The 113,347-nt window shown below is 66.5% G+C and carries 111 protein-coding genes, 1 tRNA gene and 1 pseudogene (2 of these 113 running past the window's edge); 80 read left to right on the forward strand and 33 right to left on the reverse strand.

The genetic code is table 11. The annotated features are described in order from the left end of the window. The 7 genes from carB to metK form a co-directional block, all read left to right on the forward strand. On the forward strand, window positions 1-306 hold the final stretch of the coding sequence (carB, locus tag MHX64_RS02830; protein WP_239355816.1) for a carbamoyl-phosphate synthase large subunit. The gene continues 3,051 nt to the left of window position 1, outside the view; the window shows 306 of its 3,357 coding nt (coding positions 3,052-3,357); its start codon lies off the left edge, out of view; the stop codon is at window positions 304-306. After that, the gene (gene pyrF, locus MHX64_RS02835; protein WP_239355815.1) at window positions 306-1,133 is read left to right on the forward strand and encodes an orotidine-5'-phosphate decarboxylase; all 828 of its coding nucleotides are present in this window, start codon (window positions 306-308) and stop codon (window positions 1,131-1,133) included. The genes carB and pyrF overlap by 1 nt, the downstream gene beginning before the upstream one ends. A 223-nt stretch (window positions 1,134-1,356) precedes the next feature. After that, window positions 1,357-1,680 (forward strand): integration host factor, actinobacterial type, encoded by a 324-nt coding sequence (mihF, locus tag MHX64_RS02840; RefSeq protein ID WP_181888497.1) that lies wholly within the window; start codon window positions 1,357-1,359, stop codon window positions 1,678-1,680. Window positions 1,681-1,682: 2 nt separating this feature from the next. Further along, window positions 1,683-2,270, forward strand: a complete 588-nt coding sequence (gmk, locus tag MHX64_RS02845; protein ID WP_239355814.1) for a guanylate kinase — start codon at window positions 1,683-1,685, stop codon at window positions 2,268-2,270. Between the two features lie 35 nt (window positions 2,271-2,305). Next, window positions 2,306-2,602 (forward strand): DNA-directed RNA polymerase subunit omega, encoded by a 297-nt coding sequence (gene rpoZ, locus MHX64_RS02850; protein WP_239306450.1) that lies wholly within the window; start codon window positions 2,306-2,308, stop codon window positions 2,600-2,602. A gap of 100 nt (window positions 2,603-2,702) precedes the next feature. Further along, the gene (coaBC, locus tag MHX64_RS02855) at window positions 2,703-3,935 is read left to right on the forward strand and encodes a bifunctional phosphopantothenoylcysteine decarboxylase/phosphopantothenate--cysteine ligase CoaBC (protein ID WP_239355813.1); all 1,233 of its coding nucleotides are present in this window, start codon (window positions 2,703-2,705) and stop codon (window positions 3,933-3,935) included. Window positions 3,936-4,060: 125 nt separating this feature from the next. Continuing rightward, window positions 4,061-5,278, forward strand: a complete 1,218-nt coding sequence (gene metK, locus MHX64_RS02860) for a methionine adenosyltransferase (protein WP_181888493.1) — start codon at window positions 4,061-4,063, stop codon at window positions 5,276-5,278. On the opposite strand, the gene MHX64_RS02865 is transcribed toward metK, so the two are convergent. From MHX64_RS02865 to MHX64_RS02875, 3 genes are read right to left on the reverse strand one after another with little or no spacing between them, the layout of a single operon-like run. Next, on the reverse strand, window positions 5,275-6,126 hold the full coding sequence (locus MHX64_RS02865) for a hypothetical protein (protein ID WP_239355812.1): 852 nt from the start codon (window positions 6,124-6,126) through the stop codon (window positions 5,275-5,277). The genes metK and MHX64_RS02865 overlap by 4 nt on opposite strands. Window positions 6,127-6,129: 3 nt before the next feature. After that, complete coding sequence (locus MHX64_RS02870) at window positions 6,130-6,489, reverse strand: hypothetical protein (RefSeq protein ID WP_239355811.1); 360 nt, start codon at window positions 6,487-6,489, stop codon at window positions 6,130-6,132. A gap of 17 nt (window positions 6,490-6,506) precedes the next feature. Then, a complete protein-coding gene (locus MHX64_RS02875; protein ID WP_239355810.1) occupies window positions 6,507-7,490 on the reverse strand; it encodes a polysaccharide deacetylase family protein in 984 nt (327 codons plus the stop codon). Between the two features lie 134 nt (window positions 7,491-7,624). On the opposite strand from MHX64_RS02875, the gene MHX64_RS02880 reads away from it, so the two are divergent. The 18 genes from MHX64_RS02880 to secG all read left to right on the forward strand — a co-directional run bounded on the left by MHX64_RS02880 (window position 7,625) and on the right by secG (window position 25,915). Further along, window positions 7,625-9,634 (forward strand): primosomal protein N', encoded by a 2,010-nt coding sequence (locus tag MHX64_RS02880; protein ID WP_239355809.1) that lies wholly within the window; start codon window positions 7,625-7,627, stop codon window positions 9,632-9,634. A gap of 28 nt (window positions 9,635-9,662) precedes the next feature. Then, window positions 9,663-10,154: a peptide deformylase gene (gene def, locus MHX64_RS02885; protein ID WP_239355808.1), complete on the forward strand. Its 492-nt coding sequence runs from the start codon at window positions 9,663-9,665 to the stop codon at window positions 10,152-10,154. A 13-nt stretch (window positions 10,155-10,167) separates the two neighbouring features. After that, entirely contained in the window at window positions 10,168-11,097 is a 930-nt protein-coding gene (gene fmt, locus MHX64_RS02890) for a methionyl-tRNA formyltransferase (protein ID WP_239355807.1), read from the forward strand. Next, window positions 11,094-12,572 carry a transcription antitermination factor NusB gene (locus MHX64_RS02895; RefSeq protein ID WP_239355806.1) on the forward strand — a complete coding sequence of 493 codons (1,479 nt, stop codon included), beginning with the start codon at window positions 11,094-11,096 and terminating at the stop codon, window positions 12,570-12,572. The genes fmt and MHX64_RS02895 overlap by 4 nt, the downstream gene beginning before the upstream one ends. 5 nt (window positions 12,573-12,577) lie before the next feature. Further along, on the forward strand, window positions 12,578-13,240 hold the full coding sequence (rpe, locus tag MHX64_RS02900) for a ribulose-phosphate 3-epimerase (protein WP_239355805.1): 663 nt from the start codon (window positions 12,578-12,580) through the stop codon (window positions 13,238-13,240). After that, the gene (gene ribD / locus MHX64_RS02905; protein ID WP_239355804.1) at window positions 13,237-14,235 is read left to right on the forward strand and encodes a bifunctional diaminohydroxyphosphoribosylaminopyrimidine deaminase/5-amino-6-(5-phosphoribosylamino)uracil reductase RibD; all 999 of its coding nucleotides are present in this window, start codon (window positions 13,237-13,239) and stop codon (window positions 14,233-14,235) included. Before rpe ends, ribD begins: the two co-directional genes overlap by 4 nt. Next, complete coding sequence (locus MHX64_RS02910; RefSeq protein WP_239306431.1) at window positions 14,216-14,803, forward strand: riboflavin synthase; 588 nt, start codon at window positions 14,216-14,218, stop codon at window positions 14,801-14,803. The genes ribD and MHX64_RS02910 overlap by 20 nt, the downstream gene beginning before the upstream one ends. A gap of 11 nt (window positions 14,804-14,814) precedes the next feature. Next, a complete protein-coding gene (locus MHX64_RS02915) occupies window positions 14,815-16,080 on the forward strand; it encodes a bifunctional 3,4-dihydroxy-2-butanone-4-phosphate synthase/GTP cyclohydrolase II (protein ID WP_239355803.1) in 1,266 nt (421 codons plus the stop codon). Between the two features lie 22 nt (window positions 16,081-16,102). After that, window positions 16,103-16,588 carry a 6,7-dimethyl-8-ribityllumazine synthase gene (gene ribH / locus MHX64_RS02920; protein WP_370642060.1) on the forward strand — a complete coding sequence of 162 codons (486 nt, stop codon included), beginning with the start codon at window positions 16,103-16,105 and terminating at the stop codon, window positions 16,586-16,588. Between the two features lie 77 nt (window positions 16,589-16,665). Beyond that, window positions 16,666-17,208, forward strand: coding sequence for a PH domain-containing protein (locus MHX64_RS02925; RefSeq protein ID WP_181888481.1), 543 nt, complete (start codon window positions 16,666-16,668; stop codon window positions 17,206-17,208). A 3-nt stretch (window positions 17,209-17,211) separates the two neighbouring features. Then, complete coding sequence (gene uvrC, locus MHX64_RS02930) at window positions 17,212-19,272, forward strand: excinuclease ABC subunit UvrC (protein WP_239355802.1); 2,061 nt, start codon at window positions 17,212-17,214, stop codon at window positions 19,270-19,272. Between the two features lie 54 nt (window positions 19,273-19,326). Continuing rightward, a complete protein-coding gene (rapZ, locus tag MHX64_RS02935) occupies window positions 19,327-20,238 on the forward strand; it encodes an RNase adapter RapZ (RefSeq protein WP_239355801.1) in 912 nt (303 codons plus the stop codon). Between the two features lie 34 nt (window positions 20,239-20,272). Continuing rightward, window positions 20,273-21,238, forward strand: a complete 966-nt coding sequence (gene yvcK, locus MHX64_RS02940) for a uridine diphosphate-N-acetylglucosamine-binding protein YvcK (protein WP_239355800.1) — start codon at window positions 20,273-20,275, stop codon at window positions 21,236-21,238. 50 nt (window positions 21,239-21,288) lie between these two features. After that, window positions 21,289-22,257 carry a DNA-binding protein WhiA gene (gene whiA / locus MHX64_RS02945; protein ID WP_239306434.1) on the forward strand — a complete coding sequence of 323 codons (969 nt, stop codon included), beginning with the start codon at window positions 21,289-21,291 and terminating at the stop codon, window positions 22,255-22,257. 239 nt (window positions 22,258-22,496) lie between these two features. Continuing rightward, the gene (gap, locus tag MHX64_RS02950) at window positions 22,497-23,507 is read left to right on the forward strand and encodes a type I glyceraldehyde-3-phosphate dehydrogenase (RefSeq protein ID WP_239355799.1); all 1,011 of its coding nucleotides are present in this window, start codon (window positions 22,497-22,499) and stop codon (window positions 23,505-23,507) included. Window positions 23,508-23,597: 90 nt separating this feature from the next. After that, the gene (gene pgk / locus MHX64_RS02955; protein ID WP_239355798.1) at window positions 23,598-24,809 is read left to right on the forward strand and encodes a phosphoglycerate kinase; all 1,212 of its coding nucleotides are present in this window, start codon (window positions 23,598-23,600) and stop codon (window positions 24,807-24,809) included. Window positions 24,810-24,823: 14 nt separating this feature from the next. Next, on the forward strand, window positions 24,824-25,597 hold the full coding sequence (gene tpiA / locus MHX64_RS02960; RefSeq protein WP_239355797.1) for a triose-phosphate isomerase: 774 nt from the start codon (window positions 24,824-24,826) through the stop codon (window positions 25,595-25,597). An 81-nt stretch (window positions 25,598-25,678) separates the two neighbouring features. Beyond that, on the forward strand, window positions 25,679-25,915 hold the full coding sequence (gene secG / locus MHX64_RS02965) for a preprotein translocase subunit SecG (protein WP_070473991.1): 237 nt from the start codon (window positions 25,679-25,681) through the stop codon (window positions 25,913-25,915). 23 nt (window positions 25,916-25,938) lie between these two features. On the opposite strand, the gene pgl is transcribed toward secG, so the two are convergent. Genes pgl through tkt form a run of 5 tightly spaced genes read right to left on the reverse strand, consistent with a single transcriptional unit; the run spans window position 25,939 to window position 32,371 of the window. Then, window positions 25,939-26,622 (reverse strand): 6-phosphogluconolactonase, encoded by a 684-nt coding sequence (gene pgl / locus MHX64_RS02970; RefSeq protein ID WP_255710958.1) that lies wholly within the window; start codon window positions 26,620-26,622, stop codon window positions 25,939-25,941. Then, the gene (locus MHX64_RS02975) at window positions 26,612-27,541 is read right to left on the reverse strand and encodes a glucose-6-phosphate dehydrogenase assembly protein OpcA (protein ID WP_239355796.1); all 930 of its coding nucleotides are present in this window, start codon (window positions 27,539-27,541) and stop codon (window positions 26,612-26,614) included. Before MHX64_RS02975 ends, pgl begins: the two co-directional genes overlap by 11 nt. Before the next feature lie 17 nt (window positions 27,542-27,558). After that, on the reverse strand, window positions 27,559-29,097 hold the full coding sequence (gene zwf, locus MHX64_RS02980; RefSeq protein WP_239355795.1) for a glucose-6-phosphate dehydrogenase: 1,539 nt from the start codon (window positions 29,095-29,097) through the stop codon (window positions 27,559-27,561). A gap of 1 nt (window position 29,098) precedes the next feature. Next, window positions 29,099-30,190, reverse strand: a complete 1,092-nt coding sequence (tal, locus tag MHX64_RS02985; RefSeq protein ID WP_239355794.1) for a transaldolase — start codon at window positions 30,188-30,190, stop codon at window positions 29,099-29,101. A 9-nt stretch (window positions 30,191-30,199) separates the two neighbouring features. Then, complete coding sequence (gene tkt / locus MHX64_RS02990) at window positions 30,200-32,371, reverse strand: transketolase (protein ID WP_239355858.1); 2,172 nt, start codon at window positions 32,369-32,371, stop codon at window positions 30,200-30,202. A gap of 156 nt (window positions 32,372-32,527) precedes the next feature. On the opposite strand from tkt, the gene MHX64_RS02995 reads away from it, so the two are divergent. Beyond that, window positions 32,528-33,445, forward strand: coding sequence for a heme o synthase (locus tag MHX64_RS02995; protein WP_255710957.1), 918 nt, complete (start codon window positions 32,528-32,530; stop codon window positions 33,443-33,445). Here MHX64_RS02995 and MHX64_RS03000 read toward each other — a convergent pair. From MHX64_RS03000 to mptB, 5 genes are all read right to left on the reverse strand, one after another. Continuing rightward, complete coding sequence (locus MHX64_RS03000; RefSeq protein WP_181888466.1) at window positions 33,442-34,401, reverse strand: quinone oxidoreductase; 960 nt, start codon at window positions 34,399-34,401, stop codon at window positions 33,442-33,444. The genes MHX64_RS02995 and MHX64_RS03000 overlap by 4 nt on opposite strands. A 1-nt stretch (window position 34,402) precedes the next feature. Then, a complete protein-coding gene (locus MHX64_RS03005; RefSeq protein ID WP_181889588.1) occupies window positions 34,403-35,266 on the reverse strand; it encodes a heme A synthase in 864 nt (287 codons plus the stop codon). A gap of 135 nt (window positions 35,267-35,401) precedes the next feature. Continuing rightward, window positions 35,402-36,166: an ABC transporter permease gene (locus MHX64_RS03010; protein WP_181888465.1), complete on the reverse strand. Its 765-nt coding sequence runs from the start codon at window positions 36,164-36,166 to the stop codon at window positions 35,402-35,404. Beyond that, window positions 36,166-37,092: an ABC transporter ATP-binding protein gene (locus MHX64_RS03015; protein ID WP_239355793.1), complete on the reverse strand. Its 927-nt coding sequence runs from the start codon at window positions 37,090-37,092 to the stop codon at window positions 36,166-36,168. The genes MHX64_RS03010 and MHX64_RS03015 overlap by 1 nt, the downstream gene beginning before the upstream one ends. Then, window positions 37,085-38,797: a polyprenol phosphomannose-dependent alpha 1,6 mannosyltransferase MptB gene (mptB, locus tag MHX64_RS03020; protein WP_370642059.1), complete on the reverse strand. Its 1,713-nt coding sequence runs from the start codon at window positions 38,795-38,797 to the stop codon at window positions 37,085-37,087. Before mptB ends, MHX64_RS03015 begins: the two co-directional genes overlap by 8 nt. Before the next feature lie 122 nt (window positions 38,798-38,919). On the opposite strand from mptB, the gene MHX64_RS03025 reads away from it, so the two are divergent. From MHX64_RS03025 to MHX64_RS03060, 8 genes are all read left to right on the forward strand, one after another. Continuing rightward, window positions 38,920-39,669: a helix-turn-helix transcriptional regulator gene (locus MHX64_RS03025; protein WP_370642058.1), complete on the forward strand. Its 750-nt coding sequence runs from the start codon at window positions 38,920-38,922 to the stop codon at window positions 39,667-39,669. Next, window positions 39,662-41,107, forward strand: coding sequence for a Fe-S cluster assembly protein SufB (sufB, locus tag MHX64_RS03030; RefSeq protein ID WP_304504338.1), 1,446 nt, complete (start codon window positions 39,662-39,664; stop codon window positions 41,105-41,107). The genes MHX64_RS03025 and sufB overlap by 8 nt, the downstream gene beginning before the upstream one ends. After that, on the forward strand, window positions 41,108-42,271 hold the full coding sequence (gene sufD / locus MHX64_RS03035) for a Fe-S cluster assembly protein SufD (RefSeq protein WP_239355792.1): 1,164 nt from the start codon (window positions 41,108-41,110) through the stop codon (window positions 42,269-42,271). 12 nt (window positions 42,272-42,283) lie between these two features. Beyond that, complete coding sequence (gene sufC, locus MHX64_RS03040; protein WP_239355791.1) at window positions 42,284-43,039, forward strand: Fe-S cluster assembly ATPase SufC; 756 nt, start codon at window positions 42,284-42,286, stop codon at window positions 43,037-43,039. After that, the gene (locus tag MHX64_RS03045) at window positions 43,039-44,271 is read left to right on the forward strand and encodes a cysteine desulfurase (protein ID WP_239355790.1); all 1,233 of its coding nucleotides are present in this window, start codon (window positions 43,039-43,041) and stop codon (window positions 44,269-44,271) included. Before sufC ends, MHX64_RS03045 begins: the two co-directional genes overlap by 1 nt. Further along, a complete protein-coding gene (gene sufU / locus MHX64_RS03050) occupies window positions 44,268-44,735 on the forward strand; it encodes a Fe-S cluster assembly sulfur transfer protein SufU (RefSeq protein WP_239355789.1) in 468 nt (155 codons plus the stop codon). The genes MHX64_RS03045 and sufU overlap by 4 nt, the downstream gene beginning before the upstream one ends. Window positions 44,736-44,737: 2 nt before the next feature. After that, on the forward strand, window positions 44,738-45,112 hold the full coding sequence (locus tag MHX64_RS03055; protein ID WP_239355788.1) for a metal-sulfur cluster assembly factor: 375 nt from the start codon (window positions 44,738-44,740) through the stop codon (window positions 45,110-45,112). 227 nt (window positions 45,113-45,339) lie between these two features. Then, a complete protein-coding gene (locus tag MHX64_RS03060; RefSeq protein WP_239355787.1) occupies window positions 45,340-46,968 on the forward strand; it encodes an ABC-F family ATP-binding cassette domain-containing protein in 1,629 nt (542 codons plus the stop codon). 27 nt (window positions 46,969-46,995) lie between these two features. Here the strand turns inward: MHX64_RS03060 and MHX64_RS03065 are convergent, their stop codons facing one another. Continuing rightward, window positions 46,996-48,597, reverse strand: coding sequence for an HNH endonuclease signature motif containing protein (locus MHX64_RS03065; protein ID WP_239355786.1), 1,602 nt, complete (start codon window positions 48,595-48,597; stop codon window positions 46,996-46,998). A 128-nt stretch (window positions 48,598-48,725) separates the two neighbouring features. Further along, on the reverse strand, window positions 48,726-49,418 hold the full coding sequence (locus tag MHX64_RS03070; RefSeq protein ID WP_181888456.1) for a hypothetical protein: 693 nt from the start codon (window positions 49,416-49,418) through the stop codon (window positions 48,726-48,728). Between the two features lie 228 nt (window positions 49,419-49,646). Between MHX64_RS03070 and MHX64_RS03075 the strand changes: the two genes are divergently transcribed. From MHX64_RS03075 to MHX64_RS03085, 3 genes are all read left to right on the forward strand, one after another. Next, on the forward strand, window positions 49,647-50,060 hold the full coding sequence (locus MHX64_RS03075) for a hypothetical protein (RefSeq protein WP_181888455.1): 414 nt from the start codon (window positions 49,647-49,649) through the stop codon (window positions 50,058-50,060). 73 nt (window positions 50,061-50,133) lie between these two features. Continuing rightward, window positions 50,134-50,430 carry a hypothetical protein gene (locus MHX64_RS03080; RefSeq protein ID WP_148363845.1) on the forward strand — a complete coding sequence of 99 codons (297 nt, stop codon included), beginning with the start codon at window positions 50,134-50,136 and terminating at the stop codon, window positions 50,428-50,430. A gap of 255 nt (window positions 50,431-50,685) precedes the next feature. Beyond that, window positions 50,686-50,931 carry a PLDc N-terminal domain-containing protein gene (locus MHX64_RS03085; RefSeq protein WP_070845331.1) on the forward strand — a complete coding sequence of 82 codons (246 nt, stop codon included), beginning with the start codon at window positions 50,686-50,688 and terminating at the stop codon, window positions 50,929-50,931. Here MHX64_RS03085 and MHX64_RS03090 read toward each other — a convergent pair. Both MHX64_RS03090 and MHX64_RS03095 read right to left on the reverse strand, forming a co-directional pair. Next, complete coding sequence (locus tag MHX64_RS03090) at window positions 50,928-52,292, reverse strand: PFL family protein (RefSeq protein ID WP_239355785.1); 1,365 nt, start codon at window positions 52,290-52,292, stop codon at window positions 50,928-50,930. The two genes, MHX64_RS03085 and MHX64_RS03090, sit on opposite strands and share 4 nt — an antisense overlap. A gap of 9 nt (window positions 52,293-52,301) precedes the next feature. Then, window positions 52,302-52,571, reverse strand: a complete 270-nt coding sequence (locus tag MHX64_RS03095; RefSeq protein ID WP_181888452.1) for an ACT domain-containing protein — start codon at window positions 52,569-52,571, stop codon at window positions 52,302-52,304. A gap of 41 nt (window positions 52,572-52,612) precedes the next feature. Here MHX64_RS03095 and MHX64_RS03100 point away from each other — a divergent pair, with 41 nt between their 5' ends. Continuing rightward, the gene (locus MHX64_RS03100) at window positions 52,613-53,281 is read left to right on the forward strand and encodes an NAD(P)H-binding protein (protein WP_239355784.1); all 669 of its coding nucleotides are present in this window, start codon (window positions 52,613-52,615) and stop codon (window positions 53,279-53,281) included. Here the strand turns inward: MHX64_RS03100 and MHX64_RS03105 are convergent. The 3 genes from MHX64_RS03105 to acnA all read right to left on the reverse strand — a co-directional run bounded on the left by MHX64_RS03105 (window position 53,278) and on the right by acnA (window position 57,460). Continuing rightward, window positions 53,278-54,000: a gamma-glutamyl-gamma-aminobutyrate hydrolase family protein gene (locus MHX64_RS03105; RefSeq protein WP_239355783.1), complete on the reverse strand. Its 723-nt coding sequence runs from the start codon at window positions 53,998-54,000 to the stop codon at window positions 53,278-53,280. The two genes, MHX64_RS03100 and MHX64_RS03105, sit on opposite strands and share 4 nt — an antisense overlap. 37 nt (window positions 54,001-54,037) lie before the next feature. Then, complete coding sequence (locus tag MHX64_RS03110; RefSeq protein ID WP_239355782.1) at window positions 54,038-54,589, reverse strand: TetR/AcrR family transcriptional regulator; 552 nt, start codon at window positions 54,587-54,589, stop codon at window positions 54,038-54,040. A 93-nt stretch (window positions 54,590-54,682) separates the two neighbouring features. Beyond that, window positions 54,683-57,460, reverse strand: a complete 2,778-nt coding sequence (gene acnA, locus MHX64_RS03115) for an aconitate hydratase AcnA (RefSeq protein ID WP_239355781.1) — start codon at window positions 57,458-57,460, stop codon at window positions 54,683-54,685. Between the two features lie 209 nt (window positions 57,461-57,669). On the opposite strand from acnA, the gene MHX64_RS03120 reads away from it, so the two are divergent. From MHX64_RS03120 to MHX64_RS03130, 3 genes are all read left to right on the forward strand, one after another. After that, window positions 57,670-58,134, forward strand: coding sequence for a DUF6676 family protein (locus MHX64_RS03120; protein ID WP_239355780.1), 465 nt, complete (start codon window positions 57,670-57,672; stop codon window positions 58,132-58,134). A 547-nt stretch (window positions 58,135-58,681) separates the two neighbouring features. Beyond that, window positions 58,682-60,418 carry a DIP1281 family NlpC/P60 protein gene (locus MHX64_RS03125; protein ID WP_239355779.1) on the forward strand — a complete coding sequence of 579 codons (1,737 nt, stop codon included), beginning with the start codon at window positions 58,682-58,684 and terminating at the stop codon, window positions 60,416-60,418. A gap of 18 nt (window positions 60,419-60,436) precedes the next feature. Beyond that, entirely contained in the window at window positions 60,437-61,474 is a 1,038-nt protein-coding gene (locus MHX64_RS03130) for a ferrochelatase (RefSeq protein WP_181195011.1), read from the forward strand. Here the strand turns inward: MHX64_RS03130 and MHX64_RS03135 are convergent. Then, window positions 61,471-62,223: a hypothetical protein gene (locus tag MHX64_RS03135; protein WP_181195010.1), complete on the reverse strand. Its 753-nt coding sequence runs from the start codon at window positions 62,221-62,223 to the stop codon at window positions 61,471-61,473. The genes MHX64_RS03130 and MHX64_RS03135 overlap by 4 nt on opposite strands. A 40-nt stretch (window positions 62,224-62,263) precedes the next feature. On the opposite strand from MHX64_RS03135, the gene MHX64_RS03140 reads away from it, so the two are divergent. The 3 genes from MHX64_RS03140 to MHX64_RS03150 are packed head-to-tail and all read left to right on the forward strand — an operon-like array spanning window position 62,264 to window position 64,818. Then, window positions 62,264-63,106, forward strand: a complete 843-nt coding sequence (locus MHX64_RS03140; RefSeq protein ID WP_181195009.1) for a DUF3097 domain-containing protein — start codon at window positions 62,264-62,266, stop codon at window positions 63,104-63,106. 20 nt (window positions 63,107-63,126) lie between these two features. Further along, window positions 63,127-63,555: an NfeD family protein gene (locus MHX64_RS03145; protein ID WP_239355778.1), complete on the forward strand. Its 429-nt coding sequence runs from the start codon at window positions 63,127-63,129 to the stop codon at window positions 63,553-63,555. Then, window positions 63,556-64,818, forward strand: coding sequence for an SPFH domain-containing protein (locus MHX64_RS03150; RefSeq protein WP_239355777.1), 1,263 nt, complete (start codon window positions 63,556-63,558; stop codon window positions 64,816-64,818). Here the strand turns inward: MHX64_RS03150 and MHX64_RS03155 are convergent. Together MHX64_RS03155 and MHX64_RS03160 are read right to left on the reverse strand one after the other, a co-directional pair. Next, window positions 64,790-65,353 (reverse strand): MarR family transcriptional regulator, encoded by a 564-nt coding sequence (locus tag MHX64_RS03155; RefSeq protein ID WP_181195006.1) that lies wholly within the window; start codon window positions 65,351-65,353, stop codon window positions 64,790-64,792. The two genes, MHX64_RS03150 and MHX64_RS03155, sit on opposite strands and share 29 nt — an antisense overlap. Before the next feature lie 20 nt (window positions 65,354-65,373). Then, a complete protein-coding gene (locus MHX64_RS03160) occupies window positions 65,374-66,066 on the reverse strand; it encodes a TVP38/TMEM64 family protein (RefSeq protein WP_370642057.1) in 693 nt (230 codons plus the stop codon). 38 nt (window positions 66,067-66,104) lie between these two features. Between MHX64_RS03160 and MHX64_RS03165 the strand changes: the two genes are divergently transcribed. Both MHX64_RS03165 and MHX64_RS03170 read left to right on the forward strand, forming a co-directional pair. Next, the gene (locus tag MHX64_RS03165) at window positions 66,105-66,650 is read left to right on the forward strand and encodes a hypothetical protein (protein ID WP_239355776.1); all 546 of its coding nucleotides are present in this window, start codon (window positions 66,105-66,107) and stop codon (window positions 66,648-66,650) included. A gap of 320 nt (window positions 66,651-66,970) precedes the next feature. After that, window positions 66,971-67,150: pseudogene (locus MHX64_RS03170) on the forward strand (helix-turn-helix domain-containing protein); the annotation flags it as partial. 148 nt (window positions 67,151-67,298) lie between these two features. Here MHX64_RS03170 and MHX64_RS03175 read toward each other — a convergent pair. After that, window positions 67,299-67,387 (reverse strand) — tRNA-Leu (locus tag MHX64_RS03175). A 108-nt stretch (window positions 67,388-67,495) separates the two neighbouring features. On the opposite strand from MHX64_RS03175, the gene tetA reads away from it, so the two are divergent. The 4 genes from tetA to MHX64_RS03195 are packed head-to-tail and all read left to right on the forward strand — an operon-like array spanning window position 67,496 to window position 71,786. Next, on the forward strand, window positions 67,496-69,058 hold the full coding sequence (tetA, locus tag MHX64_RS03180) for a tetracycline efflux ABC transporter TetAB subunit A (RefSeq protein ID WP_370642056.1): 1,563 nt from the start codon (window positions 67,496-67,498) through the stop codon (window positions 69,056-69,058). Then, on the forward strand, window positions 69,059-70,864 hold the full coding sequence (locus MHX64_RS03185) for an ABC transporter ATP-binding protein (RefSeq protein ID WP_239355775.1): 1,806 nt from the start codon (window positions 69,059-69,061) through the stop codon (window positions 70,862-70,864). A gap of 21 nt (window positions 70,865-70,885) precedes the next feature. Beyond that, window positions 70,886-71,419, forward strand: a complete 534-nt coding sequence (locus tag MHX64_RS03190) for a YbhB/YbcL family Raf kinase inhibitor-like protein (RefSeq protein ID WP_131771930.1) — start codon at window positions 70,886-70,888, stop codon at window positions 71,417-71,419. 10 nt (window positions 71,420-71,429) lie between these two features. Beyond that, window positions 71,430-71,786: a hypothetical protein gene (locus MHX64_RS03195; protein WP_005390939.1), complete on the forward strand. Its 357-nt coding sequence runs from the start codon at window positions 71,430-71,432 to the stop codon at window positions 71,784-71,786. Here the strand turns inward: MHX64_RS03195 and MHX64_RS03200 are convergent. Together MHX64_RS03200 and MHX64_RS03205 are read right to left on the reverse strand one after the other, a co-directional pair. Then, window positions 71,783-72,862, reverse strand: a complete 1,080-nt coding sequence (locus MHX64_RS03200) for a quinone-dependent dihydroorotate dehydrogenase (protein WP_239355774.1) — start codon at window positions 72,860-72,862, stop codon at window positions 71,783-71,785. The genes MHX64_RS03195 and MHX64_RS03200 overlap by 4 nt on opposite strands. Before the next feature lie 11 nt (window positions 72,863-72,873). Next, complete coding sequence (locus MHX64_RS03205; protein WP_239355773.1) at window positions 72,874-73,926, reverse strand: hypothetical protein; 1,053 nt, start codon at window positions 73,924-73,926, stop codon at window positions 72,874-72,876. 70 nt (window positions 73,927-73,996) lie between these two features. On the opposite strand from MHX64_RS03205, the gene MHX64_RS03210 reads away from it, so the two are divergent. From MHX64_RS03210 to MHX64_RS03240, 7 genes are all read left to right on the forward strand, one after another. Then, complete coding sequence (locus MHX64_RS03210) at window positions 73,997-74,842, forward strand: undecaprenyl-diphosphate phosphatase (protein WP_239355772.1); 846 nt, start codon at window positions 73,997-73,999, stop codon at window positions 74,840-74,842. 16 nt (window positions 74,843-74,858) lie between these two features. Beyond that, entirely contained in the window at window positions 74,859-76,073 is a 1,215-nt protein-coding gene (mshC, locus tag MHX64_RS03215) for a cysteine--1-D-myo-inosityl 2-amino-2-deoxy-alpha-D-glucopyranoside ligase (RefSeq protein ID WP_239355771.1), read from the forward strand. A gap of 23 nt (window positions 76,074-76,096) precedes the next feature. After that, window positions 76,097-76,495: a hypothetical protein gene (locus tag MHX64_RS03220; RefSeq protein WP_239355770.1), complete on the forward strand. Its 399-nt coding sequence runs from the start codon at window positions 76,097-76,099 to the stop codon at window positions 76,493-76,495. Next, entirely contained in the window at window positions 76,488-77,156 is a 669-nt protein-coding gene (locus MHX64_RS03225; RefSeq protein ID WP_255710954.1) for an HAD family phosphatase, read from the forward strand. The genes MHX64_RS03220 and MHX64_RS03225 overlap by 8 nt, the downstream gene beginning before the upstream one ends. Before the next feature lie 54 nt (window positions 77,157-77,210). Further along, window positions 77,211-78,650, forward strand: a complete 1,440-nt coding sequence (gene aspA, locus MHX64_RS03230; protein WP_239355769.1) for an aspartate ammonia-lyase — start codon at window positions 77,211-77,213, stop codon at window positions 78,648-78,650. A 111-nt stretch (window positions 78,651-78,761) separates the two neighbouring features. Further along, the gene (locus MHX64_RS03235) at window positions 78,762-80,072 is read left to right on the forward strand and encodes an anaerobic C4-dicarboxylate transporter (protein WP_370642055.1); all 1,311 of its coding nucleotides are present in this window, start codon (window positions 78,762-78,764) and stop codon (window positions 80,070-80,072) included. 5 nt (window positions 80,073-80,077) lie between these two features. Beyond that, window positions 80,078-81,745, forward strand: coding sequence for a formate--tetrahydrofolate ligase (locus MHX64_RS03240; protein WP_239355768.1), 1,668 nt, complete (start codon window positions 80,078-80,080; stop codon window positions 81,743-81,745). On the opposite strand, the gene MHX64_RS03245 is transcribed toward MHX64_RS03240, so the two are convergent. Further along, a complete protein-coding gene (locus MHX64_RS03245) occupies window positions 81,742-82,602 on the reverse strand; it encodes a RecB family exonuclease (RefSeq protein WP_239355767.1) in 861 nt (286 codons plus the stop codon). The two genes, MHX64_RS03240 and MHX64_RS03245, sit on opposite strands and share 4 nt — an antisense overlap. Before the next feature lie 26 nt (window positions 82,603-82,628). Between MHX64_RS03245 and MHX64_RS03250 the strand changes: the two genes are divergently transcribed. Genes MHX64_RS03250 through arc form a run of 3 tightly spaced genes read left to right on the forward strand, consistent with a single transcriptional unit; the run spans window position 82,629 to window position 86,239 of the window. Beyond that, complete coding sequence (locus tag MHX64_RS03250) at window positions 82,629-83,840, forward strand: M18 family aminopeptidase (protein ID WP_239355766.1); 1,212 nt, start codon at window positions 82,629-82,631, stop codon at window positions 83,838-83,840. Between the two features lie 15 nt (window positions 83,841-83,855). Further along, complete coding sequence (locus MHX64_RS03255) at window positions 83,856-84,689, forward strand: tRNA (adenine-N1)-methyltransferase (RefSeq protein ID WP_063936707.1); 834 nt, start codon at window positions 83,856-83,858, stop codon at window positions 84,687-84,689. Window positions 84,690-84,718: 29 nt separating this feature from the next. Beyond that, window positions 84,719-86,239 carry a proteasome ATPase gene (arc, locus tag MHX64_RS03260; protein ID WP_239355765.1) on the forward strand — a complete coding sequence of 507 codons (1,521 nt, stop codon included), beginning with the start codon at window positions 84,719-84,721 and terminating at the stop codon, window positions 86,237-86,239. A gap of 19 nt (window positions 86,240-86,258) precedes the next feature. On the opposite strand, the gene MHX64_RS03265 is transcribed toward arc, so the two are convergent. Next, window positions 86,259-87,179, reverse strand: coding sequence for an NAD(P)/FAD-dependent oxidoreductase (locus tag MHX64_RS03265; RefSeq protein WP_239355764.1), 921 nt, complete (start codon window positions 87,177-87,179; stop codon window positions 86,259-86,261). Window positions 87,180-87,198: 19 nt separating this feature from the next. Beyond that, window positions 87,199-88,569: a PLP-dependent aminotransferase family protein gene (locus tag MHX64_RS03270; protein ID WP_239355763.1), complete on the reverse strand. Its 1,371-nt coding sequence runs from the start codon at window positions 88,567-88,569 to the stop codon at window positions 87,199-87,201. 70 nt (window positions 88,570-88,639) lie between these two features. Here MHX64_RS03270 and pdxS point away from each other — a divergent pair, with 70 nt between their 5' ends. Next, window positions 88,640-89,515: a pyridoxal 5'-phosphate synthase lyase subunit PdxS gene (pdxS, locus tag MHX64_RS03275; RefSeq protein WP_239355762.1), complete on the forward strand. Its 876-nt coding sequence runs from the start codon at window positions 88,640-88,642 to the stop codon at window positions 89,513-89,515. A 91-nt stretch (window positions 89,516-89,606) separates the two neighbouring features. Here the strand turns inward: pdxS and MHX64_RS03280 are convergent, their stop codons facing one another. Next, a complete protein-coding gene (locus MHX64_RS03280; protein ID WP_239355761.1) occupies window positions 89,607-91,091 on the reverse strand; it encodes a peptide MFS transporter in 1,485 nt (494 codons plus the stop codon). Window positions 91,092-91,157: 66 nt separating this feature from the next. On the opposite strand from MHX64_RS03280, the gene dop reads away from it, so the two are divergent. From dop to MHX64_RS03320, 8 genes are read left to right on the forward strand one after another with little or no spacing between them, the layout of a single operon-like run. Further along, window positions 91,158-92,657 (forward strand): depupylase/deamidase Dop, encoded by a 1,500-nt coding sequence (dop, locus tag MHX64_RS03285; RefSeq protein ID WP_239355760.1) that lies wholly within the window; start codon window positions 91,158-91,160, stop codon window positions 92,655-92,657. A gap of 10 nt (window positions 92,658-92,667) precedes the next feature. Then, the gene (locus tag MHX64_RS03290; RefSeq protein ID WP_070845309.1) at window positions 92,668-92,859 is read left to right on the forward strand and encodes a ubiquitin-like protein Pup; all 192 of its coding nucleotides are present in this window, start codon (window positions 92,668-92,670) and stop codon (window positions 92,857-92,859) included. A 28-nt stretch (window positions 92,860-92,887) separates the two neighbouring features. Further along, the gene (gene pafA / locus MHX64_RS03295) at window positions 92,888-94,255 is read left to right on the forward strand and encodes a Pup--protein ligase (protein ID WP_239355759.1); all 1,368 of its coding nucleotides are present in this window, start codon (window positions 92,888-92,890) and stop codon (window positions 94,253-94,255) included. A gap of 6 nt (window positions 94,256-94,261) precedes the next feature. Next, window positions 94,262-95,197, forward strand: coding sequence for a WYL domain-containing protein (locus tag MHX64_RS03300; protein ID WP_239355758.1), 936 nt, complete (start codon window positions 94,262-94,264; stop codon window positions 95,195-95,197). Continuing rightward, the gene (locus MHX64_RS03305) at window positions 95,197-96,159 is read left to right on the forward strand and encodes a YafY family protein (protein WP_239355757.1); all 963 of its coding nucleotides are present in this window, start codon (window positions 95,197-95,199) and stop codon (window positions 96,157-96,159) included. The genes MHX64_RS03300 and MHX64_RS03305 overlap by 1 nt, the downstream gene beginning before the upstream one ends. Before the next feature lie 35 nt (window positions 96,160-96,194). Beyond that, complete coding sequence (gene tatA / locus MHX64_RS03310; protein WP_239355756.1) at window positions 96,195-96,458, forward strand: Sec-independent protein translocase subunit TatA; 264 nt, start codon at window positions 96,195-96,197, stop codon at window positions 96,456-96,458. Between the two features lie 9 nt (window positions 96,459-96,467). Next, window positions 96,468-97,478, forward strand: coding sequence for a twin-arginine translocase subunit TatC (gene tatC, locus MHX64_RS03315; RefSeq protein ID WP_239355755.1), 1,011 nt, complete (start codon window positions 96,468-96,470; stop codon window positions 97,476-97,478). A 5-nt stretch (window positions 97,479-97,483) separates the two neighbouring features. Next, complete coding sequence (locus MHX64_RS03320) at window positions 97,484-100,246, forward strand: RNA helicase (RefSeq protein WP_239355754.1); 2,763 nt, start codon at window positions 97,484-97,486, stop codon at window positions 100,244-100,246. Here MHX64_RS03320 and MHX64_RS03325 read toward each other — a convergent pair. Next, window positions 100,243-100,812, reverse strand: a complete 570-nt coding sequence (locus MHX64_RS03325; RefSeq protein WP_239355753.1) for a serine protease — start codon at window positions 100,810-100,812, stop codon at window positions 100,243-100,245. The genes MHX64_RS03320 and MHX64_RS03325 overlap by 4 nt on opposite strands. Window positions 100,813-100,844: 32 nt before the next feature. On the opposite strand from MHX64_RS03325, the gene MHX64_RS03330 reads away from it, so the two are divergent. The 5 genes from MHX64_RS03330 to MHX64_RS03350 are packed head-to-tail and all read left to right on the forward strand — an operon-like array spanning window position 100,845 to window position 105,843. Further along, window positions 100,845-101,951 carry a Xaa-Pro peptidase family protein gene (locus tag MHX64_RS03330; protein ID WP_239355752.1) on the forward strand — a complete coding sequence of 369 codons (1,107 nt, stop codon included), beginning with the start codon at window positions 100,845-100,847 and terminating at the stop codon, window positions 101,949-101,951. Beyond that, entirely contained in the window at window positions 101,944-102,708 is a 765-nt protein-coding gene (locus MHX64_RS03335) for an SDR family oxidoreductase (RefSeq protein WP_239355751.1), read from the forward strand. The genes MHX64_RS03330 and MHX64_RS03335 overlap by 8 nt, the downstream gene beginning before the upstream one ends. Before the next feature lie 26 nt (window positions 102,709-102,734). After that, on the forward strand, window positions 102,735-103,265 hold the full coding sequence (locus MHX64_RS03340) for an FxsA family protein (RefSeq protein ID WP_239355750.1): 531 nt from the start codon (window positions 102,735-102,737) through the stop codon (window positions 103,263-103,265). Then, window positions 103,266-104,843, forward strand: a complete 1,578-nt coding sequence (gene lnt / locus MHX64_RS03345) for an apolipoprotein N-acyltransferase (RefSeq protein WP_239355749.1) — start codon at window positions 103,266-103,268, stop codon at window positions 104,841-104,843. It abuts the gene before it with no gap. Further along, a complete protein-coding gene (locus MHX64_RS03350) occupies window positions 104,800-105,843 on the forward strand; it encodes a polyprenol monophosphomannose synthase (RefSeq protein WP_255710947.1) in 1,044 nt (347 codons plus the stop codon). The genes lnt and MHX64_RS03350 overlap by 44 nt, the downstream gene beginning before the upstream one ends. A gap of 80 nt (window positions 105,844-105,923) precedes the next feature. Here MHX64_RS03350 and MHX64_RS03355 read toward each other — a convergent pair whose 3' ends face one another. Next, window positions 105,924-106,301: an RNA polymerase-binding protein RbpA gene (locus MHX64_RS03355; RefSeq protein WP_070473852.1), complete on the reverse strand. Its 378-nt coding sequence runs from the start codon at window positions 106,299-106,301 to the stop codon at window positions 105,924-105,926. A 118-nt stretch (window positions 106,302-106,419) separates the two neighbouring features. Here MHX64_RS03355 and MHX64_RS03360 point away from each other — a divergent pair, with 118 nt between their 5' ends. Both MHX64_RS03360 and MHX64_RS03365 read left to right on the forward strand, forming a co-directional pair. Further along, window positions 106,420-106,767, forward strand: coding sequence for a hypothetical protein (locus MHX64_RS03360; RefSeq protein WP_070473850.1), 348 nt, complete (start codon window positions 106,420-106,422; stop codon window positions 106,765-106,767). Window positions 106,768-106,774: 7 nt separating this feature from the next. Continuing rightward, on the forward strand, window positions 106,775-107,485 hold the full coding sequence (locus MHX64_RS03365) for a YceI family protein (RefSeq protein ID WP_239355748.1): 711 nt from the start codon (window positions 106,775-106,777) through the stop codon (window positions 107,483-107,485). A 150-nt stretch (window positions 107,486-107,635) separates the two neighbouring features. Here the strand turns inward: MHX64_RS03365 and MHX64_RS03370 are convergent, their stop codons facing one another. Then, window positions 107,636-108,877: a class I SAM-dependent methyltransferase gene (locus MHX64_RS03370; protein WP_239355747.1), complete on the reverse strand. Its 1,242-nt coding sequence runs from the start codon at window positions 108,875-108,877 to the stop codon at window positions 107,636-107,638. A gap of 212 nt (window positions 108,878-109,089) precedes the next feature. Between MHX64_RS03370 and MHX64_RS03375 the strand changes: the two genes are divergently transcribed. The 4 genes from MHX64_RS03375 to pflA form a co-directional block, all read left to right on the forward strand. Next, the gene (locus tag MHX64_RS03375) at window positions 109,090-110,427 is read left to right on the forward strand and encodes an NAD(P)/FAD-dependent oxidoreductase (protein WP_181888409.1); all 1,338 of its coding nucleotides are present in this window, start codon (window positions 109,090-109,092) and stop codon (window positions 110,425-110,427) included. A 331-nt stretch (window positions 110,428-110,758) separates the two neighbouring features. Next, the gene (locus tag MHX64_RS03380; RefSeq protein ID WP_255710979.1) at window positions 110,759-112,810 is read left to right on the forward strand and encodes a pyruvate formate lyase family protein; all 2,052 of its coding nucleotides are present in this window, start codon (window positions 110,759-110,761) and stop codon (window positions 112,808-112,810) included. 45 nt (window positions 112,811-112,855) lie between these two features. Beyond that, window positions 112,856-113,107 (forward strand): autonomous glycyl radical cofactor GrcA2, encoded by a 252-nt coding sequence (grcA2, locus tag MHX64_RS03385; RefSeq protein ID WP_181888407.1) that lies wholly within the window; start codon window positions 112,856-112,858, stop codon window positions 113,105-113,107. Window positions 113,108-113,110: 3 nt separating this feature from the next. Beyond that, window positions 113,111-113,347, forward strand: partial view of a pyruvate formate-lyase-activating protein gene (gene pflA / locus MHX64_RS03390; protein WP_181888406.1) — the beginning only. 639 nt of this gene lie beyond the right edge of the window; the window shows 237 of its 876 coding nt (coding positions 1-237); its start codon is at window positions 113,111-113,113; its stop codon lies beyond the right edge, outside the window.

Consider the following 113,347-nt stretch of genomic DNA (forward strand, 5'->3'; position numbering starts at 1 on the left):
AACGGCATCGAGTGCGAGGTTGTGCTCAAGGGGTCCCAGGTCCGTGAGGGTGCCGAGGGCAAATCCATCGTGGACCGCATCCTCGACGGCGAGATCGACCTGGTGCTCAACACCCCGGCAGGTTCCGCTGGCGCGCGCCACGACGGCTACGACATCCGCGCGGCTGCCGTCGTCGCCGACGTGGCCATCATGACCACCGTGCAGGGCGTCACCGCGGCGGTGCAGGGCATCGAGGCTATCCGCGCCAACGAAATCTCGGTGACTAGCCTGCAGGAGCTCGAGCACGGCAAAGCAGAGGCGAAGTAGTGGCTGCGCAGACCTTCAGCCAGCGCCTTGTGGCGGCCGGGCAGGAGCACGGCCGTCTATGCGTGGGCATTGACCCGCACGCCGTGCTGCTCGAGCAGTGGGGGCTGGACAACACTGTCGAGGGCCTGCGCGCGTTCTCGGAGACGTGTGTGGAGGCCTTCGCGGGCCACGCCGCGGTAGTCAAGCCGCAGGTGGCGTTTTTCGAGCGCTTCGGCGCAGCCGGATTCGCGGTGCTCGAGAACACGCTCGCCCGGCTGCGCGAGAGCGGCACCTTGGTGATCGCCGACGCGAAGCGCGGCGATATCGGCTCCACGATGGCGGGATACGCGTCAGCCTGGCTTGCGCCCGGTGCTCCGCTGGAGACGGACGCGCTGACTGTGACCCCGTACCTCGGCGTCGGATCGCTCGACCCGGCAATCGAATTGGCTGCGCAGCACGGCAAGGGCGTGTTTGTCATGGCCGCCAACTCCAATCCGGAGGCGGTGGCGCTGCAAACCGGCACGATCGACGGCAAGATGCTCTCGCAGCGGATGGTCGACGAGTGCGCGCAGTACAACCGTGCCGACGATCCTGAATACATCGGGCACGTCGGCGTGGTCGTCGGCGCGACCGTGCAAACCCCGCCGGTGCTCGACGGCCTGAACGCCCCGGTGCTGATGCCCGGAGTGGGCGCGCAGGGAGCGACGATGGCCGATGCGGAAGCCATCGCGGGTGAAATTGGACACCTGGTTTTCCCGAGTGTTTCGCGTTCGGTGCTCACTGCTGGTCCGGATGTGGCTGAGCTGCGCAAACGCGTAGCTGACCTGGGGAAACAGGCGAAAGGCTAGGGTCTATTAACTGCCCAGCAAAATCCCTGGTAGTTTAGTCCCGTCGCACGGTGACGTGGAGAAATGCGGTGTACAACGCGCTCCGCGGAACCGTTGCAGAATAAAGCAGTGTTAGACTGTGCCGAACGTGGCGAATTGCACCGATGACATTCGGAGGAGTGCGCCCCGGATCCGGCACATGTCGGACTGGACAATTGTTCGTAACTATTACATGGAGGAACCCGTGGCACTTCCACAGTTGACCGATGAGCAGCGCAAGGCAGCACTTGAGAAGGCAGCAGAGGCCCGTAAGGCGCGTGCTGAGCTGAAGGCATCCCTCAAGCGCGGCGAGACCACGCTCAAGGACGTCCTGAACAAGGCTGACACCGACGAGATCATCGGCAAGACCAAGGTCTCCGCACTCCTCGAGGCAATGCCGAAGGTGGGCAAGGTCAAGGCCCGCGAGATCATGGAGGAGCTGGAGATCGCTCAGACCCGTCGTCTGCGCGGCCTCGGTGACCGTCAGCGTCGCGCGCTGCTCGAGCGCTTCGGCTACGAAGAGAACTAGTCGTGTCTGAGGTGGCTCCCCGCGGACAGCTGGTCGTGTTGGCCGGCCCGTCCGCGGTGGGTAAGTCGACGGTGGTGAGCGGCCTTCGCAGTGCCGTACCGGATTTGTACTTCTCGGTGTCCATGACCACCCGCGCTCCGCGCCCGGGTGAGGTGGACGGGAAAGACTACTTCTTTGTCACCCCGGAGCACTTCCAGGGCCGCATCGACCGCGGAGAGATGCTGGAGTGGGCCGACATCCACGGAGGGCTGCAGCGCTCCGGCACACCCGCCGGGCCGGTGCAGGAAGCCATGGATGCGGGCCGTCCCGTCCTCGTCGAAGTTGACCTCGCAGGTGCACGGAACATCAAGCGCCTGCTGCCAGAAGCGCAGACCGTGTTTTTGACGCCGCCGTCGTGGGACATTCTTGTCCAGCGGCTCACCGGGCGCGGCACCGAGACCCCGGAGGTGATCGAGCGCAGGCTCGCCACCGCCCGCGAGGAGCTCGACGCCCAGGGCGAGTTCGATGTCGTGGTGGTCAACGACAACGTGGACACGGCAGTGGCCACCATCGCCGGCATTCTTCAAGGCACATCTTCCAACAACAGTTAGCGAGTGGGTTACACGTGAGCAACACAACCAAGGATTTGTCCGAGACGTCCGCTGCTGAGGAAACCACCCAGCAGGAGAACGTTTACGACACTCCGGAGGGCATTACGGCGCCCCCGATCGACGAGCTTTTGACCAAGGTGTCGTCGAAGTACGCGCTCGTCATCTTCGCAGCGAAGCGTGCCCGCCAGATCAACAGCTTCTACCAGAACTCCGAGGACGGCGTCTTCGAGTTCGTGGGCCCGCTGGTCTCTCCAGAGCCGGGCGAGAAGCCGTTGTCGATCGCGCTGCGCGAGATCGAGGCAGGACTGCTCGAGCACGAGGAAGGCCAGTAAGCCTCGCCCCATTGCCAGTGCGCTGTGCTAGCGCTCTGCAGGTGTCCGCCGCCGCCCAGGAATCATGCTGGGCGGCGGCGGTTTTGTATGCTTGGGGCTCATGAGCGAAGCCCCACACTCGTCCCATCCGCTGCGTGTTGTCGTAGGAGTCTCCGGCGGTATCGCCGCGTACAAGGCCTGCCATCTTGTCCGAAACTTCAAAGAGGCGGGTGATGAGGTCCGGGTGATTCCCACGCAGAACGCGCTCAATTTCGTGGGTGCGGCGACGTTCGAGGCGTTGAGCGGCAACCCGGTGGACACCGGAGTGTTCACCCGCGTCGACGAGGTGCAGCACGTGCGGGTGGGGCAGGAGGCCGGCCTGATCGTCGTGGCGCCAGCGACCGCGGACTTCATGGCTCGGGCCGCCGCGGGGCGTGCGGACGACCTGCTCACCTCGACCATCCTCGTCGCCACGTGCCCGGTGGTGCTTGCCCCCGCGATGCACACCGAGATGTGGCTCAACCCGGCCACGCAGGCGAACGTCGCCACGCTGCGCGAGCGGGGTATCACGGTGCTTGAACCCGCGCACGGGCGTCTCACTGGCAAAGACACCGGGCCCGGGCGTTTGCTGGAACCGGACGTGATCGCCGAACTCGCTCGCACGGTGCTGCGCACTAGCACATTCGCCCCGACCCTTGCGGGCAAGCGCGTGCTGATCAGCGCGGGCGGCACCCAGGAGAACATTGACCCGGTGCGCTACATCGGCAACCGGTCCTCCGGCAAGCAGGGCTACGCGCTCGGCGACGTCGCCGCGCAACGAGGCGCGAAGGTGACCATCGTGGCGGGGGCGACCGATGCGCTGGATCCGCCGTCGGGCGCGGAGGTGATCAAGGTCGGCTCCACCCGCGAAATGCAACAGGCGATGGCGGAACGAGCGCCGGAGGCCGACGTGGTGATTATGGCTGCTGCCGTGGCGGATTTCCGTCCAGAAGCAGAAGCGAGCACGAAGCTGAAGAAGGGCAAAGCCGATGACGCGCTGTCCACGATCCGCCTCACCGAAAACCCGGACATCCTCAAGGGCTTGGTCCAGATGCGGGAGGCGGGGGAGACCGCCGCGACCATCATCGGCTTCGCCGCGGAGACGGACAACGAGCTCGAAAATGGCCGCGCCAAGCTCAAGCGCAAGGGCGCGGACATGCTCATGCTCAACTCCGTGGCCGGCGGCGGCGTGTTCGGCCAGGCCCGCAACCGGGGCTGGCTGCTTAGCGCAGACGGCCGCGAAGAGGAGATTCCCGACGGCACCAAGCACGAGGTCGCGGCCCGGATCTGGGACGCCGTCGAGCGCCTTTCGTAGTGACATTGCACATTTAGACAGCTTGGTCTATCGTGGGCATCACTTCACGACGTGCCGTTCCCGTTTAAGCCGTTGGACGCCGCCGGAACGCTACCCGTTCGCATAGACGCTAAGGAAAGACTGCTTTGTCCACTGATACGTACTTCCGCTTGTTCACAAGCGAATCGGTCACCGAGGGCCACCCCGACAAGATCTGCGACGCGATCTCGGACTCGATCCTGGACGACATGCTCGCTCAGGACCCGGACGCGAAGGTGGCCGTGGAGACCCTCGCCACGACCGGCCAGGTGCATGTGGCGGGGGAGGTGCGCACTTCCGCCTACTCCAACATCGCGCGGATCGTGCGCGAGAAGCTGGTGGAGATCGGGTTCGACTCTTCTGAGGTCGGTTTCGACGGCCGCAGCTGCGGCGTGAACATCGCCATCGGCGACCAGTCTTCGGAGATCCACGATTCCGTGGTGACGTCCCAGGAGGTCCGCGAGAACACTTCCACCGGCGAGGACGACCAGACCGGCGCGGGCGACCAGGGCCTGATGTTCGGCTACGCCACCAACGAGACGCCCGAGTACATGCCGCTGCCGATCTCCACGGCGCACCGCCTGGCCCGCCGCCTGTCCCAGGTGCGCCACGAGGGCATCGTCGAGGGGCTGCGCCCGGACGGCAAGACCCAGGTGACCTTCGCCTACGACGGCCAGACCCCGGCGTTCATCGACACGATCGTCATCTCCACCCAGCACGACCCGGACTTCACCGGCGAGGCGCTGGAGGCGGCGCTTCGCGAGCACGTGATCAACTGGGTGCTCAAGGACGCAAACCTGGAGCAGTACTACCGCGAGGACACCAAGGTGCTGGTCAACCCGTCCGGCTCCTTCATCCAGGGTGGCCCCATGAGCGACGCCGGCCTGACCGGCCGCAAGATCATCGTGGACACCTACGGCGGCATGGCTCGCCACGGCGGCGGCGCGTTTTCCGGCAAGGACCCCTCAAAGGTGGACCGTTCCGGCGCGTACGCGATGCGCTGGGTGGCCAAGAATATTGTCGCCGCGGGCCTGGCGGAGCGCGTCGAGGTGCAGGTGGCCTACGCCATCGGACGCGCGAACCCGGTGGGGCTGTACGTGGAGACGTTCGGCACCGCCGCGGAGGGCCAGACGGACGAGAGCATCCAGCAGGCGGTGGAGAAGGTCTTCGACCTGCGCCCCGAGGCGATCATCCGCGAGCTGGACCTCAAGCGCCCGATCTACGCGCAAACCGCCGCGTACGGCCACTTCGGCCGCACGGACATCGACGTGCCGTGGGAGCGCACCGACAAGGTCGACGACTTGAAGGGCGCCGCCGGCGTCTAGTCCGTCTCCGGTGTCTTGTCCGCCTGGTGTTCCTGCCAGGCGGCTTTTTCTTGCTCGGAACGCCGGTGGTTGCGCAGCGCGACCACGCCGACGACGATGCCGATGACCACCGGCACCCAGATCTTCGAGTATTCGAGCAGCCACAGCGCCCACTCGGGAACCTCGGGGAACTCCGGCAGGTCGATGTCCGGCATCGGCAGGTTGAAATGTGGCAGCGACGGCACCGGCAGGTCCATGTGCGGCAGCTGCCAATCGGGCAGGTCCCAGTCGGGCAAAAACCCAACTAGCCAGCCGATGAACCTCGAGATGATCGGGCCGAGCACGAGCACCGCGAGCGCCCAGCCGCCCTTGCCCAGCCCTTCCGCCATGGGGATGAGGGTGCGCTTGAGCTCGCTGGACTGCATGGTTTCGCGCCTGTGCGCGCCGCGGGAGCCGGCGGGCGGGTCGAACTCCACCACCGTGTCGCCTTCGCGAAACTCCACGCTGAGCAGCTCGTCGAAACTACTGACCCGAAGCTTCAGGTGCGGTTTTGTGCGGTCGGTGCCGAGCCCCGTCGGCGTTTCCAGCTCGCCTTTCGGGCCGTCGCCGAACAGCGGCAGCCGGGCGCTTGCGACGTCGTTGTAGCGGTGCTGCACCTCGCCGTTGACGCGCACCTCCATGCGCTCGGTGGGGTTTTTCGTCCACAGCTTGATCCGCTCTTTGAGGGAGCTCTCCGCCGTCGCCAGGGCGCCGGGTTTGTCCGCCTCGTCGCCGGGCCAGCTGGGGTCCTCGGCGGCGAAGTCGCGGTCGAAACCGACGCGGACCTCGATCAGGCCGTATTCGGGGTGGTTGAGGCTCCAGGTTTCCATCGGCTACGCCTCCGCCTTGCTTCTCGACGAGCTGCCGCCCACCAACGACCCCACCCACATCGCCGCCGCGCAGACGAGCGTCACCGCGATGGAGTAGATGAACGTGCCGTCGTTGAAGTACAGGGCCTTGGAGATCCAGAAGCCCACCCCGGTCAAAAGGGGCAGGGACAAAGTGGGGCGGAAGGCGATGCCGTCGATAAGCCCGGCGATGATCGCCACTGCGAAGATGAACCCGACCATCACCCACGGGTTACCCACCAACGGGATGAGCAGCAGGGGCCCGAGCGCGTAGGCGGCGAGCATGGCGTAGGGGATGGCTTTGACCCATCCGTGGCGGCCGCCGTTGTCCTGCTGTTCAGTCACAGGCAGGAGTATAGGAACTAATCCGCGCGCGTGTAGACGTGGCCCGCCTCGGGTCGTTTGATCATCTCGTCTAGGCCAACGGGATTGAGCCCCTTGGCGCGCAGGCCGTCGATGACGCACTCCGCCGCGTCGACGGTTGGCTGGTGGATGTCGTGCATGAGGATGATGGAGCCCTCGCGTGCGCCGTCCACCGCCCGCTTGCAGGTGGTGGCGGGGTTGCGGTGCTGCCAGTCGGCGGTGTCCACGTCCCACACGGCCAGCGCCATGCCGCGGGCACCCGCGGCGGAGGCCACGCGCGGGTTGTGGGAGCCGTAGGGCGGGCGCAACCAGTGCGGGTCGAGGCCGGCCTGCTTCTGCAGCGCGGCGTCCGTGTCGTCCAACTGGGCGGCAATGGCGCCATCGGACTGCCTGGCCAGGTCCGGGTGGGAAAAGGAGTGGTTTCCGATGGTGTGGCCCTCGTCGCGGATCCGCCGCAGGATCTGCGGGTTCGCGTTGGCGTTTCGGCCCACCACGAAGAAGGTCGCGTGCACGCCCTTGCGCTTGAGGATGTCCAGCAGGCGCTCGGTGCTGCCGGGGACCGGGCCGTCGTCGTAGGTGATGGCGACGCAGTTGTAGCAATTGGGCGGCACCGGCGACGGCGCTGGCTCCTGCGCGGGCGCGACGGTGACGTCGGCCGGTTTCGCTGGCTCGGGCGGGCGCAGGTGCGGCGGCACGGCCTGCTTCAGCTGCCCGGGAAGACCGTTGTAGGCGCGGCGCCAGCCGTCCTCGACGGTGCTGCGGGCGCGGTCGGAGGAGCCGGCGATGAAGGCGGAGCTGCCGTCGATAGGCAACCCAGCTCCCTGCACGAGGATGGGGCCGAAGCTGTCGCCGGAGATGATCTTTGCGTCCTGCGGCAGGGCGAGCTGCGTGACCTTGGACACATCCGCGGAGGCGGGGGACGGGGCCAGTGTTGCAGCGGCGAGGAGTGTGGCAGAGGTGACTGCTGTGAGCAGGCGTTTCATAGGGCGGCGGGGTCTTTCAAACGCGCGTAAGGGGAAAACTTTCAGTCTTATTAGTACTCCATAAAAGACCGGGCCGGGGGATTGGAACGCTCGCGGGCAAGGCGGTGTCGGACGGTGGTTTAGAATCCGGGGTCATGTCTGACACGCCCGCCGCAGAAGCCCCAATCGCGCGCGTGTTGCCCATGCTCGGGCTGGCGCATCTGGACAGGCCGTTCGACTACCTCGTGCCCTCGCAGGAGGCGGACGCGGTGCAGCCCGGGGTGCGGGTGCGGGTGCGGTTTGCGGGCCGGCTCGTGGATGCCGTGGTGCTCGAGCGCGCATCTTCTTCGCGGCACGAGGGGTCGCTGCGCTTCATCGAGCGCGTCATCTCGCCGGAGGTTGTGGCCCCGGCGAGGACGCGGGAGCTTATCGACGTGCTGGCGGACCGTTACGCAGGCGTGCGGTCCGACATCTACCGTTCTGCTATCCCGGCGCGCCACGCGAAGGCGGAGGAGACGGACACTTCCACGCCCTGGGGGGAGCTGGGGGAGGCCGGGGAGCCGGACTTGTCGGCGTGGACCGCCTACACCTTTGGCGAGTCGTTCGTGGACGCGGTGGTCGCTGGCAAGATCGCGCGGGCGGCCTGGCAGGTCGCACCGGGGGACAGCTGGGCCGCGGCACTTGCGTCGTTGGCGGCGAAGGTGGCCCTGGACGGTGCGGGTGCGCTGATCGTGGTGCCGGACCAGAAGGACGTGGACGCGTGCGAGGCGGCGCTGAAGGAGATCGTGGGGGCGCGCCAGGTGACCACGCTGACGGCCTCGCAGGGCCCGCAGGCGCGGTACTCGCGCTACCTATCGGTGCTGCACGGGCAGGGCCGGATCGTGGTGGGCACGCGCTCGGCGGCGTTCGCCCCGGTGAAAAACCTGCGCTTTGCGGCGCTGATGTTCGACGGCGACGACAACCTGGTGGATCCGCGCGCGCCGTACGTGCACGCCCGCGAGGTGCTGACTACCCGCGCGGCGAAGGAGGGGTGCTCGCTGGTCATCGGCGGGCACGCGCGCACCGCGGAGGCGCAGCTGCTGGTGGAATCCGGGTGGATGCACGAGCTGGTCGCCCCGCGACAGAGCCTGCGCACCCGCTCGCCGTACATCCACGCGGCGGGGGATTCGGACTTTGCAATGGAGCGCGACCCGCGCGCGAAGCAGGCGCGCCTGCCGTCTTCGGCGTTCCAGGCGGCGGCGCAGGCGCTCGAGCGCGGCACCCCCGTGCTGTTCCAGGTGCCGCGCACCGGCTACATCCAGTCGCTGGCGTGCGGGCAGTGCCGCACACCGGCGCGGTGCAGGTGGTGCAACGGGCCGCTCGGGCTGCCCCCGGGCGGCGAGGCCGTGGCGCCGACCTGCCGGTGGTGCGGCCGGATGGACCCGGCGCACGTGTGCCCGACGTGCGGCTCGCGCAGGCTGCGCGCGGTGGTGCTGGGCACGGAGCGCACGGCCGAGGAGCTCGGCCGCGCCTTTGCCAAGTACAAGGTGATCACCTCGGGCGGCGACAACGTGCGCGCGCAGGTGCCGGCGGGCCCGGCGCTGGTGGTGGCCACGCCGGGTGCGGAGCCGCACGTTGACGGCGGCTACGGCGCGGCGGTGCTTCTGGACGCCTGGGCGCTGATGCAGCGGCCCGACCTGCGCGCGGTGGAAGACACCTTTGCCAAGTGGATGGGGGCGGCCACGCTGGTGCAGCCGCACAGCGCAGGCGGGGAAGTCGTCGTGGTGGCCGAGCCCTCCCTGCCCGTGGTGCAGCACCTGATCCGGTGGGACGCGCCCGGGTTTGCAGCTTTGGAGCTTTCCTTGCGGCGCGAGGCCCGCTTCCCGCCGGCGGTGCACGTGGCGGTTGTGGACGCCCCACGCGACGGGTTGGAGGAATTCTTCGCCCGCACCGAGCTGCCCGAGCACGCCGAGCTGCTCGGCCCGGTGGACCTGCCGCCCGGGGTGCGGCTGCCGGGCGAGTGGAACCGGGAGGCGCTCGGGCCCGCGCAGCGGATCTTGGTGCGCACCCCGCTTGCCGGGCGCACCGCGCTGGGCAAGGCCCTGCGTGCCGGCGCGGTGGCGTGGACGACGGCGAAGCAGGACCTGCCGCTGCGCATCCAGGTCAACCCGGTGGACATCGGCTAGCGGGGTCGCGCTACTACACTTTGGCCCCATGGCTATCCGCGACATCCGCCTGTTCGGCGACCCAGTGCTCAACACCGCTGCGGCAGAGGTCACTGTTTTCGACGCCGCCTTGGAGCGGCTGGTCGCCGACATGCTGGAAACCATGGACCACGCCGGCGGAGCCGGCCTGGCCGCGAACCAGATCGGGCTTACGCGCCGGATTTTCGTCTTCGACTGCCAGGGCATGCGCGGGCACATCGTCAACCCCGTGTGGGAACCCTTGGGCGATGAGATGCAGACCGGCGTCGAAGGCTGCCTCTCGGTGCCGGACGTGCGAGGCGAGGTCACCCGCCACAAGACGGTCATTGTCCGCGGCCAGGACTGCTTCGGCCGCCCGATCGCGCTGCGCGGCACCGGGCTTTTGGCGCGCTGCATCCAGCACGAGGCGGACCACCTGGACGGCGTGATGTTCATGCGCAGGATGGCACCGGAGCAGCGCAAGGAAGCGATGGCGGCGATCCGGGCCGCCGACTGGAGCTAAGGAGAACGTTTGTATGCGACTCGTATTCGCCGGCACACCCGAACCCGCCGCTGCGGCGCTCGAGCGGCTCATCGCGTCCGACCACGAGGTCGTCGCGGTGCTCACCCGCCCCGACGCGCGCCGCGGCCGTGGGCGCACGCTGCACCCGTCGCCAGTCAAGGCGCTCGCTCTCGAGCACGGCATCGAGGTGCTCACCCCGGAGAGTCTCACGCGCGACGACGCCATCCGGGACCAACTGAAGGAGCTGGCCCCCGACGCGATCCCGGTGGTGGCCTACGGCAACCTCATCCCGGCGGACATGCTGGACATCCCCGCACACGGCTGGGTGAACCTGCACTTCTCGCTGCTGCCTAAGTGGCGCGGGGCGGCGCCGGTGCAGGCGGCGATCGCGGCCGGTGACGCGGTCACCGGAGCCACCACCTTCCGCATCGACGAGGGCCTGGACACCGGTGACATCTTGGACACGCTGGAAACCGTCATCGGCGAGGCAGAAACCAGCGGCGAGCTGCTGGAGCGCCTCGCCTACGCGGGTGCGGACCTGCTGGTTGAGACCATGGGTGCGCTCGAGGCCGGTACCGCTGCACCGACGCCGCAGCCGGAAGAGGGCACCTACGCCCACAAGATCGCCCCGGCGGACGCCCGGGTGGACTGGACGCAGCCGGCCGCCGTGATCGACCGCGGCATCCGCGCCCACACCCCGGCGCCGGGCGCGTGGACGATGCGCGGGGAGGACCGCTTCAAGCTCGGCCCAGTCACCCCGACCGGGGAGGGCGCGCTCGCCCCGGGCGATGCCGCGTTTGGCAAAAACGAGGTGCTCGTGGGCACCGCCGGCGGCGACGTTCGCCTGGGCACGATCCAGCCGCCGGGCAAGAAGATGATGAATGCGGCGGACTGGGCCCGCGGACTCAACCCGGAGGCGAAAGAAGGAGTGGTGTTCGAGTGAGCGGAGGTTTCAGGTCGCGGTCCGCGGGGCGTCGAGAGGACAAACCTGCACGCAACCGGCAGCAAGGCAGCAGGGCAAAGCAGCAGCCGCGCAAGCAGGGCGGCGGGCGCCAGCGCTACACGGTGAAGGGCCGCCCGGCCAGCATCGGCGACCCGGCGCGCGAGGCGGCCTTCGAGGTGGTGCTGCGCGTCGCCCGCGACGGCGCGTTTGCCAACCTCACCCTGCCCGGCATCCTGCGCGAGCGGAAGATCACCGGACGCGACGCCGCCTTTGCCACCGAGGTGGCCTACGGCACGCTGCGCAGCCTCGGGGTACTCGACGCGGTGATCGCGAAAAACTCATCGCGCGAGCTCGAGCGCATCGCGCCCGAGGTGCTCGCCGCGCTGCGCCTGGGCGCCTACCAGCTGCTCTACACCCGGGTGGGCGACCACGCCGCGGTGGACACCTCGGTGCGGCTCGTCGAGGCTGCGGGCCATGAGAAGGCGAAAGGTTTCGCGAACGGCGTGCTGCGCTCCATCGGCCGCACGCCCGCCGACGAGTGGCTGCGCACCCTCGCCCCGGACAACGAGCTGGGCGCGCTGGCCTTCACCCACGCCCACCCGGAGTGGATCGCGCGCTCCTTCGCGGAGGCGCTCGGTGACAAGCGCGACGAGCTGGAAGCCGCGCTCGAGGCGGACTCGGCCCGCCCGGTCGTGCACCTGGTGGCGCGCCCCGGCGAGATCTCCGCGGAAGAACTTGCACTGTCCACGGGCGGCGAGCAGGGCAAGTACTCGCCGTACGCGGTGTACCTGCCGGAGGGGGATCCGGGCCAGCTCGAGCCGGTGCGCGAGGGGCTTGCCGCGGTGCAGGACGAGGGCTCGCAGATCATCGCGCGTGCCGTCACCGAGGTCCCCGTCGAGCAGGATCAAGGCCGTTGGCTTGACCTTTGCGCGGGTCCCGGCGGCAAGGCCGCGCTCATCGGGGCCATCGCGGCTATCGACGCCGCCACGGTCGACGCCGTCGAAGTCAGCCCCCACCGCGCGGAGCTCATCTCGAAGACGGTGCGCGGCCTGCCGGTGACGGTCCACACCGCGGACGGGCGCGACTCCAAACTCGAACCCGGCTACGACCGCATCCTTGTCGACGCGCCCTGCTCTGGCCTCGGCGCGCTGCGGCGGCGCCCGGAGGCGCGCTGGACGAAGTCCGAAGGCGACATCGCGGAGCTGAACCAGCTGCAGGAAGAGCTGCTCCAATCCGCCGTGAACCTGGCCAAGCCGGGCGGGGTGGTGGTCTACTCCACGTGCTCGCCGGATGTGCGGGAGACCCGGAGGATCGTCGAGAAGCAATTGGCGAAAGGCGATGTGGATGAGCTCGACGCCCGCGAGTGGGCCGCCGGCATGGAGGACGTGGGCGAGGGGCCGAGCGTGCAGATGTGGCCGCACCGCCACGGCACCGACGCAATGTTCTTCGCGGTGCTGCGCAAAAAGCTAGGGTAGGACCCATGATTCAGATCGCCCCATCAATTCTGGCCGCGAACTACGCCGCCCTCGGCGAGGACGTGCGCAAGGTTCCCAACGCGGACCTGATTCACGTGGACATCATGGACGGCCACTTCGTGCCCAACCTCTCCTTCGGGCCGGACGTGACCAAGGCGGTAAACGGGGTGACCGACCAGTTCCTGGACATGCACCTGATGATCGAGGAGCCGGAGCGCTGGTTCGAAACCTACGTCCAAGCTGGCGGCGACCGGCTGGTGTTCCACGTTGAGGCCACCGTCGACCACGTCGCGGCCGCGAGGCAGTGCCGCGAGCTGGGCGTGCAGTCCGGTTTTGCCATCAAGCCCGGCACCGCGATTGAGCCGTACCTGGACGATCTGGAGCACTTCGACCAGGTCATGGTCATGAGCGTGGAGCCTGGCTTCGGCGGGCAGAAGTTCATGCCGGAAGTCTTAAGCAAGGTCATGGTGCTGCGCGACCGCATCGCGGAGGCCGGCCTGGACACCATCATCGGCATCGACGGCGGCATCGCAAACGCCACCATCGCGCAGGCCGCGGAGGCCGGCGTGGACGCGTTCGTGGCCGGCTCCGCGGTCTTCGGCGCCGACAACCCGGGTGAGGCGGTGGAGCGCCTGCGCGAGCTCGCCCGCGAGGCAGCGCGAGGGTGACGGACGCACTCGGCGGCGTATCCGCGGCGATTGAGGCGGGCGAGTCCGTCCGCGGCACCACCTCGCCGAACCCGCCGGTGGGCTGCGCGCTTCTCGACGCCTCCGGTGCGCTCATCGCCACCGGCGCGACCTCGCCCGCAGGCGGGCCACACGCGGAAATCAACGCTCTGCGAGACGCGGGCGAGCGCGCCCGGGGCGCGACCGCCGTGGTGACCCTGGAGCCTTGCAACCACACCGGCCGCACCGGCCCCTGCTCGCAGGCATTGGTGGAGGCGGGGATCGCACGCGTGGTGTACTTCACCGCCGACCCGAACGACGCGGCCGCCGGCGGGGCCGAGTACCTGCGCTCCCACGGCGTCGAGGTGGACTTCCAGCCGGTGCGGATCGCGGCGTTGCAGCCGTGGCTGCGCTCGGTGCGCCACAACCGTCCGAGCGTGACGCTGAAGTTCGCCTCCACGCTCGACGGCTTCACCGCCGCGAAAGATGGCACGAGCAAGTGGATCACCGGCGATAAGGCCCGCGAGCTGGCGCACGAGGACCGCGCGAAGCTCGACGCGATCATCGTCGGCACCGGCACCGCGATCGCGGACGACCCGTCGCTGACCGCGCGCTTCCCCGACGGCTCGCTGCGCGGACGCCAGCCGCGCCGCGTGGTCGTCGGCAGGCGCGAGGTGCCCGAGGGCAACCTCACCCGCTTGGGCTTCGAGCAGTACGCCACGCCCGAGGAGGCGATGGAGGTGCTGTGGGCAACCGGTGCGCGCGACGTGCTGGTCGAAGGCGGCGCGACGCTCGCCGCGAGCTTTCTCGAGCTGGATCTGGTGGACGCGGTGCAGGCCTACATCGCGCCCGCGCTTCTCGGCGCCGGCCGCGGGGTGCTGGACCGCGCGATTGCCGGCACCATCGCCGACGCCCGCCGCTTCCGCACCACCCTCGTGCGGCCGGTGGGAGGCGATGTGTTCATAGAAATGGAGAGAGATGTTTACGGGACTCGTTGAGGAAATCGGTGTGGTGGAGGAGCTGAAGCTGCTTGACGACGCCGTCCGGATCGCCGTGCGCGCCCCCAAGGTCACCGAGGACGCCGCCCCCGGCGACTCGATTGCCGTGGACGGGGTGTGCCTGACGGTGGTGGACAACGCGAACGGCACCTTCACCGCGGACGTGATGCGCGAGACCATGGACCGTTCCCGGCTCAGCACCTACGAGGCCGGCTCCGAGGTGAACCTGGAACGGGCGCTTGCCGCGGGCCAGCGGATGGGCGGCCACATCGTCCAGGGCCACGTCGACGGTGTGGCCGAGGTGGTCTCGCGCACCCCGTCGGAGCACTGGGAGGTGGTGCGCTTCACGCTGCCAAAGCAGCTTGAGCGCTACGTGGTGGAGAAGGGCTCCATCGCGGTCAACGGCACCTCGCTGACCGTCTCAGCGGTCGGCAAGGGCTACTTCGAGGTCTCGCTGATCCCTACCACGCTGCGCGAGACCACTGCCGGCGCGCTCGCCCCCGGCGACCCGGTGAACCTCGAGGTGGACATCGTGGCCAAATACGTTGAGAAGATGGTGCGGGGATAGGCTTGGACGGTATGACTTCCCCTAACTCCTTGAATACGGTCGAGGAGGCTATCGCCGCCATTCGCGCTGGCAAGGCCGTTGTTGTGGTGGACAGTGAGGACCGCGAGAACGAGGGCGACCTCATCTTCGCCGCCGAGGACGCCACCCCGGAGCTCGTCGCGTTCATGGTGTGCCACACCTCCGGCTACATCTGTGTTTCGATGCCGGATGAGCGCGCCACCGCACTCGAGCTGCCGCCGATGGTGGCCAACAACCAGGACCTGCACGGCACCGCCTACGCCGTCACCGTGGACGCGGCCACCGGTACCACCGGCATCTCCGCGCGCTCGCGCGCGACGACGATCGCCTTGCTTGCAGACGGCTCCGCCAACGCCTCGTCGTTTACCCGCCCCGGCCACGTGGTGCCCCTGCGCGCCAAGGCCGGCGGCGTGCTGGAACGCCCCGGCCACACGGAGGCGGCCGTGGACCTGGCGCGGCTGGCGGGCAAGACCCCGGTGGGCGCGCTGTGCGAGATCGTCTCCGAGGACGACCCCACCGACATGGCGCGTTTCGACGAGCTGCTCCGCTTCGCCAACACGCACGGGCTGCCCATGATCTCCATCGAGCAGCTGGCCGAATACCGCCGCCATCACGAACGCACCGTCGAGCGCGTCACCGCGGCGAAGCTTCCCACCGAGTACGGCGAGTTCACCGCCGTGGGCTACCGCGACACTGTTTCCGGGGTGGAGCATGTGGCGTTGGTTGCCGGAGGCGTCGAGAAGCTGCGGGAAGCAACAGATGTGCTGGTGCGGGTGCACTCCGAATGCCTCACCGGCGACGTGTTCGGCTCCACGCGCTGCGATTGCGGCCCTCAGCTGCGCGAGTCCATGCGGCGCATCCAAGCTGCCGGGCGCGGCGTGGTGGTGTACCTGCGCGGGCATGAGGGCCGCGGCATTGGACTCATGGCGAAACTGCAGGCCTACCGGCTGCAGGACGCGGGCCTGGACACCGTGGACGCGAACCTGGAGCAGGGTCTGCCGGCGGACGCGCGGGAGTACTCCGCGGCCGGGCAGATCCTGGCGGATCTGGGGGTGGGCACCTTCGAGCTGCTCACCAACAACCCGGACAAGTCCGACGCGCTGGCGGGTTACGGCCCTGCGGTGGCGCGCCGCAGTAGGATCGAGATCGTTCCCACACACGACAACATCAAGTACCTGCGCACCAAGCGCGACCGGATGGGCCACGACCTACCTGGTGTGGCCGAATGGCTCCACGCCCATCCGGGGTACGCAACCTAAACGGACCCAAAAGGAGCTGCAAGTGGCATCGAGTGGAGCACCCGAGGACTATTCCATACAGGCGGAGGGCATGACCACCGCCGTGGTTTACACCCGGTGGAACGACAAGATCGTCGACCTGCTGCGCGCCGGCGCGCGGGATGAGGCCCGGGAGCTCGGCGTGAAGGTGGAGGAGTACGCCGTCGCCGGCGCCCTCGAGCTGCCGGTGGTGGTCCAGGCGTGCGCTAAGCGTTACGACGCCGTGGTGGCCCTCGGCTGCGTCATCCGCGGCGAAACCGCCCACTTCCAGTACGTGTGCGACTCCGTGACCGCAGGGCTGACCCGCGTGGCGTTGGATGAGCAGACTCCGGTGGGCAACGGCGTGCTCACCGTCGACGACGAGGACCAGGCCTACGAGCGCGCCGGTGGCGAGGACGCCAAGGAAGACAAGGGTGCCGAGGCCATGCGCGCCGCCGCCGGTACAGCCGCGGAGCTGCGCAAAGTTCGCGCTCTGCCGTTGAAGGGCTAAGGTAGCCCGGAGGGCGTGGGGCGGCCTTTGGGACGCTGCCACGCAACATGCTCGAGCGCTTGTAAGGAGTAACGGCAGTGGCTGATCAGGCTGAACAGCACAACCCCACGGGACTTTCGGGCCGGGACGAGATTGCCTACCTCAACGCGCTCGACCCGCACGCCACCACCACCACGAAACCGTGGGAGCTGGAGCTGTCCTCGAAGTTTCTGCGCAAGGTCGCCGTCGGCTGGATCGTTGTGGTCATGGCGGTGCACGTGTTCATGTCCTGGGCCGTGGACGCCGAATTCACCGGCGTGTCCATCACCGACCTGGACAAGTTCGCCTTCATCGGCGTCGGCCTGATCATCTCCGTGCTGTCCTGGATCGCGCTGACCCGACCGCGGGTGCGCGCGAACGAGGACGGCGTGCAGGTGCGCAACATCATCGGCACCCGCTATTACCCGTGGGCCGTGATCTACGGGCTGAGCTTCCCCAAAGGCTCGCGCATGGCGCGCCTTGAGCTGCCGGAATTCGAGTACGTGCCGCTATGGGCGATCCAGTCCGGTGACAAGGAAGACGCCTTGAAGGCCGTGGATGACTTCCGCGCGCTCGAAGCCAAGTACATGCCGCAGGACTAAGCGTTGGCGGACCCGCAAAGCTACCGCCCGGCGCCGGGCACGATTCCGACCGACCCCGGGGTGTACAAGTTCCGCGACCGCGACGGCCACGTCATCTACGTGGGCAAGGCGAAAAGCCTGCGCGCGCGCCTGAACAACTACTTCCAGCCGCCGCACACGCTGCACCCGCGCACCCGCCAGATGGTCTACACCGGCGCGTCCGTGGAGTGGACTGTGGTGGCCTCCGAGGTGGAGGCGCTGCAGCTGGAGTACACCTGGATCAAGCGCTTCGACCCGTGGTTCAACGTCATGTACCGCGACGACAAGACCTACCCCATGCTCGCGGTGAGCGTGAAGGAGCGCTACCCGCGCGCGTTCTTCTACCGCGGCCCGAAGCGCAAGGGGGTGCGCTACTTCGGGCCCTACTCTCACGCGTGGGCGGTGCGCGAAACACTGGACCTGCTCACGCGCGTGTTTCCGATCCGGACCTGCTCGAACGGTGTGTTCAACCGCCACGAGTCGCTGGGGCGGCCGTGCCTGCTCGGCTACATCGACAAGTGCGCCGCCCCGTGCGTGGGGCGCGTGGACGAGGCCGAGTACGACGAGATCGTGCAGGGCTTCTTGGGCTTCATGTCGGGGCGTACCGACCAGCTCGTGCGCGGCATCACCGCACAGATGCAGGAAGCTAGTGAGAACCTGGAGTTTGAGAAGGCGGCCAGGCTTCGCGACGACTTGGGCGCCGTGAACAAGGTCATGGAACGCCAGACGGTCGTCTTAGGGCAAAACACTGACGCCGACGTCATCGCTTTCGACACCGACGAGCTCGAAGCGGCGGTGCAGATCTTCAACGTGCGCGACGGGCGCATCCGGGCCCAGCGCGGCTGGGTGGTGGAAAAGACCGGCGATGAGCCCGGCGCCGCCGAGCGGCTGGAAGAGGGGCAGAAAGACCCGACCTTGCCGACGCTGATGCAGAACTTCCTTGTGCAGTACTACTCCGACGCGGTGGAGCGGGTCCGCCAGGAGCAGGAGGAAGACCGCACGATCGAGGCGCAGAAGGTGCGCCGCCGCGGCGTGGACCAGGAGTCCCGCGCCAAGGCGGAGGCGCCGATGCCGGTGCCGCGCGAAATCCTTGTGGAGACGCTGCCGGCGGAACTGCCAGAGGTCACCGAGCTGCTCGCGGAGCTGCGCGGCGGCCCGGTGGAGATCCGCGTGCCGCAGCGCGGCGACAAGCGCGCGCTGATGGAGACGGTGCACAAGAACGCCTCGGAGGCGCTGCACCAGCACAAGCTCAAGCGCGTCGGCGACCTGACCGCCCGCTCCCAGGCGCTGCAGGACATCCAGGACGCCCTCGGGATGGACGAGGCGCCGCTGCGCATCGAGTGCACCGATATTTCCCACATCCAGGGCACCGACGTGGTGGCGTCGCTTGTGGTGTTCGAGGACGGTTTGCCCAAGAAGAACGACTACCGCCGCTACCGCATCAAGGAGGCCGCCGGCGACGGCCGCTCCGACGACGTCGGCTCCATCGCCGAGGTGACCCGGCGCCGCTTCAAGCGCTACAACGAGGACAAGCTGGCTAACCCGGACGAGGTCGCGGAGGAGCAGACCTTCGAGGACGAAGCGGACGAGTCCACCGGGGCGAAGCGGTTCGCCTACCCGCCGCAGCTGTTCATCGTCGACGGCGGCAAGCCCCAGGTCACCGCAGCGCAGGCGGTGTTCGACGAGCTGGGCATCGTGGACGTGCAGCTCATCGGGCTGGCCAAGCGCCTTGAGGAGGTGTGGGTGCCGGACGACGACGAGCCGATCATCCTGCCCCGCAACTCCGAGGGCATGTACCTGCTGCAGCAGATCCGCGACGAGGCGCACCGGTTCGCCATCACGTACCACCGCCAGCAGCGCTCCAAGCGGATGCGCGCCTCGGCGCTGGACGCGGTGCCGGGGCTGGGGCCGGCCCGGCGCACGGACCTGGTTAAGCACTTCGGCTCCGTGAAGAAGATCAAGGAAGCGACGGTGGAGGAGATCCAGCAGGTCAAGGGTGTGGGCCCGAAGCTCGCGGAGACCATCTACCAGCATCTGCACCAGTAGAAGCGGGTTGCTAATCGACGGCACGTCGCCCCCTCCTTGTCTAGGATGTTCCTTATGTCCACGACATCCTCCGCACACGCATTGCCCCAGGAAGATTCCGCGACCCCGATGCGCCCTGTGATCATCACGGGCCTGTCGGGCGGCGGCCTGTCCACGGCAGCGAAGGTCTTTGAGGACAAGGGCTTTTTCGTCTCCCAGAACCTGCCGCCGCAGCTGATTCTGGAGCTGGTGGACCTGGCCGCCGCGGACGATTCCCCGGTGGAGCGCCTCGCGGTGGTCACCGACATCCGCGCGGCGAAATTCAACGGGTCCCTCATGGAGACCATCGCGGCGATCCGGGACCGCGACCACCAGCCGTTCGTCCTGTTCCTGGAGGCGCGCGACGACGTGCTGATCCGCCGCTTCGACTCGGTGCGCCGCACCCACCCGCTGCAGGGCGACGGGACGCTGCAGTCCGGCATCGAGCGCGAGCGCGAAGAGATGGAGGAGCTGCGCGCGTCCGCGGACGTCATCATCGACACCTCGAACCTGTCGGTGCACGACCTGCGCCGCGCGGTGGAGGCTTCCGTCGGCGAGCTGCCGGTGGGCCGGCAACACGTCACCATCGAATCCTTCGGGTTCAAGCACGGCTCGCCGCGCGACGCTGATATTGTGCTGGACGTTCGTTTCCTGCCAAACCCGTACTGGGTGGAGGGGCTCCGGGAGTTCCGCGGCGTGGACAAGGCGGTTTCTGACTACGTGTTGAGCCAGGACGGCGCCCGCGAGTACGTGGACAACTTCGTCGACCTGCTCTCTAGCACCCTGGGCGGCTACCGCCACGAGGGCAAGGACTTCATCACCGTCGGCATCGGCTGCACGGGCGGGCACCACCGCTCAGTGGCGGTGGCGGAGGCCGTCGGAAAGCGTCTGCGCCAGCAGGGGCAGGTGGATGTCAATGTGATCCACCGCGATCTTGAGCGCCACTAAGCGAGCCGGTTAGGCCATCAGAAAGAAGGGTCAATTGAGCCATACGTCGTTCACGTGCCTCGGGGGAGGGCACGGCTTGTACCAGACGCTTACCGCCGCGCGCGAAGCCGGCGCGTCCACGATCAACGCGGTGGTCACCGTGGCGGACGACGGTGGATCGTCCGGGCGCTTGCGCCGCGAGATGGAGATCGTCCCGCCCGGGGATCTGCGCATGGCGCTGGCGGCCCTGACAGCCGAAGGCGAGGACGGCGCGCAGTGGCGCGAGACCCTGCAGCACCGCTTCGGCGGGCACGGCGCCATGGCCGGCCACGCGCTGGGCAACCTGTTGATCACCGGGCTGGCCGAGCGCCTCGGCGACACCCAGGCCGCCCTGGATCAGGTGGCCGCCTGGACCGGATCCGCCGGCCGCGTCATCCCGGTGTGCCCGCAGCCGCTGGACATCGAAGCGGACGTGGCGGGCCTGGACGACGACCCGCGCGTGCTGCGCTCCGTGCGCGGCCAGGTGGCGGTGGCCACCACCCCCGGGGCGGTGCGGCGTGTGCGCCTCACCCCGGCGCAGCCAGCCGCGAGTGAGGCGGCGGTGCAGGCGATCATGGACGCGGACATGGTGACCATCGGGCCCGGCTCCTGGTTCTCCTCGGTGATCCCGCACATCCTCGTGCCCGACATCGCCCAGGCGCTCAATGAGACCTCGGCGACCGTCGCGGTGATCCTGAACCTCTCGCCGGAGGCGGGGGAGACCCACGGGTTCACCACAGAACGTCACATCCACGTGTTCTCCCAGCACGCCCCGCAGCTGCACGTGGACTACTTCCTCGCCGATGAGCGCACCGCCACCTCCGACGGCGAGCGCGACAACATCGCCCGCGCCGCCGCTCGTTTGGACGCAGAGGTCGCCTTCGCCCCGCTGCGCGAGGTGGACGCCGTGGGCGCACCGCTGAACCGCCACGACCCGAAGCAATTGGCATCTGCCCTCAAGGCGCTGCGCCCGGCACGATAGAATGCTGGGCGGTTCCAAGCTGCAACACACGTAAACGAGGGGAGGCGCCGGTGGCGCTCACGGCCAAGGTCAAGGACGAACTCCTGCGCGCCACCGGCGGCGGGCTGGAGGCGCGCGCCGCGGAAGCGGCCGCGCTGATCCGGTTCGGCGGGGAGATCCAGCCGGCGGAGGGCGGGGTGGCCATCGTCGCGGATTTTGAGGAAGAAGCGGTCGCGCGGCGCTTAGCCAGCACGGTGGCCGATTTGTGCGCGGTGGAGGCGAGTGTGGAGCTACTTGCGCCGTCTTCAGGCAACCGCGAGTCGCGGTACGAGGTGCGCGTCGATGACGGCGCGGCGGACGTCATCCGCCGCTTGAAGCTCGTCACCGCGTCCGGCCACCCGGTCGTGGGGATGCCGCGGCAGGTCATTTCCGGCGACATGGCCGGGGTCGAGGCCGCGTGGCGCGGGGCCTTTCTCGCGCGCGGGCGACTGGCTGAACCGGGCCGGACCGCCACCCTTGAGGTCGCCTGCCCGGGCCAGGAAGCCGCGCTGGCACTGGTCGGGCTCGCCCGGCGCTTAGGCCTGACGGCGAAGACCCGCGAGACCCGCGGCGTCGAGCGGGTGACCTTGCGCGACGGCGAGGCGATCGGCATCCTGCTCAGCCGCATGGGCGCGCCGGCAACCCGCATCGAATGGGACACGAAGCGCGAATCCCGCGCAGTCAAGGCGAAGGCGAACAGCAGGCTCGCCACGTTCGACGACGCGAACACCCGCCGCTCGGCGCAGGCGGCGGCCGCGGCGGCGGCCCGCGTGGAGCGCGCCATGGAGATCCTCGGCGACGACGTCCCCGAGCACCTCGCCGAAGCCGGCTACCTGCGCGTGGAGCACCGCCACGCTTCCCTGGAGGAGCTGGGCCGTTTAGCGGACCCGCAGATGACCAAGGACGCGGTGGCTGGACGCATCCGGCGCCTGCTCTCGCTCGCAGACAAGCGCGCCTCGGAACTGGGCGTGGAGGACACTCACGGGAGCCCGACCACCTAAAACCTGCACGGGTGACATACTTCACAGTGGGTGCTGCGCGGCCGGAGTCGGGGGTGGAAGCGGCGGAAATGGCTCCCCCTGAGACGTGGAAACGGGCATAAACCAACATCAGGGGCGGGTGCTGATTGCGGTTACCACCCCTGGTTTCGTCGTTAAGCAAAACGTTATCTGCAGGTGAGAGCCCTGCTCATTACACTCGGGGGTGGACCGACAGACCACGAGCACGAGGAGTGTTGACTGTGACTACCCGCATTGGCATCAACGGTTTCGGCCGCATCGGCCGCGCAGCGCTGCGCATCATCGAGGACGAGTACAAAGGCGAGCTCGAAGTGGTGAAGATCAACGATCTCACCGACAACGAGACCCTGGCGCACCTGATGAAGTACGACACCGCGTACGGCCAGTTCAACCACGACATTGAGCACGACGACGACTCCATTACCATCGACGGCCGCCGCATCGAGGTCTCCGCGGAGAAGGACCCGGCCAACCTCGCCTGGGGCGACTCCGACGTGGACATCGTGCTCGAATGCACCGGCGTCTTCCGCAAGGGCCCGGACGCCAAGGCGCACATCGACGCTGGCGCGAGGAAGGTCATCATCTCCGCACCGGGCAAGGAAGTCGACGGCACCTACGTCTGGGGCGTCAACCACGCCAACTACACCGGCTCCGAGGACGTCATCTCCGCCGCATCCTGCACCACCAACTCTCTCGCGCCGGTGGCGAAGGTGCTCGACGAGGCGTTCGGCATCGAGCGCGGCCTGATGACCACCGTGCACGCCTACACCGGCGACCAGCGCCTCCAGGACGCGCCGCACAAGGACCTGCGCCGCGCCCGCGCCGCCGCCCAGAACATCGTGCCCACCACCACCGGCGCCGCAAAGGCCGTTGCGCTGGTGCTGCCGAACCTGGAGGGCAAGCTCGACGGCTTCGCCATGCGCGTGCCCACCATCACCGGCTCCGCCACCGACCTCACCGTCACCCTGGGCAAGGAGGCCACGGTCGAGGAGGTCAACGCAGCGGTGAAGAAGGCCGCCGAGGACGCCGAGTTCGGCCGTGCGCTGCTCTACACCGAGGACCCGATCGTCTCCTCCGACATCATCGGCAACTCCCACGGCGCGATCTTCGACGCCGGCATGACCCGCGTGATTGACGGCAACATGGTCAAGATCATTTCGTGGTACGACAACGAGTGGTCCTACACCTCCCAGTACATCCGCCTGACCAAGTTCGTGGCGGACAAGCTCTAAGGAGCTTGATTTGCGGGTCTGCGGTGCTTCCGGCACGGCGGACCCGTTTTTCATACGATGGTGAATGTTCACAGAACAAAGGAGATACCTATGACCAAGAACTTGCAGCAGCTTCTCGACGAAGGCGTGGACGGCCGCCACGTCCTGGTCCGGTCCGACTTCAACGTCCCCCTGGACGACAACGGCAACATCACCGACGCCGGCCGCATCGACGCCTCCCTGCCCACCCTGAAGGCGCTGCTGGACGGCGGCGCGAAGGTGATCGTCATGGCGCACCTGGGCCGCCCGAAGGGCGAGGTCAACCCGAAGTTCTCCCTCGCGCCGGTGGCGGAGGCGCTGTCTGAGCGCCTGGGCCAGTTCGTCCCGCTCGCCGGCGACGTCTCCGGCGAGGACGCCCACGAGCGCGCCAACGGCCTGACCGAGGGCGAGATCCTCCTGCTTGAAAACGTCCGCTTCGACGCGCGCGAGACCTCCAAGGACGAGGCGGAGCGCACCGCTTTCGCCGAGGAGCTCGCCGCGCTTGCGGCCGACAACGGCGCGTTCGTCTCCGACGGCTTCGGCGTTGTGCACCGTGCGCAGGCCTCCGTCTTCGACGTGGCGAAGAAGCTCCCGGCCTACGCCGGCTACCTCGTGGACAAGGAGGTGGAGACCCTGTCTTCCGTCAAGGACAACCCGCAGCACCCGTACGTGGTGGTGCTGGGCGGCTCCAAGGTCTCCGACAAGCTCGGCGTGATCGAGGCGCTGGCGGAGAAGGCCGACAAGATCATCATCGGCGGCGGCATGTGCTACACCTTCCTCGCCGCCCAGGGCCACAACGTGCAGAAGTCGCTGCTGCAGGAGGACATGGTGGACACCTGCAAGGAGCTCATCGAGCGCTTCGGCGACAAGCTGCTGCTGCCGGTGGACGTCGCCGCCGGCGCGGAGTTTGACAAGGACACCGAGAAGAAGGTCGTCGGCCTGGACGAAATCCCGGAGGGCTGGATGGGCCTGGACATCGGACCCGAAACCGCCAAGAACTACGCCGAGGCCATCAAGGACTCCAAGACCGTGTTCTGGAACGGTCCGATGGGCGTGTTCGAGTTCCCGAACTTCGCAGACGGCACCAAGGGCGTCGCCGAGGCCATGATCGCGGCGACGAAGGAGAACGGCTCCTTCACCGTGGTCGGCGGCGGCGACTCCGCGGCGTCGGTGCGCACTCTCGGCCTTGACGAGGACGGCTTTTCCCACATCTCCACCGGCGGCGGCGCCTCCCTCGAGCTGATCGAGGGCAAGGAACTGCCGGGCGTATCTGTTCTGAACTAGGAGGTTTGCAACCCATGGCACGCACGCCACTTATCGCGGGCAACTGGAAGATGAACCACGACCACCTCGAGGCCATCCAGAGTGCCCAAAAGCTCGCCTTCGCGTTTCCGAAGGACGGCTACGAGTACGTCGACATCGCGCTGACGGTCCCGTTCACGGACCTGCGCTCCATCCAGACCCTGGTGGAGGGCGACAAGCTCAAGATCGCCTACGGCGCCCAGGACGTCTCCGAGCACGACAACGGCGCCTACACCGGCGACATTTCCGCGTCCATGCTGGAGAAGCTGGGGTGCTCCTGGGTGGTCGTCGGCCACTCGGAGCGCCGCGAGTACCACGGCGAGACCAACGAGCAGGTCGCCGCGAAGGCTGCCAAGGCCATTGAGCACGGCATCGCACCGATCGTCTGCGTGGGCGAGCCGCTCGAGGTGCGCGAGGCGGGCGAGCACGTGGAATTCGTCGTGAAGCAGGCGCGCGAGTCGCTCGCCGGAGTGGACCTGTCCAAGGCCGTCATCGCCTACGAGCCGGTCTGGGCGATCGGCACCGGCAAGGTCGCCTCGGCCGAGGATGCCCAGGAGGTCTGCCACGGCATCCGCGAGCTCGTGCGCGAGCTTAGCGACGACTCCGTCGCCGACGCGATCCGCATCCTCTACGGCGGCTCCGTCAAGGCCGACACGGTCGCCGAGATCATCTCGCAGCCGGACGTGGACGGCGGCCTGGTCGGCGGCGCCTCCCTGGACGGGCAGGACTTTGCCAAGCTCGCCGCGGCGGCCGCCAACGCGGTGATGTAAGTCGCTGCCGGGATTGTTCGAGCGGTGGTGTAAGCTCATCGGGAGTTTGCACCATCGCCCATTTTGAAAGGTGTCGCACACATGGCTTTAGCCCTTGAGATTGTGCTGGTGATCGCCGCGATCCTCATGACCGTCTTCGTCCTGCTCCACAAGGGCAAGGGTGGCGGCCTGTCCAGCCTGTTCGGCGGCGGCGTCCAGGCCAACCTGTCCGGTTCGACCACGGTGGAGAAGAATCTCGACCGCGTCACCGTGCTGCTGGCCCTGATCTGGATCCTCTGCATCATCGGCCTGAACCTGATTCAGACCTACGCGGTCTAAGCACCCGCTGAAAGACCGCTGAATTAGAACGGTCCTGTTGCGTCCTTCGTGGCGAACAGGACCGTTTCTTTGCGCCCGATAGCGCCGGCGACCGGCCAGTCGTCGGCGGCTTCGGCGCCGTCGGAGGCGTGGCTGGTCGCCTCTGCCTTCTCCGCGCCGGAGACCAACAGCCACACCCGGTCGGCGGACTGCACCGCCGGCAGGGTCAGGGTGGCGCGCTCTGCGGGCGGCTTTGGCGAATCGGTCACCGCCACCACCATCGCGTCGCGCTCGCGCACAGCGTCGGTGTGGGGGAACAGGGAGTTGATGTGGCCCTCGCCTCCCATGCCCAACAGGTGCAGGTCGAACCCGCCGTCGCCGACGAGTTTGCGGTAGCGTTCCACCGCAGCGTCCATCGGGCCGCCGTCGAGGCCGTAGCCGTGGATGTTCTCCTCCGGGATGTCCACCTTGGACAGCAGCGCCGCGCGGGCCTGCCCCTCGTTGGAGTCGGGGTGGTCCGCGGGCACGTTGCGTTCGTCGCCAAAGAAGACCTCCACGCGCGACCAGTCGATGTCCTCGCCGGCGAGGCGCTCCAGCAGGGCGATGCCGGCGGTGCCGCCGGTGAACACCACGCGTGCGGTGCGGCCCTCGGCGTGGATGTCGGACATGAGGGCGGTGAACCGGGAGGTCGCGGCGTCGAGAAGCGATGCAAGATCGTTAAAGCTCATTGTGTACTCCTTGGAGTCCGCGAAGCGCGCGCTCGTAGGTGGTGTCGGGGCCGAGGTGGCGCAGGTCCTCGGCGAGGCTTTCGGCCTCGGTGCGCTCGCCCATAGCCACGAAGGAATCGGCGTGGCCGGGCGCGGAGATGCGTACGGTGTGGCTGTCCTGGACCGCGACCTCCACGTCGCCGCCGTCGCAGTGCAGCACCAAGCGGGCGATAGGGAAGTCGCCGGCCGCATCGCCCTCGCAGCGGGTCACGTCCACGCCCAGGCTGGAGGCGAGCCAGCCCGCGGCAAGGTCCACGCTCGGGTCCCCGGCGGCGCCCGCGATCTCGGCGCTGTGGACGCGGGCGCCGGGGTGGCGGTCCAGGGCGGAGGCGACGATGCCGCGCCACGGGGTGATCCGCGACCACATCATGTCCGAATCGCCGTGCTCGTAGCCGTCCGTGAGCTGCTTCAGCGTCACGCCGTTCGTGCCGCGGCGCAGGTTCGTGATGCGTCGCTGGGCGATGCGGCCCAGCTGCGTGCCGGACGGGTGCTTCGGCGCCTTCTGCGGCCAGCACGCCACCACGGGGGTATCGGGTAACAGCAGCGGGGTGACTACGGCGCCCATATGCCCCGTCAGCTCGCCGTACAGGCGCATGACCACCACCTCGGAGGCGCCGGCGTCGGTGGCCACTAGCACCTGCGCGTCGAGGCGGGTTTCGGCGTCCGGGTCGCCGGAGATGAGCACCAGCACCCGGGCGGGGTGCTCGAAGGAGGCGTCGCGCAGGGTGGCGAGTGTCTCGTCGATGCTGTCGTCGCGCGCGTCGTCGATGGCCACCAGCAGGGTGAGCACGCGCCCGGTGGCCAGTGAGTGGCGCTCCCGTGCGTGGGAGAGCTCGGCGGCGATGGCTTTGGTGGTGGTGTCCGGCAGTTCGGTGATCATGCTCGAGCCTTTCTTGCTTATGGACGCCGCCAGGCGCGCCCGTCCTTCGACAGCATGCGCTCGGCAGAGGCCGGCCCCCAGGTGCCGGCGGCGTAATCGTCGGGGCTGCCTTGCTCGGCCCAGTAATCCAGTACCGGATCCAGGATCTCCCAGCTGCGCTCCACCTCGGAGTTGGTGGGAAACAGGCTGGACTCGTCGAGCAGCGCGTCCAGGATGAGGCGCTCGTAGGCCTCGGGGGACTGTTCCGTAAACGCTTCGGAGTAGGCGAAGTCCATGTTCACGTCGCGCAGCTCCATGCCGGGTCCGGGGACCTTGGAGCCGAAGCGCATGAGCACGCCCTCGTCCGGCTGGACGCGGATGACCACGGCGTTGTTGGTCAGCAGATCCGTCTGCCCCTGGGAGAACGGCTGGTAGGGAGGGTGCTTGAACACCAGCGCGATCTCGGTGACGCGGCGGCCCAGCCGCTTGCCGGTGCGCAGGTAGAACGGCACGCCGGCCCAGCGGCGCGAATCGATCTGCAGGGTGCAGGCGGCGAACGTCTCGGTGGTGGAGTTCGGGTCGAACCCTTCCTCCTCGCGCAGGCCCACGACCTTCTTGGAGCCCTGCCACCCGGCGGTGTACTGCCCGCGGGCGGTGGTTTTGCCGAAGGGGCCCACCGCGGAGGTGGCGCGCAGCACCTTGAGCTTCTCGGCACGCAGCTGGCCGGGGGAGAACGAGGTCGGCTCCTCCATGGCCACCAGGGCGAGCAGCTGGATCAGGTGGTTCTGGATCACGTCGCGGGCGGCGCCGATGCCGTCGTAGTAGCTGGCGCGCCCGCCCAGGCCGATGTCCTCGGCCATGGTGATCTGCACGTGGTCGATGTAGTGGGAGTTCCACACCGGCTCAAACATCTGGTTGGAAAAGCGCAGCGCCAGGATGTTCTGCACCGTCTCCTTGCCCAGGTAGTGGTCGATGCGGAAGACGGAGCGCTCGTCGAACACCGCGCCGACGACCTCGTTGAGCTCCTTGGCGGACTCGAGGTCGTGGCCGAACGGCTTTTCAATGATCACGCGGCGCCACTGGTTTTCGCCCTCGTGCGCCATGCCGGAGCGATCCAACTGGTGGACAACCTCGGCGAAGAACTCCGGCGGCACGGACAGGTAGTAGGCCCAGTTGCCGGCGGTGCCGCGCTCGTCGTCGCTGCGTTTGCAGGTGGCGGCGAGCCGGTCGAAGGCGGCGTCGTCGTCGAAGTTGCCCTGGACGAACTCTAGGCCCTCGGCGAGGCGCTGCCAGACGTTCTCGTGAAACTCGGTGCGTGCGCCTTCGTCGATAGCTTTGCGCACGTACGCCTCGAAGTCGGCCTTGGACCAGTCGCGCCGCCCGTAGCCGACCAGGGTGAACCCGCCGGGCAAAAGGCCGCGGTTGGCCAGGTCATAGACGGCCGGCAGCAGCTTCTTGCGGGCGAGGTCGCCGGTGACGCCGAAGATCACCATGCCGGAGGGCCCGGCGATCTGGGGGAGACGTTTGTCGGCGGGGGAGCGCAGCGGGTTAGTCCACTGCTGGTGCGGAGAAGTCACGTTAGGCGAGCCTAGCAGTCATGGAATCGAGCAGCTCCTGCCACGCGTCCACGAACTTCTCCACGCCTTCGCGCTCCAACACGGCCACTACGTCGTCGAGGTCGATGCCCACGCCGCGCAGCGCCGCGAAGGTCTCGCGGGAGACGGCTTCGGTGCCGGTGAGGGTGTCGCCGTGCACGCCGCCGTCGCGAAGCACGGCGTCGAGCGTCTTCTCCGGCATCGTATTCACGGTCTGCGGGCCGGCGAGCTCGGTGACGTACATCGTCGCCGGGTAGTCCGGGTTCTTCACACCGGTCGACGCCCACAGGGGGCGCTGGGCGTTCGCATTTGCAGGAAGCTTAGCGACGTCAACGTCGCCGAACTCACGCTCAAACAGCGCATACGCCAACCGCGCGTTGGCGATGCCCGCCTTGCCGCGCAGCGCCAGCGCTTCGTCGGTGCCGATGGCCCCCAGGCGCTTGTCCACCTCGGTGTCCATGCGGGAGACGAAGAACGACGCCACCGAGTGGATGCGGCTGACATCGTGGCCGTTGGCGGCGGCCTTGCGGATGCCGTCCTTGTAGGCGTCGATGACTTGCTGGTAGCGCTCCACGGAGAAGATCAGGGTGACGTTGACGGAGATGCCCTCGGCCAGTGCGGCGGTGACGGCGGGCAGCGACTCGTCGGTCGCCGGGATCTTGATCATGAGGTTGTCGCGGTCCACCAGCTGCCACAGCTCGCGGGCCTGCGCGATGGTCTTTTGCTCGTCGGCGGCGAAGCGCGGGTCCACCTCGATGGAGACGCGGCCGTCCTTGCCGCCGGTGGCCTCGTAGGTGTCGCGGAAGAGGTCGCAGGCGTCCTGGACGTCCTTGACGCTCATGGCGTAGACGGCGGCGTCGGCGGTGGTGCCGGCTTGCTTCAGCTCGGCGAGCTGCTCGTCGTAGTGGGTCCCGGAACCCATGGCGGCGGCGAAGATCGCCGGGTTGGTGGTCACGCCCACGATGGACTTCGCGTCCTTCACCTCGGCAAGGTTGCCGGTGGCGATGCGCTCGCGTGACAGGTCGTCGAGCCAGGTGGAGGTGCCAGCCTGGTACAGATCGTCGATAGCAGTCATGCCGCAACCCTACTTTCCGTCGCCGCGGGTCGGCTCGGATTCGGTGTCGCCGACGCGCACGCTGGTTGCCACGCTGCGCTCTTCGCGCACGCACTCGAGGGTCTCGCGGGCGGTGCGCACGACGTTGTCGGTGGTGAAGCCGAAGCGCTCGAAAAGCTCGGCGCCGGGTGCGGAGGCGCCGAAGTGCTCCAGGGATACGGCGCGGCCGTACTCGCCGAGGAAGCGGAACCACGGCATCGAGGTCGCGGCTTCGACGGAGACGCGGGCCTTGACGCCGCGCGGCAGCACGGAATCGATGTAGGCGTCGTCCTGTTCCATGAACCAGTCCATGGACGGCACGGACACCACGCGGGTCGCGGTGCCCTCGGCCTCGAGCGCCTTGGCGGCACCGACGGCGTACTGCACCTCGGAGCCGGAGGCCATGAGGATCACCTCCGGGGTGTCGGCGGATTCCTCGACCAGCACGTAGGCACCGCGGGCCACGCCCTCGAAGGCTTTCTCCTTGGTGCCCTCGAGCACCGGCAGGTTCTGGCGGGACAGCGCCAGCGCTTTCGGCTGCTCCTTCGCCTCGAGCGCGGCGATCCAGGCGGCGGAGGTCTCGTTCGCGTCGGCCGGGCGGATCACGGCGACGTCCGGGATGGCGCGCAGGGCGGCGAGGGTCTCCACAGGCTGGTGGGTCGGGCCGTCCTCGCCTAGACCGATGGAGTCGTGGGTGAACACGTAGTAGCCGTCGATGCCGGACAGGGCGGCCACGCGGATGGCGGGGTAGAGGTACTCGGAGAAGATGAGGAAGGTGCCGCCGTAGACGCGGGTGCCGCCGTGCAGGGCGATGCCGTTCATCACCGCGCCCATGGCGTGCTCGCGGATGCCGAAGTGCAGGTTGCGTCCGTACGGGTCGGCGGAGAACATCTCGGTGGAAATGGAGCGCGGTCCGAAGGACGGCGCGCCCTCGATCAGGGTGTTGTTGGAGCCCGCCAGGTCGGCGGAGCCGCCCCACAGTTCGGGCAGCGCGGCCGCCGCGGCCTGGATCGCGGCCGCGGAGGCCTTGCGCGTGGCCACACCCTTCGCGTCCGGCTCCCAGGTGGGGAAGTCCTTCTTCCAGTCCGCCGGCAGCTCGCGGGCGGTGAGGCGGTCCAGCAGCGCCTTGCGTTCCGGGTTCGCCTCGGCCCAGGCGTTGAACTTCTCGTCCCAGGCGGCGCGCTTCTCTGCGGCGCGCTCGCGCAGCTTGCGGGTGTGAGCGATCACCTCGTCCTCTTCGGGGAAGTTCACGGCCGGGTCGAAACCGAGCGCCTCCTTGACCGCGGCGACCTCGTCGGCGCCGAGCGCCGCGCCGTGGATGGCGCCGGTGTTCATCAGGTTCGGGGCCGGGTAGCCGATCACGGTTTTCACGCGGATGATCGTCGGCTTGGTCGGCTCCGCCTTCGCCTCGGCAACGGCGGCCTCGATGGCGGCGACGTCCTCGCCGGATTCGACGGTCAGCGTCTGCCAGCCGTAGGCGTCGTAACGCTTGAGCACGTCCTCGGTGAACGCGATCTGGGTGTCGTCCTCGATGGAGATGCGGTTGTCGTCCCAAAAGAGGATGAGGTTGCCCAGCTGCTGGGTGCCTGCGAGCGAGGACGCTTCGGCGGTCACGCCCTCCTGCAGGCAGCCGTCGCCGGCGACGACGTAGATGTAGTGGTCGAAGGGCGACTCGCCCGCCGGGGCGTCGGGGTCGAACAGGCCACGCTCACGTCGAGAAGCCATCGCCATGCCCACGGCGGAGGCGAGGCCCTGGCCGAGCGGGCCAGTGGTGATTTCGATGTGGTCGGTGTGGTTGTACTCCGGGTGGCCCGGGGTCTTCGAACCCCAGGTGCGCAAGTCCTTCAGGTCTTGCAGCTCCAGCCCGAAGCCGCCGAGGTAGAGCTGCACGTACTGCGTGAGCGAGGAGTGGCCGTTGGACAGCACGAAGCGGTCGCGGCCCACCCAGTCCTTGTCGGCCGGGTCCACGTCCATCACGCGCTGGAACAGGGTGTAGGCCAGCGGCGCGAGGCTCATGGCGGTGCCGGGGTGTCCGGAACCGCAGTTTTCCACCGCGTCGGCGGCGAGCACCCTGGCCGTGTCAACGGCGTGGGTGTCGGTCTCGGTCCAATCCTGCGGGTAGTTGCGCTCGGTCATTGCCTGCAGTTTCGGGGGCAGCGTCATGGGGTCCTCGCTTTCTTTAAGGTCGGACAAAAGCATATCGCTTATCGACGCCTCCGGTCCCACCCGTTCCTCGATTCGTTGACTCGCGTTGGTTGGGGCTACCATCGTCCGAAGGTATGATTGCCCGCGCCCGACGGCGGTACAAAAAGGAGAGAGTTGTTGGAGACCATCAAGGCATATTTCGCGTTGACGAAGCCGAGGGTCATTGAACTTCTCTTGGTCGCCGCGATCCCCGCGATGCTGCAGGCGCACCGCGGCGAGGTGCACCTCTGGCTCGTGCTGGGCACGCTGCTCGGCGGCTGGATGGGGGCGGCCGCCGCGAACACCTTCAACATGGTCGCGGACTACGACATCGACCAGAAGATGGGCCGCACCCGCGCCCGTCCGCTGGTGCGGCACTCGGTGACCAAACAGAAGGCGGCCGTGTTCGCCTGGGTGATGCTCGTGCTGTCCGTGCTCTGGCTCGGGGTGCTGTGCAACTCCTGGCTGGCGGCGTTTTTCATCCTGCTGACCAACTTCTTCTACATCTTCATCTACACGAAGTGGCTGAAGCGCCGCACCTGGCAAAACGTGATCTGGGGCGGTGCGGCCGGCTGCATGCCCGTGATGGTGGGCTGGGCCGTGATCCGCGACAACGTCCACGACGGTTCCGCCGACAACTGGTGGCAGGCCATCGTGCTGTTTTTGATCATCTTCTTCTGGACCCCGCCGCACACCTGGGCGCTGGCCATGAAGTACAAGGACGACTACGCCCGCGCCAACGTGCCCATGCTGCCGGTGGTGGCGACTGCGGAAGAAACCTCCCGCCAGATCGTGATCTACTCCTGGCTCACCGTGGCCGTCTCGCTGCTGCTGGTGCCGGCCGCGTCCTGGATCTACCTGGTAATCGCGATCGCCTCGGGTGCGGCGTTCTTGGTCATGGCGACCAAGCTGCACCAGGGCATCGTGCGCGACGAGAACGTCAAGCCGCTGAAGCTGTTCATCCTCTCCAACAACTACCTCGCCGCGCTGTTTCTGGGCCTGTCCTTCGACGCAGTGCTCGGCTGGGAGACCGTCGGCCAGCTGCTGTTCTAAACCTTCAGCACAACCGAGCCGGTGGTCTTTCGCGCCTGCAGGTCCTCGTGGGCCTGGCGGGCGTTTTTCAGCTCGTAGGGCGGGTGGATGCGGATTTTCACCGTGCCCTCTTCTACCGCCCGGGCCACGGCCTGGGCGCGCATGAGGAACTCGTCGTCCGTGGCCACGTAGTGCTTCAGCGACGGGCGGGTGAGAAACAGCGCGCCGTGGGCGTTGAGCTCCTGGATCTTGAACGGCTCGACGTCGCCGGAGGCGGAGCCGAACGAGCAGACCAGCCCGCGCGGGCGGGTGACGTTGAGGCACATCTCGAAGGTGTCTTGGCCGACGCCGTCGTAGACCACGTCCACGCCGCCGCCGCCGTTCTCGGCCTTGATCTGCTCGGCTAGGTCCTCGCCGTAGCGGAACACCTTGGTCGCGCCCGCCTCGTAGGCGAGCTTTTCTTTCTCGTCGCTGGAGACCACCGAGTACACGGTCGCCTCCTCGGCGGCCGCCATCTGGGTCAGGATCAGCCCCACGCCGCCGGCGCCGGCGGTGACCACCATGGTGTCGCCCGGCTTCGTCTCGCGCACGCCGTGGAGGAGGTAGTGCGAGGTCATGCCCTGCAGCAGCATCGAGGCCGCCACCGCAGGATCGACGCCCTCCGGCACGGCGACCAGCCGGTTGCGGTCCACCGCCACCTGCTCGGCGTAGGAGCCGGGGGCGGCGTGCCAGGCTACGAGGGTGCCGGGCGCGATCTCGCCCTTGGGATCTTCCACCACGCGGCCGCAGCCCTCCGTGCCGGGGATGTACGGCGGGTTCGAGGGGTAGGTTCCGGAGCGGTAGTAGGTGTCGATGTAGTTGATGCCGGCGTACGTGACGTCGACAAGCAACTGCCCCTCAGACGGCTGTGGCGGCTCGGCGTCCTTGTACTCGAGGACTTCCGGGCCGCCGTGGGATGTGACAACGATTGCTTTCATGTCACACGAGCGTAGGCAACCTGCGCTTCCCGTGTGCAAAAAGGAACCCGCTGAATGCAACCACCGTCGACGACATGGCGATATGCGCCGGGATTGTCCAGCGCGGAACCCCCATGCGGAACTGGATCACGCCGATGGCCCATTGCACCAGAATCATGGCGATGAGCACGTATGCGGTGCGCTTTGCGTCCTCCGGCGCGCCGGAGTTGCGCAGCAGCACCGTGGTGATGATCGTGGCGATGAGGTAGAGGTACATGCACGCCGCGTGCACGTATGCGAGCACGCGCGTGTCCATCTCGAGGCGGCCATCCATGCCCGCGCCCGCGTCGCCCGAGTGCGGGCCGGAGCCGGTGACCATGGTGCCGGTGATGAGCACGAGGCACAGCGCCGCGGCGGCGATGAGCGTCCACGTCTGCGCCGAGCCGGGGTAGCGGCGGGTGGGGGCGGAGTTGTCGGGCTCGGCGATGCGCATGTAGAGCATCGCAGCGACGAATACGAGCACCATCGACGGCAGGAAGTGCACCGCCACGGACCACCAGCGCAGGTCCAGTCGCACGGAGATGCCGCCGATGACGGCCTGCACGACCACGCCGAGCAGGGAGATCCAGGCCAGGGTCTTGATGTCTTTGCGGCGCCCGGCGCGGATCACGGCGTACAGCACGAGGCCGGCGGCCGCGGCGACCACGAAGGTCAGGGTGCGGTTGCCGAACTCGATGGCTTGGTGGATCCAGGGCGCCGCGCCGGCGACCGGCACGAGCGAGCCCTCGTGGCACAGCGGCCAGGTGTCGCAGCCGAGGCCGGAGCCGGTCACGCGCACGAGCGAGCCGGTGACGGTGATGCCGCCCTGGCACAGCAGCAGCACCATCGCGAGGGTGCGCTGCAGCTTCAGTGACGGGTCGCGCCAGGCCTCCCTCCAGGAGTTCGGGCGGGTCTCGGCTGTGGTTGCGGTCACTGTTTCTCCAACTTTCGGACGATGTTGATCGTGGTGAGTGTATCGCGCCTAGCCGTCAAAGCGGAACAAGCGCACGGCCGCGGTCACCGCGGCGACCCCCCAGGCGGCGAGTGAGGCCCACGCCACCCAGTTGACCTGCAAAGACAGCGCTTGCACCAGCGCGCCTGCCAGCGCCACGGTGGGCACCGCGTTCCACCACCCGGCGTGCGCGATGTCGCCGGAGTAGCCCACCCAGCCGAGGATGCCCATGAGCACCAGCCAGATCAGGTTCGCAAGCGCCAGCACCAGCTCGGCGCGCAGGGTGCCGCCCATCAGCAGCCCCAGCGCGGTGAACGCGGCCACGCCACACAGGAGGGTGGCCAGCCCGAACGCGGCGCCGGCGGGGGTCACGCGCCACCCCAACGCCAGGGCGATTGCGCCGAGCACCACCAGCTGCACCACCACCGTAGCCAGCACGCCGAGGATCTTGCCCACGATGATGGTCCAGGGCGGCACCCCGGACGCGCCGGTGCGCTTCAAGGCCCCGTAGCGGCGGTCGAAGGCGACGGCGATGGCCTGGCCGGTAAAGCCCGCACCGGTGGCGGCCACGGCGAAAACCATGGGCACCAGCACACCCGAGTCGGTGTTGTCGCCCAAAATCGGGGCGAAGTGGGCCGCCAGCAGGATCGCCGCCGGGATCAGCACGTTGACCAGGAGCTGCTCGCCGTGGCGCAGCATCAGCTTCGCCTCGATGCGCCCCTGGGCCGCGGCCATCCGGCCGAAGGACGCCCGCTGCGGCGCCGGGGCGAAAATGCCGGGGGTGAGCTTTTTCATTAGCTCCTCAGCTCCCTTCCTGTGATGTCCAAAAACACGTCCTCCAAGTTGCGGTGGGACACGCTCAGCTCGCGGATCAGCACACCTTGGCGTGCGGCCTCGCGCGCCAGCTTCTCGACGACCTCCGGCGAGCCCGTGCCCTTGATCCGGTAACTGCGGGGCCGGATCTCCTCGACGGTGAGGCCGGCGGGCGTGAGCTCGTCGTTAAGCTTGTGCACCTCGAAGGCCTCTGCAGTGTCGAAAGAAAGCACCGGAAACTCCTCGTGGCTGGTGAGCTCCTCCGGGGAGCCCTGGGCGACGACGGTGCCGTGGTCGATGATGACCACGTCGTCCGCGAGGCTTTCGGCCTCGTCCATGAGGTGGGTGGTGAGCAGGACGCTCACCCCGTCGCGCTTCAGCGCCGAGATGATGTCCCACACCGCCATGCGTGACTGGGCGTCCAGGCCCGCGGTGGGCTCGTCCAAGAAGATCAGCTCGGGGCGGCCGATCAGGGCCAGCGCCAGCGACAGGCGCTGCTGCTGGCCGCCCGAGAGGCGCCGGTAGGTAGTCTTCGCCGCTCCCTGGAGGCCGACTAGCTCCATGAGCCAGCGCGGGTCGTGGGGGTGCTTGTTGTAGCTGGCGGCGAGGTTGAGCATCTCCTCGACGGAGACGCCGGCGTAGGAGCCGCCGCCCTGGAGCATGATGCCGATGCGGTCGCGCACCTTCTGCGGATGCGCGACCGGGTCCATGCCGAGCACCCGGATCGACCCGGAGGTGGGTTTGGTGAAGCCCTCGCACATCTCGATGGTGGTGGTTTTGCCGGCTCCGTTGGGGCCCAGAAGCGCGAGCAGCTCGCCGCGCCGCGCTGTGAAAGAGAGCCCGTCAACCGCCGTTTTCTCGCCGAATCGCTTGATAACGCTTTCGACGACCAGCGCGTGATCACTCATGGGTGATGAGTGTAGACCTCCTGCGCCGCCACACCCGAAGCGCGAGCGCTACGCACGCCGCCAGGAGGATGAAGCCGACGACGGCGGAGCCGTAAATCGTGGCGACGGCGCCCGCCTGGAGACGGAGCCCGCGAGGGAGGACGAGGAAGCTCACCAGCGCCGAGTACCCGGCCACAGAGGCGCGGAAGGTAAAGCGGTTCGCCCACGCCGCGAGCGGAAGCACGGCCCACAGCGGGTACCAGGGGTGCACGACGGGAAACAGCACCACCAGCACGAAGGTGGACACGCCGAGCCCGCCTACCGGGTGGATGGTGCCGCGGTAGGTGGCCCACAGCATGCGCAGCGCAAACGCCGCCGCGACCGTTAGCCCCGCCCAGCGGGTCACGCTGAGCATCGCGTCCGTGTGGTCGCCGAGCCCCAGGTTCATGCCGAGGAAGCCTCCGGCGACGCCGATGTCGGTGGTCAGAGACAGCCAGCTGCGGATCTGGGCGGCGCCGCCTTGGCCGGTGACCCAGCCCAGGCCGATGCCGGAGGCCAGCGAGACCGCGATGGCGGTGGCCGCCAGCATGGTCGCGTGCAGGGCGGCGGAGGTCGCGATGGCGCGGGGGCCGCTGCGCTGGCGCTGCGGGCGGGTGCGCAGGTGGCGGGCCAGCGCCATGCCGGTGAACCCGAGGGCCAAAAAGCCGATCACCTTCACCATGCCGGCGCAGCTGATCAGGGCGGCAGAGGCAGCGAGCAGCGCCCAGCCGGAGCGGCGGTTGCTCTCGAGCCGGTCGATGCCGCGCAGCCCCACCTCCAGGCCGACGAGCAGCAGGCCCATCATGATGGCCTCGTTGTGGATGCCGCCGACCATGTGCAGCACCGTCAACGGGTTGAGGATGCCCAGCCACAAAGCGGCCGGGCCGGTCACGCCGCAGCGCTTCGCCAGCGCGAGCACGGCCCAGGCCGCGGCGAGGATGCCAGCGACAGACACGGCGCGGTGGGCGAGCACGCCCCAGAAGATCGAGTCGCCAGTGATGTGCGAGATCACCGCCGCGGTCCCCAGCGCCACCGGTCCGTACGGGCTAGGCGAGTGCGCCCAAATGAACGGCACGGAGCGGGCGAGGTGGTGCTCCACCCCCAGCAGCTCGACGGGGCCGGAGGAGTACGGGTCGAGCCCCTGGCGCACGATGCTGCCGTTGGCCAGGTAGGAGTAGATGTCCTGGGTGAAAAGCGGCGCGGTGGCGATAAGTGGGACCACCCAGGCGATGAAAGTGCGCAGCATCTCCGGGTTGCTCACCCGCGCCCCGCGCGCCGCGCCTGGCGACGCCCCGACGAACGGGGCCATGGCCAGCCACGCCGCCACCAGCACGCCGACGCCGATGAGCACAAGCGCGTTGGAGGCGAGCATCATGCGCCCCATCTCCGCGCCGAAGGGGAAATTCTGCCACGGGTTTTCCACCACCGGCAGGGCGCCGCCGCCGATACCCGCGAAACCGATCAGGAACGCGCCGGCGGCCCCCGCCCAGCGCAGCGCGGCGAAACGGCCGCGCTCGCGGGCCCGCACAGCCGCGCTTGTGGGTGCGCTGTGCGCAGGCGAGGCCGGGTCGTGCAGCAGCGTCGAGCGGGACCCGGGTCGCCCGAAGCGCGGCAGCTCGCTGGCCACGTTCACGCGCGGGGCGCGGCGGGCGCGTCGGGAGCCGTGCGGGCGGTCGGGTGCAGTCACGGTTGAACAGTCTAAGGCGCGCCCCGACACGGGCCCACCCGGTGCGGCAGGAATATTTACAACACACTAGTGTTGTGAAAAGGCAGCGACCCAGACCACATCGAGCGAAAGGTGGTGCCATCGTGGAAACAGCGGATACAGCGAATTCAGCAGTAAGCCGCAACCCCGCTCCTGCGGACGCGTCCCGCGCTGGCGGCGACACGCGCTCGCAGGTGATGTCGGTCCTGCTCAAGCGGGGGCCGGTAGCGGCCAGCGACATCGCGGAAGAGCTCGACCTCTCGGCGGCCGGCGTGCGCAGGCACGTGGACAAGCTCGTCGAGGAGCAGCTGGCCGAGCCTTGCGCACCGCGCGCCGTCGCGGGCGAGGAGCAGGGGCGCGGCCGTCCGGCCAAGCACTTCCAGCTCACCGCCGCGGGCCGGGAGCGCTTCGGTTCGCATTACGACGGTCTCGCGCTCGACGCCGTGGAACTGATCCAGCAGATCGGGGGCGAGGACGCGGTGCGCGACTTCGCCCGCGCTCGCGTGGAGAAGATCCTCGGCGACGTGGAACCGGCGGACGACCCAGAGGTGACGGCGCGGCGCGTCGCCGCCGCGCTGGAAAGGCACGGCTACGCCCCGAGTGTCCACCGCACCGATGCCGGAATCCAGATCTGCCAGCACCACTGCCCGGTGTCCGCCGTCGCCGCGGCGCACCCGGAATTCTGCGAGGCGGAAAGGGAGGCGGTGGCCCGGATCGTCGATACGCATGTGCAGCCGCTCGCCCTCATCTCCGACGGCGACGGAATCTGCACAACTAACATCCCCCTTGCTGCGGCGCGCACCCGGACGCGCCCGGCGGGAACAGCAACGAAAGGAGCGGCTGACAATGACTGAAGTGAAGCCCACACCAGGCCTTGAGAAGCCGATGAACGACGACGAGATCATCGAGTCGATCGGCGCCTACAACTACGGCTGGCACGACTCTGACGTCGCCGGCGCCTCCGCGCGCCGCGGCCTGAACGAAGAGGTCGTGCGCGACATCTCCGGCATCAAAAGCGAGCCGGAATGGATGCTCAACCAGCGTGTGAAGGCGCTGGAGATCTTTGACAAGAAGCCGATGCCCACCTGGGGCGCGGACCTGTCCGACATCGACTTCGACAACATCAAGTACTACGTCCGCTCCACCGAGCAGCAGGCCGCCAGCTGGGACGACCTGCCGGAGGACATCAAGAACACCTACGACAAGCTGGGCATCCCGGAGGCAGAGAAGCAGCGGCTCGTCGCAGGTGTGGCCGCGCAGTACGAGTCCGAGGTGGTCTACCACCAGATCCGCGAGGACCTGGAGGAAAAGGGCGTCATCTTCGTCGACACCGACACCGCCCTGCGCGAGCACGAGGACCTGTTCAAGGAGTACTTCGGCTCCGTCATCCCGGCCGGCGACAACAAGTTCTCCGCGCTGAACACCGCTGTGTGGTCCGGCGGCTCCTTCATCTACGTCCCGCCGGGGGTCCACGTGGACATCCCGCTGCAGGCCTACTTCCGCATCAACACGGAGAACATGGGCCAGTTCGAGCGCACCCTCATCATCGTCGACGAGGACGCCTACGTGCACTACGTCGAGGGCTGCACCGCCCCGATCTACAAGTCGGACTCGCTGCACTCCGCGGTGGTGGAGATCATCGTGAAGAAGGGCGGCCGCTGCCGCTACACCACCATCCAGAACTGGTCCAGCAACGTCTACAACCTGGTCACCAAGCGTGCGAAGGCTGAAGAGGGCGCGACCATGGAGTGGGTCGACGGCAACATCGGCTCCAAGGTGACCATGAAGTACCCGGCCGTGTGGATGACCGGCGAGCACGCCCGCGGCGAGGTGCTCTCCGTCGCGTTCGCTGGCGAGGGCCAGTTCCAGGACACCGGCGCGAAGATGACGCACATGGCACCGCACACCTCCTCGTCCATCGTGTCCAAGTCCGTCGCCCGCGGCGGCGGCCGCGCGGCCTACCGCGGCTTGGTGCAGATCAACGCCAACGCGCACGACTCCGCGTCCAACGTGGAGTGCGACGCGCTGCTGGTGGACGACATTTCGCGCTCGGACACCTACCCGTACAACGACATCCGCAACGACCGCGTGACCCTGGGCCACGAGGCGAAGGTGTCCAAGGTTTCCGAGGACCAGCTGTTCTACCTCATGTCGCGCGGCATCGCCGAGGAAGAGGCCATGGCCATGATCGTGCGCGGCTTCGTCGAGCCGATCGCCAAGGAGCTGCCCATGGAGTACGCCCTCGAGCTGAACCGCCTCATCGAGCTGCAAATGGAAGGATCGGTGGGCTAAATGGCCGAAACCGTCAAAAACGCCACCACGCACAACAACAAGGGCGACCTGTTTTCCTCCTTCAACGTGGAGGACTTCGAGGTCCCGGGCGGCCGCGACGAGGTCTGGCGCTTCATCTCCCTGCGCCGCCTGCGCGGCCTGCACAACGGCCAGTTCGCCCCGCAGACCGAGGCGCAGATTGCGGTGGATGCCCCCAGCGAGGTCGCAGTCGAGCAAGTTTCGCTTGACGACGAGCGCGTGACCGCCGCCGGCGCCCCCGTCGACCGTGTCGCCGCCCAGGCGTGGAGCTCCTCCGAGAACGCCACCCTGATTACGGTGCCGGCGAACGCAGAGCTGGCCGAGCCGGTCACCGTCACGGTCACCGGCGCGGGCGCCGACAAGACCACCTTCGGCACGATTGTGGTCGAGACCGGCGCGAACTCTTCCGCCACCGTTGTGGTGCGCTACGCCGGCTCCGGCACCCACGCCGACAACGTCAACTGGGTCATCGGCGAGGGCTCCCGCGTCAACGCCGTGGTGGACGCCGACTGGGAACTGGATGCGGTGCATGTGGGCCAGCAGTCGATCGTCGTGAAGCGCGATGCAACCTTGCGCCACCACGTGGCCACCTTCGGCGGCGAGGTCGTCCGCATCACCCCGCGCCTTGCCTTTGAGGCGCCGGGCGGCGACGCCGAGCTGACCGGCGTGTACTTCGCCGACGCGGGCCAGTACATCGAGAACCGCCTGCTGGTGGACCACGCGGTGCCGAACTGCCGCTCCAACGTGCTGTACAAGGGTGCGCTGCAGGGCGACAAGGCCTCCAAGCTGCCCGAGGCCCGCACCTGCTGGGTGGGCGACGTGCTCATCCGCGCCGAGGCGAAGGGCACCGACACCTACGAGACCAACCGCAACCTGGTGCTCACCGACGGCGCACGCGCCGACGCCATCCCGAACCTGGAGATCGAAACCGGCGAGATCGCCGGCGCGGGCCACGCCGCAACCGTCGGCCGCTTCGACGACGACCAGCTGTTCTACCTGCGCTCCCGCGGCATCCGCGAGGAAGACGCCACCCGCCTGATCATCCGCGGCTTCTTCAACGAGGTTCTCAACCAGATCCCCGTCGAGTCCATCCGCGAAGAACTCATCGCCCGCGTCGCCGGCGAGCTCGAGCGCAACGAAAACTAAAAGGAGCAATACATGTCCACCCTGGAAATCAAGAACCTGCACGCCAACGTCCTGCCCACCGAGGAAGGCCAAGAGCCGAAGCCGATCCTCAAGGGCGTCAACCTGACCATCAAGGGCGGCGAGACCCACGCGATCATGGGCCCGAACGGCTCCGGCAAGTCCACCCTGGCCTACACGCTGGCGGGCCACCCGAAGTACGAGGTCACCGAGGGCGAGGTGCTTCTCGACGGCGAGAACGTCCTCGACATGGAAATCGACGAGCGCGCCCGCGCCGGCCTCTTCCTGGCCATGCAGTACCCGGTTGAGGTGCCGGGCGTGTCCTCCTCGAACTTCATGCGTTCCGCAGTCACCGCGGTGCGCGGCGAGGCCCCGAAGCTGCGCGAGTGGGTCGGCGAGCTCAATGCCGCCCGCGAGGCGCTGCAGATGGACGCCTCCTTCTCCGAGCGCTCCGTCAACGAGGGCTTCTCCGGCGGCGAGAAGAAGCGCCACGAGGTCATGCAGCTTGCCCTGATGAAGCCGAAATTCGCGGTCATGGACGAGACGGACTCCGGCCTGGACGTCGACGCGCTGCGCATCGTTTCCGAGGGCATCAACCGCTACCAGGAGGAGACCGGCGGCGGCGTGCTCATGATCACGCACTACAAGCGCATCTTGAACTACGTCAAGCCCGACTTCATCCACGTCTTCGCCGACGGCAAGATCGTGCAGACCGGCGACGCCTCGCTCGCCGACCAGCTCGAGGCCGAGGGCTACGAGAAGTTCATCTAATGGCGCTCGACGTAACAGCCATCCGCAAGGAGTTCCCGATCCTGTCTCGCACCGTGCGCGGCGGCAAGCCGCTGGTGTACCTGGATTCGGGGGCGACGTCGCAGCGCCCGCAGCGGGTCTGGGACGCTGAGCGCGACTTCGTGCTCGGCTGCAATGCGCCCGTGCACCGCGGCTCCTACGAGCTGGCGGAGGAGGCCACCGACGCGTACGAGTCCGCCCGCGAGGCCATCGCGGCCTTCGTCGGCGCCGACAACGACGAGATCGCGTTCACCAAAAACGCCACTGAGGCGCTGAACCTGGTCGCGTACGTGCTGGGTGATTCCCGCGCCGGCTCGTTCGCCGTGGGCGAGGGCGACACCATCGTGATCACGGAGCTGGAGCACCACGCCAACCTCGTGCCGTGGCAGGAGCTGGCGCGCCGCACCGGTGCTGAGCTGAAATGGTATGCGATGACCGAGGACGGCCGCATCGACCTCGACTCGCTCGAGCTCGACGACACGGTCAAGGTTGTTGCCTTTACCCACCAGTCCAACGTCACCGGCGCGCACGCCGACGTCGCCGAGATGGTGCGCCGCGCAAAGGCCGTCGGCGCGCTCACCGTGCTCGACGCCTGCCAGTCGGTGCCGCACATGCCGGTGGACTTCCACGCACTCGACGTCGACTTCGCGGCGTTCTCCGGGCACAAGATGTGCGGCCCAAACGGCGTGGGCGCGCTGTACTCGAAGCACCTTAACGAGCTGCCGCCGTTCCTCACGGGCGGCTCGATGATCGAGGTCGTGCGCATGGAGGGCTCCACCTACGCGCCGGCGCCGCAGCGCTTCGAGGCGGGCACCCAGATGACCTCCCAGGTCGTGGGGCTCGGCGAGGCGGTGCGCTTCCTCACCGAGATCGGCATGGAGGACATCGCCGCCCACGAGCGCGAGCTCACCGCCTACGCCCTGGAGCAGATGCAGCGTATCGACGGCCTCCGGATCGCCGGACCGCTCACCGCCGACAACCGCGGCGGCGCGATCGCCTTTACGGTCGAGGGCGTGCACCCGCACGACCTGGGCCAGGTGCTCGATTCCGAGGGTGTTGCCATCCGCACGGGCCACCACTGCGCGTGGCCGCTGCACCGGGGGCTGGACATGCAGTCCACGTCCCGGGCGAGCTTCTACCTGTACAACACGCTGGACGAGGTTGATACCTTGGTGTCGTCGATTAGCAAAGCGAAGGAGTTTTTCGCGCGATGAACCTCGAATCCATGTACCAGGAAGTCATCCTGGACCACTACAAGAACCCGCAGCATGCGGGGCTGCGCGAGCCGTACGAGGCGGAGGTGCACCACGTCAACCCGTCGTGCGGCGACGAGCTGACGTTGCGAGTGCACCTTTCCGACGACGGCTGCACCGTCGAGGACGTCTCCTACGACGCGGAGGGGTGCTCCATCTCGCAGGCCTCCACGTCGGTGATGGCTGAAGAAATCATCGGCCTGCCGGTCGACGAGGCGATGAAGAAGCTCGCGTCGTTCGAGGAGATGGTGACCTCCCGCGGCACCGTCGAGGGGGATGCAGAGAAGATCGGCGACGGCGTGGCCTTCGCCGGCGTGGCCAAGTTCCCGGCGCGCGTGAAGTGCGCGCTGCTGGGGTGGAAGGCGTTCCAGGCGGCGACGTCGGACGCACTGGGAGAATCGGACGCCCCGGAAGATAAGGAGTAGCCATGACTGAACCGGATAAGCAGGCGGAGCGCCCGCAGCAGACCGAGGAGCAGCTCAAGCTCATCGGCGAGGTGGAGGAGTACCTCCACGACGTGATCGATCCGGAGCTGGGCATCAACGTCGTTGACCTCGGCTTGGTCTACGACCTGTGGATTGAGGAGCGCGAGGGCAAGACCGTTGCGGTGGTCAACATGACGCTTACGTCGCCGGCGTGCCCGCTCACCGACGTGATCGAGGACCAGGCCACCCTGTCGGTCGTGAACAACACGGCGGTCGACGAGCTGGACCTGAACTGGGTCTGGATGCCGCCGTGGGGCCCGCAGTTCATCACCGAGGAGGGCCGCGAGCAGCTCCGCGCCCTCGGTTTCGCGGTGTAAAAGCGCCCCTTGAAGTCCCCCCCCAGGTTGTTAACCTGTGGGGGACTTGCGCGTTGTGAAGGAGGATTGTTGTGAACGTTGGGTTTGCTGAAATTCTGGCCATGCTCGGTACCGTCGGCCTGGTTGCGCTGAAGGTCGCGCTGATCATCGCGCTAATCGTTTGGATCGTGCGCGCGGTGTCGAAGAAGTAGCTGGCGATTTGGGGGTGGTTGATACAGTGAACCCCCGTGATTGTCACCAATGATCTCGAGGTCCGGGTCGGCGCGCGCACGCTTCTCGACGCCCCCGGCCAGCACCTCCGCGTCCAACCCGGCGACCGCATCGGCCTGGTCGGCCGCAACGGCGCCGGCAAGACCACCACGATGCGCATCCTGGCGGGGGAGACCGAACCCTACGGCGGCTCGGTGACCCGCTCGGGTGAGATCGGCTACCTCCCGCAGGACTCGAAGGAGGGCGACATCGAGCAGACCGCCCGCGACCGCGTCCTGTCGGCCCGCGGCCTGGACCAGATCCAGCGCTCGATGGCGAAGCAGCAGAAGCTGATGGAGGAGACGGACGGGGAGAAGCGCGACAAGGCGATTGCGAAGTTCTCCCGGCTGGAGGAGCGCTACCAGGCCCTCGGCGGCTACGAGGCGAATGCGGAGGCGGCCCAGATTTGCGACAACCTGGGGCTGCCGGAGCGCATCCTGGACCAGCAGCTGAAGACCCTGTCGGGCGGCCAGCGCCGCCGCGTGGAGCTCGCCCAGATCCTGTTCGCCTCGCGCCAAGGTTCGGGCAAGTCCCAGACCACCCTGCTTCTCGACGAGCCGACCAACCACCTCGACGCCGACTCCATCTCCTGGCTGCGCAACTTCCTGTCCAAGCACGAGGGCGGGCTGATCATGATCTCCCACGACGTCGAGCTGCTCGACGCGGTGTGCAACAAGGTTTGGTTCTTGGACGCGGTGCGCGCCGAGGCCGACGTCTACAACATGGGTTTTTCCAAGTACAAGGACGCCCGCGCCCTCGACGAGGCCCGGCGCCGCCGCGAGCGCGCCAACGCCGAGAAGAAAGCCTCAGCCCTGCAGAAGCAGGCCGCGAAGTTGGGTGCGAAGGCCACGAAGGCCTCGGCCGCGAAGCAGATGATGGCGCGCGCTGAGCGCATGATGGGGGAGCTCGACGAGGTCCGGGTGGCCGACAAGGTCGCCTCCATCTCCTTCCCGGAGCCGGCGCCGTGCGGCAAGACCCCGCTGTTTGGCAAGGGCCTGACAAAGATGTACGGCTCCCTCGAGGTCTTCGCGGGCGTGGACTTGGCGGTGGACAAGGGCTCGCGCGTGGTCGTGCTGGGCACCAACGGCGCCGGCAAGACCACCCTGCTCAAGCTGCTCGCCGGGGTGGAGCGCACCGACGGCGAGGGCGGCGTGGTCTCGGGCCACGGGCTGAAGATCGGCTACTTCGCCCAGGAGCACGACACCATCGACGGCGACAAGAGTGTCTGGGAGAACACCATCGAGGCTTGCCCCGACGCCGGCCAGCAGGACCTGCGAGGCCTGCTCGGTGCCTTCATGTTCTCGGGCGACAAGCTGGAGCAGCCCGCCGGCACGCTTTCGGGCGGCGAGAAGACCCGCCTCGCGCTGGCGACCCTCGTCTCCTCGCGCGCAAACGTCCTGCTGCTCGACGAGCCCACAAACAACCTCGACCCGCAATCCCGCGAGCAGGTCCTCGACGCGCTCAAGACCTACACCGGCGCCGTGGTCCTGGTCACCCACGACCCGGGCGCGGTGCGCGCGCTCGAGCCCGAGCGGGTCATCATCATGCCCGAGGGTGACGAGGACATGTGGAGCGACGAGTACATGGAGATCGTCGAGCTCGCCTAAACTTCCCGACCTGCTCGAGAGGCAAATCTAGAACGGCGGGTACGGGTCTTGCCCCTTCGCCCAGGGCGGGGGCTCCACCGGCTCCCGTGGGGGAGGTGGATCCGGCGGTTCTGGTGGTACTCGAGGTTCCGGTGGGGCCGAAGCGCCACCCGGATCGGGCACGGTTGCCCGATCGCGCTGCCGGTGTCTCTTCCGTAACCTGTTCACCGCTGAATGCTCGGCCGAGTCCGCGTGGTTGAACTGCAGCGTTGCACACTCGGGTTCCTTCACCCCGGCCCGACCCGTCGCTGGGTCCACATCCATGTGACTGGTGTTGTTTCTGTGGTCTTTGAAGTCGTTGTTGCAGCGGTGGTGGGTCCGACACAGCGCTGTGAGGTTGTCGATGTTGGTGTCACCGCCTTGCAGCCACGATGTGATGTGGTGGATCTCCGTCTCCGTGAGCGGGGCAGTGCAGCCGGTCCAGGCGCACACGCCCTGCACCGCCAGCAACGTGATCCGCTGCGCCAGTGACGCCAATCGCCGCGTCCGGTAGAGGTTCAACGGCAACGACGTTGCGTCGTCGACAGTCAGCACGAAGTCGGACGTTCCATCCATGCCCAAACGCACGAGGTCGAAGGCGTCGAGCTCGATTCCGGTGTTGGTGGCGAACTTGGTGGTCGGCCCGGCCTCCGCCAGTTCGTCCAGCGTCACCGACACAACCACGGATGCGCACCCGCCGCCGGTTGGTTTCGCGCAGGCGTCGTAATGCTTGAGTACCTCGGAGAACTGGTCGTACCTGCGTTGCGACGGCGTGCGGTAATCCTCGACACCCTCGGGGAGGTTCGAGTTGGGCACCAACCCCTTATCGCTCAGCGCTTTGAACAGCGCTGAATCAGAGGCCACGGCATCGATAGTTATCCGGCATGTCCCGTCTGCGCGCTGGGCGCCGATGTGCAGCCCGCGGTTTTCCATGCCCGCGTTCGGGTTCGTAGGCTCGACGTGCTTGCGGTTCTCGCGCTCGACCCAGCGGCGCACGGTGGCGCGCAAATCTTTCACGGAACGTCGAGGAGCCTCCGCGAGCGCGTCCGCCTGGAGACGGGCACGCGCTCCCTTCGCATCCCCGACAAGCTTGTCTAGCTCTTGGCGGATCACGCGCTGTTTCTCGGCGTTCACTCGCTCGGCGGCACGGCGGGCTTCTTCTTGCTTGCGCCGCGCCTCTTCGCGGGCAGCCGCTCGAGCAGCCTCGCGGGTCGCTTCCTCCCGCTCTGCCTCCGCCGCCGGATCCGCGGGGGTTTCCTCACAATCGGTATCGAACAGGTCGGTGACCTGCTCCTCTTCAACCTCGGGCTCACCGTAGTAGTCCCGGCCTCGGGCGAGACGGTCGTAAGCGTCCTTGGGCTCCAACCCGAGCTTCTTTTGAAGGTACTGATTGGCGTGCTTTGAGCCGACGACGCGCCCGGCGTCGTCACGCTCGCACACGTACGCGAAAAGCGCGTCGAGCGTAGCCTTCACGTTGAATATTGCTTCGAGGCGCTCGAAATCCTCCCGAACCTCCTCGAACTCGACCGCATCGGGGTCTGCACACAGGTCCTTCATGGCCAGGAGGGCATGAATGATTGTGTCGACGTGCTTTCGCAGTTCAACGGTCATTTCGCCCTCCTTTCAAGTTGCCTAATCGAATGGGTTTACGATTAACCTACAAGCCGCCCCGACATAAACAGGATCTATGTCCACCATCGAACACATAAGGAGAAAAACTGTTACTAGGATCACATTTTTCAGAATGGCACAGCGCCAGCCCAGGGCTCATAGTCGGGATGAGAACCGACGGGCATCCGAGGCTGCGCCCAGGGGTCCACTAGCCGCCTAAATTCGGCCAACATCCGCTCAACGGCCTCATCGGTGAGGTCCACAATCATCAGCAACTCGCCGTCGGCCTTACTTAGCCGGAGCGACTCGTTGGGGACATCAACGGTGACCATCGGGCAGTCAACCTCGCGCGGTGGCGGTGTCGTAGTCGCGTACTCGTTTCCGATTTTCAGGCATTGAAACGGTTTCACCAAGTCGTTCAGCTCTCCGAAGTGCCAGAGGTCGGAGAAGAGTGAATCGACTGTCTGGCCCCAACGAACTCGGGGTAGGAACTTCTCTATGGCATCTTCACCGCCCACTGGGTAGAAGACGTCAATGCCGGAGGCGAGCTCTCCACTGCGTTCGCAAATGAGCCGCACCGCCGAGAGCTTCGGAAACTTCGGCGTCTCTCCGTATGGGTCTGGCTCATTTTTGGCCCAGACCAGCTCGAATAAGGGATACACGTCGTCTGGGGTTAGCGCGCTGCGCATCTTCGGCATCCCACTGACCTGCGGGGTCACCTCACCTCGAGCGTAATCCAACGTCAAATATTCTTCGCTGTGGACATCAAGAAGCTTGCCAATGACGTTCGCGCCGAATGGCGTTGAGTTCCAGTGGAACACCCAAGTAAGTGCCTGCTCCAGCCCCCGAAAAGGATCTGAGGTGTCGATTCTGAATAAATTAATTTATATATTCACAAAAGGTCTTGCGGGAAACGGAGAGCTAAACCATCATAATTAATGAGACAGGGTTTCCTTTTTGATTCATGTCTCACTTGACCCCAACATCAGCGCCAAAGGTTTATTCTCTCCCGTCGCATATCTTCCAGATATTTTTGAAGGGTGTTGCCCGTGAAAGTAAAGAAATTTTTATCCGCCACTTTGGTGGCATTTATCGGGTTACTTGTTTCCCCCACTGCAGTGGCCGCTCAGCCAATTGACTGGACTATTAGCCAAACAATCATTGGCCCGAAAGGCGAGGATCTTCCACTCCGCGTAGGGCAGGGAGATGAGCCCGGCAGTGTTGGTTTTGGGCTTTCTCAGATCAAGGACAGTCACGGCGGTTTCGTTCCAGCCACTACAGAGATTGACACAGTTTTACATAACGCCCCCGACTGCAAAGGCGGCTTAAATGCAGGAAATGGCAAGAAAGAATGCTCTTACCCAATCAATGGAAGAGTTATGACGGTTGTTGCCACAGAGCGAGTAGATCCCGTGAGCGGAGACGGCCGACCTGTCGGAATAATCACTGCTTTCTACCGCTAGGAGAATAGTCATCAATCAATTTATTTCTATCACGACTGATGAAATCAAGTTTTTGAAAAATATATCCACCCAAATGTTTCAAGACACCATACTTCCAGAGGAAACAATTTTAGCAGGAGTCGGCATCCAAGCGGGAAGAAACAGCGGCTCCCCCGAAAATCAGCTCTGGTACCACTTCGATCTCTTTAACCCTGGACTTCACGAAGGAAAAGTTGTTCGTCTTTGGGGAAGATTCCCTGATTTAAGTAAAAATGAAGAATCTATCGAGTGGGACGAAATGCTCCAGGGCTCTGGTTTTGTAGAGATGTTCCTTACCTCAACCCCTGAAAAAAATAGATTCAATTCTATGGAATATATCCAGAAAGGATGATGTCACCGAGAATCCACTCGAACTGCATAATGTTTGAATCGACTGTGATCCCGCGGGGTTCGCAGTTAACGCGTTCGGTAATGATGTGCAGAATTTTACGACGTTGCATTTGCGGCCTCCTTCGGTTCGGAAGTTTCGTTTCCACGAACGTATAAACCGAAACATAACCGCACAAGAGTTTGTCCACTATAGTGAGCATCTTGCTTATCGACGGACGAAGCGTGGACCCCGAAAGCAGCCCGCTACACTCGCAATATGGCAAGAAACAACGACATCATCGACACCATCAAGGACGCCTGGAACGGCCTTTCTTCCGACCAGAAGACCATTGCCGGCGTGCTCGCCACCATCGACACCGCTGGTAAGGCTTTCGCGCTGCGCGACCTGGCGCGCACCAACTCAAAGCGAGTGCGCGGCCCGAAGTGGCTGTGGACCCCGGTGATTGGCGCTGTCAATACCCTGGGCTGGGTCGCCTGGTTCGCGGTAGGGAAGAAGCGCTAGTTCCTGAACCCGTGCACCGGCGCGGGGATGAATCCGCCGCGGTGGATGAACTCGTCGTTGCCCACCGTGTTCACCGGAATGACCGGCGCGTAGCCGAGCAACCCGCCGAAGTTCACCTCGTCGCCGGGCTTGGTCCCGGGCACCGGGATCAGGCGCGAAGCGGTGGTCTTGTGGTTCATCACGCCGATCGCGGCTTCGTCGGCAATCATGCCCGCGATGAGCTCCGCTGAAGTGTCGCCGGGGATGGCGATCATGTCGAAGCCCACGGAGCAGATCGAGGTCATCGCCTCGAGTTTGTCCATGGAGATGGCACCGCTGTGAACCGCGTCGATCATGCCCTTGTCCTCGGAAACCGGGATGAAGGAGCCGGACAGGCCGCCCACGCGGGAGCAGGCCATCATGCCCCCCTTCTTCACGGCGTCGTTGAGCAGCGCCAACGCAGCGGTCGTCCCGTGCGTGCCCACCTGGTCCAGGCCCATGCGCTCGAGCACGTGCGCCACTGAATCGCCCATCTCCGCCGTCGGCGCGAGCGAGAGGTCCACGATGCCAAACGGCACGCCGAGGCGCTCCGCTGCCAGCGTGCCCACGAGCTGGCCCGCGCGGGTGATCTTGAACGCGGCCTTCTTAATCTCCTCGGCGACCTCGTTCAGGCGCGCACCCTTCAGCGGCGCGATCGCGTTGTCCACCACACCCGGACCAGACACACCCACCGAGATCACCGTGTCCGGCTCCTCGATGCCGTGGTACGCGCCGGCCATGAACGGGTTGTCGCCCACGGCGTTGGCGAAGACGACCAGCTTGGCGCAGGCAATGGAGGAGCGCTCCGCCGTCGCCTCCGCGGCCTCCTTCACAATCTCACCCATCTTGGCCACGGCGTTCATGTTGATGCCGGCGCGTGACGACGCCACGTTGACCGACCCACAGACGTTGTCCGTTTCGCTCAGCGCTTCCGGGATGGAGTAAATCAGCTTCTTGTCCGCGGTCGTGCCGCCTTTCTCCACCAGCGCGGAGTAGCCGCCGACGAAGTTGACGCCGAGCTCGCCGGCCGCGCGGTCCAGGGCGCGGGCAATCTCCACCGGGTTGCCGTCTGCGCCCGCCGCCACCAGCGCGACGGGGGTGACGGAGATGCGCTTGTTCACGATCGGGATGCCCAGCTCGCGCTCGATGCCCTCGCACACCGGCACCAGGTCACGCGCGCGTTCCATCACGCGGTCGTACACCGCCTGCGCGGTGGCTTCCATCGTGGGGCGGGTGCAGCCGATGAGCGAAATGCCCATCGTCACGGTGCGGATGTCCAGGCGGTAGTCCTCGATCATGCGGATGACGTCGAGGAACCGCGCGTCTGAAAACTCGAAATTCATAGCCGCCCCTTAGATGTCGTTGATGGCGCTGAACAGGGCCTCGGACTGGATGCGCACGACCATGCCGAGCGGCTTACCGGCGGCGTCGAACGCCTCCTGCAGCGCGCCCATGTCCACCTCGCCATCGGGCAGCGCGACTCGCATGATCATGGTGAAGTAGTCGTCCATGATGGTCTGGGAGACATCGAGGATGTTCAGCCCCTCGTCCGCGGCGGTCTTAGCAACTGCGGCGATGACGCCGGGGCGGTCTTTACCAGTGGTCGTAATAATTGCGTGCATGCGCAAAGTATAGGCGCAGAAATAGCGTTACGGTGGGCGTTATGGAAACACCTAAGCAATCCCAACACGTTCTCGTTCTCGGCGCGGGCGGCAACGTCTCGCGCCACTCCGTCCCTAAGCTCGTAAAGGCTGGCCACAGCGTCAGCGCGCTCGTGCGCAACCCCGATCATGTGCAACAGCTTGTCGACGACGGCGCGACCGCCATCGTCCGCGACCTGACCACCCTCGACGAGGAGGACTGGGCCCGCCTGCTCACCCCGTTCGACGTGGTCGTGTGGTCCGCGGGTGCCGGCGGCGGTTCCGCCGAGCGCACCTACGCAGTGGACCGCGACGCGGCGATGGCCATGATCGACGCACTCGAGGAGCTCGGCGAGTTCGCCCCGTTTACCGTCATGGTCTCTTACGCCGGCGCCGCCGAGGCCACCACGGAGGACGACGGCGGTTCGTGGTACGCCTACGTCGAGGCCAAGAAGGCCGTCGATAAGCGGCTGCTCGCCTCCGACCTGCCGTACCAAATCCTCGGGCCCACCCGCCTCACCGATGATCCGGCTAAGGGCATCGCGCTTCTCGACGACCAAAGGGACCCCTCGTCAGAAACCCCGCGCGAGCTCGTGGCGGATGTGATCGTGGAAGCGGTCGGCCGCGGCAAGCAGTTCGACCGCAACCCGCTCGACTTCGAGGGCGGCGAGGCGAAGGTCTCCGAGATTTAGTCGAACCGGCCCTCGGTGCAGAGCCGGGTGAAAGTGCGCAGCAGCCCGTTCGCCCGGCTTACGTCGTGGTTGGGCAGGTCGGCGACGATGCGGGCGTACTCCTCGGCGGGGAAGTAGCCGTAGTCGTGGAAGAAGTCCATGCGGGTGCGCATGGCGTCGGCGTCCATCTCGGCGTGGAACTGGGTGGCCCAGACCCGGTCGGTGTAGCGCACTATCTGCACCATCCCGTCGGGCCCGGTGGCCACGACGGTGAGGGAATCGGGCACGCGCACCGGGTTCTCGGTGTGCCCCGTCAGCGCGGTAAACGTGCCGTTGGGCCCGGCGAGCTCGTCTTCCGCCACCACGTTCACGGTGGTCGGGCCGGACGGCTCAGGGTGGGTGCGTCCGACCTCGCCGCCGAGGTGGTCCACCAGCCAGGAGATGCCGAAGCAGACGAAGAAGACAGGCTTGTCGGAGTCGACGGCGGCGGACAGGATGGCGTCGATACGCTTGTGCCACGCGTCGCGCTCGGGGTTGGTCACGTTCAGCGAGCAGCCGCCGACGATGATGCCGCTGACGGGGTCGAGGGGGCCGAGCTCGGAGTCGGGGGAGTCGATGACGCGCAGTTCCATGTCCACTTCGCTCAAGCCCGTGGCGCGCAGGGCGTCGTGGTACTCGGCGTGGGCGACGTCCGGCCCAATTTCGCCGTTGCGAAGTGAGAGGAAAAGCAGCTTTGACATAGCGGCAATTCTATACCGCTTAGTCTATTTTTCGGAATTACCCGCGGACTGACTGCTCTACCACGTCGAGCATTTCCTCGAGCCGCTCCACGGGCTCGCCGGAGGCGAGTTTGGTGATGAAGCCCTCGAGCACTGTTTCCAGGTAGGTCTGCACGACGGCCACGGGGACGTCGTCACGCATTTGCTTGTTGGACTCCAAGCGCTCGCGGACCGCACGGTCAAGCACCTCCTGGTGCTCGCGCCAACGCGCCTCGAACTCGGGGTCGGTGCGCAGCTTGCGCAGGATCTCGGCGCGGGTGGTGAACCAGTCGTTGGAGCTGCGGTCCACGAGCATGCCGCGCATGACCTCCACCAAACCGCGCTCACTGACCACTTGGGCCTGCCTTTCTGCGTCCGCCTCGGCGATGGCGAGAAACAGTGTCTCCTTGTCGCCGAAGTGGTGGAAGATCGCGCCCCGGGTCTTACCGGTGGCTTCTTCAAGACGGGCCACGGTTGCCCCCTCGTAGCCGTAGTGTGCGAAGCAGACGCGGGCGGCGTCGATGATCTCGCCGCGGCGGCGCTGCAGCTCTTCGTCGCTGACAATCGGCATGAGGGGGCTCCTTCGGGCTCCAGGTAGGGGTCAGAAAAATGGGGAAGGGGCCCCGCGGCGTGCGGGGCCCCTGAAACGACGGCCGAAAGCCTGTTAGCTCTTGACCATCTGGCGCAGCACGTACTGCAGGATGCCGCCGTGGCGGAAGTACTCCGCCTCACCCGGCGTATCCACGCGGACCACTGCGTCGAACTCGACGGCGTCGGCGCCGTCCTTCTCAGCCTTGACGTGGACCGTCGCCGGGATCTCACCGTTGTTGAACTCGGTGATGCCGGTCAGGGTGAAGGTCTCGGTGCCGTCCAGGCCGAGGGACTCGTGGGACTGGCCCTCCGGGAACTGCAGCGGCAGCACGCCCATGCCGATGAGGTTCGAGCGGTGGATGCGCTCGAAGGACTCGGCGATGACGGCCTTCACGCCCAGCAGGTTGGTGCCCTTCGCAGCCCAGTCGCGGGAGGAACCGGTGCCGTACTCCTTGCCGGCGATGACCACCAGCGGGATGTTCTTCTCGGCGTAGTTCATCGCGGCGTCGTAGATGTAGGCCTGCGGTGCACCCTCCTGGGTGAAGTCGCGGGTGTAGCCGCCCTGCTCGTCCACCAGCTGGTTGCGCAGGCGGATGTTGGCGAAGGTGCCGCGGACCATGACCTCGTGGTTGCCGCGGCGGGAGCCGAAGGAGTTGTAGTCCTTGCGCTCGACACCGTTGGCGTCCAGGTAGTTCGCGGCCGGGGTGCCCGGCTTGATGGAGGAAGCCGGCGAGATGTGGTCGGTGGTCACCGAGTCGCCCAGCTTTGCCAGCACGCGTGCGCCCTCGATGTCCTGGACTGCCTCCGGCTCCTCCGGCATGCCGTCGAAGTACGGCGCCTTGCGGATGTAGGTGGAGTCCTCGTTCCAGTCGAAGGTCTTGCCGGTCGGGATGTCCAGACCCTGCCACTGCTCGTCGCCCTTGAACACGTCGGCGTAGTCGGCCTCGTACATCTCGCGGGAGATGGTGCCTGCGATGGTCTCTTCGATCTCCTCGGTGGACGGCCAGACGTCCTTGAGGAAGACGTCGTTGCCGTCGGCGTCCTGGCCCAGCGGCTGGGTCTCGAAGTCGAAGTCCATGGTGCCGGCGATGGCGTATGCGATGACCAGCAGCGGGGACGCGAGGTAGTTCATCTTCACGTCCGGGGAGATGCGGCCCTCGAAGTTGCGGTTGCCGGACAGCACGGCGGTTGCGGTGAGGTCGAACTCGTTGACGGCGTCGGAAACCTCGGCCGGCAGCGGGCCGGAGTTGCCGATGCAGGATGCGCAGCCGAAGCCGGAGAGGTAGAAGCCGACGGCCTCCAGGTCCTTCCACAGGTCAGCGCGCTCGTAGTAGCCGTCCACGACCTGGGAGCCCGGAGCCATGATGGTCTTGACCCACGGCTTGGCCTTCAGGCCCTTTTCGGCGGCCTTGCGTGCCAGCAGGGCAGCGCCGACCATGACGGACGGGTTGGAGGTGTTGGTGCAGGAGGTCACAGCGGCGATGGCCACGAAGCCGTGGTCCAGGGTGTACTCGCCGCCCTTCGGGGACTCGACGATGACCGGCTTGGACGCGCGGCCCTCTGCACCCTCAGCGGCGGACTCGCCGTTGGCGGCCCAGGACTCGTTGTAGGAGACGGCGTCGACCTTCTCGGCGCGAACCGGCTCGGAGGTGCCCTCGCCCGCGGTGTTGTAGTCCGGCAGCTGCTTGCGGAAGGTGTCCTTGGACTCGGACAGCAGGATGCGGTCCTGCGGGCGCTTCGGGCCGGCGATGGACGGGACGACGGTGGACAGGTCCAGCTCGAGGTACTCGGAGTACTCGGCCTCCTCTGCGTCCTGCTCCAGCCACATGCCCTGTGCCTTGGCGTATGCCTCGACGCGGTCGATGTCCTCCTGGGAGCGGCCGGTCAGGTGCAGGTAGTTGATGGTCTCCTCGTCGATCGGGAAGATCGCGCAGGTGGAGCCGAACTCCGGGGACATGTTGCCGATGGTGGCGCGGTTTGCCAGCGGGATTTCCTTGACGCCGTTGCCGTAGAACTCGACGAACTTCTGCACCACACCGTGCTCGCGCAGCATCTCGGTGATGGTGAGCACGACGTCGGTTGCGGTCACGCCGGTCGGGATCTCGCCGGTGAGCTTGAAGCCCACAACGCGCGGGATGAGCATGGAGACCGGCTGGCCGAGCATTGCGGCCTCAGCCTCGATGCCGCCGACGCCCCAGCCCAGGATGCCCAGGCCGTTTTCCATGGTGGTGTGGGAGTCGGTGCCGATGCAGGTGTCCGGGTACGCCAGGCCCTCGTTGTCGAAGACGACGCGGGAGAGGTACTCGATGTTGACCTGGTGGACAATGCCGGTTCCCGGCGGGACGACGCGGAAGTTGGAGAAGTTCTCTGCGCCCCAGCGCAGGAACTGGTAGCGCTCCTCGTTGCGCTGGTACTCGATCTCGACGTTCTTGTCGATGGCGTTCTCGGAGCCGAATGCTTCGATGATCACGGAGTGGTCGATGACCATCTCGGCCGGGTTCAGCGGGTTGACCTGGTCCGGGTTGCCGCCGAGGGTGCTCACGGCCTCACGCATGGTTGCAAGGTCGACCACGCACGGCACGCCGGTGAAGTCCTGCATGAGGACGCGGGCCGGGGTGAACTGGATTTCCACGCTCGGCTCCGCCGAGGGGTCCCAGTTCGCGATTGCCTTGATGTGGTCCTCGGTGACGTTCTTGCCGTCCTCGGTGCGCAGGAGGTTCTCGCCCAGCACCTTGAGGGAGTAGGGGAGTTTCTCCATGCCTTCGACAGCGTCGAGCGCGAAGTAGTCGTAGGACTTTCCGCCGACCTCGAGCGTCTTCTTGGCACCGAACGAGTTCTTGCTTTCTGCCACGGTGAGCTCCAATTCTCGTCGTATCTAATCAGGGGTTAGCGACCCTATGGTCAAGCCACTAGTTTATGCGACCTTCCATAGTTCCGCGCCCATATTAACAGTACGCCCGTTATGTTTTCGCATTGCGCTTATCGACGCACCTCCGGCCACCACCGTTACACTGCAAAACCGACCGTATAGATTGCCCGGAAACCCGAGGAGCAAGGCCCATGCAGACTGAAGCAGCGCTGGAAGATCTCGTCTCCCAGCTCGCCTCGTCCCCGGTGGCCTTCGGCACCGACAATCCGGTCAACGCGGAACTGGGTCCGGCACTGCAAGCCGCTCTCGCCGACGCCAGTCTCGACACCGCGGGCATGATCGTGCTCGAGCAGACCCCGCCGGTGATCGCGGACCTTCGCGACTTGGCGCAGGACGCCGCCGCCGAAACCGGTCTCGACACAGTGCTGGTGCGCACCCCGCAGGTCGCTGTCGGGGTGAGCGACTCCTTGAACCGCGCTCAGGTGGAGCGCGGTGAGCGGGCGATGGTCGCCGAACCGGATTACGTCGCCGGCGTCCACGCCTTCGCCGACGCTGCCAACGGGTTCTCGTTGAACTGGCCGCTGGTGGTCGCGGCCGTGCTCGTCGTCCTTGCCGCGGTAGCTGCGGCGGCTGCGTTCTCCGCCCGCCGCGGGTAGTCGTCGACAAGCTTGCTGCCTTGACGCGCTCGCTCGCAAAAGTTGACGTGCCCCCGGAAACCCGCAGGTCAGATTCCACGTTTTCATCAGTTTGGTCAACTTTTGCGAGCGTGAGCCCGGCAATGTGACGAACGTCACGTAACGCTCTCGCGCCCAGGTTTGTGCTGGTGAGACGGGTGTGAATCATGTGAATAGCCTTGACTCGCGAGATTGTTTGTAACAAAAGGGATACAAGTTTGTTGCCTTGACGTATGGTTCCCGTATCGGCTCGCGGGTCGATGGTTGTCACACGCAACGCAATGGCACCGTTAGGGCGCTCTAGTCAAGCGCCCGCGAAGGTTCGGGCATGTGGGGAAGCACGCCGAGTACCAGGTTCCAGGGCAGAGCTGTGCCAGCCGGGATTCGCGCTGCCGCGTCAGTAGTCAACATCTAGACCGCTCGTGGAACCGCTAGTCACGGTTTTCGCCTGCGCTTTGAAGCCTCGGGTTTTCTTGATCGCCCGAGTGCCGCTGAAGTGTGCGCGACGGGCGGTGTGAGGAGCACCTTCGTGGCAAATCCACAAAGGGGCACCCGGTTTGGTCGTGCGCGAAATGTGCTCGGTGCCGCCGCGTGTGCCGCAACTGTTTCTTTGGCGGCGGGCCTAGTCAGCCCGGCCGCCACCGGCCAGAGTTCCACCTCTGCGATGGGCGAACTTGTGACCGCTGTGTCCCGTGCGCAAGCCAACGTGGACTCGCTCAACCTCGACCTCGGCGGCCTGCAGGAGTCTGTTAACCAGTCCCTGGTGGATCTGCACGATGCGCAGGTCAAGGCTGAGCAGGCCCGCCGTGGCAAGGACGAGGCGAAGCGCCGTCTCGACGAGGCGCAGGAGCGTGTCGACGCTCTGCGCGCCGAGCTCGACGAGCTGAGCCGTTCGCAGTACCGCGGCGCGAGCCCGAGCGACGCACTCGTCGCCGTCAGTGGCAAGGACACCCAGCGAGATGTGCTGGACCGTTCGCTCTTCCTGCGCCAGCGCTCCGAGGAGAAGCGCGCAAAGCTCGCTGAGGCGGAGCAGGCGCGTGCCGAGGCGGCGAATGAGGAGGCCACGCTGCGCGAAGCGAGCGAGCTCGCCGACGCTTCCGAGGCCGAGGCGAAGCAGGCCGAGGCAAACGCGCGCGAGCTTCTCGACGCAAACCGCGCCGCGCTCGAAGCCTCCGTCGCTGAGCGCGACGCCGCCCAGTCCCAGCTCGATAGCGCGCAGAAGGACCTGGAGCAGCAGCGTCCGGCCAAGTCCGAGCAAGCCCAGCCCGACCAGGCCCAGCCTGACACTCAGACCAACGCGCCCCAGGTGCAGCCGGAAACCGCAGACAGCGCGTCTGCCGAGGCTGCACCGGACAATGCCATCTCCGCCGACCCGTACGCCGCCACCCTTACTGTGTCCAAGGGCGACACCACCTACGAGGTGCCGGAAGAGGTCGTGGATCTGGTGCGCCAGCGCGTATCCAACGACGCACCGGAGGCGCCCGAGCCCAGCCGCGAGACCGTGATCGACGCGGTGCGCACGGTGGCGCAGACGTCCTCCGACAGCGACATCGCCGCGCTGTCGTCCCAGAGCGGCCTGCCGGCGCTGGACAGTGACACGATCGCCAAGGTTGGCGCTGTCGCGGCCGGCATCGCGATGGTCGGTGGCGTTGCCGCGAACCACGGCTCCTTCGACAGCTCCACCACGGACACGGCGCAGCTGATCACCGCTTTCGCAGACGGGCTGAACGGCGCGCTGGGCACGGTCGAGCAAACGTCCGACACCACGGAAACTGCAGACTCGACAAGCACCCTTTCCGCGGTGCTGCCCGAGGTTGAGACGGCTGCTGATGTCTCCGCCAAGACACAGAAGTCTGTCGCCGCGGTGTCGAACTCCTCCCAGGTGGAGACCGTGATCGCGCGTGCACAGTCCGCTATCGGCACCCCGTACGTGTGGGGCGGCGGCGACGCCAACGGCCCAACCACCGGCGTCGACGGCGGCTCGGTGTCCGGCTTCGACTGCTCCGGCCTGGTGCTCTACGCCTTCGCGGCCGCCGGCGTGGCGTTGCCGCACTACACGGGTTACCAGTACCAGCGCGGCACCCAGATCCCGGCCAGCGAGGCCCAGCGCGGCGACCTGCTGTTCTGGGGCCCGGGCGGCAACCAGCACGTGGCCATCTACCTCGGCGACGGCACCATGATCGAGGCACCGCAGTCCGGCCAGAACGTCACCATTGCTCCGGTGCGTTGGTCCGGCATGGCTCCGAACGCGGTGCGCCTGCTCTAGCGGGATAAGCTCGAGGGCATGGCTCTCAACGACTACGACGCACTCCTCGTCCTTTCCTTCGGCGGCCCCGAGGGAGAGGACGAGGTTATTCCTTTTCTCGAGAACGTCACGCGCGGCCGCGGCATCCCCCGCGAGCGCCTTGCGGCGGTCGGCGAGCACTACTTCCACTTCGGCGGCGTGAGCCCCATCAACGCGCAGAACCGCGAGCTCATCGCCAACATCGAGGCCGAGCTTTTGGCGCGCGGCATCGACCTGCCCGTCTACTTTGGCAACCGCAACTGGCACCCGTTCGCGGATGAAGCAGCAAAGCAGGTGCTTGACGACGGCCACAGGAACGTCCTCGTCTTCGCCACCAGCGCCTGGGGCGGATACTCCGCATGCCGGCAGTACGACGAGGACATCCAGCGCATCCGCGAGGTCACCCCGGAGATCACCTACACCAAGCTGTGGCAGTTCTACGGGCACCCGACGTTCGTCGAGCTCGTGGCTCAGGGCCTGCAGGCGGCTGTAGCGAAGGCGACCGGCGACACCCGCGTGCTATTCACCGCGCACAGCGTGCCCACCTCAGCGGACGAGAACTCCGGCGGGCCGGCAGACCAGCACCTGTACTCGAGGCAGGTTGCGGAGGCGGCGGAGCTCGTCGCAAAGCAGGCCGGGGTAGATCGCTACGAGGTGGTGTGGCAATCGCGCTCCGGAAACCCCGCAACGCCGTGGCTGGAGCCGGACGTGGTGGACCGCGCCCAGGAGCTCAAGGCCGACGGCATGGAGCAACTCATCTGCGTGCCTATCGGATTTATCACCGACCACATGGAGGTGGTCTGGGACCTCGACACCGAACTGAAGCAGGCTTGCGAGGAGATGGGGGTTTCCCTGACACGCACCCCGACCGTCGGCCTCGAGCCCGCGTTCGCCGGCATGGTGGTCGATATCGCCGAGGCCGTCGGCGCGGAAGTCAAGCCTAAAACCTTGTCTTCGGTCTCGGTGCAGGGCTGCACCGTCAACGGCGCGCCGTGCAAAGAAGGCTGCTGCGCCCCGGTGAAACGACCGGGCCGCTAGCGCGCCCACTCGCGCTGGTAGTCCACCGCCGCATCGGCCACACCAGCCATGCGGGCGGAACGCACGTGGCGCCAGAGCGCGAACAGCTGCGGGTCGAAGGAGTGGTCGTCCAGGCGGTCGGTCACCGTCTCTATCGTGGCAGCCACCCGGTCCGCGCGGGCGAAGAGTTTCGCCGCGCGCGGGGTGACACCGGCGGGAAGCCCCGGGGTGTCGTAGAAGTCCGCGAGTGTGCCCACCGCCAGCCGCGGGTTCGGCAGCTCCTTGCGGGTCCCGCCTGCGGCCTCGATCAGGACTGCCGCCTGGTCGGTCGCGCGGGACAGCAGCTGGTCGGCCTCGCCGGGTGAGAGCCACTCCGGCTCCGGCAGCGGCTCCGGGTCCTCGAACCAGCGCCAGTTCACGCCACTACCCGCATACTCCGGCACCAGGATGTGGTGCATGCCGGTCCCGCGCACGACCAGGGCGCCGGCCTGGGTCAGCGCCTCCATCGCGGGCGAACCAGCCCGAAGACGCGGCGCCTGGCCCGGGCCCCAGAGGACGAGTCTGATTGCGGGGCCGGGGGTGGAAAGGTCGGCGGCGGAGCGGACGTCGTGAAGCAAATGCGCCATGGGCAGGCTGCCGTACGAATGCGCGCCGCCAAGGTCCGTGAGTGCGTCGACGGTGTCGTCGGCGGATTCGACGTTGTAGAGCCAGGCCGCCAGCCAAACGGCGGTATTCTGCAGGGGTGAATAGACTTCGGCGCGCGTGTGCATCCGGGCCAGTGTAACGGGGCCGATACAATGCGGACGCATTATGGGAGATAGCCGGTACAGCGGAGACATTTTCAGCGGACACGCGCGCACGAAGCGCCCGACCTACCCGGAGATGCCGGCTGAGCCCGGCATCATCGTAGAGATCGTGGGCAACGATTTCGTCGGCGCCGTCGTCGGGTTCGAGCGCACCTACGACGGCGACTTCGTGCGCCTGGAGGACCGCTACGGCACGCAGCGCCTGTTCAAGATGCTCCCCGGCGCGTTCATGGTGGAAGGCCAGCGCGTGACGCTGACCCGCTACGTCGCACCGCGCAACGAGGGGCCGAAGCGCTCCAACTCGGGTTCGCGCAAGGTAGAAAACGTCAAGGCCAAGGTGGCCATGCCGTCGCGGATCTGGGTGGAGGGCATCCACGACGCCGCGATTGTGGAGCAGGTGTGGGGCCACGACCTGCGCGTCGAAGGCGTGGTGGTGGAGTACCTCGAGGGCTTGGACAACTTGCAGGAGCGTCTCGACGAGTTCCAGCCCGGTCCCGGCCGTCGCATCGGCGTGCTGGCGGACCACCTGATTGAAGGCACGAAGGAATCCCGTCTGGTGGAAAACGTCGGACCGCACGTGCTGGTCACCGGCCACCCCTACGTCGACATCTGGGCGGCGGTGAAGCCCGCGAGCGTGGGCATCCCCGCGTGGCCGGAGGTGCCCTACGGCGAGGACTGGAAGACGGGGGTGTGCCGCCGTCTCGGCTGGTCGGACCCGAAGGAGGGGTGGCGCCGCGTGTCCTCCTCGGTGAGCACGTTCCGCGACCTCGATTCCACGCTCATCGGGGCAGTTGAGCGGCTGGTGGACTTCGTCACCAACCCCGAATTGTCGAAACACGACCTCTAGACAGATGTAAGGTAAAACACGTGGGACCTTTGCTTTGGTTTTTGGCCGCGGCGTTGTTGGCGCTGCTGGAATTGACCGTCGGCGAGCTGACGCTGCTCATGCTCGGCGCGGGCGCGCTGACCACCGCGCTTGTGGCGCTCGGCGGCGTGCCTGCGTGGGCGGAAGTCGCCGTGTTCGCTGCCTCGTCCGCACTGTTCTGGTTCTTCCTGCGCCCGCCGCTGCGCCGCCGGATGGAGAAGCCGCTGGTGTTGGACGACTCGCCGCGGGCGCTCGTGGGCAGCACGGCCGAGGTCGTCGAGGACATCGTGGGCGGTAACGGCCAGGTGCGTCTCGACGGCTCCCTGTGGTCCGCCCGCGGCCTCGACCCGGCGGAGACCATCCCGGCGGGATCCCGCGTGACCGTTTACGATATTGACGGCCCCGTCGCTGTCGTGTGGAAGGAGCCCTAAATGGGAGGGTTTATCACATTCTTCGTCATCATCGCGCTGGTGGTGGCAGTTCTCACCGCATCTATCAAGCTGATCCCGCAGGGCGAAGCGGCGGTTATCGAGCGCCTCGGCCGCTACACTCGCACCGCGTCCGGCGGGCTGACGTTCCTCGTGCCCTACATTGACCGCGTGCGTCAGCGCGTGGACACTCGTGAGCGCGTGGTGTCCTTTCCGCCGCAGGCCGTGATCACGCAGGACAACCTGACCGTGGCGATCGACACGGTGGTCACGTTCCAGATCAACGACCCGGCCAAGGCCATCTACGGCGTGGACAACTACCTGGTCGGCGTGGAGCAGATTTCCGTGGCAACGCTGCGCGACGTCGTCGGCGGCATGACGCTCGAGGAAACGCTGACCTCGCGCGAGACCATTAACCGCCGTTTGCGCGGCGAGCTGGACGCGGCCACCGCGAAGTGGGGCCTGCGCATTAGCCGTGTGGAGCTCAAGGCGATTGATCCGCCGCCGTCCATCCAGCAGTCCATGGAGATGCAGATGAAGGCGGACCGCGAGAAGCGCGCCATGATTCTCACTGCTGAAGGTAAGCGCGAGTCCGACATCAAGACCGCAGAGGGTGAGAAGCAGGCGCGCATCCTCTCCGCGGAGGGCGAGAAGCACGCGGCCATCCTCGCGGCTGAGGCGGAGCGTCAGGCGATGATGCTGCGCGCCGAGGGTGAGCGCGCCGCCAAGTACCTGGCCGCGCAGGGTGAGGCCCGCGCGATCCAGAAGGTCAACGCCGCCATCAAGTCTTCCGGCGTGACCCCGGAGTTGCTGGCGTACCAGTACCTGGAGCAGCTGCCGAAGATCGCGAACAACGACGCGGCGACGATGTGGATGATCCCGTCCCAGTTCGGCGACTCCCTGCAGCAGTTCGCCCGCGCCTTCGCCAACAAGGACGACGACGGCGTGTTCCGCTACGAGTCCGAGTCCCCGAACGACCGCGACCGGGAGATGGCCCAGGCGGACAACACCGACCGCTGGTTCGACACTTCCACCGACCCGGAGCTGGCAAAGGCTCTCGCCGAGGCGCGTGCGGTGGCCAACAAGCACGTCGACGACCCGGATCCGACCCAGGATGCGGCCGGCGAAAGCACTGCCTCGACCCGCCGCGAGATCACCGCGGGCGAGCCGGAGCGCACCGGTTTCGAGCAGGATTTCGGCCGCGACACTGACGTGTCTGAGCCGGTCTCGCGCCCCGTTACTCGCCCTGACCAGCAGCCCGAGTAATCAAATTCAGCGCTAGCTGCCACCCGGCCTGCTCCGCGGGCCACCCGGCCGCCTGCAACCGCTGGCTCATCGCCTGTTTGGAGATGCCCAGGGTTGCGGCGGCCTCATTTTGGTTCATGCCGCGCCGCACCAGCGACGTCGCCTCGCGCCCCTCGTAGGTGCGCTTGTGCAGCACGTGCGCCATCAGCGCGAAGGTCGCCGCGATGTCCGCGGCTTCAGTCGTCGCATGTTGCCTATCGACGATCACCCGCACCTGGCCCGCCCTCGTGCCCACAGCCTTCGTCGCTGTGGCAGAGGCGTCGCGCGTGGAGCCGTCGCTGATGCCGAGCCCGATGGCCCAGTTGCCGTCCGAAAGCAGCGCCATGATGAGGTTCAGCGCAGCCTCGGCGTCGTCAACCTTCGAGCGGATGTCTTCCACCCCGAGCACCTCAAAACCTGCGACGCCGGGCAGGCCGCTGAGCGCCTCGGCGGAGCGCTCCACCACGGTGGCGCGGGCCTTCTCACGGCCCCGGTACCTCGCATGCACGGCAATCATGGGCCGTAGCGTACTCCGGTCTACCCCTGGGGCTTGACTCCGACACGTCCCGAGCGGGTCGGCATGCGAGCGTCCAGCACCAGCCCCGCCACGCCGACGACGGCGAGCACCGCCATGATGGCCACGAACACCGGGTCTGCCTCGCCGGTGAGCGTGTCGCCGAACAGCGTGACCAGGATCGTGCCCGGGGCGGAACCCACCAACGTGGCGAGCGCGAACGGGGCCACGGGCACACGGGTTAGTGCCGCAGCGTAGTTCATGATGGAAAACGGCACCGCCGCGATCATGCGCAAGCTCAAAATGGCCAACCACCCACGTTCTTCAAGCCGCCGATTGATGCTCTCCACGGCCGGGTGCGTCAGGCGCGGCTCCACCCATTCCCGCAGCAGTGTGCGCACGATGAGCAGCGAGATGACTGCGCTGACCGTCGTCGCCGTCAGCGCGATGAGGATCCCGCGGGCAGTGCCGAACAGGATGCCGGCAGAGACCGTCATCAGGGTCCGGGGGATGGGGAACTGGGTGATCAGCACGTACAGCAGCCAGAACAGGACGGGGAACCAGGCACCGGTCTGCTCGGACCAGGTGCGCAGGGTCGAAAGCGGGGGGACGTCGAGAAGCATCCATGCTGCGATGAACAACGCGCCGGCCGCAACGATGAGTGCGATCTGGTTCCGGGGTGCCTTCCGCAAACGATTCACCCCGCTATCTTCCATCGGGCGGTAGTCTGGAACCAACTTGAGGAGGGGGGCTCATGAGAGTCGGACTGTTTCTACTTTCCCTGGCATTGACACTCCTAGGAATCGGGGTGACCTACGGGCCGATGGTCCTGTCACTGGTGTTCTATGGCGGCGCGCTCGCCATTGGGTGCATAGCGGCTGCGCGGGCATCAACTGGCGGTGATGCACGAACAGCGGCGTCTTGTGTGCTCGTCGTTGTGGCGGTCGTGACACCGTGGATCGCCCCAATTCTGAAAGGGGATCCCGCCGGTTACGCCATCGTCGTCGGAATCTACGGACCCGCCGTCTCCTTCTTGGCCATGTCCTGGGCGTATCTCACCGCGCGTTCCAGCAAGCTGTGGCCGTACATTGCAGCGGTGGTGCTCGCCGTCGTGTTGGTCGCTGCGCCCCATAGACTCATGGTTCATTTGGCCCACCTGCTTTGGGAAACCCCGCTGTTCGGGTACCTCTGGGTCGCAGTGGTGATCGCCTTCGCCGCTGCGTTTTTCCTGCTCGTCGTGTTGCTCAACCGCGGAAACGAGAAGCGTCGCGGCGCAGAGACGACTCGAGTGTCACGATGAGTGGGCCCGGTTGGAGGAACCAGACCTCAGCGTGAAACCAGACCTCAAGCGCGAGCGCGACGTGGGGTTTTGCAGGTGTGCTTGGCTTGAGGTCTGGTTGAAACTATGAGAAACAAAAAATCTCGAGACACCGTAGGAACGATGTCTCGAGACAACACATGGTGCCCGGAGGGGTGCCTGAGGTCACGACATATTTGACGGGGTGTGCCTGCGGAAGGCGTTGTGATCCTTGACAGGTGAGTCGCGTCATTGTTGACACTTAGGGTTACCTCAGCCGTGTCGGTGACGCTTGACTGATGAGTCGGGACATGTTTGACACCATGAACAGTCCCAACCGCAACCTCGCCATCGACAGAGCCGTCAGAGACCAAGGCGGCACACCCACCAACGTCGCCAAGCGCTTTGGCATCTCACGGCAACGCGTCCATCAGATCCTCAACGCCTACGACGCAGGCGGCGCCGAGGCAATCGCACCGAAATCGCGTGCCCCTCACACCCACGACTACCAACAGGCCTACTGGAAACACGGTGACCCACCACTTCGCCCCAAATGAACAAAACCGGCACCCCAGAATAAAAACAACTGGGATGCCGGTCCGTCCAGCATGTCGCGACTCATGCGTCAAGCATGACGCGACTCATGACACATGGTGCCCGGAGGGGGACTTGAACCCCCACGTCCGTTAATAGGACACTAGCACCTCAAGCTAGCGCGTCTGCCATTCCGCCACCCGGGCTTAGGGTGATTTTCAGCCTCTCGGCTGGGCACTCGCATAACTATAGGGCGGGCCCATGGAACCGCCAAATCGCCAGTACAACCCTGAAAATTTGCTAGATTTTCCAGAATGATCCCACCGCCGCGCAGAATGAAGACGTACAGCTGGTTCGTCCCGCCCGTCCCACCAGCGGACGATCCGGCGCGGCTCCACCCGGCGCGCTGGAGCAGCGGGAACCGCGTGGTCAGGGACATGGTTGGCGCCTACCCGGGCGTGCTGGTGCTGCACATTCTGAGCTACCTCATCGGCTCCGGCATCGCCGCGTTTGTGCCGGTGGTGGTGGGCATGATCGTGGACGGCCTGGTGGGGGAAGAAAAGTTCAACGCATGGTGGCTCTTCGCGGTGCTGGTCGGCATCTTCATCATCCAATTCATCGGCGAGGCCACCGGCGACGGCCTGGCCACAGCCTCGGTGCGCCGCGTGACCCACAACGCGCAGCAGCACCTGTCCTCGGGCGTGCTGCGCCGCGGGGCGGGAGCGATGAGCCCCGGCACCGTACTCAACACCATCGACGCGGACGCGAACACCGTCGGCCGCTACCGCGAGCTGCTGTCGTTTCCGCTCATGGCCATCGGCTACGCGGTCGGCGCGATGGTGGCGATGTGGTCGGTCTCCCCGTGGATCTCACTGGCCATCCCGGCCAGCGCGCTGATCATCGCTCTGTTCGCCGCGTGGACCGCGGGGCCGGTGACGCGGGTGTCGTTGAAGCGTCGCGCCGCGGAGGCGGATGTCGCTGGCTTGGCCACGGATGCGTCGCAAGGCATTCGCACCGTCAAAGGCCTAGGCGCGGGTGCAACCGTGGCAACACGTTTTCACGCCGAAACGGCGAAGGCGAAGCGCTTGATGCTCACGCACCTGCGTGTGGAGGTGTGGCTCGGTTTCGCCAGGTTTTGCGTGGCGTGGCTGTGCAACCTTGGCATCGTGGGCTTGAGCGCGTGGATGACGCTGCGCGGGGAGATCACCCCGGGGCAGCTGACATCCGTGGCACTGTTGGTGCCGCCTGCGTTGAACATGGCGGGCTTCGCGTTCGGCGACCTGGCCAGCGGGTGGGGCAGGGCCGTCGCGAGTGGCCAGCGCATCGAGCAGCTGCACCACGCGGGCGACGACACCGCGGGGCCCGAGCTAACAGACACACCGGTCCCAGGCGCGGGGCTGTGGATTCTCGAGCCGGCGGAGCGTTCCTACGCCACCGCCGCCGCGTGGGCGCAGCGCGCAGACGTGCTGTTCCCGCCGCACACCGTCAACGTGTTTGAGGGCACCATCGCAGACAACGTGAACCCGCGCGGGGATGTGCCGGAGGACGTCGTCAAGCAGGCGCTCGCCGCCGCCCACTGCCAAGACATCCTCCGCAGGCTCGGCGGTATCAACGAAGCAGGCGAGTTGCCGGACGCGCCGCTGGGGGAGGCCGGCCTGAACCTTTCCGGCGGGCAGCGCCAGCGCGTCGCGCTTGCCAGGGCGCTCGCCGCCGACCCGGAGGTGCTCATCCTGGACGACCCGACCACGGGGCTCGATTCCGTGACACAGGCGGACGTCGTGGCAGCCGTCGCCGCGCTCAGAGCAGACAAAACCACCGTGGTCATCACCGGAAACGCCGCGTGGCAGCACGCTGGAACCGCATTGGAGGTGGCGTAGATGCGGCGCGAGTACGAACGCACTGACGCGGTCGTCCCCGCGAGCGTGAAGGAGACCTTCGCTTACCTGTCTGCGCTACCCAACGCTCTGGACAAGCGCTGGTGGGCGGGTTTGCTGATCATCCAGGCGCTGATTGTCGCTGTCTACACCACGCAGTCGAACCTGTTCGGCCGTAGCGTCGACCCGCTCACCGGCGGATCAGTGCCACTGCTGGGAACCGGCACCCGCGCCTTCGTTTTGACCGTCGGCCTGGCGCTGGTCTGCATGCTCGTCGAGATGTTCTTGCGTGCCCTCGGCAACTACGTAGTGGGCCTCAAAGTCGCACGTGCGTCCATCGACCTGCGCCGCCGCTGCCTCGACGCGATCCTGCGCGCACCCGTGCCGCGGGTGATGGAGCTCGGCACCGGAAACGTCATCACACGCATGACCAAGGACATCGACGACGTCGTCCAAACCATCACCGCCATCGGCTCGCGCGTGCTCACCACCGTGTTCGTCTTTCCGATCACGTTTATCGGGCTTTTGCTTATCGACGTCCGCTTCGCCTTGATCCTGCTTTTGATCTGCATCTGCACGTACCCGTTCGCCCGCGCGGTGGTCCGCGCCATCCCGGATGCCTCCAACGCGGTGAGCGTGGCGGAGGCGCGTCGCAACGCGGTGCTGCTGGATACCGTCCGGGGCCTGCCCACGCTGCGCGCCTTCGACTTGGAGCGCTGGGCGTTGGCACGGATGCGGCGGACCTCGTGGGGCGCGGTGGAGGCGGAGATGGACCGTGTGCCCTGGTTCATCCGGCTCACAGGCATCGGCCAGGTCGCTTTCGCCGCGTGGGTGCTGCTCACCCTCGGCGTGGGTGCCTGGCTCGCCTCAGCCGGCGCCGTCACCCCGGGCCAGGCGAGCGCAGCGGTGTTCATGGTGATCCGCGCCGAAGTCATGGTGTTCAACGCCTTATTCTTCGTCGGCGAGCTGCAGGGCGCAGCCACCGCCGTGGGCCGCGCGGTGAGCCTGGCCAAGCTTGCGGACGGACGCGACGCAACAGCGGTGCCGGAGGACCTGACCGAGCCTGTGGACGTGGCGGTCGAGCACGTCTCGTTCGCCTACCCGGGCGGCGCCAACGTGCTGGAGGACCTCTCCGTCACACTCAAGGCGGGAACAACTACCGCGCTGGTGGGGACTTCGGGCGCCGGCAAGTCCACGCTCGCCGCGCTCATCGCCGGGCTGGTGGAGCCCACGTCTGGGCGCATCCGGGTAGGCGCAGTAGATACCTCGCAGGTCAGCGACACGTGGACCGCCAAGAACGTCACCCTGCTCACCCAGGACGTCCACCTGTTCGCCGGCACCCTGCGCGAGGACCTCTCGATGGCCGCACAGGATGCGACCGACGCGGACCTGCTGCGGGCGCTGGCAAGCGTCGGGCTCGACCCCGATGGCACCCAGTTCGCGCGCCTGTTCCCGAAAGGGCTGGACACCGCCGTCGGCGCAGGCGCGGAGGAGCTGCCCCCGGAGGTGGAGCAGCAGCTCGCGCTCGCACGCGTGGCGCTGTCGGGCCCGAAGGTGCTCATCCTGGACGAGGCCACAGCGGAAGCCGGCAGCGACGCCACGAACGCGCTGGAGGACGCCGCCGCGCGGATCACCGCAGACACCACGGCACTGGTGGTGGCGCACCGCCTAGACCAGGCGGCGGCCGCGGACCGGATCCTGGTCATGGACGCCGGGCGCATCATCGAGGACGGCACCCACACCGAACTCGTCGCCGCCGACGGGAGATACGCGCAACTGTTCGCTGCGTGGAGTGGCGGCGGTCACTAACTCTCCGGTAGGAATGGGGACATGACTGCAAATTATGTTTCCGACCGTTTCCCCGGCCCCGACCCGTACGCCGCGCTGGCGGACGTGCCGTCCTTCGACATCACGTCCGAGGACATCGTCGACGGCGAGTGCCTCGCCGACACGCTTGCCGGCGACAACGCCACCAGCCCGCAGCTGTCCTGGTCCGGCGCCCCGGAGGGCACCAAGACCTTTGCGGTGACCTGCTTCGACCCGGACGCGCCGACCGCCTCTGGTTTCTGGCACTGGTCCGCGTTCAACATCCCCGCGGACGTTACCGAGCTGCCAGCCGGAGCAGGCGCGAAGGACGACCTCGGTGTCGGCGCGGTGGTGCTCACCGGCGACAGCGGGGTTAAGGGCTACTACGGTGCGAACCCGCCGGCCGGCCACGGCCCGCACCGCTACCTGTTCGCCGTCCACGCGGTGGACACGGAGCTGCCCGCAGACGAGATTGCCAACCCCACCCAGCTCGGCTTCAACCTGAACTTCCACTCGCTCGGCCGAGCAATCATCTGGGGCTGGTACGAAAACCAGTAAGATTCGCCGAATGGTTCCAGTGCAACTCCGCGTCGGCGGCGCGTTCATGGGCATCGCACTCGTGCTCGTGCTCTACGCCGTGCTGGCGCTGCTTCGAGGCGACGCCGCGTTCCCCGTCACCCCGCAGGTGCTCTCCATCATCGTGGCGGTCGCCATCGTCGGCGCCTTCGCCACCTACAACACCAAGCAGGAAGGCTCACGCACCCAGGTCGGCGCGCTAATCGTGGCCGTGGTGCTCATCGGGCTCGGCTTCATCGCGCCCGACACCGAACTCATGGCCACCACGCCGTTCTGGCTGATCGGCTGGGCGCTCGCCGCCGGACTCTGCGCGGTGGTGCTGCGCCGCAGCGCAGCCGGACACGCTTAGAGCGCTTTCCACTCCAGCCCGCTGCCCACGGCCTGCTCAATCGAGTCCAGACCATGGGCTTTGATCTGCGTGGCGATCCCGCGGTGGATGCCGCGGATCCAGCCCAACCCGCCGTAGATGAACGGCGTGTAGCCCTGCAGCAGGCTCGCGCCCGCTGCGATGCGCTCCCACGCCTGCTCTGGCGTGGAAATGCCGCCGACGCTGACCAGGACCAGCTTGTCGCCCACGCGCTCATGAACGCGCTTGAGCACCTCGAGCGAACGCTTCTCTAACGGGGCGCCGCTGATCCCGCCCGCGCCCATCTTCTCCACCCTGGAGGCGGGAGTTTTCAGCCCGTCGCGGGAGATGGTGGTGTTGGTGGCCACGATGCCGGCAAGGTCCAGCTCCACGGCGAGGTCAGCCACGGCGTCGATGTCTTCGTTGGAAAGATCTGGCGCGATCTTCACCAGCACCGGGGTGGTAGTGGACTTCTTCACCACCTCCAGGATCGGGCGGAGTTCCTCCACCGCCTGCAGGTCGCGCAGACCCGGCGTGTTGGGGGAGGAGACGTTGACCACCAGGTAGTCCGCAAGCTGGCCCAGAAGCGTCGCGGTGGCGCGGTAGTCCGCCACGGCATCCTCGGAGGTCTTGTTCTTGCCGATGTTGATGCCCACCACGTCGCGGGAGCGCCGCGCACGCAGGTTGTCGGCGACCACGAGCGCGCCCTTGTTGTTGAAGCCCATGCGGTTCAAAATCGCCTTGTCCTCCGGCAGACGGAACAGGCGCGGCGTGGGGTTGCCCGGCTGGGACTTCGGGGTCACGGTGCCCATCTCGGCGTAACCGAAACCGATCGCGCCCCACGCGTCGATCGCCTCCGCGTTCTTGTCAAAGCCGGCCGCCAGCCCCAGCGGGGCGGGAAAATCCACGCCGAAAACGGTCTGGCGCAGCACCGGGTCGTGCACGCGCACGGCCTTTTCCATAACACGGTTGACCGGGGTGGCCAGGTGCAGCGTCTGCAGGGCGCCGCTGACGATGCCGTGGATGCGCTCCGGCGGCAGCAGGAACATGAGCTTGAGTGCGCGGTCGTAGAGCGTCACGGGTGAATCTCCTAGTTGCTCTCGGTCTGGTCGGCGGGGGAGACGATCTGGATGCCGTCGCCGGATGCGGAGGCGGCGACCACGGTGCCGTCGTCAAGCGTAATGATGCTCTGGGCATCTGCGACGCTGGCGAAGTGCTTGCGCTTCACCGGAATGCCCTGGGAGATGTCGTAACCGGTGGCCGTGTTGCTGGCCAGCGAGCTGACCCACGCGAGGCGCTGCGCGGTATCCCATGCGGCGTCCCAGGGTCCTTCCGGCACCGGCGCGGACTGCTGGAGGCGGATGATGTCGTCGGTGGTGTAGACGTGGAGCTGGTTGCCGGTGGAATCCGCGGCCAGCACCAGGCCGTGCTCGCCGCCGCGCACCTTGCCCACTCCCAGGCCGACGCGCAGGGTGCCGCCTTGGCGCGAGCCGTTCCAGTCGATGTCCTGGATGGTGGTGTCGAAGCGGTTGGTTCGCACCACGGAGTCGCGCTGGCCGTCCACCTGCACCGCTTGGAGCTGATCGGTCTCGCGTGCGACGTCGATGGTGTCTTTCAGCTCTCCGCCGTCGAAGACCCACACCTTGCGCTCAGTGTCGCTGCCTGCGAGCACCTCGCCTGTCGACGCCACCGTGGCCACCGTGACCGGCTTATCCGTGGCGATAGTCTCCTCCCGGTCGCCGAAAAGCTTGATTTCGCCCGCGCAGGCGAGCGCGAAGGTGCCGGCGTTTGCGGAAGCCTCGCCGCAGGATTGGTCCAGCTCGTGGCGGGCGGCCTTGCCCTGCTGGATCTCTTCGAGCGTGCCGATGGTCAGCGCGCTTTCAGTGCGCACGCCGATGCGGCCGCTGGTCTCGTCCACATCGCTCACCGGCTCGAAGTCGATCACTGCGCCCGCCGGGTCCGACGACTGCGGGGACTGCACAGGCTCAGCGCTGCCCATGTTCGCGGCCGCCTCACCGCCGGCTTCCTCGATCTTCGCGGAGGGAGACGCGCCGCAGGCGCTCAAGGCCAGGGCAGCCGCAACGGCACCGGAAACTGCGACAAAGCGGAGGCGGGAACTGGGGGCAAACAAACGAGCATTCACAAGGTCAAAGCCTAGCAACGCGCCCGTCGCGCACCGCGATGGCTAAGTAGGCGGGGTAGTGTCTTTCGCCATGACTGATCCCGCCACCACAATGTCCTGGGTTCAGGTGATCGTCCTGTCCATTGTCCAGGGCCTCACCGAGTTTCTGCCCGTGTCTTCCTCGGGCCACCTGCGCATCGTCTCCCAACTGTTTTGGGGCGAAGACGCCGGCGCCAGCTTCACCGCCGTGATCCAGCTGGGCACTGAGCTGGCCGTGCTGGTGTTTTTCGCCAAAGACATCTGGCGCATCCTCACCGCTTGGTTCGCCGGCCTCGCGGACAAGTCCAAGCGCGGTTTCGACTACCGCATGGGCTGGATGGTCATCGCCGGCACCATCCCGGTCGGTCTTGCGGGCGTTTTGCTCAAGGACTTAATCCGCGAGAACTTCCGCAACCTCTGGATCACCGCCACAGTGCTGATCCTGTTCTCGCTCGTGTTCATCCTGGCCGAGCGCCGCGGCAAGAAAACCCGCGGCTTCGAGGAATTGACCATGAAGGACGCGGTTGTGATGGGCCTGTGGCAGTGCCTGGCGCTCATCCCGGGTGTGTCGCGCTCCGGCGGCACCATCTCCGGCGGCCTGTTCCTCAACCTCGACCGCGAGGTGGCCACCCGCTTTTCCTTCCTGCTGGCCATCCCGGCAGTGCTCGCCTCCGGGCTGTTCTCGCTGCCGGACGCCTTCGACCCCCAGGCGGGCCAGGCGGCGAGCGGGCTGCAGCTGCTCGTCGGCTCCGGCATCGGATTCGTGGTCGGCTACATCTCCATTGCCTGGCTGCTGAAGTTCGTGTCCAACCACTCGTTCGCGTGGTTCGCCGCCTACCGCATTCCGCTGGGCCTTGTCGTCATGGCGCTGCTCGGCACTGGCGTGATGGCCGCCTAGTTGTAGGGTTGTCCGCATGCATGCATGGCCCGACCCGTCCGTACCCGCAGTCGCTGGCACCCCGGTGCCGCTGAAGCTCTTCGACACCGCCGATCAGCGCGTCAAGGAAGTAGACACCACCCCGGATGCGAACGGGGAGGTGGGGATGTACGTCTGCGGCATCACCCCGTACGACTCCACCCACCTCGGCCACGCCGCGACCTACCTCACCTTCGACCTGGCCCAGCGCCAACTTCTCGCCAACGGCTACAAGGTCCACTACGTGCAAAACATCACCGACGTGGACGACCCGCTGTTCGAGCGCGCCGCACGCGACGGGGTGGACTGGCGCGAACTCGGCACCAGCCAGATCAACCTGTTCCGCAGCGACATGGAGATCCTGTCCGTGATCCCGCCGCGCGACTACATCGGCGCGATGGAGTCAGTCGACGAGGTGATCGCAATGGTGCAGCAGCTTCTCGACGCCGGCGCCGCCTACGAGCTCGATCAAGGCGACATTTACGCCTCCATTGAGGCCACTAAGCAGTTCGGTTACGAGTCCAACCTGAACCGCGCGACCATGGAGGAGTACTTCGCGGAGCGCGGCGGCGACCCGGATCGAGAGGGCAAGCGCGACCCGCTGGACGCGCTGATCTGGCGCGGCCACCGTGAGGGCGAGCCCGCCTGGGACTCGCCGTTCGGCCCGGGCCGGCCGGGCTGGCACGTGGAGTGCTCCGCAATTGCCACCAACCGCCTCGGCAGCCACTTCGCCATCCAGGGCGGCGGGTCTGACCTGGCGTTTCCGCACCACGAGTTCTCCGCGGCGCACGCTGAGGCCGCGCTGAAGGTCGAGCGTATGGCCGGCCACTACGTCCACGCCGGCATGATCGCCCTCGACGGGGTGAAGATGTCCAAGTCCCTGGGCAACCTCGTGTTCGTGCACAAGCTCTCGGAGGCGGGCCACGACCCGTCGGCGATCCGCCTGGCCGTCTTTTCCGGCCACTACCGCGAGGACCGGGACTTCTCCGACGCGATCCTCGCTAAAGCTGAGGAGCGCCTCGCGCGTTGGCGCGAGCAGCTCGCCGGCGAGGTGAGTGAGGCGGAGGCGACGGATGTCGTCGATAAGCTTCGCGCGATTCTTGCGGACGATCTGAACACCCCGGAGGCACTTTCGCTTCTCGACGGCGTGGCCGGCGACTGCAACCAGATCATCGCCACCGCCGTCGACGGGCTGCTCGGGGTGCGCATTTAGCGCGCCTCACGCACAATGGGCGCATGAGCGCAGCTGCGGACAACTCGATTCGGGCCCAGTTTCAGCCCGAGGTAGACGAATTCATCGACGACCTGACCACCTTCGCCACCGGTTCCTACCTGCAGGACGATGACAAGGACCTGTGGGAAGCACCCTTCGACCCGGCGGTGCTGCCGGATTTGAAGAAGCTTCTGGAGATGTTTCTGGACGCCCTCGACCTGCTCGGCGACGACCCTGAGGGCGACGCGCTGGTGAAGGTCGTGGCGCCGTTCTACGAAAACCTCGAGGAGTTCAACGAGAAGCACGCCAACGCGGTGCTTGAGCCGGAGGAGAAGGCCGACATCGAGACCCTGGTGTTCCGCGCGGCGGCCGCCACCGGCGCCACGGACGAGGCTCTCAACGAGCTTCCGGAACTTGAGTAGGCCCAAGGCCGTCCTCTGGGACATGGACGGCACCCTCATCGACACCGAACCGCTGTGGGGCAAGGCCACCTTCGAGCTCGGCGAGCTGCTGGGCCGCCCGCTCACCCCGGAGGTGCGCGCCAAAACCATCGGCGGCAGCTTCCCCAACACCTTGAACGTGGTGGCCGAGTGGGCGGGCTACGAGCTTAAAGACGGCGACCTGGAGCGCTACCGCACCTGGATGTTCGACCGCATGGCGGAGCTGTTCGCCGACGGCATCGAGCTCAACCCCGGCATCGGCGGCGTGCTCGAGTCGCTCGCGCGCCGGCGCACGCCCATGTTCGTCTGCACCAACACAGAGCGGGTGGTGGCGGACCCGTGCATCGACGCGATCAGCCGCGACTACTTCGCGGGCACCATTACCGGCGACGAGGTGCCGAACTCCAAGCCGGCGCCCGACATGTACCTCGAGGCAGCCCGGCGCGCGGGCGCAGAACCGGGGGAATGCCTCGTGGTGGAGGATTCCTGGCACGGCATGTCCGCCGGGGCCGCAGCAGGCTGCACGGTGCTGGGGCTAGCGGATGAGGTTCCCGCGGGTGTGACGAAGTTCGACCCGAACAACTTCGTCGGCGCGGGTGCCGATGACGTGGACGGTTGGTTTTCTGCAGCTCGACAGGCATAAAACGGGGGTATACAACGCCCGTCTGCAAGCGTCGCGCTACGTATAGTGGCGCGCATGAGCACTCGTACTGAAGAAGACCTCCTCGGCACCGCCGAGGTCCCCGCCGACGTCTACTACGGCATCCACGCGCAGCGCGCCGTAGACAACTTCCAGATCTCCGCAAGCACCATCAACGACGTGCCGGAGTTCATCCGCGGCATGGTGCAGGTGAAGAAAGCCACCGCGATGGCGAACCGCCGCCTGCACGCCCTGCCCAAGGACAAGTCCGAGGCCATCATCGCGGCCTGCGACAAGATCCTCGACGAGGGCGTGTGCATGGACCAGTTCCCGATCGACGTCTTCCAGGGCGGCGCGGGCACCTCCCTGAACATGAACACCAACGAGGTGGTGGCCAACCTCGCACTCGAGCTGATCGGCCGCGACAAGGGCGACTACTCGGTGATCAACCCGAACGACGACGTCAACATGTCGCAGTCCACTAACGACGCGTACCCGACCGGTTTCCGCCTCGGCGTGTACTACGCCGTGCAGGGACTGCTGGAGGAGCTCGACGAGCTGCAGAAGGCGCTGCGTGCGAAGGGCGACGAGTTCGCCGACATCATCAAGATGGGCCGCACCCAGCTTCAGGACGCCGTCCCGATGACCCTGGGGCAGGAGTTCACCGCCTTCGGCGCCAACCTCGCCGAGGAACAGCGCACCATCAGCGGCGCGGCCGACTCGCTGCTGGAGGTCAACCTGGGCGCCACCGCCATCGGCACCGGCATCAACACCCCGAGCGGCTACCGCGACCAGGTGGTCTCCGCGCTGCGCGAGGTGACCGGTCTGGACATCCAGGCGTCCCCGGACCTGATCGAGGCGACCTCCGACACCGGCGGCTACGTGATGATGCACAGCGCTATCAAGCGCGCCGCGATGAAGCTGTCCAAGATCTGCAACGACCTGCGTCTGCTGTCCTCCGGCCCGCGCGCCGGCCTCAACGAGATCAACCTGCCGGAGCGCCAGGCGGGCTCCTCGATCATGCCGGCAAAGGTCAACCCGGTCATCCCCGAGGTGGTCAACCAGGTCTGCTTCAAGGTCTTCGGCAACGACGTGACCATCTCCATGGCCTCCGAGGCGGGCCAGCTCCAGCTCAACGTGATGGAGCCGGTGATCGGCCAGTCCCTGTTCGAGTCCATCCGCCTGCTGGCCAACGCGGCGAAGACCCTGCGCGAGAAGTGCGTCACCGGGATCACCGCCAACAAGGAGGTGTGCGAGGCGTACGTGACCAACTCCATCGGCATCATCACCTACCTCAACCCGGTAATCGGACACCACAACGGCGACCTGATCGGCCGCGAGGCCGCGGAGACCGGCAAGAGCGTCTACGACCTGGTGCTGGAGAAGGGGCTCATCGAGGAAGAGGACCTGCAGAAGCTGCTGAGCAAGGAAAACCTCATGCACCCGGAGTACCGCGGCAAGCTCTACGTCGACGACGAGCCGAGCCTGGAGGCCTAGGCTCAGCGCTTAGCGCAGCCGGGTAGGCAACATCACACCGGCTGCATTTTCATTTCGGGCTCCTTCGGACAGATAATGGGATGACCTAATAACTGTCTGAAGGAGCCCGCCGTGTTACTCGCCGTCCACATCATCATCCTCCTCGGGGCGATCGTGGTGGGCGCGCGGATGGGCTCCATCGCCATCGGCTTCGCCGGCGGTCTCGGAGTCCTGCTGCTCGGCGCGACCGGGATGCCGGTCAGCGCCGAGGCCATCCCGTTCGATGTCATCGGCATCATCATGTGCGTCATCGCCGCGATCTCCGCGATGCAGCTCGCCGGAGGCATGGACTACCTGGTGGACCTGGCCGAGCGCTTCTTGCGCCGCAACCCGAAGCGCATCACGGTGTACGCCCCGATTGTCACCTGGCTGATGACGGTGCTCGCCGGCACCGGCCACACCGCCTTTTCCACGATGCCCGTGATCGTGGAGGTGGCAAAGGAAGGCAAGGTGCGGCCCTCACGCCCGCTGTCGGCTGCCGTGATTGCTTCGCAGATGGCCATTGTCGCCTCGCCGATTTCCGCCGCTGTGGTGTTCATGGCCTCCGCACTCGAGCCGCTCGGGGTGGGCTACCTGCAGCTGCTGGCGGTGATGATCCCGGCGACGTTCTTCGCGATTTTCCCGATGGCGTGGATCGCCAACAAGTCGGGTGCGGAGCTGGAGGATGACCCGGTCTACCGCCAGCGGGTGGCCGACGGTCTCGTCGCAAAGCCAGCTGCCCGCGAGCATTACGTCGCACCCCGAGGGGCGAAGGCCTCTGTGGGCATTTTCCTCGCCGCGATTGTGATCGTGATGGTCTACGCCACGTTGATCTCGGAGCAGGTGGGGTTGATTGAAGATCCGACCATCCCGCGCAACGAAGCGATCATGGCCATCATGCTTGGCGCCGCGGCCGCCATCGTGCTGGTCACGCGCACGACCGCGGCGGAGATCTTAAACACCCAGGTGTTCCGTTCCGGCATGTCCGCCTGCGTGTGCGTGCTCGGCGTGGCCTGGCTGGGCACGACGTTCATCAACTACTACATCGAGGACATCCAAAGCATCGCTGGCGATGTGCTCACCGCGAAGCCGTGGCTGCTCGCGGTCGTGCTCTTCGTCGCCGCATCGCTTTTGTACTCGCAGGCCGCGACGGCCAAGGCGCTCATCCCGGCGGCGTTGGCGATTGGCGTTAGCCCGCTGACCGCGCTCGCCGCCTTCCCGGCCGTCTCTGCGCTGTTCGTGCTGCCGACGTACCCGACGCTACTCGCCGCGGTGGAGATGGACGACACCGGCTCCACCCGCATCGGCAAGTACGTGTTTAACCACCCATTCCTCGTTCCGGGTGTGGTGTGCATCTTTGTCAGCGTGATTCTGGGTTATGCCATCGGCGCCGTTGTAGTGTGAGGTGCATGACTGCACAACCGTTGACTGACGTCGAAATTGCCCAGGCCCACGAGCTCGCCCCAATCACGGAGATCGCCGCAAAGGCAGGTGTGTCTGACGATGCGCTGATCCCGTACGGCAAGCACATGGCCAAGGTGGACATCACCCAGAACCCGGGCACCACGCCGGGCAAGCTCGTGTTGGTCACCGGTGTCTCGCCGACTCCTGCGGGCGAGGGCAAGTCGACCACGCTGATCGGCCTGACGGACGCGCTGGCGAAGCTGGGCAAGAACGCCATGGTTGCACTGCGCGAGCCGTCGCTCGGCCCCGTGATGGGCATCAAGGGCGGCGCTGCCGGCGGCGGCTACTCCCAGGTGGTGCCGATGGAGCAGATCAACCTGCACTTCACCGGCGATTTCCACGCTATCACCAGCGCCAACAACACGCTGGCCGCGCTCATCGACAACCACATCCACCAGGGCAACGCGCTCGGCATTGACCCGCGCCGCGTGACCTGGCAGCGCTGCGTGGACGTCAACGACCGCGCACTGCGCAACGTGGTTACCGGTCTGGGCGGCCCGGCCCACGGCGTGCCCGCGGAGACCGGTTTCACCATCACCGCCGCTTCCGAGATCATGGCGATTCTGGGCCTGGCCACGGACCTGGAGGACTTAAAGCAGCGCCTGGCCAACATCACCATTGGCCTGACCTACGACAAGAAGCCGGTCACCGCCGGCGACCTCGGCGCCCAGGGCGCCATGGCCGCGCTGCTCAAGGACGCGGTCAACCCGAACCTCGTGCAGACCCTCGGCGGCACCCCGGCGTTCATCCACGGCGGCCCGTTCGCCAACATCGCCCACGGCTGCAACACCCTGATTGCCACCCGCACCGCCCAGCAGTACGCGGACATCGTGCTCACGGAGGCCGGCTTCGGCTCCGACCTGGGCGCGGAAAAGTTCTTCGACATCAAGGCGCGCTACGGCGAGCTCGACGTCGCCGGTGCCGTCATCGTGGCTACGGTGCGCTCTATCAAGCACAACGCTGGCGTGGCCAAGGCGGAGCTTTCGAACGAAAACGTCGCCGCGCTGGAGGAGGGCATTGTCAACCTCGAGCGCCACGTGGAAAACGTGCGCAAGTTCGGCGTGACCCCGGTGGTTGCGCTCAACCGCTTCGCCACCGACTCCGAGGCCGAGCTGGACTTCCTGAAGAACTGGGCGCAGGCCAAGGACATCGCACTGGCTGAGGCGGACGTGTGGGCCAAAGGCGGCGACGGCGCGCTCGAGCTCGCCCAGACGCTGCTGGACAACCTCACCGAGGGCACCTCGCACCCGCTGTACGACCCGGCCGAGGGCGTGGAGGCGTCCATCGAGACCATCGCCAAGGAGATCTACCGTGCCGCCGACGTGCAGTACTCCGCCGCGGCACTGAAGGACCTGCAGACCCTCAAGGACAACGGCTTTGACAACCTGCCGGTGTGCATATCCAAGACGCAGTACTCCTTCTCGGACGACCCGACCCAGCTCGGCGCACCGGAGGGCCACACGCTGCACGTGCGCAACATCGTCCCGCGCACCGGCGCCGGTTTCGTGCTCGTGCTCACCGGCGACGTCATGACCATGCCGGGCCTGCCCAAGCAGCCGGTAGCCAACAACATCGACGTCGACGCCGACGGCGTGGTCTCCGGCCTGTTCTAGGCCTCGGGCCCGGCCTCGGGGGCGCCGCCGTCGCTACGCGCCTCCGCCCGCGACCCCGGCCACCCGGGGTACACCGGGGGAGTGCCGCCGAAGACCGGGCACAGGTGCTGGAAGGCGCACCACCCGCACAGTTTGGACTGCTGCGGGCGGAAGTTGCCTGATTTACCGTCGGCCTCGATCTTCCACCACAGCTCCGCCAAGTCCCGCTCGAAGTACTCCAGCTCCTCGCGCGAGGGGGCGAGGATCATCGAGTCCATCACCTTCAGATACATCAGCTTCAGCTGCGTGGGCACAACGCCGAACATGCGCCAGTACACCAGCGCGTAGAAGCGCATTTGGAACTGCGCGTCTTCGGAGTAGCGCGGCAGCGGCTTCTTGCCGGTTTTGTAGTCGACCACGCGCACCTCCCCGGTAGGCGCGATGTCCACGCGGTCGATGAACCCGCGCACCGGCACCCCGTTCGGCAGCGTGAAATCCACCGGCATTTCCTGGGCGTGCGCGTCGAAGCCCAGCGGGTTTTCCATGGTGAAGTAGCCGCGCAGCAACGTGCGGGCGTCCACAAGCAACTGGTACTCGTCCTTCACCGGCTCCGCACAAGTGGGATCCTCTTCGCGCATCTTCTCCCAGTTCGGCTTCAGCCGCTTCACCGCGGCCGGGTACGTGCGTTGCTCGCGCGGCCAGGCGAACATCTCCTCCAGCACGGCGTGCACCAGCGTGCCTTTGACCTGCGCCTCCGTGGACGGCTCCGGGATCTTGTCGATAGCGCGCAGCCGGTACTGCAACGGGCAGCGCTTGTAGTCGGAGGCGCGCGACGGCGAGATGGCTAGTGGGCGTGGGGGAGTGCTGGCATCAGACATGGTGCCCAACATCATAGAGTGGAGCCATGACACAGCCGTTCATCGATTTCATCGCCCAAAGCCCCTCCGCGTTCCACGCGAGCGCCACCGTCGCCGAAAGGCTCGAGGCCGAAGGGTTTACTCGGAGCATTTCGCTTGACGACGGCGCACACGCCCCCGGCGGCCACCTCATCGTGCGCGACGGCGCCGTGGTTGCGTGGTGGGTGCCCGAAAAGGCCCGCCCGCGTTTTCGGGTGGTCGGCTCCCACACCGACTCGCCGGGGCTGATGGCGAAGCCGGACCCTGACGTGGTGCGCGAGGGCTTCCGCCAGGTTGCGGTGGAGGTCTACGGCGGGCCGATTCTGGCCAGCTGGTTCGACCGCGACCTCACGTTTGCCGGCCGCGTGGTCACCGCGGACCGCACCGAGCACCTGGTCAACACCGGCCCGGTCGCGCGCGTGCCGAATCTGGCCATCCACCTCTACCGCGGCGACATGCCGGAGATCGACCGCCAGGTGCACACCCAGCCCATCCTGGGCGTGGACCGTCCGCTGCTGGAGTTGGCGGCGGAGTCCGCGGGCATCAACGCCGAAGACGTGGTGGCGCACGAGCTGATCACCGCGGATGCGCAGCGCGGCGAGGTCATCGGCGACCTGCTGGCGGCTGGCCGCCTGGACAACCTCACCAGCGTGTGGGCCTCCATGGAGGCGATGCTCGCGGCCAAGGACGAGGCGCAAGACATCCTGGTGCTCGCCGCGTTCAACCACGAGGAGGTCGGCTCCGCATCCACCGCCGGCGCCGGAGGCCCGCTGCTAGAGCGCGTGCTGACCAAGGTGGCGCAAGGCTTCGGCGACCCGGCTGAGATCATCGCGGGCTCCATCCAGGTCTCCGCCGACGCGGCACACGCGGTGCACCCGAACTACCCGGGCAAGCACGACCCCACCCACCACCCGCTGGTGAACAAGGGTCCGGTGCTGAAGATCAACGCGAACCAGCGTTACGCCTCCAACGCCGCCACGGAGACGGAGTGGATCCTGGCCTGCCGTGCGGCGGGCGTGCCGCACCAGACGTTCGTCGGCAACAATGCGGTGCCGTGCGGGTCCACCATCGGGCCGATTTCGTCGACACGCCTGGGCCTGCCGACGGTGGACGTCGGCGTGCCGCTGTTGTCCATGCACTCGGCGCGCGAGCTGTGCGGCGTGGACGACATGGACTACTTCGTGCGCGCGCTGACGGCTTTTTATGCGGCCGCGCAGTAGGGCATACTTACCGCCATGTATTCGGGACCGTTCCAGCCAGGCGACAAGGTGCAGCTCACAGACGCGAAGCGCCGCCACTTCACCATCGAGCTCAAAGAGGGCGGGCAGTTCCACTCGCACAAAGGCATAGTCAGCCACGACGACATCATCGGCGCCGATGAGGGCACCGTGGTGAAGTCGACGCTCGGCTCCGACTACCTGTGCTTCCGCCACCTGCTGGTGGACCACGTGCTGTCCATGCCCCGCGGCGCCGCGGTGATCTACCCGAAGGACGCTGCCCAGATCCTGGTCGAGGGCGACATCTTCATGGGCGCGCGGGTGCTCGAGGCGGGCGCAGGCTCCGGCGCGCTGACCATGTCGCTGCTGCGCGCGGTGGGCCCGGAGGGCCACGTCTACTCCTACGAGATCCGCGACGACCACCTGGCGTTCGCCAAAGACAACGTCGCAGACTACTTCGGCGGCGAGCCGGAGTGGTGGACCCCGCGCCTCGGCGACTTCGGCGAGGTCACCCCGGAAGATCTGGACGGCCAGGTGGACCGCGTCATCTTGGACATGGTGGAGCCGTGGCACTTCATCGACACCGTGAAGAACGTGCTCATCCCGGGCGGCGTGTTCATGACGTACGTGGCTACCGTGCCGCAGCTGATGAACATCATGGAGGCCATCCGCGAGGCGAAGTGCTTCACCGAGCCACGCGCGTGGGAAACCCTGCTGCGCGAGTGGAAAGTCGACGGCCTTGCCACGCGCCCGGAGCACCGCATGAACGCCCACACGGCATTCCTCGTGTGGACGCGCCGGCTTGCGGACGGGGTGACGCCGCCGCGGCCGCAGCGCAAAGCTCGTCGATAAGCCTCCCGCTCCTATGTAGGCTCGAACGCATGCCTGAAATCCACGACGATGCTTTCGGACCGGAGCTGCGCGAGCTCAAGCGGAAGAACCGCGATCTCGGGTCGCGCAACGAGAAGCTCGCTGAGCTGCTGAAGGTCAGCCGCGACAAGCTCAACGACTTGTACGCGAAGGTCGAGGAACTCAACGAGCCGGCATCGACGTACGGGATTTTCCTCGCACCCGCGCCCCGCGACGGGGAGGCGGAGGTGCACACCACCGGCCGCCGGATGCGGCTGAAGGTGTCGCCGCTGGTGGATCCATCCAAGCTTGTTCCCGGCACGCTGGTGCGACTGGGCGAAGGCACGATCGTGGTGGAGACATGCGGGTTCGATCCGACCGGGCAGTTGGCCACCATGGTCGAGCGCGTCGGCGAAGACCGCGCGATTGTGGCGGACCAGCAGGGCGCGGAATCGATCGTCATGCTCGCCGAGCCGCTGCGCGAATCCGCCCGCGCCGGCGACACGGTGCTGGTCAACGCCTCTGCCGGCTACGCGTTTGAGCGCATCGCGAAAACGGAGGTCAACCAGCTTTCCCTCGACGAGGTCCCGGACGTCACCTACGCGGACATCGGCGGTTTGGCCTCCCAGATCGAGACCATCCAGGATTCCGTGGAGCTGCCGTTTTCCCACCCGGAGCTCTACCAGGCCTACGACCTGCGCCCGCCGAAGGGCCTGCTCCTGTACGGCCCGCCCGGCTGCGGCAAGACGCTCATTGCCAAGGCAGTGGCGAATTCGCTGTCGCAGCGCATCGGCGACGGGGGACAGGCGCACTTCATCAACGTCAAAGGCCCCGAGCTTTTAAACAAGTTCGTCGGCGAAACCGAGCGCCGCATCCGCCTGATCTTCGAGCGCGCCCGGGAACTGGCCGCCGGAGGCAACCCGGTGATCGTCTTCTTCGACGAGATGGAGTCCATCTTCCGCACCCGCGGCTCCGGCGTATCTTCCGACATGGAGACCACGGTAGTGCCGCAGCTGCTCACCGAAATCGACGGCGTGGAGGACATCGCCAACGTCATCGTCATCGGCGCGACCAACCGCGAGGAACTCATAGACCCGGCGATTTTGCGCCCGGGCCGCCTGGACATCAAAATCCGCGTCTCCCGCCCCAACAAGGACGAGGCCAAAGACATCCTCGCGCGCTACATCACCGACGAGGTCCCGCTCGCGTCCCCGCGCGAGGTGCTTATCGACGCCACCGCCGACGCCATGTTCGCCCCGCGCCCCTTTGTACGCTTAGAGCTTGTCGACGGCTCCGCCGAAACCCTGCACTACCACCACTTCGTCTCCGGCGCGATGATCGCCAACGTGGTGGACCGCGCCAAGAAGTTGGCGATCAAGGACCACCTCTCGGGCGTATCTACCGCGGGCCTGACCGAAGAGCACCTGCGCCAGGCTGTCCGCGCCGAGCAGGACGAGAGTGAGGACATGCCGAACACCGCCAATCCCGACGAGTGGGCACGCATCACCGGCCGCCACGGAAAACGCGTCGTTGGCGCGGAGGTTATCGGTTAGGAACGGCGCTGACCTTCGTTTAGCGCTGGTCGAAGAGATGCTGGTCGATGGCGATAGCCACGGCGGCACCCGATCCGAGCGCTTGAGAGACCTGATCCGGCGAGCTAACGACGTTGCCGACCGCCCACAGTCCAGGCTGCGAGGTCTTGCCTCCCTCAACCTGGACCCAGCCATCTGCAACAGTGCAGCCAGCATCCCGGAGGAGTTCGTCGTTCGGTTTGAACTCCGGACCGGTGAAGCAGGCTTCATAGCGAATCGGCCCGGAGCCAGTGGTGATCTCGACGGCGTGGTCGTCGTCAGTGGCTGGTGAAACTCGCGATACCTCATCGACGACGAGAGCTACTCCACGCTGTTCAAGGCGTTCGCGCTGCTCTGGGCTCAGGTCCATCCCGTTGGAGTAAAGCGCGACGCTGGAGGCCCACTTGGTCAGCAACGTTGCGATCCTGGTGGTGAACCCTGGGTTCTTGCCTCCGACGACGCCGAGGTTTGTGCCGTTGACTTCGTGCCCGTGGCAGTAGGGGCAGTGAAAGACACGGGTTCCCCACATCTCGCTCAACCCGGGGACCTCGGGGAGCACATCCGTGATTCCGGTTGCAACGAGCACCTGCGAAGCCGTCGATGCTTCGCCCGACGCGAGCTTCACGGACCAATCACCCGCGGTCATGGGCTCCAGCGTTTCTACGCGTCCGTCGATAAGAAGGCCCCCATACGACACGAACTCGGCGTGGCCGCGGGCAAGCAGTGCGGAGGGATTCGCTGCGTCGAGACCGATCACGCCGTGCATGTGCTCACTGTTGCGGTTCCTAGGCGTGCCCGCGTCCACCAGGCACACCTTCCGGTTCGCCCGAGCGAGATTGATCGCTGCCGCGCTCCCGGCGAATCCGCCTCCAACGACAACGACGTCAAAGTGTTGACTCGCCAGGCTTATTGCCTCGTCCATATCCGTTCCCTCTTTCGCTTCACGTCTGGGCTCGGCCCAGGGTAGCGCGCGTCTGCGCAACTGTGTCGACAGCAACACCGAAATCACCAGCGCTGAGGTGCGCGAAGCTCAGCACCAAACCGTCGCCGCTGTTGGTCCACAAGGTGGATTCGTGCCCGGATTCAATACCGGCTTTAAGTAGGCGTTTCTCAAATTCATCTCGCTCCTCGCGTGTGCCAAAGCGCACAGTGAGGTCCGCGCCGTCGCCGGGCGCGAGCCGGGCGCCGTCGAAGAGCGGAACCAGCCGCTGGTTCAGCACCTCGCGTCGCTGCGCCAGCCCGCGGTGGACGGCGCGGGATGCGCGGCGGGCGACGCCGTCGTTAAGCAAATGCGCGATCGCCCGCTGGGTGACGGAGGAGACCGGCATGCCCAGGACGCTGCGGACCTCGCGTAGCGCCTCGGCGGTCGCTTGTGAGGCGACGACGTAGCCCGCGGCGAGTTCGCGGGACAGCAGCGTGGAAAACGTGCCGAGGGTGAGCACGTCCGCGCGGGTGGCCAGCGAGGACAGCGCCGGCTGCGGGGATATGCGGTAGCGCAGTTCGGTGTTGAAGTCGTCTTCGATTACCACGGTGTCGGTGCGCGCGGCCCACTCGAGCAGCTCCACGCGGCGGGCGGCGGGCATGGCGCCGCCGAAGGGGTAGAGGTGCGACGGGGTGACTAGCAGGGCGTCGAGGGAGTCTGGGAGAGCGTCGACCACGACGCCGTCGGTGTCCGTGGCGCATTCCACGACCTCGTGGCCGCCGAGCGGGATCACGCGCCGCAGTCCCGGGTGCCCGGGGTCTTCCACGCCCACGCGCAGGTTTGGACCAAGCGCGAAGAGAATGCACATGAGGCCTTCGCGAGAACCGCCGGTGACCACGATCTGGTCCGGGGACACGCGCATGCTGCGCGCGAGGCGGAGGTGCTCGGCAACGGCGTGGCGCAGCTCGGGCTCGCCGGACTTGTCCACGGTGGAGCCGGGTTCCGCGGCGGCCTCGCGCCACGCCTTTCGCCAAGTGGCGGGGCGGATGGTGCCCGCGCTGCCGGGCGAGGGCTTCAGGGAGATCCAGGCCTTCGGGGTTGTGCGGGCGGGCGTGCCGGAGGTGGGCTCTGGCAGGGGCGCGGCCACGGTGAGGTCCGGGTGGATCCGCGTCGGCGCTCCCTGGCTGGTTAGCAGGTAGCCCTCGCCTTCGAGCTGGTCGTACGCGGTGACCACGCTGCCGCGGGAGACGCCGAGCTGTTCGGCCAGGGCGCGGGTGGACGGGATGGCGTCGTTAGGCGAAAGTGCGCCTGTAGCCACGGCGTCGCGGATGCCTGCGGCGATCTGCGCGGGGATGGGCGTTGGGTGGTCGCGGGAGATATGCAGCAGCATCAACTGGTCCAAAGAAACTAAACGGAACTGGCACTTGGAATCTACCAGTTGCCGGGGCAGACTAAGCGGTATGTCTGATGTAGAACAGCTGAACCAGAAATTCATCGGCGGCGTGATCATGGACGTCGTCACGCCCGAGCAGGCCAAGATCGCCGAGGACGCCGGCGCCTCCGCAGTCATGGCGCTTGAGCGCGTGCCGGCCGACATCCGCGCGCAGGGCGGTGTGGCCCGCATGTCGGACCCGGACCTGATCGAGGGCATCATCGAGACCGTCGACATCCCGGTCATGGCCAAGGCGCGTATCGGCCACGCGGTGGAGGCGAAGATCCTCGAGCACCTGGGTGTGGACTACATCGACGAATCCGAGGTGCTCAGCCCGGCCGACTACGTCAACCACATTGACAAGCGCGGTTTTTCCGTGCCGTTCGTCTGCGGCGCGACCAACCTCGGCGAGGCGCTGCGCCGCGTGAACGAGGGCGCGGCGATGATCCGCTCGAAAGGCGAGGCCGGCACCGGCGACGTCTCGGAGGCAACCAAGCACATCCGCACCATCAAGGCCGAGATCGCGTCGCTGCAGGCAATCTGGAACGGCAACCGCGACGAGCTCTTCGTCGCGGCGAAGGAGCTTCAGGCGCCGTACCAGCTGGTGGCCTACGTGGCGGTGCATGGCAAGCTCCCGGTGCCACTGCTGGTGGCCGGCGGCGTGTCCACTCCGGCTGACGCCGCGTTCATGATGGAGCTCGGCGCGGACGGTGTCTTCGTTGGTTCCGGCATCTTCAAGTCCGGCAACCCGGAAGCTCGCGCGAAGGCCGTGGTCAGGGCAACGAAGAATTGGAACGACATCGCGGTGGTCACCGAGGCCTCCCGCGGCCTGGGCGAGGCGATGGTGGGCATCAACGTCGCCGACCTTCCCGCGCCGCACCGCCTGGCCGAGCGCGGCTGGTAGGGCATTCAACGCGTAAAGCTCGTTACCTGCACCTCGTTTTTGATAGACGAGGTGCGAGTAACGAGCTTTAGCTTTGCGACGCAAGCTCCGCCTAGCGCACGTCCCCAAACTTGCGCACGACCCAACGGCTGATCGCAATGAGGACCAACCCGAGCACGATAGTGATCGCGGACAGCGTGAGGAAGAAGGTGCGCTCCGCGGTGGCGTCGTTCGGGTTGTACAGCGAGCCGAGCACGCCGGACAGCGCGGTGCCCATGGACACCGACATCAGCCACACGGCGAACAGGCGCGACTTGAACGCCACCGGGGCGACCTTCGTCGCCAGGGAATTGCCGACCGGCGACAGCAGGAGCTCGCCCATGGTGAACAGGAACAGGATCAGCACCAGCACCGCGAGCGGGGTGGAGTTCTCGCCCTTGCCCACGTACGGCAGGAAGAAGAACAGCGACAGGCCGATGATGATGTTGGCCACGCCGAACTTCGTGGCAGACGCCCATTGGCGCTCGCCCAGCTTCGTCCACATGGTGGCGAAGATCGGCGCGAAGATGATGATGAACAGCGGGTTGAAGGACTGCACCTGTGAGGGCTCAAGCTCAGTCCAGAAGAAGGACAGGTCAGCGCGCTGATCCGTGTACAGCGCCACTACGGTGAACTGCGACTGGAAGATGGCGAAGAACGCGACGGACCCGGCGAGCAGTGGGATGTAGCCGGTCAGGCGCGACTTCTCGTGGGCGGTGACCTTGTCGGAGGCGAACATCTCCCACAGCAGGATGACCGTCGCAGCAAGGGCGATGGCGAAGACGACCCAGCTCAACAAGTCCAGCGGCAGGATGCCCGTGGTGAGCAGACCGACCACGATCGCGGCAACTGCCAGAGCGCCAAAACCGAGGGGTGCCCACTTCGACCGCGGCAGCGGGTTGGGCACCTCGGCACCGGCGGCGCCGATGGTGGATTTACGCATGAGTATGTACTGCACCAGGCCGATTGCCATGCCGATGGCGGCCAGACCGAAGCCCCAGTGGAAGCCGGCTTTGCCCCACACCCAGCCCGTGATCGCTGGGCCGAGCAGACTGCCGATGTTGACGGACATGTAGAAGATGGAAAAGCCTGCGTCGCGGCGCGGGTCCTCGCGGGTGTACAGGTCGCCGAGCACCACCTGGGTCGCCGTCTTCACGCCGCCGGAGCCGATGCCGACGCACACCAGACCAATGGCCAGGCCCGCAGCGCCCGGAACGAGGGCGAGCACGACGTGGCCGATCATGACCAGGATCGCCGAGTAGAACAGCGTGCGCTCAGTGCCGAGAATGCGGTCGCCCACGAAGGAGGCGACGAGCGCCATCATGTACACGAAGCCGCCGTAGGCTCCCACCAAGCTCAATGCGGTGGGCTCGCCGATGCCGAGGCCGCCTTCGGTCGTCGAGTAGTACATGTAGTAGGCCAACAATGCCTGCATGCCGTAGAAGCTGAAGCGCTCCCACAGCTCAATGCCGAAGAGGTTGGCCAGCCCCCAGGGCTGACCGAAGAATTTGCGCTCGGTCTGCGGCGCGGACACACCGAGCCGTGGTAAGGAAGTCATAACTAAATAAAATACGTCCGATCGTATTATCTTCCAAACACGGGCACGCCTGTAGGCTCGTCACCTATGACGCGTTACTTGGGAACCGAGACGGAGTACGGCATCACCTGCCCGGACAACCCGCAGATCAGCCCGCTGGTCACCTCCACGCACGCGGTGGTTGCCTACGCGGCGCTGCGCACCCAGGCCCGCACCCGCTGGGACTATGCGGAGGAAGCGCCGCTGAAGGACACGCGCGGCTTCGACCTGCAGCGCTACCGCAGCGTGCCGGTCGTGGACGCGAACGCGATCGGAGTGGCCAACGTGGTCACCACCAACGGCGCGCGCTACTACGTCGACCACGGGCACCCGGAGTACTCCAGCCCGGAGTGCTCGAACGCGTTTGACGCGATGGTCTTTGATGCCGCCGGCGACATCGTCCTCAACGACGCCGCCGCGTGCATCCGGGAGCTGTGGGAGCAGCAGGTCTCCGTGCTGGCTAAGCACGAGCCGTGCCCGCCGCTGAAGTTCTACAAAAACAACGTCGACGGCAAGGGCCGCTCCTACGGCAGCCACGAGAATTACCTGTACTCGCGCCACACCAACTTTGAAAGCCTCACCCAGGCGCTGATCCCGTTCTTCGTCACCCGCCAGGTCATCATCGGCGCGGGACGTGTGGGCATCGGCCAGGAGTCGGAGACACCGGGCTTCCAAATCTCGCAGCGCGCGGACTACTTCGAGCAGGAAGTTTCGCTGGAGACCACGCTCAACCGCGGCATCGTCAACACACGCGACGAGCCGCACGCACCGGAGGAGGACTTCCGCCGCCTGCACGTCATCGTGGGGGACGCAAACATGAGCCAGTTCTCCAATTTCCTCAAACTCGGCATGACCTCGCTCGTGCTCGACGCCATCGAGGCCGGCGTGGATTTCTCGGACCTGCGCCTGAAAAACCCGGTCGAAGAGATTAAGGCGGTCAGCCACGATCCCACGCTCACACATGAGCTCGAGCTTCTCGACGGCCAAAGGTTGACCGCGATCTCCATCCTCCGTGAATACAGGAGAAGGTGTGCAGTGCGGAGCGACGTCGATAAGCAAGTGCTCGAGATGTGGGGCGAAGTCCTCGACGACCTCGAGCGCGACCCGCTGTCCACCGCCGACCGGCTGGATTGGACGGCGAAGTGGGCGCTGGTGCGCAGGTTTGAGCAGCGCGGGGCGACCCAGGCCAAGCTGCAGGCGATTGATTTGCAGTACGCGGACATCGACCCCGAAAGCTCCCTGTACCACGCGCTGGTGCGCAAGGGAGCGATGCGCACGATGGTCAGCGCGGAGAAGATCGCGGAAGCTGCGGTCCACCCGCCGGAGGACACCCGCGCCTACTTCCGGGGGCGTGCAGGCGAGAAATTCGCCGAGGACCTAACAGCCTCGAACTGGCAGTCCATGCTGTTCACCGTGGACGGGCAGCTCTACCGGGTGCCGCTGGATCTGCTGGGCAGCCACACCAAGGCGGACGTGGGGGAGCTGATCGAAACATCTGCGACAACACGCGAGCTGCTTTCCGGCCTCGGGCTGGCTCCAGAGCGCTAAGGTTGCATCTATGGCTACGCAACAGACACACGCTTCCGGTGGCGGCGGGGACAACCACGGCGAGGACGTCGCCGCGGAATCTGCCGGCCAGGCCCAGATCAACACCTCCGGCACCGACGACCTGCTCGACGAGATCGACGCGCTGCTGGACTCCAACTCGGAGGAATTTGTGAAGTCGTTTGTGCAGAAGGGCGGGCAGTAAGCTGGCAACCAGCTACCCGCGCCGCGTCATGGGCGTGGAAACGGAGTTCGGCGTGGCCGCCTACGACGGCTCACGCCAGGTACTCACGCCCGAGGAGGTGGCGCGCTACCTGTTTCGCCCGGTGGTCGCGCAGCACCGCAGCTCCAACGTGTTCACCGCCAACGCCTCGCGTTTGTACCTGGACGTGGGCTCGCACCCGGAATACGCGACCGCGGAGTGCGACTCGCTGAGCCAGCTTCTGGCCTACGACAAGGCGGGGGAGCGGATCTTCCACCGGTTGTCGCAGCAGTGCGACAAGGCGCTGCGTAACGACGGCTTCGCGGGTTCAACCTACCTGTTCAAAAACAACGTGGATTCGCGCGGGAACTCCTACGGCGCGCACGAGAACTACCTGATCAGCCGCGAGCTCGCGTTGAAGTCCTTCGGCCAGCAACTGCTGCCGTTTCTGATCACGCGCCAGCTCATCTGCGGTGCCGGCAAGATCGCGGGCGAGAAGTTCGTCATCTCCCAGCGCGCGGACCAGGTGTGGGAAGGCGTCTCGTCGGCCACCACGCGCACCAGGCCGATCATCAACACCCGCGACGAGCCGCACGGGGACTCCCACCGCTTCCGCCGCATGCACGTGATCGTGGGCGATTCCAACATGTCCGAGCCCACCTTCGCACTGAAGGTCGGCTCGATGCTGCTGGTCATCGAGATGCTGGAGGCCGGCTTCGACCTGCCGGACATGGAGCTTGCGGACCCGATCGCGCACATCCGCGACATCGCCGCCGACCCCACAGGCGCCACCGAACTCACCCTTGCCTCCGGCGGCACCGTCACCGCGCTCGAGGTGCAGCAGCGCACCCTCGAAGCCGCAAAGCGCTGGCTGAAGCAGCGTCCAGACGAGGGAACGCCGAACGAGGAGATGGCCCGAGTAGTGGACCTGTGGACCCGAGTGCTCGACGCCATTGCCACGCAGGATTTCTCGGGCGTAGACACGGAGATTGACTGGGTGATCAAACGCAAGCTGCTCACCCAGTTCAAGGACCGCCTCGGCTGCGGCTGGGACCACCCGAAGCTCGCCCAGATCGACCTGACCTACCACGACATCAACCCCGATCGCGGCTTGTTCTACGTACTGGAGCGCAAGGGGCTCGCGGCGCGGTGGATCGACAACGCCGCCATTGAGGAGGCGGTGGACAACCCGCCAGCGACTACGCGAGCCGCCATCCGCGGCGAGTTCCTTTCCGCCGTGCGCGAGCGGGGGCTTGCGCATAATGTCGACTGGGTGCACTTGAAGGTCAACCGCCCGGAACCCCGCACGGTGGAGCTGCAGGACCCGTTCGCCACCACGGACGATGCCGCAGCCGACCTGATCAGCTGGGTGCGGGCGCAGGAAACCGAAGAAGGGTAGGTCGCTGTGGCCAACGACAACGACATGGTCGTGCGCCAAGTCGGGCTCACGTTCGCCTTGCTGGCCTCGCCCGCAAAACGCGACGTCACCTGGGTGCAGAAGCACGTGGACGGCTATGGCGGCCGCTCCCGCGACGCCGCCACTCACCTGATTGAGCGCGACGTGCGCGAGCTGCGCGACCTCGGCGTGCCCGCGCGCTACCAGGACGGCGAAGTGTGGGTGGTCAAGGACCTCTACGAGTTGCCGGCCGTGGACCTCACCGCCGAGGAGGCCTCCGTGGTGGGCCTTGCCGCGGACCTGAGCAAGCCGGGGTCGCTCGGCGAATTCGCCCGCTCCGGCTGGACCAAACTCGCCGCCTCTGGGGCGACGCGTTCCATGGACGCGCCGGCGCTGATGAACGTATCCAACGACATCTTCCAGCTGCGCCCCGATACGCTGCGCGCCATTGTGAAGTGCGTGCAGGCGAAGCAGCGCATCTCCTTCGACTTCGTCCGCGCCCCTGGCAAGGACCCGGAGCGCCGCGTGGCCGACCCGTGGGGCGTGGTCTCCCTGAACAACCGCGCCTACTTCGTCGGCTACGACATCGACCGCGACGACGTGCGCGTGTTCCGCCTGAAAAAGGTTTCCCGGCTGAAGAAGGTGCGCCACTCGGACGCGTTCCACGAGCGTGCCGGCGACCTGCAGGCGCTGGTGGAGGAAACACTGCGCGGCGAGCTTATCGACGCCACCGTGACCGTCACCCACGGCACCGGCGAGGAGCTCGCCCAGCGCGGCTCCCGTACCTCCGCTGACACCGACACCATCACGCTGCGCGGCGTGGACCGCGACTGGGCCGTGCGCACCATCGCCAGTCTCGCCGGAAACGTGCTCGCGGTGGAGCCGTTGGAGGTCCGTGAGGACGTCGTTAAGCTGCTGCGCACAGCGCTGGAAGGGGAGAACTGATGGCTGTGGACTTCAAGCGCCAAGAGCGCGTGGTGCGCCTGCTTAATTTGCTGGCTTATTCCTCGAACCACCCGGGGCTGACCCCGATGGAGATCGCCCGCGACCTGGGCGCGGACCCGATGCAGGTGCGCGACGATTTCGAGCTGCTGTTCCTCTCCGGCGTGGGCACCGGGCCGGGCGAGATGATCGACCTGGAGTACTCCTGGAAGGGCGTCAACATCAAAGACGACCAGGGGATGACCACGCCGCTGCGCCTGTCTCCCGCGGAAGCTAGCGCGCTGTTGATCCTGCTGGATTCTTTGGAAACCATGCCGGGACTTGTGGACGGCCGCGCCGTGCGCACCGCCGCCGAGAAGATCCGCGCGGTGACCAAATCGCAGGCGGTCGGCGACGCGGAGCACACCGCTGACGCCGGTGTCGCCGGCACCGTCGCCGAAGCGCTCGTCGCCAAGCGCAAGCTGCGCATTACTTACTACTCCGCATCCTCGGACACCGTCACCGAGCGCGAGGTCGACCCCGCGCGCCTGTTCCACCAGTCCGGCGCCACCTACCTCCACGCCGCGCAGCACGGCGAGATGCGTACGTTCCGCTTGGACAGGATCCAAAGCGCCGAGCTTCTCGACGCCCCTTCGGCCGCCACCGGCACCGACTTCGACACTGACTTTGACCCAGCGGACCCGTTCGGCATGGCCGACCGCGCCCAAGCCCGCCTGCTGATCCACCCGGATGCCACATGGCTGGCGGACTACTGGGAGATCGAGCTGGAGGAACCTTCGGAGGAAGACCAAGAAGGTGCTGAACCGGCAGGGGAGTGGATCCCCGCCACGATGCGCTACGGCAGCGTCGACTGGTTGGTGCGCTTCTGCCTGAGTCAGGCTGACCGGGTGCGCATCGTCGAACCAGCAGCACTCGCCGACGAGGCCATGTCCCGCGTGCATCGCGGGCTCGAGGCGTTAGACTAATCTGCGCGTTAGACCGTTTTCGGAAAGGACAACCCATGCCAAACATTGGATGGACCGAACTCATCATCGTCATCTTCCTCGTGCTGCTGCTGTTCGGCGCAAACAAGCTGCCGGACCTGGCACGTTCCATGGGTCGCTCCGCACGCATCTTCAAGTCCGAGGTCAAGGAGATGCGCAACGAAGACGGGGCGGAAACCCCGGCGCAGCAGCGTCAAATCGACGCCGCGCCGACGCAGGAGACCCGCAGCGCTGCCCAGGAGGCGGACTTCTGGGAGCGCCCGGAGAACAATCCGCGCTAAGTCCGCCTGATGGCACGCACGAAAACCCCCAAGAGGCCGAAGAGACCGAAGAACCCGACCGGCGAGATGTCGCTGGTGGAGCACCTCCAGGAGCTGCGCCGCCGCGTCATCATTTCGCTCGCTGCCATTGTGGTGGGCACCATCATCGGGTTCATCTGGTACCAAGCCGCCCCGCCGCGCATGATGCCGCTGGGCGAGATCATCCGCGGCCCCTACTGCAACCTGCCGTCCGAGCTCCGGGCGGATTTCACCGGCGACGGCGAGTGCCGCCTGCTGGCCACCAGCCCATTTGAGATGTTCATGCTGCGTCTGAAAGTCGGCGCGCTCGCCGGGCTTGTCCTCGCCTCACCGGTGTGGCTGATGCAGATCTGGAACTTCATCACCCCGGGCCTGCACAAAAACGAGCGCCGCTACACGTTCAGCTTCGTCACCATCGCGGTGGTGCTGTTCGTCTCCGGCGCGCTGCTGGCGTACTTTGTGCTAGATCAGGGTTTGTACGTGCTGATGACCATCGGTAGCGAGTTCCAGGTCGCCGCGCTGACAGGCGGGGAGTACTACAACTTCCTCCTCGCGCTCGTCGTCATCTTCGGCGTCAGCTTCGAGGTGCCACTGATCATCATTATGCTCAACCTGTTGGGTGTGCTGCGTTACGAACATGTCAAAGGCAAACGGCGCGTGATCATCGTGGGCATTTTCATTTTTGCTGCGGTGATGACGCCGGGCCAGGACCCGTTTTCCATGGTGGCGCTGGCTATCTCCATTTGTCTGCTGGTGGAGATGGCCTTCCAGTTCTGTCGCTGGAACGACCGCAAGCAGAAGCGCGAGCGCCCCGACTGGATGGATCTGGACGACGAGGAAGCCTCCGGCCCGATTGAGGCGCCGACGCCAGTGGGCCGCGCCAGCAGCATCGGTGCGGAGCCGATTGCGCACCCGGCGCCGGTGCAGCGCGCGCCGGAGCGCCAGCAGAATTCCTCGCCGCGGGGCTACGCGGGCGGAGCAGATTTCAGGGACGTACTGTAGGGGGCATGCTTTCCCCCGATCCTGGTACATCGTTTCTGCGGGAATTCGCCGAGGCGAAGCCATTTGCTCTCGACGACTTCCAGCTCCAGGCCTGCCAGGCGGTGGAGCAAGACCGCGGCGTGCTGGTGTGCGCGCCTACCGGGTCGGGCAAGACCATCGTCGGCGAGTTCGCTGTCGCGCTCGCCCTTAACCGCGGCACAAAGTGCTTCTACACCACGCCGATCAAGGCGCTAAGCAACCAGAAGTACCATGACCTAGTCGCCGAGCACGGCGAGGACGCGGTGGGCCTGCTCACCGGCGACACCAGCATTAACGGTTCCGCCGAGATCGTCGTGATGACCACCGAGGTCTTGCGCAACATGCTGTACGCGGAATCGCCCCAGCTTGACCGGCTCACGCACGTGGTGATGGACGAGATCCACTACCTGGCGGACCGGGACCGCGGCGCGGTGTGGGAGGAGATCATCCTCAACCTCGACGATTCCGTGAGCCTGATCGGCCTGTCCGCCACCGTGTCCAACTCCGAGGAATTCGGCGAGTGGCTCGACGCGGTGCGCGGCGACACCGAAGTCATCGTCTCCGAGCACCGCCCGGTGCCGCTGAGCCAGTACATGATGGTCGGCCGCAAGATGTTCCCGCTGTTCGAACCAGGCACCGGCGGGCGGGTCAACCGCAGCCTCGAGCACGCCATCGAGCGCATCGAGGCGGGCTCTTCCGATGAGGGCCGGCGCGACTTCGAGGAGGGGAGAGGGTTTCGCTCGCGCGCCCGCAGCGGCCGTTCGCGCGGCCAGGACAAGGTGCGCCCCGTCGGCCGACCGGAGGTTGTCTCCGCCCTCCAGGGCCAGGACATGCTGCCCGCAATCGTGTTCATCTTCTCCCGCGCGGGCTGCGACGGCGCGCTGTTCCAATGCTTGCGCTCCCGCAAGGAGCTGACCACGCCCGAAGAGCGCGCAGAGATCGAGCAGATTATCGACGAGTGCGTGGAAGGCATCCCCGAAGAGGACCTGGAGGTGCTGAACTTCCGCCAGGTGCGCACCGCCTGGATGCGCGGGTTCGCCGCGCACCACGCAGGGCTTTTGCCCGCGTTCAAGCACATCGTAGAGCAGTTGTTCGTCCGTGGCTTAGTCAAGGTCGTCTTCGCCACCGAGACGCTGGCGCTGGGCATCAACATGCCGGCACGCACCGTGGTGCTGGAAAAGATGGTCAAATTCAACGGCGAAGCGCACGTGGACCTCACCCCGGGCCAGTACACCCAGCTCACCGGCCGCGCTGGCCGCCGCGGGATCGACCACATCGGCAACGCCGTGGTGCAGTGGGCGCCCGCGATGGATCCCCACCAGGTGGCGGGGTTGGCGTCCACACGCACGTACCCGCTGATCTCCCAGTTCCAGCCCGGCTACAACATGGCCATCAACATGCTGGCCATGAACGGCTTCGACGATTCGATCCGCCTGATCGAGCAGTCCTTCGCTCAGTTCCAGACGGACCGCTCGGTGGTCGGCGAGGTGCGCGACATCGAGCGGTTACAGCAGAAGGTACGCTCGCTGCGCACCAAGCTCGAGCGCGATATCTCCGCATTCGCTCCGCCTAGCGACGATGCAGCCGCCGAGCTGGTCGAGTACTCGCAACTGCGCCGGGACCTGTCTGAGGAGGAGAAGCAGGCCCGCCGCGACCACCTGGACAGCCACCACACCGAGACCATCAAGATCCTCGGCTCGCTGCAAGTGGGCCAGGTCATCGCGCTGCCCAGCAAGCGCAAGCCAGAGCTTGCCGCCGTGGTGCAGCCCGCGGGCAAGCCGCACGACCCGCGCCCCTGGGTGACCACAGAGCGCGGCTGGTCCGGGCGCATCGACGCCGCGACGTTCAAGAACCCGCCGCTGGTGGTGGGCCGCATTAAGGTGCCGCGCCACATGCAGGACCAGCCGCGCCGCCACGCCCGAAAGGTGGCGAGTCTGTTACACCGCGGCCACTTCGACGCCCCGAAGCGCCTGCGCGAGCAGTCCCGGGTGCGGCCGAATAAGAAGATCACCGCGCTGCGCGAGGCCATCCGCAACCACCCGGTGCACGACTGGCCGGCGGCGGACCGGGAGCTGTTGGCCCGCACCGCCCAGGAGATCGTCCGCGAAGAGCGGGCACTGGCCAAGCTGGAGCGCCGCGTGGACACCTCCACCGACTCGCTGGGCCGCACCTTCGAGCGCATCATCGGGCTGCTCACGGAGATGGACTACGTCGAGCTTCACGACGGCGAACCGCAGGTCACCGACGAAGGCGAGCGCCTATCCCGCATCCACAACGTCTCCGACCTCTTGGTGGCGCAGTGCCTCAAGCGCGGGATTTGGGACGAGCTGGACCCGGCCGAGCTGGCCGGAGTGGCCTCCATGGTGGTGTTTGAAAACCGCCGCGCCACCGGCGGCAGCCCCGAGGCTGCCACCGACGCCATGGCTGACGCGATGAATGAGACGATGCGCATCTACGGTGAGTTGGTTTCAGACGAACAGCGCCACAACTTGCCCGTGACCCGCCTGCCGGATCCCGGGTTCTGCCTGTCCATCCACCAGTGGACCGCCGGAGCACCACTGGGTTACGCCCTGGCTGCCGCTGCGGAATCGGGTGCGGAGCTCACCCCCGGCGACTTCGTGCGCTGGTGCCGCCAGGTGATCGACTTGCTCGAGCAGATCAAAAAGACCGGCTACTCGGACCAGATCCGGGACAACGCCAACCGGGCTGTGGACGCCATCCGCCGCGGCGTGGTGGCAATCGGCAACTAGAGCCCCCGCATCGACCGAGCCAGCCCCCGAGGCCACAGCGACACCGTGGCGATGCGCAGGTTGGTGCCCCTCGGATCCAGGATGAGCGACTGGACCCCGATGACCTTGCCACCGACCAGCACAGGGCCGCCGGAATCGCCCTTCACCGCCGGCGGGTTGGCGTACACCAGGCCAGCCGGCCGGACGCGGGTCACGCGCTTCCTGGACCAGGACACCGGCAGCGTGCCCAAATACACGCCCGGGCGGGCCTGGACGCTGCGGGCCTGGCCGCCGAAGCCGAGTGTGAGCGTGCGGGAAAGCGGTCGCGGCGACGGCCCGAGCACGAACGGGGTGGCATCGATCCTCTCAGGCAGACGAACAATCGCCACGTCTGTGCCGGGCACGGTATGGAGGCTGTCGACGGGGAACACGGAGCCGTCGATACGCACCTGCGCCCCTGTATGTGAGCGCTCGCGGAAGAAGTGCGCGCACGTGAGCACGATGTCGGGGGCGATGAGTGCGCCCGAGCAGTAGCCGCCGCCGGGTGCGCTCAGGCGGGCGACGGAGCGGGACAGGGCAGGCAACACGGCAACGATGCTAGCGATCTACCATGGCGTGCATGACTGCATTCGACTCTGATGTGTACACCGAACGCCGCAAGCAAGCCGTCGAGCTGGTCAAACAGCGCGGTTTGGGTGGGCTGGTCATTGGCACCGGCGCGGAGTTTGCCTACCTCACCGGCTCCTGGACCTCTTCGCACGAGCGTCTCACCGCGCTGGTGATCGCGCCAGACGGTGCCACCGTGGTGGCACCGGTGACGGACATCCAGTCGCTGGGGCTGGACGGCGCCCCAGACGTCGAAGTGATCGGCTGGCGCGACGGGGACAACCCCTACAAGCTCGTTGCGGAGCGCCTCGCCAGCGGCACAGTGGGGCTGAGCAGCTCTCTGACCGCGGACCACGTTTTCGCGCTGCAGACGCTTTTGCCCGAGACCGAGCTTGCCTCCGGCGCGGTGGCGGTACTGTTCATGGTCAAAGACGACGAGGAGATCGCTGAGCTTGCGAAGGCCGGCACCGCCATCGACCGCGTTCACGAGCGCGCCGCCGAACTGCTCCAGCCGGGCCGCACTGAGCGCGAGATCGCCGATGAGCTGCACGAGCTGATCCTTGAAGAACACGCGAACGTGCAGTTCGTCATCGTCGGCTCCGGGCCAAACGGCTCCAACCCGCACCACGACTTTTCCGACCGCGTCCTCGAAGAGGGCGACCCTGTGGTGGTGGACCTTGGCGGCGCGCTGCCGTCCGGTTACCAGTCCGACTGCACCCGCACCCACGTGGTGGGCGATGTGGCCAAGGCGCCGGAGGATTTCCTCGAGGCCTACGCGGTACTGGAGCGCGCGTTCGACGCCGCGTGCGCTGCCGCCAAGCCCGGCATCACTGCCGGCGAGCTCGACGCTGCGGCCCGCGACGTGATCGCAGACGCCGGCTACGGCGAGTACTTCACCCACCGTCTCGGCCACGGCATTGGCCTGTCCGGCCACGAGCGGCCCTTCATCGTCGCCGGCGGCGACATCGTCTTGCGCGAGGATATGACATTTTCCATCGAGCCCGGCATCTACGTGCCGGGCAAGTGGGGCATGCGCATCGAGGACATCGTGCGCATGACTGCAAGCGGCATCGAAACGTTCAACCACACCCGCCGCACGCTGGGCGGCGACGATGCCTAGCTCGACCGGGCCTGGCTCCACCGGGCCTGGCTCTACCGGGCAGGGCGCAGTGCTCCTGCTCGGGGCGCGCAGCGACATCGGCGGCGAGATCGCCGAACGCGTCTGCCAGGGCCGCGAGGTCGTGCTCGCGGCCAGGGGGAGCGGGGGACTGGAGGACGTCGAGAAGCGTTTGCTCGCCGCGGGCGCGACCGCGGTGCGCGCGCTCGACTTCGACGCCACCGACGTGGAGTCGCACCGGCGCATTGTCCGCGAGGCGGGCGAGGTGAGCACCGCAATCGTGGCGTTTGGCATCCTCGGCGACCAGGATCTCGCAGAGCGCGACGAGCGCGAGGCCGCCCGCATCGCCACGGTGGATTACCTCGCTCAGGTAAGCATGCTCACGGTGCTTGCGGACGAGATGACGCGCGGTGAGATCTACGCATTTTCCTCCATCGCGGGGTGGCGGGCGCGCCGCGCCAACTACGTCTACGGCTCCACCAAGGCGGGCCTGGACGCGTTCTGCCAAGGGCTGATGGACCGCCTGCACGGCAGCGGGCTCAACCTCATCCTCGCGCGACCGGGCTTCGTCATCGGCAAGATGACGCAAGGGATGACACCGGCAGTGATGTCGGTGACCCCGGACGTGGTCGCGGACTCGGTGGTGGACGCCGCCGCGCGTGGCAAGAGTGCCACGGTGTGGATCCCGCGGCGCCTGGCTGTCCTCGCCGCGATCATGCGCGTTGTGCCGCGGCCGGTGTGGAGGCACATGCCGAGGTAGCGGCCAAGCCAGGTACCCTCGTGGCCATGCCGATTCCTCTTCTCGCATACTTCCTCGTCGAAGCGCTCGCGTTTTTTCTGGTGGCGAAGGCCATCGGTGTTGGCTGGGCGCTTCTGGCGATTTTCGTGCTCATGATCGCCGGCGGCGCCGCGGCCAGCATTGCGCTGCGCAACTCGCTGCTGCAGGCCGCGCACGGCCGCTCCAGCGTGGGCAAGCTCGCGGGCGATTCCGCGCTGCTCATCGGCGGCTGGACGCTTTCCGTCATCCCCGGCTTTGTCACCTCACTGATCGGCCTGCCGCTGGTGTTCGGGCCGACGCGCGCGTTGATCCGCAAAACCATGACCAAGCGGGCGCGCGCCGCGGTGGAGAACCTGGGCGTGCGTGTCTACGACGCCACCCCGATGGGGCAGTTCAAGACGAGCTACGGCTCTTTCAACCAGCCGGGTGCGCAGCCGCAGGAGCAGGTCATCGATGCCGACGAGCTGGAGCAGTGGTACCGCATGGACAGCCCCGAGCGCCCACAAGACCCAGGCGACAGCACCGGAGGGACGCGCTAAATGCCGGCGTTTCTCCGTTTCGGACTCGCCGCCGTTTCCGGCTGGCTGGTTTACCTCTCGTACGAACCTATCGGCCATTGGTGGGCCGCGGTGCTCGGCATCGCGCTGCTGTGGCTCACACTCGTGCCGTGGCCCAGACGCACCACGGCGGCGCTGGGCATGGCGGGGGAGGCGCAGGAGCGCCCGTCCGTACGCTTCGGCGCGCTGATCGGGTTCACACATGGCCTGTTTTGCTACCTGTTTTTGCTGCCGTGGGTCGGCGAGTTTGTCGGCGCCATGCCGTATGTCGCGCTGGCCATCACCATGGCGCTTTACGCGCTGGCCACCGGCGCGTTCGGCGTGTTGGTGGCCCGCTTACGCTACGGCGCGTTCGCGTTCCCGCTGGTGTACCTGGCTGTCGAGTTCGTGCGCTCCTCGTGGCCCTTCGGCGGCTTCGCGTGGGTGCGCCTGGCGTGGGGGCAGATCAACGGCCCGCTGGCGGCACTATCGGCCTGGGGTGGGCCCGCGCTGGTCACCGTCGCCACAGTACTTGTGGCGGTCGGGTGCATTTCGCTTCTCGACGCCACGTCCCGCCGCCCCGCCGCAGCCGCCATCATCCTGCCGCTGGCTGTCGGGCTGATCGCAAACCTCGACGTCGGAAAGGACAGCTCCACCGTTGATCAGGCCCGCGTGGGGGCCGTGCAGGGCAACGTGCCGCGCATGGGTCTGGATTTCAATGAGCAGCGTCGGGCGGTGCTGAGCAACCACGTCAACGAGACCCTGCGGCTCGCGGAAGCGGCCGACGAATCCGGCGAGGAGCTGGACATGGTGTTCTGGCCGGAAAATGCATCCGACGTCAACCCGTTCGTCGACGCGGAGGCCGAGGCGCTGGTGGGTGCGGCGGTGCGCGGCGTGGATGCGCCGTTGCTGGTGGGCACGCTCACCCGCGACGATGTCGGCGCACGCAACACCATGGTGGTCTTCGACCCGGAAACAGGGCCAGGGGAGCGCCACGACAAGCGCTTCTTGCAGCCGTTCGGCGAATACATGCCCATGCGCGATTTCTTCCGCAACTTCTCCGACCTGGTGGATTTGGCGGGCGACTTCAAGCCCGGCGACGGCAACGGCGTGGTCCACATGGGCGGCATTCCAGTTGGCGTGGCCACCTGCTACGAGGTGGCGGAGGACGAAGCCTACCGCATGGCGGTGCGTGGCGGCGCGCAGATTTTGTCCACGCCAACGAACAACGCCACCTTTGGTTTCACTGACATGACGTACCAGCAGCTGGCGATGAGCCGGATGCGCGCGATCGAAACCGACAGGGCAGTGGTGGTTGTTGCCACCTCCGGTGTCTCGGCGATCGTGCACCCGGATGGTCGCGTGTCGCAGCAAACGGAGATCTTCGAGCCCGCGCATCTGATTGAGACGCTTCCGCTGCGTACCGGCACCACACCCGCGGTGCGGTTCGGGCAGGTTTTGGAGTGGTTGATGGTCGCCGCCGGTGTGGCGCTGATGCTTGCCGCAGCCGTGTCCGCGCGCCGGTCGCAGCGCGGGTATGCTCCTACCGGAGAACAACAGCGTAAACCTGAGGAGAATTAGCGCCGTGGCCAACCAGACTCTGGTGATCATTCCGACCTACAACGAGGTGGAGAACCTCCCGCTTATCGTCGAGCGCGTGCTGGCTACGAAGGATGCCGTGGACATCCTCGTCGTGGACGACAACTCGCCGGACGGCACCGGCGCGAAGGCCGACGACCTCGCCGCCGCCCACGACGAGGTCAACGTGCTGCACCGCACCGGCAAGGACGGCCTGTTGGCCGCCTACCGCGCCGGCTTCAACTGGGGCCTGGAGCGCGACTACCAGGTGCTGGTACAGATGGATGCCGACGGCTCTCACGCGCCGGAGGAGCTACACAGGCTTCTCGACGCGCTGGATGACGGCGCCGATCTGGCCATCGGCTCCCGCTACATCGAGGGCGGGGAAGTGGTCAACTGGCCGAAGAACCGTTTCCTGCTGTCCAAGCTGGGCAACCAGTACGTCTCCATCGCCCTCGGCACCGACGTAGCGGACATGACCGCAGGCTACCGCGCCTTCAAGCGCGAAGTGCTGGAAGAGTTGGACCTGGATTCGCTGTCCACCAAGGGCTACATCTTCCAGGTGGAGATCGCGCACAAGGTGGACAAGCTGGGCTTCGACATCCGCGAGGTGCCAATCACCTTCGAGGACCGCAAACTCGGCGAGTCCAAGCTGGACGCCAGCTTCGCCACCGCCTCGTTGGCTGAGGTGACCAAGTGGGGCGCCGCGGACAAGGCCACCTTCGTCAAGGACTTCACCTCCGAGACCGTCCGCCAGCTCGTCTACGCCGTGGAGCACTCGAAGCTTTCCGACGTCCGCCGCAAGGCCGCCGACGCTCCCGAACAGATCATCAACGCCATCGGCGAGTTCGGTTCCGTGGCGAAGCACGAGATCGACAACGCCAACTTGGGCAAAGTCCAGGCTAACGCCGCCCGCCACGTCAACGACGCGATCCACTTGGGCGAGGAGACCGTCCGCCAGGCGCTCCACGCGCTCGGCTTCGACGGCAAGCGCAAGAAATAGCGGCCGACAATAGGGAAGTGCCCGCCTCCGCGAATTGGTTTCGCGGGGGCGGGCACTTGCGTGAGCCGTCGTAAAGCCAGCTAGCTCTCGTTGGCCTGCTGCTGCTCCTTGGCAATGCGGGCGGCGGTGCGGCGGCGTTTACGAAGCTGCTCCAGGCGCTCCTCGAGCAGGACATCGAGCTCCTCGATGCTGCGGCGCTCACGCAGCATGTCCCAGTGGGTGCGCGGCGGCTTGGCGGGCTTGGACTCCACGCCTTCGCCCTCCATGAGGGTGCCGACCTGACCGTTCTTGCACATCCATTCCTCGGGGATTTCGGCGTCGTCAGCGAACGGCACCTCGAACACCTCACCGTTGGGGGTGCGGTACTTCGCCATCTGGCGTGGCGCGAGATCGTGGTCGCGGTCCGTTTCGTAGCTGACTGCGCCCATGCGGCTTCCGCGAAGAACTCGATCAGCCATGGCACTCACCATCCTTTTCAACCCGTTTGTTTTCAGTCGCTCCAGTATAACGGTGCAGTTCTGCGAATTGTTCCCGGGCACTTTTGTTTCATCTACACATGTAATAGAATATGTAACTGTGACGGATAAATTACGTGCCCTTACCAAGAAAACTGCCACATGCGCCTGGTGCGGGAAGGAGATCCCCGTGAACCGCGGCCGCGGCCGGAAACGCAAGTACTGCGGCCCCTCCTGCAAGCAGCGCGCCTACGAACAGCGCACCATGCTGGCCGGTACGTCGGTTGACGAGGACGCGGTGATTCTCAACCGAAACAAGGTCGCAGAGTACCGAGACCGGCTTTACGCGCTGCGGTGCGCCGCGGAGGATATCCGCACGGCGGCCGCCGAAGGCGCGAAGCCTGACGATTTGGCCCCGCTTTGTGACGAATTAGTAGAATTGGCCCAGCAACTCGAAAGGCTGAGGTGATTTCCAGGTGGAGAAAAGTGCGGCAACCAGCGCAAAGACGCGTACAACCCTGATCGTTGTCGTATCCATTTTCATCGTCGCGGCGGTGCTGGTAGCCATGATCCCGCTGCTGATGACCCTGTTCAAGGGCGGCGGCGTCAAGACGGAGGGCATCGATGCCGACAAGGTGACCGCGGCCTCCACAGAGCTCGACGGCGACTGGGAGGTGACCAACCGCCCGGGCGACAACGTCACATCCGCCGGCTTCACGTTTGAAGAGGTGCTGCCGGGCGAGCGCCGCAGCACGTCGGCGTCCACGCGCGCGGTCACAGGCTTCGCGACGATTGCCGAGGGCACGCTGACCGCCGGCGAGATCACCGTGGACATGCAGCACCTGTCGTCCGACAGCGACAAGCGCGACTCGTCGGTGCGCCGCCGCATCTTCCACACGGACGAGTACCCGGAGGCGACGTTCAAGGTCACGCGTCCGGCTGACGTGTCCGCCGTGCCGGAGGACGGCACCGTGGGCACCGTGGAGCTCACCGGCGAGCTGACCATCCACGGCGAGACCAACGAGATCACGCACGAGTTCGACGTTGCGCGCTCGGGCGACCATCTGATTGTCGCGGGCGACATTCCGATCAACCGCTTGGACTACGGCGTGGAGACTCCGGAGCTCGTCGCGGCGAAAATCGCCGAAGAAGGCGAAGTCAACGTGCGCATCAACATGACCAAGTAGATAGGCCTGTTTACGTAACGTTACGTTAAAAGGGGTATATGGAAGGGCGTCGGGTGCGAGGAGCGCTCGGCGCCTTTTATGGTTCCATCGTATAAAACTGTCCGATAATGTACATTATGTCAAGTACGGTTCTGGTGGCTGGACTCCTACCTAGCGACGGCCTCTCCTGTTCCGCCGCGCCAACGTGATCTGAGCCAGATCGATCATCCCCAGCCGCGCCATCGCTTCACGTAACGCGAACTGCCACACCCACAGGCGGCGGAACACGGCGTCGTAGCCGTCTGCCGCCGCGTCGCGCAGCTTGCCGTCGAACGTGATGCGCTGCAGGCGCAACGACGCCGCGAGATGCTCCGGCGCCGACGTCTGCGCCACAACGCGCAGATCCGTCTCGCGGTCGACCGTCTTGCCGATCTCCGCAGCCGTCGTGAAATGCAACCCCGGCCAGATGTACGCCCGCAGAGACTCCAACGCGAGATCCGCCGTCCGGTTGTACGCCTTGGCGCGCACCACGGTTTGCAGACTGGCTCTGCCGCCCTGGCCCAGCAACGCGTCCACAGCGAGCAGATACTGCCGCTGCTGTCGCCGTGGCATCGTCTCCAGCATCTCCATGCTCACAACTGCGTCATAGACCCCGCGGCGCTGCTTTGCCACAGCGTCCGGGCCTTCCGCGATGCGGTCCACAGTGACCGATCCGTCCGTGCCTGCCAGCACGAGCTGCTCGCGCATGGCCGCATACAGGCGGGCGTCGCGCACGACCGCATCTACAGTCGCGCCCCGTTCTGCCGCGGCGAAAGCAACCGCTCCGCCGCCGGACGGATACTCCAACAGGTGCGTACCCGCACCCGCCCCCAAAAGGTCCAAAATAGCTCGTACGCTGCGGGTTTGCGCGTCCTTCAGGTCCGCGCGGTCAGACTCTAACGGGGACCCGAATTCCGTCACGTCGACGAAATGATCCCGAGGTTCACGGCCTCTACCAGCACCTTTGGTGTGCGACTTCACCCGCATGCGCTCAGTGGTGGCAACGCCGGTGGAAAAATGGCCCTGAAATGCGCTCAGCCCGTCTCCGGAAAAATGGGCCACCAAGTCCGGCGGCAGCTCGCCCGGTGTCGCGGGCCGCACCGCGTCCACCCTACGGGTGCGCGGGAGGTAGCCGGTGCGCAGGAGGGCCGTGAGGACGTCGACAAGCTGCTGCGAACCCCCGGTCGACCACTCTCCCGCCATGTAGCCCTCCGCGAGCCCGACCCACCCGCTCGCGGCGATGCGCTGGAACACCTCCGCGCGCTCAACCGTGAGATCCGCGCCGTCGCCCTCGAAGGACAGTCCCGCTTTCGCGCACGCGCGGGCAAAGCCCGCCTCCGCAAGCCTCGTGCGTAATCTGCCTGGCTGCGGCACTGAAGCCACTCCCGGCCAAGCGTCTGCATCGACCGACTGTAGGTGCGCTGGGGTGTTCGCGGGAGTGCTCTCGGACATTCCTCGGATGCTACTGCGCCGGCAGCTCAGATGCGGAGTGCCACGGCGGAGCCTGGCCGCGCGGTTTGCTGGCGGGCGCGTACTATGTATGCCGTTCCGATTAATTACGTCATTGACCCGAGGAGATATCACTCATGGCCTCTCAGGTGTACCGCCCCGAAGGTAGCCGCCACCACGTCGTCATCGTGGGCGCAGGTTTTGGCGGCGTGAACGCGGCAAAGGAGCTCGCAGATGCAGACGTCGACATCACGCTGATCAATAACACCAACCACCACCTCTTCCCGCCGCTGCTGTACCAAGTGGCAACCGGCCTGATGTCCTCCGGTGAGATCACCGGCGACGTGCGCCAGATGTTCAGCAACCAGCAGAACGTCCGCGTCGTGCGCGGCACCGTAGAAACGGTTGACGTGAAGGCGAAGACCGTCACCTCCGTCGAGGGCGGCAAGGAATCGACCTTCTCCTACGACTCGCTCATCGTCGCCGCCGGCGCTGGCCAGTCTTACTTCGGTAACGACCACTTCGCCGAGTTCGCTCCGGGCCTGAAGACGCTGGACCACGCGTTTGAGATCCGCGCCCGCCTCATCGCCGCCTTCGAGCGCGCCGAGCTTGCCGAGACCCCGGAAGAGCGCGACCGCCAGCTGACCTTCGTCATCGTCGGCGCTGGCCCGACCGGTGTGGAGCTGGCTGGCCAGGTGGCAGAGATGGCGCACCGCGCGTTCACCTCCGGCCGCTACTCCTTTAGCACCGAGCAGGCCAAGATTTACCTCCTTGACGGCGCTCCGCAGGTGCTGCCGCCGTTTGGCAAGCGCCTGGGCAAGAAGGCGCAGCGCGAGCTTGAGAAGGCCGGCGTGACCGTCATCCTCAACGCGATGGTGACCAACGTGGATGCAGAGAGCGTGACCTACAAGGACATGAAGTCCGAGCAGGAGACCACCATCAGCACCCCGACCAAGATCTGGTCCGCCGGTGTGGCCGCTTCCCCGCTGGGCAAGCAGGTCGCAGACCAGCTCGGCGTTGAAGCAGACCGCGCGGGCAAGGTCGCGGTCAACGCCGACCTGTCTGTCGGCGACGATCCGAACGTCTTCATCGTCGGCGACATGATGAGCCGCGACCGTCTCCCGGGTGTGGCGCAGGTGGCCATCCAGTCCGGCGCGTACGTCGGCAAGATCATCAAGGAGCAGGTCGAGCACGACGTCGCACCGGAGAGCCGCGACCCGTTCGAGTACTTCGACAAGGGCTCCATGGCCATCATCAACCGCTTCAACGCTGTGGTGAAGATGGGCAAGGTGGAGATCACCGGCTTCATCGGTTGGCTGATGTGGCTGGGCGTGCACCTGTCCTTCCTCACTGGCACCCGCAACCGTCTTGTGGCTGCCACCGAGTGGACCACCAACGCCTTCTCCCGTGCCCGCCACAACCTGGCGGTAACTGAGGGCCAGCTTGAGGTCTCTGAACTGGACAACGAGAAGTAGTCCCTCGCCTTTTTCCGGGCGTGCTGTAGCCGCGCCTCTCCCCCGGCCCCGAACCTGTTTACCCAGGCTCGGGGCCATTTTTCGTCCCGCTTAGAGCGTAACCATTCGAGTGGGAAGAATCACACCTATCGTATTACCTTTATTGTTCTCACGTCCCCTACAATCGTGTGTGAGCGGCCCGCGCTTTGAAAGTACATGGGCATGTTGATTGGGCAAGTGCAGCCGCGAGAGATCCTCATAAGCTTTACCGAAGGACTGTGCAACTGTGACTGTTTCTACAGAGCCGCAAACCGAAAACCGCGCGTGGGAAGGCTTCACGCCGGGACCGTGGATGGAACGCATCGACGTTCGCGATTTCATCCAGCGCAACTACACCCCGTACGACGGGGATGCTTCGTTCCTCGAAGGCGCCACCGAGAAGACGCTGCGCCTGTGGGACTACCTGGACAAGAACTACCTCGCCGTCGAACGCGAGCGCCGCGTCTACGACGTCGACACCGAAACCCCCGCCGACATCGACGCGTTCAAGCCGGGATACATCTCGGATGACGACGATGTCATCGTCGGCCTGCAGACGGACACCCCGACCAAGCGCGCGATGATGCCCAACGGTGGCTGGCGCATGGTCGAGCAGGCCATCAAGGAGGCCGGCAAAGAGGTCAACCCGGACGTGAAGAAGATCTTCACCCAGTACCGCAAGACCCACAACGACGCTGTCTTCGATATCTACACTCCGCGCATCCGCGCAGCCCGTTCCTCCCACATCGTCACCGGTCTTCCGGATGCCTACGGCCGCGGCCGTATCATCGGCGACTACCGCCGAGTGGCGCTCTACGGCGTGGACTTCCTCATCGAGGAAAAGCAGCAGGCCAAGGACGCGTCCGTGGAGAAGGGCTTCTCTGAGCACTGGGCACGCTACCGCGAGGAGCACGCCGAGCAGATCAAGGCGCTGAAGAAGCTGAAGAAGATGGCCGCAGACTACGGCTTCGACATCTCCGGCCCGGCAACCAACGCGAAGGAAGCCGTGCAGTGGACCTACTTCGGCTACCTCGCCTCTGTGAAGAGCCAGGACGGCGCCGCCATGTCCATTGGCCGCCTCTCCCCCTTCCTGGACGCGTACTTCGAGCGCGACCTGGCCAACGGCACCCTGACCGAGGTTGAGGCCCAGGAGATCATCGACGCACTGGTGATCAAGCTGCGCATCGTGCGCTTTCTGCGCACCGAGGACTACGACCAGATCTTCTCCGGCGACCCGTACTGGGCAACCTGGTCCGACGCCGGCTTCTCCGAGGACGGCCGTCACCAGGTGACCAAGACCTCGTTCCGCCTGCTGCAGACGCTGCGTAACCTCGGCCCGGCGCCGGAGCCGAACATCACCATCTTCTGGGACCCGGAGCTTCCGGCGGGCTACAAGGAATTCTGCGCCGCAATCTCCATCGAGACTTCGTCTCTGCAGTACGAGTCTGACAAGCAGATCCGCGGCCAGTGGGGCGACGACGCCGCCATCGCCTGCTGCGTGTCCCCGATGAAGGTGGGCAAGCAGATGCAGTTCTTCGGCGCCCGCGTCAACGCAGCGAAGGCTCTGCTCTACGCCATCAACGGCGGCCGCGACGAGGTCAGCGGCAAGCAGGTCACCGACGGCGACCACACCCCGATCCAGGGCGACGGCCCGCTGGACTTCGACGAGGTGTGGCAGAAGTACGAGGAGATGCTCGACTGGGTTGTCGGCACCTATGTCGAAGCGCTGAACATCATCCACTACTGCCACGACCGCTACGCTTACGAGTCCATCGAGATGGCGCTGCACGACTCCGACATCGTCCGCACCATGGGCTGCGGCATTGCCGGCCTGTCTATCGTGGCGGACTCCCTCTCCGCGATTAAGTACGCCAAGGTCACCCCGGTCCGCGACGAGACCGGCCTGGTCGTCGACTACATCACCGAAGGCGAGTTCCCGTTCTACGGCAACGACGACGATCGCGCGGACGACATTGCCGCCACGGTGGTGCACACGGTGATGCAGAAGATCAAGGCCATCCCGCTGTACCGCGACGCCATCCCGACCCAGTCGGTGCTGACCATCACCTCCAACGTGGTCTACGGCAAGGCAACCGGTTCGTTCCCCTCCGGCCACAAGGCTGGTACCCCGTTCGCACCGGGCGCTAACCCGGAGAACGGCGCGGACAACCACGGTATGGTCGCGTCCATGCTCTCCGTGGGCAAGCTCGACTACAACGACGCGCTGGACGGCATCTCGCTGACCAACACGATCACTCCGACGGGCTTGGGCCGCAACAAGGAGGAGCAGGTGACCAACCTGGTCGGTGTCCTGGATGCAGGCTTCATCATGGACAACGCCGACTCGGTCATCAACCCCGCCTAACCAAGACTTCCCCATCCACCTTTTCACTCTGAAGGAGACAACATCATGGCTACCCCTACTTTCGACGAGCGCCTCGCTTCCATGAAGGCTTCCCGTTCCGCTCACCACATGGACTCTGGCCTGTACCACGCAAACATCAACGTGCTGGACGAGTCCACGCTGGAGGACGCAATGGAGCACCCGGAGAACTACCCGAACCTCACCGTTCGCGTCTCCGGCTACGCTGTCAACTTCGTCAAGCTGACGAAGGAGCAGCAGCGCGACGTTATCTCCCGTACCTTCCACAAGGGCGCTTAATATATGGCGCAGGACGGAACTAGCGGCGTCGTCACGCTTTCGCCCGAGCAGGGCGAGCGCGTGCGCGGCGTCGCTGCCGGTTTAGGCGGACTGTCCACCGACGACCTGGAGATCACCCGCCCCGAGCTGTTCGAGGCCCGCCGCACGGGCGAAATCGGCCTCATCCACTCGTGGGAGCTGGTCACAGCTGTCGACGGCCCCGGCACCCGGATGACCATCTTCTTGTCCGGTTGCCCGCTG

The organism is Corynebacterium sp. ACRPZ, from assembly GCF_022346205.1.
GTDB classification, from domain to species: domain Bacteria; phylum Actinomycetota; class Actinomycetes; order Mycobacteriales; family Mycobacteriaceae; genus Corynebacterium; species Corynebacterium lehmanniae.

Bases quoted from the DNA above. Each gene is read 5' to 3' on its own strand.
- coaBC (WP_239355813.1), top strand. From the start codon at position 2,703: ATGAGCGAAGCCCCACACTCGTCCCATCCGCTGCGTGTTGTCGTAGGA.
- MHX64_RS02865 (WP_239355812.1), bottom strand. From the start codon at position 6,126: ATGGAAACCTGGAGCCTCAACCACCCCGAATACGGCCTGATCGAGGTC.
- MHX64_RS02875 (WP_239355810.1), bottom strand. From the start codon at position 7,490: ATGAAACGCCTGCTCACAGCAGTCACCTCTGCCACACTCCTCGCCGCT.
- MHX64_RS02880 (WP_239355809.1), top strand. From the start codon at position 7,625: ATGTCTGACACGCCCGCCGCAGAAGCCCCAATCGCGCGCGTGTTGCCC.
- def (WP_239355808.1), top strand. From the start codon at position 9,663: ATGGCTATCCGCGACATCCGCCTGTTCGGCGACCCAGTGCTCAACACC.
- fmt (WP_239355807.1), top strand. From the start codon at position 10,168: ATGCGACTCGTATTCGCCGGCACACCCGAACCCGCCGCTGCGGCGCTC.
- rpe (WP_239355805.1), top strand. From the start codon at position 12,578: ATGATTCAGATCGCCCCATCAATTCTGGCCGCGAACTACGCCGCCCTC.
- MHX64_RS02910 (WP_239306431.1), top strand. From the start codon at position 14,216: ATGTTTACGGGACTCGTTGAGGAAATCGGTGTGGTGGAGGAGCTGAAG.
- MHX64_RS02915 (WP_239355803.1), top strand. From the start codon at position 14,815: ATGACTTCCCCTAACTCCTTGAATACGGTCGAGGAGGCTATCGCCGCC.
- rapZ (WP_239355801.1), top strand. From the start codon at position 19,327: ATGTCCACGACATCCTCCGCACACGCATTGCCCCAGGAAGATTCCGCG.
- pgk (WP_239355798.1), top strand. From the start codon at position 23,598: ATGACCAAGAACTTGCAGCAGCTTCTCGACGAAGGCGTGGACGGCCGC.
- tpiA (WP_239355797.1), top strand. From the start codon at position 24,824: ATGGCACGCACGCCACTTATCGCGGGCAACTGGAAGATGAACCACGAC.
- secG (WP_070473991.1), top strand. From the start codon at position 25,679: ATGGCTTTAGCCCTTGAGATTGTGCTGGTGATCGCCGCGATCCTCATG.
- pgl (WP_255710958.1), bottom strand. From the start codon at position 26,622: ATGAGCTTTAACGATCTTGCATCGCTTCTCGACGCCGCGACCTCCCGG.
- MHX64_RS02975 (WP_239355796.1), bottom strand. From the start codon at position 27,541: ATGATCACCGAACTGCCGGACACCACCACCAAAGCCATCGCCGCCGAG.
- tal (WP_239355794.1), bottom strand. From the start codon at position 30,190: ATGACTGCTATCGACGATCTGTACCAGGCTGGCACCTCCACCTGGCTC.
- tkt (WP_239355858.1), bottom strand. From the start codon at position 32,371: ATGACGCTGCCCCCGAAACTGCAGGCAATGACCGAGCGCAACTACCCG.
- MHX64_RS03000 (WP_181888466.1), bottom strand. From the start codon at position 34,401: ATGAAAGCAATCGTTGTCACATCCCACGGCGGCCCGGAAGTCCTCGAG.
- MHX64_RS03005 (WP_181889588.1), bottom strand. From the start codon at position 35,266: ATGGTGCTGCTGCTGTGCCAGGGCGGCATCACCGTCACCGGCTCGCTC.
- MHX64_RS03010 (WP_181888465.1), bottom strand. From the start codon at position 36,166: ATGAAAAAGCTCACCCCCGGCATTTTCGCCCCGGCGCCGCAGCGGGCG.
- MHX64_RS03015 (WP_239355793.1), bottom strand. From the start codon at position 37,092: ATGAGTGATCACGCGCTGGTCGTCGAAAGCGTTATCAAGCGATTCGGC.
- sufB (WP_304504338.1), top strand. From the start codon at position 39,662: ATGACTGAAGTGAAGCCCACACCAGGCCTTGAGAAGCCGATGAACGAC.
- sufD (WP_239355792.1), top strand. From the start codon at position 41,108: ATGGCCGAAACCGTCAAAAACGCCACCACGCACAACAACAAGGGCGAC.
- sufC (WP_239355791.1), top strand. From the start codon at position 42,284: ATGTCCACCCTGGAAATCAAGAACCTGCACGCCAACGTCCTGCCCACC.
- MHX64_RS03045 (WP_239355790.1), top strand. From the start codon at position 43,039: ATGGCGCTCGACGTAACAGCCATCCGCAAGGAGTTCCCGATCCTGTCT.
- sufU (WP_239355789.1), top strand. From the start codon at position 44,268: ATGAACCTCGAATCCATGTACCAGGAAGTCATCCTGGACCACTACAAG.
- MHX64_RS03055 (WP_239355788.1), top strand. From the start codon at position 44,738: ATGACTGAACCGGATAAGCAGGCGGAGCGCCCGCAGCAGACCGAGGAG.
- MHX64_RS03065 (WP_239355786.1), bottom strand. From the start codon at position 48,597: ATGACCGTTGAACTGCGAAAGCACGTCGACACAATCATTCATGCCCTC.
- MHX64_RS03080 (WP_148363845.1), top strand. From the start codon at position 50,134: ATGTTTCAAGACACCATACTTCCAGAGGAAACAATTTTAGCAGGAGTC.
- MHX64_RS03085 (WP_070845331.1), top strand. From the start codon at position 50,686: ATGGCAAGAAACAACGACATCATCGACACCATCAAGGACGCCTGGAAC.
- MHX64_RS03090 (WP_239355785.1), bottom strand. From the start codon at position 52,292: ATGAATTTCGAGTTTTCAGACGCGCGGTTCCTCGACGTCATCCGCATG.
- MHX64_RS03095 (WP_181888452.1), bottom strand. From the start codon at position 52,571: ATGCACGCAATTATTACGACCACTGGTAAAGACCGCCCCGGCGTCATC.
- MHX64_RS03100 (WP_239355784.1), top strand. From the start codon at position 52,613: ATGGAAACACCTAAGCAATCCCAACACGTTCTCGTTCTCGGCGCGGGC.
- MHX64_RS03105 (WP_239355783.1), bottom strand. From the start codon at position 54,000: ATGTCAAAGCTGCTTTTCCTCTCACTTCGCAACGGCGAAATTGGGCCG.
- MHX64_RS03110 (WP_239355782.1), bottom strand. From the start codon at position 54,589: ATGCCGATTGTCAGCGACGAAGAGCTGCAGCGCCGCCGCGGCGAGATC.
- MHX64_RS03120 (WP_239355780.1), top strand. From the start codon at position 57,670: ATGCAGACTGAAGCAGCGCTGGAAGATCTCGTCTCCCAGCTCGCCTCG.
- MHX64_RS03130 (WP_181195011.1), top strand. From the start codon at position 60,437: ATGGCTCTCAACGACTACGACGCACTCCTCGTCCTTTCCTTCGGCGGC.
- MHX64_RS03135 (WP_181195010.1), bottom strand. From the start codon at position 62,223: ATGCACACGCGCGCCGAAGTCTATTCACCCCTGCAGAATACCGCCGTT.
- MHX64_RS03140 (WP_181195009.1), top strand. From the start codon at position 62,264: ATGGGAGATAGCCGGTACAGCGGAGACATTTTCAGCGGACACGCGCGC.
- MHX64_RS03150 (WP_239355777.1), top strand. From the start codon at position 63,556: ATGGGAGGGTTTATCACATTCTTCGTCATCATCGCGCTGGTGGTGGCA.
- MHX64_RS03155 (WP_181195006.1), bottom strand. From the start codon at position 65,353: ATGATTGCCGTGCATGCGAGGTACCGGGGCCGTGAGAAGGCCCGCGCC.
- MHX64_RS03160 (WP_370642057.1), bottom strand. From the start codon at position 66,066: ATGGAAGATAGCGGGGTGAATCGTTTGCGGAAGGCACCCCGGAACCAG.
- MHX64_RS03165 (WP_239355776.1), top strand. From the start codon at position 66,105: ATGAGAGTCGGACTGTTTCTACTTTCCCTGGCATTGACACTCCTAGGA.
- tetA (WP_370642056.1), top strand. From the start codon at position 67,496: ATGATCCCACCGCCGCGCAGAATGAAGACGTACAGCTGGTTCGTCCCG.
- MHX64_RS03185 (WP_239355775.1), top strand. From the start codon at position 69,059: ATGCGGCGCGAGTACGAACGCACTGACGCGGTCGTCCCCGCGAGCGTG.
- MHX64_RS03190 (WP_131771930.1), top strand. From the start codon at position 70,886: ATGACTGCAAATTATGTTTCCGACCGTTTCCCCGGCCCCGACCCGTAC.
- MHX64_RS03195 (WP_005390939.1), top strand. From the start codon at position 71,430: ATGGTTCCAGTGCAACTCCGCGTCGGCGGCGCGTTCATGGGCATCGCA.
- MHX64_RS03210 (WP_239355772.1), top strand. From the start codon at position 73,997: ATGACTGATCCCGCCACCACAATGTCCTGGGTTCAGGTGATCGTCCTG.
- mshC (WP_239355771.1), top strand. From the start codon at position 74,859: ATGCATGCATGGCCCGACCCGTCCGTACCCGCAGTCGCTGGCACCCCG.
- MHX64_RS03220 (WP_239355770.1), top strand. From the start codon at position 76,097: ATGAGCGCAGCTGCGGACAACTCGATTCGGGCCCAGTTTCAGCCCGAG.
- aspA (WP_239355769.1), top strand. From the start codon at position 77,211: ATGAGCACTCGTACTGAAGAAGACCTCCTCGGCACCGCCGAGGTCCCC.
- MHX64_RS03240 (WP_239355768.1), top strand. From the start codon at position 80,078: ATGACTGCACAACCGTTGACTGACGTCGAAATTGCCCAGGCCCACGAG.
- MHX64_RS03245 (WP_239355767.1), bottom strand. From the start codon at position 82,602: ATGTCTGATGCCAGCACTCCCCCACGCCCACTAGCCATCTCGCCGTCG.
- MHX64_RS03250 (WP_239355766.1), top strand. From the start codon at position 82,629: ATGACACAGCCGTTCATCGATTTCATCGCCCAAAGCCCCTCCGCGTTC.
- MHX64_RS03255 (WP_063936707.1), top strand. From the start codon at position 83,856: ATGTATTCGGGACCGTTCCAGCCAGGCGACAAGGTGCAGCTCACAGAC.
- arc (WP_239355765.1), top strand. From the start codon at position 84,719: ATGCCTGAAATCCACGACGATGCTTTCGGACCGGAGCTGCGCGAGCTC.
- MHX64_RS03265 (WP_239355764.1), bottom strand. From the start codon at position 87,179: ATGGACGAGGCAATAAGCCTGGCGAGTCAACACTTTGACGTCGTTGTC.
- MHX64_RS03270 (WP_239355763.1), bottom strand. From the start codon at position 88,569: ATGCTGCTGCATATCTCCCGCGACCACCCAACGCCCATCCCCGCGCAG.
- pdxS (WP_239355762.1), top strand. From the start codon at position 88,640: ATGTCTGATGTAGAACAGCTGAACCAGAAATTCATCGGCGGCGTGATC.
- MHX64_RS03280 (WP_239355761.1), bottom strand. From the start codon at position 91,091: ATGACTTCCTTACCACGGCTCGGTGTGTCCGCGCCGCAGACCGAGCGC.
- dop (WP_239355760.1), top strand. From the start codon at position 91,158: ATGACGCGTTACTTGGGAACCGAGACGGAGTACGGCATCACCTGCCCG.
- MHX64_RS03290 (WP_070845309.1), top strand. From the start codon at position 92,668: ATGGCTACGCAACAGACACACGCTTCCGGTGGCGGCGGGGACAACCAC.
- pafA (WP_239355759.1), top strand. From the start codon at position 92,888: ATGGGCGTGGAAACGGAGTTCGGCGTGGCCGCCTACGACGGCTCACGC.
- MHX64_RS03305 (WP_239355757.1), top strand. From the start codon at position 95,197: ATGGCTGTGGACTTCAAGCGCCAAGAGCGCGTGGTGCGCCTGCTTAAT.
- tatA (WP_239355756.1), top strand. From the start codon at position 96,195: ATGCCAAACATTGGATGGACCGAACTCATCATCGTCATCTTCCTCGTG.
- tatC (WP_239355755.1), top strand. From the start codon at position 96,468: ATGGCACGCACGAAAACCCCCAAGAGGCCGAAGAGACCGAAGAACCCG.
- MHX64_RS03320 (WP_239355754.1), top strand. From the start codon at position 97,484: ATGCTTTCCCCCGATCCTGGTACATCGTTTCTGCGGGAATTCGCCGAG.
- MHX64_RS03330 (WP_239355752.1), top strand. From the start codon at position 100,845: ATGACTGCATTCGACTCTGATGTGTACACCGAACGCCGCAAGCAAGCC.
- MHX64_RS03335 (WP_239355751.1), top strand. From the start codon at position 101,944: ATGCCTAGCTCGACCGGGCCTGGCTCCACCGGGCCTGGCTCTACCGGG.
- MHX64_RS03340 (WP_239355750.1), top strand. From the start codon at position 102,735: ATGCCGATTCCTCTTCTCGCATACTTCCTCGTCGAAGCGCTCGCGTTT.
- lnt (WP_239355749.1), top strand. From the start codon at position 103,266: ATGCCGGCGTTTCTCCGTTTCGGACTCGCCGCCGTTTCCGGCTGGCTG.
- MHX64_RS03350 (WP_255710947.1), top strand. From the start codon at position 104,800: ATGCTCCTACCGGAGAACAACAGCGTAAACCTGAGGAGAATTAGCGCC.
- MHX64_RS03355 (WP_070473852.1), bottom strand. From the start codon at position 106,301: ATGGCTGATCGAGTTCTTCGCGGAAGCCGCATGGGCGCAGTCAGCTAC.
- MHX64_RS03375 (WP_181888409.1), top strand. From the start codon at position 109,090: ATGGCCTCTCAGGTGTACCGCCCCGAAGGTAGCCGCCACCACGTCGTC.
- MHX64_RS03380 (WP_255710979.1), top strand. From the start codon at position 110,759: ATGGAACGCATCGACGTTCGCGATTTCATCCAGCGCAACTACACCCCG.
- grcA2 (WP_181888407.1), top strand. From the start codon at position 112,856: ATGGCTACCCCTACTTTCGACGAGCGCCTCGCTTCCATGAAGGCTTCC.